Source organism: Bifidobacterium miconisargentati (assembly GCF_019331675.1).
Lineage (GTDB): Bacteria > Actinomycetota > Actinomycetes > Actinomycetales > Bifidobacteriaceae > Bifidobacterium > Bifidobacterium miconisargentati.
Genome location: NZ_JAHBBJ010000002.1, coordinates 115,343 through 230,685 on the forward strand (window position 1 = coordinate 115,343; position 115,343 = coordinate 230,685).

Genomic DNA, 115,343 nt, shown 5'->3' on the forward strand with positions numbered 1-115,343 from the left:
AATGTGTTCCTGTCCTCCACGGACAATCGCACGATCATCCTGCAGGTGTTCAACTCCATGAGCCAGTTCACCACCAACTGGCCGGCGTTCATGGCCATCACGGTGATCGCGCTGGTTCCGGTGTTCGTTTTCTTCATCTTCTGCCAGAAGTGGATTGTGTCCGGCCTGGTGGCTGGATCGGTGAAGGGGTGATTCGGGGAGTCGGGATTGGTCTTTGCGGTTTTCCGGAACCATCCCGCGCATGATCGGTTCCATTTCAGAGCAGTGCCTTTCCGGTGTGCACCGTCCGGCAGTGTCGACGGTGCTACCGGAAAGGCGGCTTTGCGTTCAAGGAGATGAAGCTATGCCGCGGCAATCACTCATCATCAGCGGAGTCCCGTGGTTCGATGATCGCGGCCGGACGGTCAACGCGCATGGCGGATGCATCATCGAGGAAAACGGCCTGTACTACTTTTTCGGCGAATACAAGACCGACGAGGAGAACCGGTTCGCCGGCTTCTCCTGCTATTCGTCGCCGGATCTGGTGCACTGGATGTTCCGGCGAATCGTGATGCCGCAGCAGAAGGACGGTCTGATGGGCCCGGGGCGCATCGGCGAGCGGGTCAAAGTCATGCGTTGCCCCGCGACCGGTCGGTACGTGATGTATATGCACGCCGACGATTTGGAATACTGCGATCCGCACATCTGCTACGCGGTTTGCGACGCGATCGACGGCGACTACGAATTCCGCGGCCCGCTGACCTTCCACGGCGAGCCGATTCGTCGCTGGGATCTGGGCGTCTTCCAGGACAATGATGGCACCGGCTACCTGCTGGTCCATGAAGGTGACATTTATCGCCTGGCCGATGATTATCTGTCCGTTGTCGAACAAGTGGGGGAAGGCATTGCGCTTGGTGGCGAGGCGCCGGCCGTCGCCAAACTCGGCGGACGGTACTGGATGCTGTTCTCCAACAAGACCTCATGGGATTGCAACGACAACTACTGCCTGTCCGCGCCCTCGATGCGCGGCCCGTGGACCTATCAGGGCCTGTTCGCGCCGGAAGGCACGATGACCTGCAATTCGCAGACGCTGTACGTGCTGCCGGTGCACACCGAGCATGGCGAGATCGCGATGTACATGGGCGACCGCTGGTCGTTCCCGCATCAGGCCTCCGCCGCCACCTATGTCTGGCAGCGGTTGTCCGTGAACCATGGGCGGCTGCGGTTGGCGGGCTACCGGCCGGCATGGTCGCCGGCCTCGGGCGAGGCGGAGCCGTTCGAAGGGCGACGCATCAAAGTCGGTTTCTGCTCGGACAAGGACGGCGAATCGGTCTCCGTTCCATTCCATGGCTCGCGGGTGGCGTTGACCGGACGGGCTGACCCGTGGGGGTCGTACGCGAGGGTCGGTATTCGCAGAGCCGGGGCGGACGGGGAATCCGTGATGGCGGCGGACCCCATTTTCGTGAGCTGGTACGCCAAATCGCCGGATTGCGGCTACCGGTACGTCTCGCCGGAACTGCCCGAGGATGATTACGTGCTTACCGTCACAGTCACCGGCGAAGTGCCGCAATGGACCGACAAGTCGGGGCAGAGATTCGGTTCGGTGGGTTCCGCGGTGGATGTGGACGAAGCCATCGTCGCGTAAGGGATGATGCCGCATGATCTGACGGCGAACGGCGTCACGGCGCGGTTATGGACATTCTGCGCAGAGGCCCGTCAAAGTCTTGAAAAGTGTCGGGAAACATGCTTCCCGTGAGCGAAATCACCCTGCGGGGCGTCATGTTGGGCAGGTGGTCGGACTATTCTTAGGGCGAGAAGTAGCCGGGCGAAGCCGTCCGCAGGGTGCCTGCCAGCCGTCCGAAACGGTTCGGGATGCCTTGCGGTGCCGTGAGAAAGGCGATTATCCCGGAGGCCGAAGCTAACGAGGAATACATGGTTGACACCGCATCGAACGTGACCACGGACGCCGCCAGCACCGCGAACGCGCGCGTGAACGCCACGCCGAACACGAACACGAGCGCGACCACGGCGGCCGTATCGGGCAACGCCAAGCCCCTGCGCGTGGGACTCGACATCGGCTCCACCACCGTCAAGGCCGTGGTGCTGGACCAGTCCGACTCCCTGAGCAGCACCCTCTTCTCCGATTACCGCCGTCACCATGCCAACGTTCGCGCTACCGTGGCCGGCCTGCTCGTCGACATCCACAAGCAGCTCGAGGAACTCGGTCGCGGCGACGAACCGATTCGTCTCGCCATCACCGGTTCCGGCGGCCTGGCCCTCGCGGACAACATGCATGTGCCGTTCATCCAGGAGGTCATCGCCGAAACCGAGGCCATCGACAAGGAATACCCGGCCGCGGACGTCATCATCGAGCTCGGCGGCGAGGACGCCAAGATCACGTATCTGAAGCCCACGCCCGAACAGCGCATGAACGGTTCGTGCGCGGGCGGCACCGGCGCGTTCATCGACCAGATGGCCACGCTGCTGGACACGGATGCGGCCGGCCTCAACGAGATGGCCAAGAGCTACGAAAACCTGTACCCGATCGCCTCCCGTTGCGGCGTGTTCGCCAAGACCGATCTGCAGCCGCTCATCAACGACGGCGCCGCCAAGCCGGATCTCGCCGCATCCATCTTCACCGCAGTGGCCACGCAGACCATCGCCGGCCTGGCCTCCGGCCGCCCGATCCACGGCACCGTGATCTTCCTCGGCGGCCCGCTGTTCTTCATGTCCGAACTGCGCGCCGCCTTCCAGCGTGCGCTCGAAGGCAAGGTGGACGAGTTCATCGTGCCCACCAACGCCCACCTGTACGTGGCGTACGGTGCCGCGCTCCAGGCGGACATCGACTCGGACGATGAGGGCCACCACTTCGAGGCCCGCACCTGCGCCGACATTCTGCACACGTTGGAGGAGCTGAAGAACCTGCCCTCCAACACGCCCACCATGCCTCCGCTGTTCCCCACCGAGGCGGACCGCGAGGCGTTCAACAAGCGCCACCACCGCGAGCACATCCACATCGGTACGCTCGAAGGCGCGCACGGCCCCCACTTCCTGGGCATCGACGCCGGCTCGACCACCATCAAGGCCACGCTCGTCAACGACGACCGCGAGATCGTCTGGTCCTCCTACGCCAACAACGAGGGCAGCCCGCTGACCGCGGCCATCAACATTGTCAAGAAGATCCAGTCCGAACTGCCGTCAGGCGCGTGGATCGCACGCTCCTGCGCCACCGGCTACGGCGAGGGACTCATCACCACCGGCCTGCATCTGGATGAGGGCGTTGTCGAGACCATGGCCCACTACCGCGGCGCCGAAATGGTCAGTCCCGGCGTCACCGCCGTCATCGACATCGGCGGCCAGGACATGAAGTACCTGGCCATCACGGACGGCGTCATCGACTCCATCGCCGTCAACGAGGCCTGCTCGTCCGGCTGTGGCTCGTTCCTGCAGACCTTCGCCATGTCCATGGGCCTGACGATCCAGGAGTTCACGCAGAAGGCGCTCGCCTCCACGCATCCGGTGGACCTGGGCTCGCGTTGCACCGTGTTCATGAACTCGTCCGTCAAGCAGGCCCAGAAGGAAGGCGCCTCCATCGAGGACATCGCCGCCGGCCTGTGCTATTCCGTGGTGCGCAACGCCCTGTACAAGGTCATCAAGCTGCGCGATTCCGGCGAACTCGGCGACACCGTGGTGGTCCAGGGCGGTACGTTCCTCAACGACGCCGTGCTGCGCGCCTTCGAGCTGCTCACCGACCGCAAGGTGACCCGTCCGAACATCGCCGGCCTCATGGGCGCGTTCGGTGCGGCACTGACCGCACGCATGCACTACCAGGACGAGGCCGACCATCTGGACGTGGCCGTCAAGGCCGATGGGTCCGAGGAGACGGCCGATTCGGCTGCGGCCCCGGCTGTGGCCGAATCGGGACAGTCCGATGCCGCCGCTCCTGCCGATGCCGCCGCGTCCGGCGACGCTGCCAAGGCCCCGGCCGACGGCTTCAAGAAGACCGCCGCCGAGCCCGAAACGCATACCGTCGTCATCGACGGCGTAACCCACACCGCCAGCTCCATCCTGACCGGCGAGGCGCTCGACAACATGTCCATGACCACCGAGCGCGACGTGTGCAAGCTGTGTCAGAACCACTGCAAGCTCACCATCACCACGTTCTCCGACGGCTCGCGCTTCGTGACCGGCAACCGCTGCGAGCGCGGCGGCGACGCCAAGAAGAAGCGTTCCGACCGTCCGAACCTGTACGACTACAAGTACAAGCGTTGCTTCGCCTACCGCCGTCTGACGGACAAGAAGGCCACCCGCGGCGAGATCGGCATCCCGCGCGCGCTCAACATGTACGAGAACTACCCGTTCTGGTTCACGCTGCTGACTTCGCTTGGCTTCAAGGTGATGATCTCCGGCCGTAGCTCCCACGAGCTGTTCGAGACCGGCATCGAATCCATCGCCTCCGAGAACATCTGCTACCCGGCCAAGCTGGTGCACGGCCATATCAAGTGGCTGCTCAACAAGGGCATCAAGACCATCTTCTACCCGTGCGTCTCGTACGAGGACAACCTGGTGCCCAACACCGACAACCACTACAACTGCCCGGTCGTGGCCAACTACCCGCTCGTGGTCGGCGCGAACATGCCCGAACTGCGCGAGGACGGCGTGCGCTACATGCACCCCTACTTCAACCTCGCCAACCACGACCTCATGGTGGACCGCATCGTCGAGGAGTTCGCCTGGGCCAACGTGACCCGCGAAGAGGCCGAGACCGCCGTCAAGGCCGCCTATGCCGAGGACAAGGTCTTCAAGCACGACGTGCAGCAGGAGGGCCTGGCTGCGCTCGCCTATATGAAGGAGCACGGCTGCCGCGGCATCGTGCTCGCCGGCCGCCCCTACCACATCGACCCCGAAATCAACCACGGCATCCCCGAGACCATCTGCTCGCTCGGCATGGTGGTGCTTTCCGAGGACTCCATCTGCGAACTGCAGCCGGGGGAGAAGCTCAACCTCACCGAATTCCTCGCCGAAGGCGAGCAGAGCCCGCGCGCCAAGAACGCCGCCGGATTCCGCCACGTGGGCGACCGTACCGTGACCAGGATGCCGCTGCGCGTGACCAACCAGTGGGCCTACCACTCCCGCCTGTACGCCGCCGCGCACTTCGTGGCCTCCTATCCTGGGCTTGAACTCGTGCAGCTCAACTCGTTCGGCTGCGGCCTCGACGCCATCACCACCGACCAGGTGGCCGAGATCCTCGCGGACAAGGCGGACGTATACACGTTGCTCAAGATCGACGAGGTCTCGAACCTCGGCGCCGCCAAGATCCGTCTGCGCTCGCTCAAGGCCGCAGTCGAGGAGCGCGAGGCCAACAAGGCCCGCGAGGCCGCTGCTGCCGGCCAGGTGGTTGCGGCCGGGGATACCGCCGCAGCCGATGACGAGGCTACCGCCGAGGCTCGTAAGGCCCGTGAAGCCGCGCAGGCCAAGGCCGAAGCCGATTTGGCCGCCGCCAAGGCCGCGCTCGCCGAGGCACAGGCCGCCGTGGAGGCCGCCGAAGCCAAGGTCAAGGCCGAACAGTCGGCCGATGAACAGCCCGCAGGCCCCAAGCCGATGGGCTTCCGCAAGACCGGCACCAAGGCGCCGACCCCCGGCCGCCAGGTGCTGCTCGACACCACGATGGCCGCCAATCCGAAGCTCACCAAGGCCATGCGCGAAGCCTCCAAGAAGGCCGCCCAGCGGGACATCCAGGCCGCCGCGAACACCCGGAACGCCGGGAACGTGCTCGCCGGCTCGAACGGCACCATCGACCAGTCGTCCGCCAAGGCCTCCGGCAAGAAGCAGTCCGCGCACAACAACGCCACGATGAGCCGCTATGCCCACCGCGAGAAGTTCGTCAAGAACATGAAGAAGGACTACACGATCGTGGCCCCGCAGATGAGCCCGATCCACCTGTCCCTCGTGGAGGCGGTGATTCGTTCCGGTGGCTACAAGTTCGACGTGCTCAAGCACGCCAGCCGTGGCGACGTGGAGACCGGCCTCAAGTACGTGAACAACGACGCCTGCTATCCGGCCATCATGGTCATCGGACAGCTCATCGACGCGATTCTGGAAGGCAAGTACGATCCGGATCACGTGGCCCTGGCCATCACCCAGACCGGCGGCATGTGCCGTGCGACCAACTACTTCGGTCTCATCCGCAAGGCCCTGATCGACGCCGGCTACCCGCAGATCCCGGTCATCGCCATCTCCACGCAGGGCCTGGAGGACAATCCGGGCTTCAAGGCCACCGTGCCCATGCTGCACCGTGCCGTCAAGGCGCTGATCCTGGGCGACCTGCTCATGAAGTGCCTCTACCGCGTACGCCCCTACGAAGTGGAGAAGGGCTCGGCCAACCACCTGTATGAGCAGTGGGACACCATCGTGCGCGAAACCATCGAGCACCACGGCTATTCCAAGACCGCGGCCAAGACCCCGTGGCTCAGGAAGGGCTGGCTGCCGTACGATACGCTCGCCAAGGAGATCGTGAAGTCCTTCGACGCGCTGCCTCTGAAGGACATCCCGCGCAAGGTGCGTGTCGGCGTGGTGGGCGAGATCCTCGTCAAGTACCAGCCGGACGCGAACAACCATGTGGTCGACGTCATCGAATCGCAGGATTGCGAGGCTGTGGTGCCCGGCATCATGGAGTTCATGACCACCCGTCCGTACATCACGGATTGGAACGAGCACAACCTCGGCATGGGCGGCAACCAGACGCTCTACGCGCTCATGCGCTGGGGTCTCGACCGGTACAACGCGCCCATCAAGGCCGCCATCGCCACCGCCCACGGCAAGTTCAAGCAGGACGACCCGATGCCGGAACTGGTCAAGAAGGCCGCCGAAGTCACGTCCATCGGCGTGCAGGCCGGCGAGGGCTGGCTGCTGACGGCCGAGATCCTGGAGCTCATCGAACAGGGTTGCCCGAATGTGATCTGCGCGCAGCCGTTCGCCTGTCTGCCCAACCATGTGACCGGCCGCGGCATGTTCGGCAAGATTCGTCGTCTGCACCCGGAGGCCAACATCGTCTCCATCGATTACGATCCGGGCGCCTCCGAAGCGAACCAGCTCAACCGCATCAAGCTCATGATCGCGGCGGCGAAGAAGGCGCACAACGCCAAGTTCGCCGAGGCCGGCGAGCCGCAGGGCTCCACCTCCGCCGACTAGGGCATAGCGTTGCCATTCACACGGTGTGGTCATCCCCACACCGTGTGAATGTTTGCGCACCGTGTGGTGTAAAGGATGTTTGGAATAAAGCCGTTTTGGCGGAATGAAGCCATTCCGGGAAACCACACGGTGGAAGACTGACCACACGGTGGGATGGCTCGAGGCCGTATGCCCGCTATCGGTTTTTCGTATAGCCGATTGGCGGGCGTTCGGGCGCGGCAATGCCCCGGCTCGCATACCATACCGATTATGGTTACTCCGAGAATTAGTTATGCCCATTTGCTGGCCAAGCCGAATCCGAAGCACGTCGAGAGCCTGCTGAAGTTCTTCGAGAACGGTCGCGCGCAGCGTGGCACCGGCGGCTTCGGCGTGGAGATCGAGCACCTGCCCGTGCACAACGGCAGCGACACGGCCGTCAGCTACTACGAGCCCAACGGCATCGAGACGCTGCTCAAGCGCCTGGCCCCCTACTATGACCCGGAGAAGGAATACTGGGAGAACGGCCATCTGGTGGGTCTCGCGCGCCCCGGCGTGTCCGTCTCGCTGGAGCCGGGCGGTCAGGTGGAGACCTCGATCGGCGTGCTCAGGAAGCCCAGCGACCTCATCACGCTGTATTCCAAGTTCCGTCGCGAGGCCGACCCGATCCTGGAGGAGCTCGGCTTCCGCTTCGTCAACTACGGCTATCAGCCCAAGTCCAGCTTCGCCGACGTGCCGGTGAACCCCAAGGACCGCTACGATGCGATGACCGATTACCTCGGTCGCGTGGGCCAGTTCGGCCCGTGCATGATGCGCTGCTCCGCGTCCACCCAGGTCAGCATCGACTTCGTGGATGAACGCGACGCCATCGAGAAGATGCGTCTGGGCACCGTGATCGGCCCGATTCTGGCGTACTACTTCCGCAACACCCCGTACTTCGAGGGCCAGCCGAACCCGTACCCGCTGCTGCGCCAGCGCATGTGGGACTTCCTCGACTTCCAGCGCACCAATGTGCTGCCCGGCCTGTTCGACCCGCGCTACGGCTGGGAGGACTACGCCATCGACGTGCTCTCCACGCCGCTCATGTTCGCTGACCTGACCCACACGCCCGAAGCGGTGGCTTCCGGCGCCTCGCCGAAGGAGCTGCACCGCCCCGCCTTCCGCGAGAACGCGGGCGAGGTGTACCCGGACCGCGAGCTCAACCCGTACGAGATCAACCACATCATCTCCACGCACTTCAACGACGTGCGCCTCAAGAACTTCATCGAGCTGCGCCACTGGGATTCGCTGCCCATCGAGCGCGCGGAACGTCTGACGGAGATCGTCTCCTCGCTGTTCTACATCCCCGAGAACCGCGACCGTCTGGAAAGCTACTTCGAAGGCATCACCGAGTCCGAGGTGTACGAGGCCAAGGCCAACCTGCAGGCCCACGGCCGTGAAGCCACCCCGTACGGTCAGCCACTCGACTTCTGGAAGGAATTCCTGGGCCTCGAGGGTCTGCTCGCGGACATCCCCGGCGACCCGAACCACCCGGACGTGTTCCAGGAGTAGTTTTGACGGCTTGAGCCTCTGCGCGCCGGCGACTTCGGCGCAGCGGAATTGTGGTCTGAGGGGAATCGCGTCCCGTAGACGTTGCACGTGCGGGACGATGCGGCGGAATCAGCTGATTCCGGCCATCATCCCGCACTACTGTGGGACCAGAGCGGCGTCAATTGATTGACTTGGGGATTGTCCCGCATGGTCTGTCGTGAAAAACCTTGGAATCAAGCCGTTTCGCATAATCCGCAACATTGCGGAGCAATTAAGGGTGCGGGATGACGCGCGATTTACGGGGAAAACCGTGCATCGTCCCGCACCCTTATGCGTGAACGGTCGTCCGAAACCCATGCGAAGCCGTCGGAAACGCGCCGTCAATCGGATTGCAGCGTCTGGCTCAATGAGGGGGAATACTCGCTGAAGACGTGCTTGCCGTGTTCGAGTGCCTGCCGGATCACCGTGGCATGGGCCGCCGGTGGGGTGAGGTTCGCCACCATATCGACGGTGGGGTCTTCAAACACCTGTTCCACGGACAGGGCCCTGATGCCGTATCGTTCGGCCTGTGCGCGTGATTTGGGTTCGTCGAGGTCGGTGCAGGCGATGGCGGTGATGCCCTTGAACCTGGAAGTCAGATTGGTCAGGTAGGCATCGGATATCGCGCCGCCCCCGATGATCGCTGCACGTATGGGGTGATTTCCATCATTGGCTCCTTTGGATGAGGGACAAGTGCGATACGGTGTGTTGGGTGGCAACATGAAGCTACTGTGCATGATGTTGTTGCGAACAAATATATCTAAAACTATTAGATTGCAAAAACGGCTGTTTTTCGGTGTTTTCTACTTATTGATAATGTAAAACGCATGTATTGGCTAACGGCTGATAGATATAAACCGGTGGTTAATGCGCATGGCTAGCGCCCGACTACGCCCGCATCGCAGCGGTGGCGGGTGTAACGCACCCGAATCGAACCTTCGGCGGTGTGGCTGCCCCAGATCTCGCAGACCGTGGCGTGGGGCCATTCGGTCGGATCGTTGCGGGCCACCATCGCCAGCGCCTCGTCGAAACAGGCCGACAGTGATTCCCGTTCGATGACCCGGCCTTCCGCGGGGCCGCCGGTCGGGTGGAATACGGTCAGCGACGGGTCGAAGCTGAAATCCGTGGTATCGGTGGCGTCGGCAGTTCCGGTGACGGGTGCATCGGGTGTGTCGGGGGAGCGGCCGTCGGTGGAACGGCTGGTATCGCTCGCCTCGAACTGCTGATAGGCGTAGGCCTTGCCTTCGCGGCAATCGACGATGATGCCGCGGCGAAGCAGTCGTGGCAAACCGGCCTCGCGTACGGCGGCGCGCAGCGCGGTCATCGCCCGCAGGTACGGCTTCAGCATGAACGGGCCTCCGTAATATGGCCACGGCTTGCCCACCATCCATGTGGGCGGCAGATCGGAGCACACCACGCCATCCTCGGGAGTGCGGGCCTTGCGCGTCACCTCGCCCAGATAATCATCGAGACTCGTCTCCAACGTGCGCAGACGGGCGGCCTCGCGGGCCACGCGGTCGCGGCCGGTCTCCATCAACGCCCGCCAATCAAGCGAACCATCCGGGCCTCGGAATGATTCCAACGATTGCAACGGCACGCCAGCGTCCAGACACAGACGAATCACGTCCATCTCCAGCATCTGGTCGGGGGAGTAATAGCGATATCCGGTGCGCGGGTCGGTTTCGAACGGCGTGAGAATGCCGTGCGCATCGTAGTAGCGCAGCGCCTTGGCGCTTGTGCCGTCCAGTTTGGCCACTTCTCCGATGGTCAGTAGTTCGTCGTCATCGCGCATTGATGACACTCCTTCGTCCATCGTTTCGGCGGTCGGCAATCCGTCGCGCTGATTTGACCTTACCCTCGGGGCAAAGTCTAGCATCGCAGCTGTCGAGCCCGAGACGGGCGAGATGGGACAAGTGAACAACGGCACGCATGGGCGCGCGCCGGACCAAGAAAACAGGAGGTTCGTCATGGTTGACGGGCACAAGGACAACGGTTGGCTGGGCCTGACCGGCGACGTATGCGTGGTCACCGGCGCGGTGGGCGGCATGGGCACCGCCATCGCCGCGGAACTGGCCCACGCCGGAGCCAGGCTCGCGCTGGTGGACATCAGCGAGGAACACACCGCGGCATACGCGGCGCAGCTGGCCGCCGAATACGGCGTCGAGGCACGCGGCTACGGCTGCGACGTCTCGGATGCGGACGACGTGGAGATCGTCAAGAACAGGATCGTCGCCGACTTCGGCACGGTGGACGTGCTCGTCAACACGGTCGGCATCCTGCGCTTCGCCCCGCTGGAGGACCTGCCGCTGTTCGACTGGAAGGACGTCATCAACGTGAACCTGACCGGCGCGTTCATCCTCTCCCAAGCATTCGGCAAGGTGATGCTGGAACACCGGGCCGGCCGCATCGTACACATCTCCACCGTGGCCTCCCACTCGCCCGAGACCTTCTCCGGCGCCTACTCGTGCGCCAAGGCCGGACTCGGCATGCTCTCCAAGATGATCGCCGCCGAATGGGGACCGTTCGGCATCCGCTCCAACTGCGTGTGCCCGTGCTTCGTGAAGACCCCGATGAGCGCCTCCTTCTACGCCGATCCGAAGGTGACCGAGGAACGCGAACGACTCATCGCCTCCCGCCGCATCGGCGAGGTGCAGGACATCGCCAATGCCGTGGCCTTCCTGGCCTCCAAGCGATCCGACTTCGTCAACGGCGACGAGGTGAGCGTGGACGGCGGCTTCCATCTCATGATGGGCGACCTCACGCCCAAGCCGGGCGGCCGCCGCCAGTTCGCCCTTAATTCACTCAAACAGCGCGGCCTGCTGCCGGAAGGCGGACCGGAAATCAATCCGGCCGCCGAGCCGGAGACCAATGCGGAAGGAGCCCAGGCATGAGCGCCAAGCACGAACCGAACCGTTACGGCGTCCTCTCCGCCGCATTCGTGGTCATGTTCTTCGTGGCCTCGATCGCCCTGTTCAGCGTGTTCCTCAACCCGCTGTCCGAACAGCATGGCTGGACCCCGGCCGAAGTGAGCCTGTCCTACTCCATCTTCCAGACCGTCATGGCCGTCACCGGCATCTTCTCCGGCCGCATCTCTGACAAGTTCGGCCCGCGCACGGTGATGCTCGTGGGCGGCTTCGTGTTCGGTCTGGGCTGGTTCCTGACCGGCATGGCGGACAGCCTGCCCATGCTGTACATCTGCCACGGCCTCATCGCCGCCGTGGGCAACGGCCTGGTCTACAACCCGGCCCTCACCACCGCGCAGCGCTGGTTCCCGGACATCCGCGGCAAGGCGAGCGGCATCTTGCTGGCCGCCGCCGCGATCGGCCCGGCCACGCTCGCGCCCGTGGCCAACGCCTTGTCCAGCGCTTTCGGTGTGTCCAATGCGCTGCGGATCCTCGGCGTGACCTTCTGGGTGACGATCACGCTTGGCTCGCTGTTCGTGCAGCCCGCGCCCGCCGACTACCGTCCGAAGGGCTGGAACCCGCCCGTTGCCGACAAGCCCGCCGCCGCGACGGCGTCCGCTGCGTCCGTTGCCTCCGATGACGACGGCAGCTTCGACTTCAAGGCCATGCTCGCCTCCCCGCGCTTCTACGTGCTGCTCGCCGTGTACGCGATGGCCGCGTCCTCCGGCACGATGCTCGTGGGCGCCGTCTCCTCCATCTCCCAGGAGCACGTGGGTGCGGTGGGCACCATGACCGCCGCCGCATTCGGTGCGATGGCCGTGTCCATCTCCACCATCTCCAACTTCCTGGGCCGACTGACCTTCGGCGCGCTCTACGACAAATTCGGCGCGTTCAAGTGCCTGTCCATCATGCTGGTAGTCACGGCGCTGGCCATGGTGGCCATGTCCTTCGCGTACAACGCGGCGTTCTTCGTGGCGTGCGTGATCGTGCTCGGATTCGCGTTCGGCGCCCTGCTGGTCATCTACCCGCCGCTGACCGGCGAGACCTTCGGCACCAAGCACCTCGGCGTCAACTACGGCATCATGTTCCTCGGCTACGCGCTGGGCGCATGGATCGGCCCGAGGCTCGCCACCGGCCTGCATTCCGAGGTCTATGGCTATCGCATGGCCTTCTACGCGGCCGCCGGCATCACGCTGCTGGGACTGGTGATCGTGCTGCTGCTCGCCGCCCGCGTCAGGAAGGCCGGCACGATGATGCCGCCGCGCAAGTAAATCCGTGCCCTACCCCTATCTCGGCTCCCCTTGTCAGGGGAGCTGTCACCGAAGGTGACTGAGGGGTAGTTACGGAGTCGGATTAAGACGAATCGATACAAACAGGCAAAGAAGGAACACATCATGACCGAACAACTTCGACTGGCCGTCATCGGCGCCGGCGCCATGGGCCGCGACCACATCCGCTACATTCAGGACGATCCGGACGCCCGGCTCGTGGCCATCGCCGACCCCGTGCCCGACACCGAACAGGTGGCCAAGAACGCCGGTGTGCCCTGGTTCGCCGACTATAAGGAGATGCTGGACTGCACCGCGCTCGACGGCGTGGTTATCGCCTCGCCGAACCATCTGCACGTGCCGATGGCCCGCGAAACCGTGGCCCGCGGCATCCCCACTCTGGTGGAGAAGCCCATCAGTGACGACCTCGACGACGCGCGCGCCTTCGCCGCTGAAGCCCGTGCCTCCGGCGTGCCGGTGCTCGTGGGCCAGCACCGCCGTCACAACCCCAAGGTGCGCCGCGCCAAGGAGATCATCGAATCCGGGGCGCTGGGCCGCATCGTCACCGTGGCCGTGCTGTACAACCTGTACAAGCCGGACACCTACTACGACATCCCGTGGCGCAGGCAGAAGGGTGCCGGCCCGATCCTTGTGAACATGGTGCATGACGTGGATCTCATGCGCTACCTCATCGGTGAGCCGGTGGAGATCCAGGGCATGAGCGCCAACGCCGCGCGCGGCTTCGAAGTGGAGGATTCCGCCGTGGCCACCGTGCGTTTCGAGAACGGCACGCTCGGCACCATCACCCTGTCCGATTCGGCGGCCAGCCCGTGGAACTGGGAGTCCACCGCGCGCGAGAACCCGTTCTTCGCGCCGTACGACACGGACGCCTACTACATCATGGGCACCAAGGCTTCGCTGTCGCTGCCGCGACTGCACCTGTTCTCGCACGCGGGCGGCGTGAGCGACTGGACCAAACCGTTCACCTGCGAGGTGCAGGGCGTGCGTGAGGGGCTGCCGCATCGCTTGCAGCTCAGGCACTTCGAGCGTGTGATCCGCGGCGAGGAGGCCCCGCTGGTCACCCCGGAGGACGCCATCAAGACGCTTGAGGTGCTGAACGCTGTCAAGCGCGCGGCGGATGGCGGCGAGCTCGTGCGGTTGTAAACGCCGCGGTCGCCGCGATCGTTCGCGTTAAATAAGGCCTGCTTCTCCTTATATTCAGGGAGAAGCAGGCCTTATTTATTGCCGTTGATGCAGTATATCGAATGGTTATTCGATATACTGTCCTTATGACAACGACGACAAAGACCAAGCGCGTGCGCAAGAGCCCAGAGGAACGTCGCGCCGAAATCGCGCAGGCGGCGGTTCGCCTGGTGGGGGAGAAGGGCTACTACGGCACGTCGCTCAAGGACGTGGCGGATGCGGTGGGCATGAGCCAGCCGGGCCTGCTGCATTACATCGGCAACAAGGAAGGCCTGTTGTCGATGCTCATCACCGACAACTACGACGTCTACGGCACCCCGGACGACTTCATGGCCTCGGGCCTGCCCGGCAGCGACCCCGACCGACTGCTGTTCCCCGCCTACCTGCGCTACCTGGTGCGCTACAACGCGCAGCGCCGCGAGCTGGTGCGGCTGTACATGAGCCTCGAGGCCGAGGCGTTCAGCCCCGAACACCCGCTCTACGACTACTTCGAGAACCGCCCGGCCGCGGTATGGGACCATTACTGCCGCTATTCCTGGGTGATTCCGCCGGAGATGGGTTCGTGGGAGGAGTCGATGGGGCCCGTGGTGCGCATGTGCATCGAGGCGATGGACGGCGCGCAGCTGCGCTGGATGCGCCAGCCTCCGGTGGATCTGTATGACGAATGGCTGGCGTTCGAGCGGGTCATCTTCCCCGCGCCGCTGTGGGACAACTACCGCTGACGCCGTCAATGATCGCCGGTGGTGCGATGGCGGGGTGCCGGTGGCGCGATGGTGTTGGCGTGCGGCGTCGGTATTGGATGCGATTCGACAACCACTTGCAGAATTGTTGATAGTTACCAACCTTCCCGCGTGTCGCGATAACAGCAAAAGCGTTGGAAAATCAACATTTTCCGTTATCTAATAGGCACTCAGTAATGATTTGACAAACCTGCGGCGACGGCGCTATTCTTCTAGGTATCTAACAGGTGTTAGATACCTGTCAAAGCAGACAAGAAAGAATGAGAAACACGAGGTCAAGGATGAGTGCTTCAACCGCAATCCCCGCAGACGAGCGTCTGGCGGCCTTCAATGCGAACATCGCCGCGGCGGACAAGGATCCGTCGCTGTCTCCCGAAACCGGCAAGACCATGGACAAGGTCACCCTGTTCCGCTTCGGCGCGGGCTTCCTGGTCTTCGGCCTGCTGTGGATGAGCGGTCTGGCCATCGTCTCCGCCGTGCTGCTCACCAAGCACCTGCAGTCCATCTTCGGACCGGACGTCGAGGGCCTGACCGGTGCGATCAACGCCTGCACTGCCGTGGCCTCCCTGGTCTCCAACCTGTTGTTCGGCACCCTGTCCGACCGCTCCCGCTCCAAGTGGGGCCGCCGCACCCCGTTCATCGTGCTCGGCGCCATCCTCGGCGGCGTGACCCTGTTCCTCACCGGCATGGTCACCAACGCCGTGGCCATCACCATCATCTACTGCCTGTGCATGTTCGGCCTGAACGCCATGATCGCCCCGCTGGTGGCCATGATCTCCGACCGCATCCCGATGAACGTGCGCGGCACCATGTCCGCCTTCTTCGGCGCCGGCCAGACCTGTGGCGCCCCGATCGGTACCCTCATCGGCTCCGCCTTCATCCTCAACCCGTTCCCCGGCTTCATCCTGGCCGGCGTGCTCATGTTCCTCGGCGGCATTGTGGCCGTGATCATCGTGCCGAAGGAGTCCTCCGCCGACTTCCTGCCCAAGGACGAGGGCAAGGCCACCGACGTGCTCAAGAGCTTCATCCCGCCGAAGTTCTCCACCGCCCACGACTTCTACAAGGCCTTCGCCGGCCGTCTGTGCATGCTGCTGAGCTACCAGATGATCACCGTCTACCAGCTGCTCATCTTCCAGAAGTACATCGGCCTGGACGACACCGCTGCCGGCGCCGCCATGGCCACCATGTCCGTCATCACCATGGTCGTCTCCCTCGGCGGCTCCGTGGTCGCCGGCCCGATCTCCGACCTCATCGGCCGCCGCAAGATCCCGGTCGTCGCAGCCTCCGTGCTGTTCGCCATCGGCATGGCCATGCCGTGGATCATGCCGACCACCCTGGGCATGTTCCTGTACGCCGGCATCGCCGGCCTCGGCTACGGCGTCTACTCCTCCGTGGACCAGGCCCTGAACGTGGACGTGCTGCCCAACAAGGAGGAGGCCGGCAAGGACCTCGGCGTCCTGAACCTCGCCACCACCCTCGGCCAGATGCTCGGCCCGGTGCTCATGTCCGTGATCACCATGACCCTCGGCTACGCCGCCGCCTTCCCGATCTCCATCGTGTTCGCGCTGCTCGGCTGCGTGTTCATCATGATGATCAAGGGCGTCAAGTAAGCCTCCGCGCGATAATCGCGAAACCCCACGGCCGCGGCCGGTCCCCTCGAATCACCCCGGTGGACCGGCCGTTGCCGTATCCGGAATCAATCGCCTCATCAATCGACCGATCGAACCAATACGAAACACGACGACACAGGGGAGTGACCTGACCATGAGCAAGCACAGCGTGGACCGCATCCTGTTCGGTGCAGCCTACTACGACGAATACATGCCCGCTGGCGAGGACCGTATCGAAACCGACATGAAGATGATGGACGCGGCCGGCATCAACGTGATCCGCATCGCCGAATCGACCTGGAGCACCTGCGAGCCGCAGCCGGGCGTGTTCGACTTCAGCCACGTGGACCGCGCGCTGGACGCCGCGCAGCGCCACAACATCAACGTCATCGTGGGCACGCCCACCTACGCGGTGCCCGCCTGGCTCGTGCGCATGCACCCGGACGTGCTCGCCGTAACGCCGAACGGCCCCGGCAAGTACGGCCCGCGCCAGATCATGGACATCGTCAACCCCGCCTACCGCTACTACGGCGAGCGCGTGATCCGTGAGCTCATCAAGCACGTGGCGAACCACCCGGCCGTCATCGGCTACCAGGTGGACAACGAAACCAAGTACTACGATTCCGTGAGCCCGGACATGCAGGCGCTGTTCGTCAAGTACCTGCGCGGCAAGTTCAACGACGATCTCGACCAGCTCAACGCCCACTTCGGCCTCGACTACTGGTCCAACCGCGTGGACGCCTGGGAGGACTTCCCGGACGTGACCAACACCATCAACCAGTCGCTGCGCGGCGAATTCGACCGCTTCCGCCGCGCCCAGGTGGCCGAATTCCTCGCCTGGCAGGCGGACATCGTGCGCGAGTACGCCCGAGACGACCAGTTCGTCACCCAGAACTTCGACTTCGAATGGCGCGGCTACTCCTACGGCGTGCAGCCAGCCGTCGACCACTTCAAGGCCTCGGCCGCCGTGGACATCACCGGCGTGGACATCTACCACCCCACCGAGGACGAGCTGACCGGCACCGAGATCGCGTTCGGCGGCGACATGACCCGCTCCACCAAGAACGGCGCCAACTACCTGGTGCTCGAAACCGAGGCACAGGGACAGCACGGTTGGGTGCCGTTCCCCGGCCAGCTGCGCCTGCAGGCCTACTCGCACCTGGCCTCCGGCGCGGACATGGTGGAGTACTGGCACTGGCACTCCATCCACAACTCCTTCGAAACCTACTGGAAGGGCCTGCTCTCCCACGACATGGAATCGAACCCCACCTACGAGGAAGCCGGCGTGTTCGGCCGCGAGGTGGCCGACCCGGCCGTGGGCGAGCGCCTGATCCACCTGAAGAAGAGCAACAAGGTGGCCATCATGGTCTCCAACGAGGCCCTGTCCGCGCTCGAATGGTTCCGCGTGGAGACCGGCTTCCCGGACGGTACGGGCGTCAACTACAACGACATCGTGCGCCGCGTGTACGACGCGCTCTTCCGGCTCAACGTGGAATGCGACTTCCTGCCCGTGGACGCGCCCACCGAGCGCCTCGCCCAGTACGCCATGATCGTCACCCCGGCGCTCTACTGCACGCCGGAGGAGACCATCGCACGCCTGCGCGGCTTCGTGGCCGGCGGCGGACATCTGGTCTCCACGATGCGCTCGTTCGTCACGGACGACGAGGTGACCGTCTGGCACGACCGCGCGCCGCACGGACTCACGGACGTGTTCGGCCTGACCTACAACCAGTTCACCCGTCCGAAGGGCCGCGTGCCGGTGGTCTTCGCGGATGACGCCGCGCTCGCCGGCACGCCCGAGGCTTCGGCCGAGGCGCTCATCGAGCTGCTCAAGACGGATGCGGAGGCCGGCACCGAAGTGCTCGCCCGCTACGGCCATTACGCCTGGGAATCCTACGCGGCCGTGACCCGCCACGGATTCGGCAAGGGCAGCGCCGAATGGATCGGCACCCTGCTCGACGCCGACATCATGAAGGCCGTGATGCGCGAGGCCGTGGCCCACGCCGGCATCGAACCGGCCGGATTGGCGCTCGCGGGCAAGCTCGTGGTGCGTCAGGGCGTGAACCAGTCCGGCGAGACCGTGACCTACCTGCTCAACTACTCGGCCGATGCGGTCTCGTTCGCCAGCCCCGTGGCCGGTTCCGTGGTCGTGGCCCCGCAGGTCGTGGGCGCCGACGGCCTGATCGACGAGGCCGCGTCCGCATCGCTCGCCGTACGCCCCGGCATGCCGGTCGCCGTCGGCGACGAGCTGACGATTCCGCGCTGGAACCTCGCCGTCATCGCCGGCTGAGCGTTTCGCTCCGCTGCGATATCCGTGTGACAAAGGAGGTATCTATCGAAAGGTAGATACCTCCTTTATTTATTGGTTACACAAACAAGACACGCCGGTAAAACATAATGATTACTTTGCGTTATCATTTATCTAGCAGCTGTTAGATAAAGAAGTCAACTGACAGCGAAGAAGCATAACTCAATGAAGAGCCGCGCACCCCGCCCGCGGGATCGCGCAACCATCACCGAAAGAAAGGAAATCCATCATGACCACATGGATCGCCACCACCCCGGACGCCAAGCTCGTGGACCGTTCGGCCGAAGTCGCCGCCACCGGTGCCACCTCGGCCCCGGACCTGGCCCTCGACGGCAACGAATACCAGGCCCTGCGCGGCTTCGGCGGCTGCTTCAACGAGCTTGGCTGGCTGCCGCTGCAGACCGTGACCGAAGCCGAACGCGACCAGATCATCAAGGAGCTGTTCGACCCCGAGGAGATGAACTTCACGTTCAACCGCGCCCCCGTGGCCGCCAACGACTTCGCCGACCACTGGTACAGCTACGACGAGATCGAGGGCGACTACGACATGGAGCACTTCTCCGTCGAACGCGACGAGGAGACCCTGATCCCGTACATCCACCGCGCCCAGGAATGGCAGCCGGACATGCGCCTGTTCTCCAGCCCGTGGTCCCCGCCGACTTGGATGAAGCGCCCGAAGGCGTACAATTACGGCCGTCTCATCCAGACCCCCGAGAACCTCAAGGCCTACGCCAAGTACCTGGTCAAGTACGTTCAGGCCTACGCCGAGCACGGCATCACCGTGAACCAGCTGCACGTGCAGAACGAGGTGTTCGCCGATCAGAAGTTCCCGAGCGCCCTGTGGGACGCCGAGGCCCTGAAGGTCTTCATCCGTGACTACCTGGGTCCCGCCTTCGACGAGGCCGGCCTCGACACCGACATCTGGCTGGGCACCCTGAACGGTCCGGAGGACATGAAGTGGACCGGCGGTGGCTACGGCATGGCCCTCAACAACTACAACCGCTTCGTGGACAACATCCTCTTCGACGACGGCGCCCGCCACTACATCAAGGGCATCGCCTACCAGTGGGCCGGCCAGAACTGCATCGCCCGCACCCACGAGTCGTGGCCCGAGATCGAGCTCATCCAGTCCGAATCCGAGTGCGGCGACGGCCAGAACACCTGGGAGTACGCGGAGTACGTGTTCCACCTCATCAACCACTACTTCCGCAACGGCGCCACCGCCTACACCTACTGGAACATGATCCTGGACGACCAGGATTCCACCTGGGGCTGGTGGCAGAACTCCCTGTTCACCATCACCGCCGACACGCACGAGGTGCGCCGCAACCCCGAGTACTACGTGATGCGCCACTTCTCCAAGTACGTGCGTCCGGGCGCGGTGCTGCTCGGCACCACCGGCCACTTCAACTCCATGGCCATCGCCTTCCGCAACCCGGACGGCACCATCGTGGTCGTGGCCCAGAACGCCCTCGAAACCGAGCGTCCGTTCGAGTTCGCCGACCCGTCCGACGCCTCCCGTGGCCTCAGGGTCACGCTCGCCCCGCGCTCCTTCAACACCTTCGTGCTCGACTGAGCAATCCTGTGATCGATTGACGCCGATTGGGTGACCGGCATCGACTGATTGCGTTGTGATCGGCTTCCCTCCCATCCTCGGGAGGGGAGCCGTTTGCGTTGGAATCCCTTTATGCCGTGGAGCAGAGGAGGTCGCTGGCTTGATGGAGGCGAGGGATGCTCTGCCCGGTGAGTTGGGCGGTCGCTGATGATATCGTTGTCATGAACAGCAGGCAGCACCCACGCAAAGGAGCACGGCATGACCTTCCCGAAACTGAAGACCAACCCCGGCATGAACCCGGAGTCGGTGATCCAGGGCGACCGCTGGCGCATCGGCATCCTCACCGAATCGCTCATCCGCCTCGAATGGCAGGAAAGCGGCGTGTTCGAGGACCATGCCACGCAGATGGTCGTGGACCGCGACTTCGCCGGCGACACCCCGCACTTCACCCAAACCGTCCGTGACGGCCTGCTCGTCGTGGACACCCCGGCCCTGCGCCTGACCTACGACATGCAGCCCTTCAGCAAGGAAGGCCTGAGCATCGTGGTCAAGGGCGTGTCCAACTCCCAGATGAACACCTGGCATTACGGCGACGTGCAGCGCGGCAATCTCAGGGGCACCGCCCGCACGCTGGACGAGGTGAACGGCGAGACCGAGCTGGGTCTCGGCGTGATCTCCCACGACGGCTGGGCCGTCATCGACGACTCCGCCTCGAACGTCATCGTGGACGGCGCGGAGGCCGCCGAGGTCAGGGGCGAGGCCAACCCGTTCAGCACCTGGGTCGTCCCGCGTGACAACGATGGCACGGATCTCTACTTCTTCGGCTACGGCCACCGCTTCATCGAGGCCGTGCAGGACTTCTACCGCCTCACCGGCCCGACCCCGCTGCTGCCGCGCTTCGCCCTGGGCAACTGGTGGAGCCGCTACCACCGCTACACCGAAGACGAATACCTGAAGCTCGTGGACCGCTTCGAACAGGAGGGCCTGCCGTTCACCACCGCCGTCATCGACATGGACTGGCACCTCGTGGACGACGTGGACCCCAAATACGGCTCCGGCTGGACCGGATACACGTGGAACCACAGCTTCTTCCCTGACCCCAAACGCTTCCAGCGCACCCTGCACGAGCACGGCCTCAACACCACGCTCAACGTCCATCCGCGCGACGGCATCCGCGCCTTCGAGGACGGCTACGATGTGGTGGCCGAGGCCATGGGCATCGACCCGAAGAGCGGCGAACCGGTGGAATTCGACCTGACCAGCCCTCGTTTCATGGACGCCTACTTCAAGCTCCACCACAACCTCGAGGCCATGGGCACCGACTTCTGGTGGCTCGACTGGCAGCAAGGCGGCGTGACCCGGCAGAAGGGCCTCGACCCGCTGTGGATGCTCAACCACATGCACTACCTCGACTCCGGCCGCGAGGGTCGCTGGCCGCTCACCTTCTCCCGCTACGCCGGCCCTGGCTCGCACCGCTACCCGGTCGGCTTCTCCGGGGACACGGTGGTCACGTGGGAATCGCTGAAATTCCAGCCCTACTTCACCTCCACCGCCTCGAACATCGGCTACGGCTGGTGGAGTCATGACATCGGCGGCCACATGTTCGGCTACCGTGACGAGGAGCTGGAGGCCCGTTGGTACCAGCTCGGCACGTTCAGCCCCATCAATCGTCTGCATTCCACCGATTCGCCGTTCAATGGCAAGGAACCGTGGAACTTCCACGCCGAGACGCGCGCCGCCATGGACAAGGCCCTGCGCCTGCGCCACATGCTTCTGCCGTACTTGTATGCCATGAACTGGCGCGCCGCCACCGAAGGCCGGCCGCTGGTCGAGCCGATGTACTGGCAGTCGCCGGAAAACGCGAACGCCTACGGTGTGGAGCAGGAGTTCCGCTTCGGCACCGAACTCGTCGTGGCCCCGATCGTGACCCCCGCCGACCGCGACGTGCAGATGGCCAAGGCTGACGTCTGGCTGCCGCAGGGCACCTGGTTCGACTTCTTCGCCGGCCGTCGCTACGAATCCCGCCCGGCCGCGGGCCGCAAGTTCGAGGTGTGGCGCGGGCTCGACGGCATGCCCGTGTTCGCCAAGGCCGGCGGCATCGTGCCGCTGCAGGCGCTGGACGGGCTCAACGGCCGCGAGAATTCCGTGGACAACCCCGCACACCTCAACGTGCTCGTCTTCCCTGGCGCCTCCGGCATGTTCGCATTGAAGGAGGACGACGGCACCAACCAAGCCCGTCCGGACGAATCGGTCCTGGCCGTCACAGCCATGAACCTCACGTGGGGCGGGGGAGCGGCCGGCGAAGGCGAGCCCGGCGAATCCCGCTTCGTCATCGCGCCCGTGTCCGGCAACCGTACGGCCGTGCCCGAGCGTCGCACTTGGAACGTCACCTTCCGTGGTGTGGCCCAGACCGGACCGACCGTTACGGTGTCCGGCGAGCCGGTCGAGGCACAGGTCTCGTACGATGCGGACACGCTGAGCCTCACGGTGACGGTGTCCGACGTGCCGGTCACCGCGGAACTCGTGATCGCAGCGAACCTTGTCATCGCCGACGATCCGGCCGTCGAGGACGCCTTCCGAGTGCTGTACGACGCGCAGATCGACTACCTCACCAAGGAGAGGGCCTACGGTCTCATCCGCGAGAGCGGTGCCGGGGCATTGGGTGCGCTGCATACGTTGGAAAGCGCCGCCAGCGACCACCCGCGCCACGACTTCGACGACTCGCACATGCCGTCCGCGGTGATCCAGGCCGTGACCGAACCGTTGCTGCGCACGGTGTGAGGTCCGTTCCCGCCCCTTCCCTCGGGAGGGGGCGGGATACACTGGGCAGCTATGTCCACACGATCCACGCAACAGCCGACGTCCAAGCGCATCCGCAAATCCCCCGAGGAGCGCAAACGCGAGATCCTCGACGCGGCGGTGCGTCTCATCTCCGAGCGGGGATACAACGGCATCTCCGTGCAGGACGTGGCAGATGCGGTGGGCGTCACCAAGCAGGGCGTGCTGCGGTACATCGGTAGCAAGGACAACCTGCTCGCCATGGTGTATCTCGAAAACTACAACGCCACCGGCAACGTGGAGGACTTCCGGGCCTCGGGCGAACCGGGCTCCGAGGAAGGCAACCTGCGTCTTCCCGCCTACCTGCGGTTCCTGGTACGGCACAACTCCCGCCGCCGCATGCTGGTGCAGCTCTTCTCCATCCTGCAGGTCGAGTCGTTCAACCCCGATCATCCGCTGCACGACGAGTTCGCCACCCGACAGGAATCGGTCTGGCGGTACTACTCCGGCTTCGACTGGCGCATCCCGGCCACGTTCGATTCGTTCGACGACGTCCGGCCCACCGTGCGCAAGGCCCTGGAGATCATGGACGGCGTGCAGCTGCGATGGCTGCGCGAGCCCGCCATCGATCTGAACGAGGAATGGGCTGAGCTGGAGCCGATGATCTTCCCCTCGCCCCTGTGGGACGGGTGCCGCTGATCCGATAACACGCGCCATGTGTTGTGCGGGCGTTGCGTCCGCATGGCGTGTCCATCAGTGCGGTCGTGTTAAACTACCAATCGGTAGTTAAAGAACATGTTGTTCGATTTCATCGAAGAAAGCGAAAGCACAATGGCCGATACTGCAGCAACCCTGCCCTACAAGAACCCCGACCTGCCCGCCTCCGAGCGCATCGCCGACCTGCTCTCCCGCATGACCCTCGAGGAGAAGGTCGGCCAGATGATGCAGCTGGACGCCCGCAGCGGCGACCTTGACGACCTCATCGTCAACAAGCACGTCGGCTCCATCCTGCACACCAGCCCGGAGGACCTGCCCCGCGCCGTCAAGACCGTCAACGAGAAGACCCGCCTCGGCATCCCGCTGGTCATCGGCGACGACTGCATCCACGGCTACTCCTTCTGGCCCGGCGCCACGATTTTCCCCTCCCAGCTCGGCATGGCGCTGAGCTGGGACCCGGCCGCGGTCGAGGCCGCCGGCCGCGCCACCGCCGAGGAGGTCTCCTGCACCGGCGTGCACTGGACCTTCTCCCCGGTGCTGTGCATCGCCCGCGACACCCGCTGGGGCCGCGTGGACGAGACCTTCGGCGAGGATCCGACGCTGATCGGCGAGCTCGCCTCCGCCATGGTCAAGGGCTACCAAGGCGGTGCCAAGGCCGGCGAGGAACTGCCGAAGAACGCCATCCTGGCCTGCGCCAAGCACTTCGCCGGCTACTCCGAGACCCAGGGCGGCCGCGACGCCTCCGAGGCCGACCTGTCCCACCGCAAGCTCGAATCCTGGTTCCTGCCGCCGTTCGAGCGCGTGGCCAAGGAAGGCTGCGGCACGTTCATGCTCGGCTACGAATCCATCGACGGTGTGCCGGTCACCTTCAACAAGTGGCTCCTGACCGACAAGCTGCGCGGTGCCTGGAAGTACCAGGGCACCCTCATCACCGACTGGGACAACGTGGGTCGTTCCGTGTGGGAGCAGAAGGTCAAGCCCGACTACGTGCACGCCGCCGCTGACGCCGTCAAGGCCGGCAACGACCTGGTCATGACCACCCCGCAGTTCTATGAGGGCGCCATCGAGGCCGTGAAGACCGGTCTGCTGGACGAGTCCCTGATCGACGAGGCCGTCGCCCGCATCCTGGCCCTGAAGTTCCGTCTCGGCCTGTTCGAGGACCCGCGTCTGCCGGACGCCGAGCGCATCAAGACCGTCATCGGCTCCGCCGAGCACCAGCAGGTCAACCTGGAGCTCGCCCGCGAGGCCGTGGCCCTGCTGCGCAACGACGGCAACCTGCCGTTCGCCGCCGGCTCCGCCAAGCGCATCGCCGTGGTCGGCCCGCTCGCCGACGACGCCCAGAACCAGCTCGGCGACTGGACCGGCAACTCCGGCCAGGTCTCCTGGATGCCGGACGGCCAGCCGCGTGAGATGATCACCACCGTACTCGACGGCATCCGCGAGCTCGCCGGCGAAGGCACCGAAGTCGTGTACTCCCGCGGTGCGAACGTCGTGGATCTCGTGACCGATCCGGCCGGCGAGTTCTACCCGGACGGCCAGCCCCGCCCGAAGATCGGCATCTCTGCCGCCGTGGATCAGGCCATGCTCGACGAGGCCGTGTCCAACGCACGTCAGTCCGACCTGATCGTGGCCGTGGTGGGCGATACCGTCCAGCTCACCGGCGAGACCTGCTCCACCGCCACCCTCGAACTGCTCGGCGGCCAGAATGCGCTGCTCGACGCGCTCGCCGCCGTCTCCCGCGAGACCGGCAAGCCGCTGGTCACCGTGCTCGTGAGCTCCAAGCCGCAGATCCTGCCCGCCTCCATCGTGGGCGAGGCCGGCGTATTTGCCAAGCGTGTGAGCGACCCGGCCACCGGCACCGGCTCCATCCTGTGGGCCGCGAACCCCGGTATGAAGGGCGGCCAGGCCATCGCCGAGGTCATCTTCGGCCTGACCAACCCGTCCGGCCGTCTGCCCGTGACCTTCCCGCGCCATGCGGGTCAGCTGCCGGTCTACTACAACCAGGTGCGCGGCCAGCACGGCGACCGTTACGCCGACCTCACGCAGGATCCGGCGTTCGCGTTCGGCGAGGGCCTGAGTTACACCACGTTCGAGTACGGCGAGCCCGTCGTCACCGGTGGCGCTTCGAATGCGGACGGCACCTTCGCCGAGGACGACACCGTGCATGCCTCCATCACCCTGACCAACACGGGCGACCGCGCCGGCGTCGAGGTCGTGCAGGCCTACATCGGCGACATCGTGACCTCCTACAGCTGGACCGACCGCGAACTCAAGGCCTTCCAGCGCGTGGCCCTGGAGCCCGGCGAGACCAAGACGGTCGAATTCGAGATCCCGGTGGCCGACTGCACCATCGTGGATCCGGACGCCAACCGCATCGTCGAGCCCGGCGAATTCGAGCTGCTCATCGGCCACTCCTCGCGCCGCGAGGAACTTAAGCGCACCACGTTCACCGTGGCGTGATGTGCTGATTGGCTGATGGCTCGGGCTCATTGATGCATGAGTGGGGTTGGAAGGGCAGGTAATGCCTTTCCAACCCCCATTTGCTTGTTGGCTGGCGGGGCAGACCTAGCGGTTTGTTCCTGTTTTGCTTCGCTGAGTGGGTTGTAGGCGGGGCATCTCGGGTATGTATGGTCCTGAAAACGCCGCTGAGTGATGTCAGTGGGGCAGCTCAGGTAGTTTGTGCCTGTTTTGCCTCGCCGAGTGGGGCGTAAGCGGTGCAATTCGGTTAGTTGTTGCCTGCGTGGCCCTTTTGATGATGCATCGACATGCTGCATGGCCGATATGTGATATGTGTTGTCTGGTATGCCGAGACGATCTAAACGGAGATGCAATGGAGCAATATGACCTGGCTGAAATCAAATTGAACGGCACCTCGGACGGCAATCCGTATGTGGATGTCGATGTGCACGCCACTTTTACGCACGCCGGCACCGGGCATACCGTCGAGGTCGGCGGCTTCTATCGCGGCAAAGGCCGCTATAGCGTGCGCTTCATGCCGGAATCGGCCGGCGAATGGACGTACGTGACAGCCAGCAACGATCCCGCGCTCGATGGGATTGCCGGCACGTTCGTCGCGGAACAGCCATCGCCGGACAACCATGGGCCCGTGCGACTTGCCATCGACGTGCTGGACGGCGAGGCCGCGGCGGCGTACGGCACCGAGCTGCCGTATCGCTTCTGCTATGCGGACGGCATCCCGTACCGGCCGTATGGCACCACCTGCTATGCGTGGATCAACCAGAGCCCGGACGTGCAGGAACGGACGTTGACAACGCTCGCACAGGCGCCGTTCAACAAAATCCGCATGTGCGTGTTCCCCAAGTTTTACGACTTCAACACCGCCGACCCAGCCATGTTCGCCTACGAAGGTTCGATGGCCGGCGGATTCGACCACACGCGCTTCAACGAACCGTTCTTCGTCAACCTCGACCGCCGCATCGCACAGCTCGCCGAACTCGGCGTCGAAGCGGACATCATCCTGCTGCATCCGTACGACAAGCCCGAATGGGGCTTCTCCCGCATGTCCAAGGCCGACGACGAGCGTTACCTTGCCTACATGGCCCGCCGCTACGGCGCATACCGCAACGTGTGGTGGTCGCTGGCCAACGAATACGACCTCATGCCGTGGAAGAGCCGCGGTGATTGGCGTGACTACGCGCACGTAATCATGGCCAACGATGCGTTCGGTCATCTGCGTTCGGTACACAACTGCGTCACCCTGTACGACTGGGGCGAGGATTGGGTCACGCACTGCTCGTACCAGCGCGTGGACGTGACCCGCACCACTGAGCCGATCGCCGAATACCGCAAACGCTATGGCAAACCGGTCATCTGCGACGAGCCCGGTTACGAAGGCAACATCTACTGGGGTTGGGGCAACCTGCCCGGCACCGAACTCATGCGCCGGTTCTGGGAAGGCGCGATGCGCGGCGGCTATGTGACCCACGGCGAGACGTACATCGACCGCGGCCCGCAGATCTGGTGGGCGCACGGCGGCGAACTGCATGGTGAGGCACCGGAACGCATCGCGTTCATGCGGTCGGTGTTCGCCGAGGCTCCGCTCGATGCCGCGCCGCTGGATGAGACGCTGTCGCCGGATGCCGTGTGGCCGCTGGCGGTTGCGGCTGCGGCTGACAATGTTGGCGGCACGGGTGAGTCCGCCGGTGCCGCGGGATTTGTCGAAGACGACGCGGCTGCCGATGCTTCGGAATTCGTCGAAAACACTGCGGCTGCTGAGGTTGCCGGGGTGGTTGAGTCTGCTGAGACTGCTGAATCTGTTGAGATCGCTGAGACCGCAGGGGCCGCCAACCTCGATGCGCCCACTCCCATAACCCCGGCGCAGGAAAAGGCCATGCAGTACTGGGACGTGCCCGTGCTGCGTTCCGGTCTCGACTGGCAGCTCGTGTACTTCGGCTGGTACCGGCCCGCCTGGCGTGATTTCCCGCTGCCGGACGGCCGCCGGTACCTGGTCGACGTGATCGACACTTGGAATATGACCATCGAGACGCTGCCCGGCACTCACGAATGCACCGTGCGCGTGCCCCTCGGCCGCCAATGGCTGGCCGTCCGCATCCGTCGTGCGGGATGATTATGCGGCAAATGTTCTGGAACACCAAGCACAGGTAAAGGAAACGAACATCATGATCAGTCAGGAAGCGCGCGACCTGTTCACCGCGAATGTGGCGGCCATGACCGCCGGGGATGCGCCGCATCTGGCGGCCCAAGTGCTGCCGGAAGGTGTGGAGCGCCGCAAGGATATCGCCTATGTGGATGATGGCAGCGAAGCCCATCTGCTGGACGTGTATGCGCCGGCGGATGCCGAGACCGGTGCCAAACTGCCGGTGATCGTGGACTTCCATGGCGGTGGCCTGTACTACGGCAACAAGGAGAACAACGAGTGCCGTGACATGCTGCTCGCCAAGCAGGGATTTGCCGTGGTCAACGCCAACTATTCGCTGGTGCCCTCGGTGAGTTTCCCCGCACAGCTTCGGGACGCGATGGCCGTGCTCGATTGGATCCGCGACCATGGCGCCGAATACGGTCTCGACACCGAGCGCGTGTGCGTGACCGGCGATTCCGCAGGCGGTGCGCTGGCCCTCTACCTCACGGCCGCCAATGGTTCTCCGCAACTGGCGGGTGCTCTGGGGCTCAAGCCCTCCGGCATCGACGTGAAGGCCCTCGTGGTGACCTCCGGTATGTTCCGTCTGTCCGGCGGGGTGCACGCCACCGCGCTGAGCTACTACATGGAAGGCTATCTGCAGACGCCGGCCGACCGCATCAAGATCACGCCGTACCTCGATCTCGACAAGCTCATCGTGGACGGTGCCGTGCCGCCGATTTACATGATCACCAGTGTGGAGGATTTCATCGCGGACAACACATACGAGCTGGCCCGCATCCTGCATGCCCGTCACAAGGATCACGCCATGAGCGTATGGCCCAAGGGCACCGAGCGCGCGCTGGGCCATGTATTCAACATCGTGCAGGCCGGCGATCCCGAAGCCGCCGAAGCGCATCAGGTGATCCGCAACATCGCCGACTACTGCAAGCACTACATCTGAATCTGACGGAGACGCCGGAATCTGGAGGATTCCACCGAACCGATTGCTCGGTACTCATTGAGCGGGGTTGGAAGGCTGCTTACTGGCCGTCCAACCCCGCTCAATGATTTCCAGCGGAGAGGTTTGGTCGGTTGCTGCCTGTTGAGCCCCGTTACATGGTCGTAAGGAAGGGCAGCTTGGTGGGCTGATATCGGTTTTGCCTCGTTGGGTGGTCGTAAGCGGGGCAATGGGGTTGGTTGCTGCCTGTTCCGCCGCGTTGAATGATTGTAGAAGAGGCAATTCGGTGAGCTGCTCCCGGTTTTGCCTCGCTGAGATGATTCCATCGGGGTAAAACCGGTAGTTCATGCCTGAACGATTCCGCTGGAACAGGATTGAAACGGACGGACGAGATGGAATGGATTCCTTTCGTCCGAGGGCAGCGCCGCCTCGTTGCCAGAGGATCGCTTGTACGTTGGCTCTGTTCAGCCAAAGTTGACATAACGCTATTGGGACTCCGCGGCGGGCTCTGCCGTCAGCTTCTCGGACAGGGGGAAATCAAGAGTCCGACGAGTTTGACCAAACAAGACCGGGCACGTACGGTCCCTTGCCAACGTCTTGCCGTTCGCGGCTTGCCTTACCGGTATCCATCCCACATCGGCAACGGCATGAGCACATCCTCGCAATCGGCCCACATGGCCGCAAGGTCCTGACCGGGCGTGCGCAGCCAACGCAGCTGCAAGCCGTCCATCATCGAGAAGCCGGCCTGCAGCACATGTTCCACACTCACGCCGTCCGGCACGCACCAGTTGATGTTCATGGCGTTGGACACGGCCTGTCGCTCGCGTTCGACGAAATAATCATGTGCGGGGTGCTCGGGATCCAGTGCCTCGGCGCTGAGGGTGGAGAACATGTGCACCAGTGCGGGCCGCTTGGCGTTCACCGCCACGATGCGCCGCCACATATCCGCGATGAGCGGGCGTCGTTCGGTCACCATGGCGGCCATGATATCCAGCGTCTCACGGTCGTACACCTCGCCCAGCACCAAGCTGAGCAGCCCCTCCTTGCTGCCGACGTAATGCAGCACGCCGGCCTTGGTGAGGCCCACTTCGGTGGCGATACGCTGCAGCGAGGTGCCGTAGTAGCCGAGTCTGCCGAACGATTCGACGGTGGCCTCGATGATGGCATTACGGCGGTCGTCCGTCTGCGTGGTGGGGGAGGATGCGGTATCGCTCATACGGGCCTCTTCTCTGCTTTCCGTCTCTGAGAGCGTGGCGGTCAAATACGTCGTGCGATGCGCGTGGTTGCGCCGAGCCGCTCTCCATTGGTGTGTCGGCTCTTGCCGAAGACAAGAATACCCGTAACCTTACGGTCGGTTAGTAGTGATTTCAAATGATTTCGGCGTGTTGTGTCATCGATTTTGATAATCTACCTACCAACCGGTCGGTCGAGAGATAATCGACTGAAGGGATTCGCAGACGAATCCCGGGCGGCATGCGGCCAGACTGCCGCCGCAACCGCGCGAGATCTACACGCAATCGCACGACTCAAGGAAAGAGGCACACATGAGCGAGCACACCTACCCCTCCGTCAAGGACCTGACCCTCGAAGAGAAGGCCTCCCTCACCTCCGGCGGCGACGCCTGGCACCTGCAGGGCGTCGAGTCCAAGGGCATCCCCGGCTACATGATCACCGACGGCCCCCACGGCCTGAGGAAGTCCCTGGCCGCCAGCACCGGTGAAACCGATCTGGACGCCTCTGTGCCCGCCACCTGCTTCCCGCCCGCGGCCGGCCTGTCCAGCTCGTGGAACCCGGAGCTCATCCACAAGGTCGGCGAGGCCATGGGCGAGGAGTGCATCCAGGAGAAGGTCGCCGTCATCCTCGGCCCCGGCGTCAACATCAAGCGCAACCCGCTCGGCGGCCGTTGCTTCGAGTACTGGAGCGAGGATCCGTACCTGGCCGGCCATGAGGCCGTCGGCATCGTCGCGGGCGTGCAGTCCAAGGGCGTGGGCACCTCGCTGAAGCATTTCGCCGCCAACAACCAGGAGACCGACCGTCTGCGCGTGGACGCCCGCATCTCCCAGCGCGCTCTGCGCGAGATCTATCTGCCGGCCTTCGAGCACATCGTCAAGACCGCCCAGCCGTGGACCATCATGTGCTCCTACAACCGCATCAACGGCGTCCACTCCGCCCAGAACCACTGGCTGCTCACCGACGTGCTGCGCGGCGAATGGGGCTTCGAGGGCATCGTCATGTCCGACTGGGGTGCCGATCACGACCGCGTGGCCTCCCTCAACGCCGGCCTCAACCTGGAGATGCCGCCGAGCTTCACGGACGATCAGATCGTCTACGCTGCCCGCGACGGCCGCATCGACCCCGCCCAGCTCGACCGTATGGCCCAGGGCATGATCGACCTGACGAACAAGGCCCGTGCCGCCATGAGCATCGACGGCTACCGCTTCGACGTGGACGGGCATGACGAGGTCGCCCACCAGGCCGCCGTCGAATCGATGGTGCTGCTCAAGAACGAGGACGCGATCCTGCCGCTCGACCCGAACGGCGGCAAGAAGATCGCCGTCATCGGCGAATTCGCCCGCACCCCGCGCTACCAGGGCGGCGGCTCCTCGCATATCACCCCCACCAAGATGACCTCGTTCCTCGACACGCTCGCCGAACGCGGCATCAAGGCCGACTTTGCCCCCGGCTTCACGCTCGACCTCGAGCCGGCCGACCCGGCGCTGGAGTCCGAAGCCGTGAAGGCCGCCGAGGCCGCTGATGTGGCGCTCGTGTTCCTGGGTCTGCCCGAGGCCGCCGAATCCGAGGGCTTCGACCGCGAGACCCTCGACATGCCGGCCAAGCAGATCGACCTGCTGCGCCGCATCGCTGCCGTCAGCGAAAACGTGGCTGTGGTGCTGTCCAACGGTTCGGTCGTCTCCGTGGCTCCGTGGGCCGACTCCGCCAAGGGCATCCTGGAATCGTGGCTGCTCGGCCAGGCCGGCGGCCCCGCGCTCGCCGACGTGATCTTCGGCGAGATCAGCCCCTCCGGCAAGCTCGCCCAGTCCATTCCGCTGGACATCAATGACGACCCGAGCATGCTCAACTGGCCCGGCGAGGAAGGCCATGTGGACTACGGCGAAGGCGTGTTCGTCGGCTACCGCTACTACGACACCTACGGCAAGGCCGTCGACTACCCGTTCGGCTACGGCCTGAGCTACGCGACCTTCGAGATCTCCGATGTGACCGCGGCCAAGACCGGCGCCAACACCGCGTCCGTGACCGCCACCGTGACCAACATGTCCGACGTGGCCGCCGCCGAAACCGTGCAGGTGTACGTGGCGCCGGGCAAGGCCGACGTGGCCCGTCCGTCCCATGAGCTCAAGGGCTTTGAGAAGGTGTTCCTCAAGGCCGGCGAGTCCAAGACCGTGACCATCGACCTCGACGAGCGCGCCTTCGCCTACTGGTCCGAGAAGTTCAACGACTGGCACGTGGAGGCCGGCGAATACGGCATCGAGGTCGGCACGTCGAGCCGCGACATCGCCGCGACCGCTACGGTGGAGCTCGACGGTGACGGCAAGTCCCTGCCGCTCGACGAGTGGTCCACCTACGGCGAGTGGGAGTCCGACCCGGTCGGCGGCAAGGTCGTCGCGGCCGTCAACGCCGCCGCCGGCACCAACGGCCTGCCCGTGCTGCCGGACAACGCCATGATGCGCATGTTCCTCCAGTCCATGCCCATCAACTCGCTGCCGACCCTGCTCGGCGAGGCCGGCAAGACCCTCACCTCCTACCTGCTCGACGAATACGCCAAGCTGACGAAGTAGGGTGTCGGCCGCGTAATCGGCACATGACATGTAAATTCGGCTCCCCTCCCCGAGGGGAGCTGTCGGCGGAAGCCGACTGAGAGGGCAACCAAGCGGGATACCCGTGGCGCTCCCTTCAGTCTCGCGGTGCTCGACAGCTCTCCTCTCTGAGGGGAGCCGAAGTCGTGTTCGCGGTATCGCTATCCGCTGGACCACCCGCGACACGCCGATTGTTGTATCTGCAACTGTTGTATGCGGCACCCATTATCATTTTTCGTTGCATATACAACAGTTGCAGGTGCGACGTATATGTCAAAACAGTCGGGCAATCGAATGGGGGAGCGATATGGATCATCATGCCCTCAGCGTCGAAATGCGCTCACTGAGCAAGGCCGTGGATCGGTATCTGGGCGAAAGCATGCCGGAGTCGGCCCGTATGGCCACCGGTGGCAACGCCCATATCATCATCTTCCTGGCGCGCAACCGTGACCGCGATGTCTACCAGCACACCATCGAGCAGAAGTTCTGCATCACACGTTCCACCGCGTCGCGCGTATTGACGCTTATGGAGAAAAAGGGGCTGATCGTGCGTGAGCCGGTCGCCCATGATGCCAGGCTCAAGCGCATCGTGCTCACCGACAAGGCGGACGCCATCGTGGCCGATCTCAAGGCGAACGGCGAACGTGTCGAAAAGATGCTGCTCAAGGGACTCACCGCCGAGGAGCAGGCGGCCATGCGTGATTACGTCAGACGCATGCGGGCGAACATCGACGCCGCACAACGGGAATACGAACAAGACATGAAGGAGGAGAGCAAATGAGCGATAAGACCGACAGCGTCGGCGAGAACAACATCGTCGCCACCGAAACGGCGATCGAACAGTCGCGCAAGGCCGCCGGACCGGACCGGCCGAAGCACGTCATCCGCACGCTGGGCAAGTCCATGCGCGAGTACACCAAGGAAAGCTGGCTGGCCCCGCTGTTCGTGACCATCGAAAGCATCCTGGAAATCGTGATCCCCACGGTCATGGCCGCGCTCATCGACCAGGGCATCACCGACGGCAGCATGCCGGCCATCGTCAAGTTCGGCCTGATCCTGCTGGCCTGTTCGCTGATTTCGCTGGCCTGCGGCTTCCTGGCCGGAAAGTTCGCCGCCATCGCTGCCGCCGGCTTCGCGAAGAACCTGCGTCACGACCAGTTCGAGAAGGTGCAGGGTTTCAGCTTCACCAACATCGACCGCTTCTCCACCGGCTCGATCATCACGCGACTGACCACCGACGTGACCAACCTGCAGAACGCCTACGCCATGATGATCCGCATGGGCGTGCGCGCCCCGATCATGGTCGTGGTGGCCTGGATCTTCTCCTTCCGCATCAGCCCGTCCATCTCGATGGTGTTCCTGGCCTGCATCCCGATTCTGGGTCTGGGCCTGTGCGGCCTGGCGGTGCTGGTGCACCCGGTGTTCGAGCGCGTGTTCCACACGTACGACGCGCTCAACAACGTGGTGGACGAGAACCTGCAGGGCATCCGCGTGGTGAAGTCCTACAACCGCGAATCCTTCGAGATCTCCAAGTTCGACCGCATCTCCAAGCGCATCTTCAAGGACTTCACGCTCGCCGAACGCATCATGAGCTTCAATAGCCCGATCATGATGTTCTGCATCTACGGCTCCATGATCCTCATCTCCTGGATGGGCGCCCAGCAGATCGTCGCCTCCGGCAACAACGCCGCGATGGGCCTGACCACCGGCGACCTGACCGCACTGGTCACCTACGCCATGCAGATCCTCATGTCCATGATGATGCTCTCGATGATCTTCGTCATGTTCATCATCTCCCAGGCTTCCGCCGAGCGAATCTGCCAGGTGCTGCAGGAGCAGAGCACCGTGACGGACCCGGCCAACCCGGTCGACTACGTGGCGGACGGCTCCATCGAATTCGACCACGTCACCTTCCGCTACTCGGACAACTCCGAGAAGCCGGTGCTTGACGACATCGACCTCAAGATCGCCTCCGGCATGACCGTGGGCATCGTGGGCGGCACCGGTTCCGCCAAGTCCTCGCTGGTCCAGCTGGTCCCGCGCCTGTACGACGTCTCCGCCGGAACGCTCAAGGTCGGCGGCCGCGACGTGCGCGACTACGATTTGGAGGTCCTGCGCGACCAGGTGGCCATGGTGCTCCAGAAGAACGTGCTGTTCTCCGGCACCATCGCCGAGAACCTGCGCTGGGGCAACCCGGAGGCCACGGACGAGGAGATCCGCCACGCCTGCCAGCTCGCGCAGGCCGACGGCTTCATCCAGGAGTTCCCGGACAAGTACGACACGTACATCGAACAGGGCGGCACCAACGTCTCCGGCGGCCAGCGCCAGCGCCTGTGCATCGCCCGCGCGCTGCTCAAGAAGCCGAAGATCCTGATCCTGGACGACTCCACCTCCGCCGTGGACACCAAGACCGACCAGCTGATCCGCGCCGCGTTCCACCACGAGATCCCGGACACCACCAAGATCATCATCGCCCAGCGCGTGGCCTCGGTACAGGAATCGGACATGATCCTCGTGATGGACGAGGGCCGCATCATGGCCCGCGGCACGCATGAGGAGCTGCTCGCCACCTGCGACGAATACCGGTCCATCTACGAATCCCAGACCAAGAACACCGCCGCCGGCCAGGCCGAGCTCGAACAGGCCGCGGCACGCGAGGCCGCAGCCGTGCGCGGCGCCGAACAGGAAGGAGAGGCACGATGAGCGAGAAGCAGAACTTCAAGGACCGCAAGCCCGCCATGGGCAAGCCGGCTCCCGGCACCACCAAGCGCATCTTCGGCTACATCCTGCAATACAAGTGGCGCGTGACCGCCATCGTGGTCTGCATCCTCGTGGGCGCCGCCGCGCAGGCCGGCTCCGCGCTGTTCCTCCAGTCCCTCATCGACACGTACATCCTGCCGATGGTGGGTGCCAAGAACCCCGACTGGGGCCCGCTGCTGCGTGCGATCACGCTCATGGGATGCCTGTACCTGGCCGGCATCGTGGCGAGCTGGCTGTGGCAGTGGCTCATCGTCACCGTCGAGCAGGGCACGCTCAAGAAGATCCGCGACGACATGTTCGCCCACCAGCAGCACCTGCCGATCCGCTACTTCGACACCAACGAGCACGGCGACATCATGAGCCGCTACACCAACGACACCGATACGCTGCGCCAGGCCATCAGCCAGTCGTTCCCGCAGATGTTCGCCTCGCTGATCTCCGCGATCGCGGCCGTCATCTCCATGCTGTGGCTCTCCGTGCCGATCACCGTGTTCGTGCTGCTGTTCACCGTGCTGCTGTTCTTCATCGTGCGCAAGGTGGTCTCCCGTGCGGGTCGCTACTTCGTCAAGCAGCAGCAGTGGCTGGGTGACGTGAACGCCTTCGTGGAGGAGTCCGTGAACGGCCAGAAGGTCATCAAGGTCTTCAACCACGAGGACGCCACGCAGGACACCTTCGATAAGAAGAACCAGGAGCTGTTCGAGGCCTCCGCTGAAGCGAACACCTGGGGCAACGTCACCATGCCGATCGTGGGCAACATGGGCTACATGCTCTACATCCTGCTCGCCATCGTGGGCGGTGCCATGGCGCTCGCCGGCGTGGGCAACTTCGGCCTGTCCGGCTTCGGCTCGCTCACCCTCGGCACGCTGATCTCGCTGCTGACCCTCTCCCGTTCGTTCATTAACCCGCTCGGCCAGGTCTCCATGCAGCTCAACATGGTGATGATGGCGCTCGCCGGCGCCTCCCGCATCTTCGCGCTGATGGACGAGCCCGTGGAACAGGACGGCGGCACCGTGACGCTGGTGAATGTCGAGCTCGGCGAGGACGGCCATACCATGACCGAAGTGGACCACGAGACCGGCCACTGGGCATGGAAGCGCGAAGCCGGCGACGACGGCACCCGTTCCCTCAAGGCCGCCGAAAAGCTGCGCGGCTCCGCCCGCGAGGTGGCCATCAAGGCCAAGGAGCAGGCGATCACCTCGCCGGACGGCCGGTACACGCTGCTCAGGGGCGACGTGCGTTTCACCAACGTGACCTTCGGTTACAACCCGGACAAGCCGGTCCTGCACGACATCACCTGGTTCGCCAAGCCCGGCCAGAAGGTGGCGCTGGTCGGCGCGACCGGTGCCGGCAAGACCACGGTGACCAACCTCATCAACCGCTTCTACGACATCCAGGAAGGCCAGATCCTCTACGACGGCATCTCCGTGGCCGGCATCAGGAAGCCTGATCTGCGCCGCTCGCTGGGCATCGTGCTGCAGGACGTGAACCTGTTCACCGGCACCGTGATGGACAACATCCGCTACGGCCGCCTGAACGCCACGGACGAGGAGTGCATCGAGGCCGCCAAGCTGGTGAACGCGGACAGCTTCATCCGCATGCTGTCCAACGGCTACCAGACTGTGCTCGAGGGAGACGGCTCCGGCCTGTCCCAGGGCCAGCGCCAGCTCATCTCGATCGCCCGTGCCGCCGTGGCCGACCCGCCCGCGTTGATTCTCGACGAGGCCACGTCCTCCATCGACACCCGTACCGAGGAAGTGGTGCAGGCCGGCATGGACGCGCTGATGAAGGGCCGCACGGTCTTCGTGATCGCCCACCGCCTGTCCACCGTACGCAATTCCGATGTGATCATGGTCCTCGACCACGGCAACATCATCGAGCGCGGCTCCCACGACGAGCTCATCGCCCAGAAGGGCGAGTACTACCAGCTCTACACCGGCGCGGTGGAACTGGAGTAGCAGCGGTTCGGACGCCGTTTTCCGGCTCCCCTCCCTGAGGGGAGCTGTCAGCGAAGCTGACTGAGGGGAGCTGTGGCGAAACCTATGTATTTGCACATACAAAACGGGTTCCAACGATTCATTTCCGTTGGAACCCGTTTTGTGTTGCGTTTTATCCTCGCGCCGCTACTTCTCCGCCACGATGGCGACGTAGCCGCCCTTGGTGTAGCCCTCGGAGGGCTCCTCGACGCCGCGGTTGGTGTACACCGGGTTGGCCACGAGCGTCTGAGCGTACTGCAGGTTCTTCAGGCCGAGCTGGTCGGTCAGGATGCCGATCTTCTCCTCGGTGGTGTGCCAGTACGCGGACTTCGCGAGCTCGATGGGGTAGGGGAGCTCGGGCATCGTGCCTTCGAGCTCGTGGCTGGAATAGCCGTCCTGCACGGAGGCGAGCAGGTACATGAGACCGTAGGCGCTCTCCTTCGGCACGTCGATGAGAACGAGCTTGCCGCCGCTCTTCAGCGCGTCAAGGCAGTTGCGATACGCGACGGTCAGGTCGGGGATATAGCTGGAGCTGCCGTTGAAGTAGATCACGTCGTACGTGTCCGCGGGCAGATCGGCGGTTTCGGCGGTGCCGATCTGCACTTCCATGCCGCGCTTGCGGGCGATGGCGGCCATGTCCTCGGACGGTTCCACGCCCTCGGTGACGGTCAGACCGTACTCGTCCTTCAGCGCCTTCTCGAACAGACCGCTGCCGCAGCCGACGGACAGAATCCTGGCATCGGCGCCGTCTCCGGCGACACCGGCCAGGTCAAGGGAGAGCTTGAGCAGCTTGAGCTCGCTGAGGAACACGTTCTCGTTGGCGATGAACCAGCTGTCGTAGTCCGCTGCGTATCCGTCGAATTTGGCCTTGGTCATGGCGATTCCTTTACTCCGTGCGCTTCATGAGCGCGTCATGAAACACTTCGTGGGCTGTGCCGCGCGCATTCGTCGTGCGCGGCACAGCTCGTTATCGTTATTGCGGCCAGAGCATCGAAGGCGCCGGATCACCGCTTCGTAACCTTGGACCTTCGCGGAACAACACGTTGCTTCCCTACGCGAGCATTGCCTCACAGGTTCAAAGGGTCCCAAACGGTCTCAGCGAAATCGCTCCCCTAGCCACATCCCAGTCTAGCCATGCCGGGCGCGATTGGGAAGGTTCCGGCTCCGGCCCCGAGTGTCGCAGGGCCGTCACCGCCACCTCGGAGATGCCACCCCGGAGCTGCCATCAGGGAACACCCTTACGGGGTGCGCCGCCTGAACGTCCGCACTAGACTTGCTGGAAAACGTGCGAGAAGGAAACATCGCCGCGACCCATCCGCGGTCCATTCCGCGGCATGATTCATGTGGCATGATTCCGCCGATCGCACCGACCGTCCGCCAACGGCGACGAACGAGAGAGAAGAAGGTGCGTGTGCCCCGACCCATCATCGAAGTGAGAAACCTGCGCAAGGAGTACCCCGTCGAGGACGAGACGGTGGTGGCGCTCGACCGCGTGAACCTCGCCATACCCCAGGGCCAGATCTGCTGCATCTTCGGCGAATCCGGCTCCGGCAAATCCACCCTGCTCAACCAGCTCGCCGGCATGGAGAAGCCCACGCGCGGCGGCGTGCACATCGGGGGAGTGCCGGTCAGCAAGCTCAGCGAACGCGAACTCGCCGCCTTCCGACAGAAGCATCTCGGATTCGTGTTCCAGTCGTACAACCTCCTGCCGAACCTCACGGCCGTGGAGAACGTGGCCATGCCGCTCATGTTCCGCGGCGTGCCCAAGGACCAGCGCGAGCGCGCGGCCCGTGGCGTCCTGAAGCGCGTGGGGCTCGGCCATCGTCTCGGCCACTATCCCCGGCAGATGTCCGGCGGCCAGCAGCAGCGCGTCGGCATCGCACGCGCGTTCGTGACCAAGCCGGAGGTGGTGTTCGCCGACGAGCCCACCGGCAACCTCGACTCCAAAACCAAGGCCGAGGTCATGGACATGATCTGCGCGTTCGCCCGTGACTTCAACCAGACCATCGTGCTGGTCACGCATGATCCGCAGATGGCCTCCTACGCCGACCGCATCGTCACGCTGCTCGACGGCAAGATCGTCGACGACCGGCTCAACCAGCCCGCATCATCCGCACAACCCATCATTCCGTCCACCCCAGCAGTTCAAGGAGCTGACCGATGAAGCACATCACCAACCGCACCCTCGCCGTCATCGTGGCGCTGTTCGCCACACTCGCACTGGCGCTCACCGTCATCTCCCTGCCGCACCCCGCCTACGCCGTGGACGAGGGCGGCGACTCCTCCCAGGGCGCGGACACCGCCCCCGTGGCCGGCCCGGTGCCGAACATCATCGTCACCAACTTCACGTACGGCGGCGAATCCGTGCCAGCCGGCTCCGATTTCAACCTGGACTTCACCTTCCAGAACATGGGACAGGTGGCCGTCTCGAACATGGTGATCACCGTGGACGGCGGTGAAAGCTTCGCCATCGCGGGCGGCACGAACACGTTCTACGTGGACTCGCTGTGGGCTGGATACGCCATGACCCAATCCGTGCCCATGCAGGCTCTGGCCTCCGCCAAGTCCGGCGCGCAACCCGTCACCGTGAGTTTCAAATACGAGTACGTGGACGCTGGCTCGCGCTCCTCGAACCAGTCCGACATCAAGATCTCCGTGCCCATCAGCCAGCCCGACCGCTTCGAGATCAACGACCCGGTGCTGCCGGACCAGGCCTTCGCCGGCGAGGAGACCACGCTCACCATGGAGTACGTGAACAAGGGCAAGGGCGACATCTCGAACGTCGAGGCCACCATGGAGGGCGAGGGCTTCGACGCCACCATGAAGACCCAGTACGTGGGCAACGTGGCTTCCGGCGCCACCGGTTCCATCGGCTACGCCTTCACGCCGCAGGCCTCCGGCGAACTGGACGCCAAGCTCAAGATCACCTACGAGGATTCGGACGGCCAGACCAAGACCAAGGAGTTCCCGGTCAAGCTCACCGTCAGCGATCCGATGCCCGTGGCCGCCGGCGGTGCGGTCGATCCGGACATGAGCGTGGACACCAACCAAGGCGTGCCGTGGTGGGCGTGGGTCGTGGCCGTGGTGGTCGTGGCCGGCGTGATCGTGCTGATTGTGGTGATCGTGCGCCGCAAGCGCAGGAAGAAGGCCAAGGACGACATCGATGAGGAATGGGACGACTGGGCCGGTTCCGGCGACGGTGATTCCACTGGCGGAGCCCGTCAGGTCAAGTCCGATGGCGACGGGGCCGTCAATGGTGCTGGTGCGTCCGGCATCGGTGCGTTTGGTGCGGGGACAGGCACGTCCGGCACCGGTGACACCGCCGCCACCCAGGTCATCGCTCCCGCCGTATCCCCCGCAAGCTCCGCCAGCGACGCCGACGCCGCGAACGGTACCGCCCAGGCCAAGCCGGGCAAGTCCCGCTTCCCCGGCCCGTTCCACAAGGCCTGACGAAAGGCCCTGCCATGCGATTCGGCGATATTCTGCGACTATGCCGCCAGAACCTCTGGCGGCGCAAATCCCGCACCATCCTGACCGTGCTCGGCGTGATCGTGGGCTGCTGCTCCATCGTGCTCATGGTTTCCCTGGCCCAGGGAATCAACGAGCGCAACGAGCAGACGCTCAAGCAGATGGGCGACCTGTCCATCGTGACCGTGTACATGAACGGCGGCGGCACGGTGAACACCGGCTCGGGCACCGAAACCATCAAACTGGACGACAAGGCGATCGAGTCCTTCCGCCAGATCGAAGGCGTCTCCGGCGTGACCCCGATGATGAACTTCCCGTACAACGCCACGCTCAAGGCCGGTGCCGGCGGCAGGTACGTCGCCGACTACGTGCAGATCATGGGCATCGACATGGACCAGTTCGAGCGTATGGGCTACAAGCTCAAGGACGGTGCCATGCCCTCCAAGGATGGGCAGGTGCTGATCGGCGAATGGACCGCCTACGACTTCATGGACATGCTCAAAGGCGGCGACATGCGCTACGCCAATCGCGGCGACGGCGGCTATTCCTGCACCTACAACGAGGCCACCGGCGAATGCGAGGAGCCCGAGGACCAGGAGCCGTTCTTCGACCCGATGAAGACGCAGATCACGCTCGTGACCGGCGCCGATTACCAGGGCGACCCGTCCACCATGCAGATGTACGGCAACATGGGCGGCACCGGCACGCAATCCGAGACGGTGAGCCTCGACCTGAACGTCTCCGGCATCGTCAAGGCGGATGGCAACAAGGGGTACGCCACCTCCAGCGGACTGGTCATGAGCGTCGACGATCTCAAGGCGCTGATCGCCAAGGTGAACCCGTCGGCCGCCAAGCAGGGCACCACCTACGATCAGGTGCTGGTCAAGGCCGCCGATCTGACCTCCGTGCCCGAAGTGGAGTCGCAGCTCAAATCCATGGGCTACGAGACCTACTCCTACGAGGACATGCGCAAGTCCATGGAGGAGCAGACCCGCAGCATCCAGATCATCCTGGGCGGCATCGGCGCGGTGTCCCTGCTGGTGGCGGCCATCGGCATCGCCAACACGATGGTCATGTCCGTGACCGAACGCACGCGCGAGATCGGCATCATGAAGGCGCTCGGCTGCTATGTGCGCGACATCCGCGTGATGTTCCTGACGGAGGCCGGCGCGATCGGCTTCTTCGGCGGGCTCATCGGCTGCGTGCTGAGCGGGCTGATATCGCTGGGCATCAACCTGATAGGCATGACGTACTTCGCGTCGATGTACGGCGTCAGCACAGGCGACGCCGAATCGCTCTCGTTCGGGGAACGATTCTGGCAGGCGCTGGTCGGCGGCGAGGATGTGACGCGCTTCTCGGTGATCCCCTGGTGGCTGTTCCTCTTCGCCATCCTGTTCTCCACGCTGATCGGCCTGCTCTTCGGCTTCGGCCCCGCCAACAAGGCCGTGAAGATCCCCGCCCTGGACGCCATCAAGAACAGCGAGTGACGGCGCTGATGATGGCTGGTACGGTCAGACCGTAGCGTTCGTTGAGCTCGGCCAGTGGGATGCGGTCGGTGAACTCCTTGGCGGCGCCGACGTTCAGCACGTGCGGGTTGCGTCCGGTGTGCTCGGCATGACCGGTGCCGTCGCCGCCTGCGATGCAGTGATTTGCGTAATACGCGGTCACCTTCTCGCCCCAGCCGCCTTCCAGCTGGCCGTCCTCCAATGTGACGACGAGCTCGTGGCGCTCGCGCAACGACTCCAGTGTGGCGGTGTCCAGCGTGCTGCACTGTCTCGGGTCGATGACCGTCGCATCGATATTGTGATGCTCGGCCAATTCGACGGCCGTGCGCTCGGCCAGCGGGTACGTGTTGCCCAATCCGATCAGCGCCACGCGGGCCCCCGCATGCGTGATGCGCCACGACAGCATATCCGTATCCAAACGGCCTTCGGCAGCCCCGCATACGTTGGCAGCGCCGCGCCCGCCAGTCAACGGCAGCAACGAGGCATCGCGCTCCGCCGCCAGAATCGGCTCGCCCGGCACGCGGATCACCACCGGGCCGTCCGGCGCGCCCGCGGCCCCGGCCGGCATCGTGGCCCACGCAAGTCCGGCCAGGAAATCGGCCTGCGAGGTCGGCGTCAGCATCGTCACGCCGGGGATGTTGGCGAACATCGCCACGTCGTACGCGCCGGAATGGGTGTTGTCCGAACCGGACAGGCCGCCCAGGAAATCCAGCACGGTCACGCGCGAGCGGTTCAGGCTCATCTCCTGGAAGAACTGGTCGTAGGCGCGCTGGAAGAATGAGGCCGTGGTGGCCACCACGGGCGTGCCGCCGGCCCGAGCGATGCCCGCCGCGAACGTCACCGCGTGCGATTCGGTGATGCCCGTATCCACGTAATGCGCGCCCGCGCGTTCACGGAACTCATGGGTGATGCCGTTTGAGCCCGGTGTGGCGGGGGAGATGACCACCAGTCCCGGCTCGGTGACGAAACGCGGCTCGAGCGCGGCCATCGCCAGCTTGCCATAATGCTTGCGCGGGTCGTCCGGGCGTCCGAGCGAGGAATCCGGGTTCTGCCAATGCGAAGCTTCGCACTGGCCCTCGTGCGGCTCGTGGTCGGACAGGTTGCAATGGTCCGAATGCCACGGTTCGGCGTGCGCGATGTTATCGGTGGGTTTGACGCCGGTGTCGCTTCCGGGGTTTACGGCTCTGGCGCTTTCGCCCGCGGCGTCACGGGCGGCGTTCTCGGCAGTCACCGTCGTATCGGCGGACGGTTCGCCCGCATATCCTGCACCCTTCAACGTATGGATATGCACCACCACCGGGTGATCGGTGTCCTTCACCTCGTCGAACGCGGCGATGAGCGCATCCACGTCGTTGCCGTGCTCCACATACCGGTAGTCGAACCCGAACGCCTCGAACAGGTTCGGCTGGGCCGTGCCGCCAGAGGCACGCAGGCGGGCGAGCGGACCGTACATGCCGCCGAAATCGCCGGCGATGGACATCTCGTTGTCATTGACGATGACGATGATGTTGCCGCCCTGCTCCGCCGCGTTGTTCAGCCCCTCGAACGCCACGCCGGAACTCAGCGAACCGTCGCCGATGATGGCGATCACATTGCCGATGCCGCTGTCCGGGCCCTCCATGTCGCGGGTTTTCGCCAGTCCGCACGCCAGCGAGATGGACGTGCCGGTGTGACCGAGCACGAACTGGTCATGCTCGCTTTCGTCCGGGTTCGTGAAACCGGTCACCTCACCGAAACGACCGGCGTCCAGATATGCGGCGGCACGGCCGGTGAGCATCTTGTGCACGTAGCTTTGATGGGAGACGTCGAACACGATGCGGTCGCGCGGCGAATCGAACACCCTGTGCAGGGCCACCGTGGCCTCCACCATGCCCAGATTGGAGCCGATATGGCCGCCATGGCGATGACCGTAATCCAGCAGCGTGCGGCGGATCTCGCGGCACAGTTCATGCAGCTGGTCGCGGGACAGGGCCTTGACATCGGCTGGGTTGGTGATGCTCCGGAGCAGGGGAGCGGAATCGTCGTGCTGTGTGTTCACCGTGCCATCACCCATATCGTTCATCCCTGCGAATCCCCTTCCAATACCGGTAACCTCAAAGGTCTTCTTATACCAAGATTGACCTGAGTCGTACGGGACTACCCCTCAGTCGGCTGAGCCGACAGCTCCCCTGCCAAGGGGAGCCAAGAAAAAGAGGCATGTCATCCTATTTCGAAGCCTTATCCAAATGAGCCATGCTACCGTCCGATGACGGACCCGCGGCGATCTGCACGGCAATGCGTCCAACATCTCCGTAAATCATGTGCGGCACCCTGTTTTCCGGGCCTCGGTGTGGGAGAATGATGGCGGTATTTGCCGTAGCACACCAGCAAAGGAGCTCGCCATGAAGGCCGTATACGCATCCACCGTCAACCCAGCCGAACCGCTTACAGCACTGGAGGTGGGGGAGCGGCCGGAACCGCAGCCCCGTCCATACTGGTCCACCGTCTCGGTCAAGGCCGCGACCGTGAACCATCATGACCTCTGGTCGCTGCAGGGCGTGGGCCTCGCCGCCGAGCAGACGCCGATGATCCTCGGCACCGACGCCGCCGGCATCCTGGACGAGGACATCCCCGGCAAGCACGGCCTCAAGGCCGGCAGCGAAGTGGTGCTGTACACCTTCGTCGGCACGGACGGCGCGGGCGTGGCCCCCGGCGAACGCCGCACGATCCTTTCGGAGAAGTATCCCGGCACGCTGGCCGAGAAGACCGCCGTGCCCTCCGCCAACGTGTTCGCCAAGCCCGCGAACCTCACCATGGCGGAGGCCGCCGCGCTCGGCACCAGCTGGCTGACCGCCTATTCCATGCTGTTCAACGCGGCGAACGTCAAGCCAGGGGACACCGTGCTCATCCAGGGCGCCGGCGGCGGCGTATCCACCGCAGCCATCCAGTTGGCCCACGCGGCCGGCCTTGAGGTGTTCGTCACCTCGCGCAGCGAGGCCAAGCGGGCCAAGGCGCTGGAACTTGGTGCGGACGCCGCTTTCGAGGCCGGCGCACGATTGCCGCGCAAGGTGGATGCGGTCATCGAATCCGTGGGCTCCGCCACATGGAGCCATTCGGTCAAATCCGTGCGTCCCGGCGGCACCATCGCCATCTGCGGTGCCACCACCGGCGACCAGCCCGGTGCCGAACTGACGCGCATCTTCTTCCAGGACATCCGCGTGCAGGGCAACACGATGGGTTCGCGCGAGGACTTCGCCCGCCTGCTGCGGCTCGTGGAGCATGCCGACCTCCATCCCGCCATCGATTCGGTATACACGGGCCTTGACGCCGCGCCCGAAGCCTTCGCCAGGATGGTCGGCGGCGACATGTTCGGCAAGATCGTGCTGGAGGTCTGACCCTGCAGGCGAATCGGCACAGGGGAGTACAGTGAAATCATCATTCTCAATAACTAGGGAGTAAATGATAATGGCAAATGAATCCAAGCCCGAAGTCGCGGTGGTCATGGGATCCTCCAGCGACTGGGAGACCATGAAGCGCGCCTGCGACATCCTCGACCAGTTCGGCGTCGCCTACCACAAGCAGGTCATCTCCGCGCACCGCACCCCGGAACTCATGGCCGACTTCGCGCACAACGCCCGCAAGAACGGTCTCAAGGTCATCATCGCCGGTGCCGGCGGCGCCGCCCACCTGCCCGGCATGATCGCCGCCCAGACCACGCTACCCGTGATCGGTGTGCCGGTGCGCTCGCATGCCCTGTCCGGCTGGGATTCGCTGCTGTCCATCGTGCAGATGCCCGGCGGCATCCCCGTGGCCACCACGGCCGTGGGCAACTCCGGTGCCACCAACGCCGGCCTGCTCGCCGTGCAGATGCTCTCCGCATTCGACGAGTCCCTGGCCCAAAAGCTCGAGGACTACCGCAACTCCCTGAAGGAAAAGGTGGCTGAATCCAATGCCCAGCTTGTCTGAGGAAACCCACGGCGCCGTCTCCATGCTGCAGCCGGGTGCCACGATCGGCATCATCGGCGGCGGTCAGCTCGGCCGCATGATGGCCCTGTCCGCCAAGTACATGGGCTTCCGCATCGGCGTGCTCGACCCGACCCCGGACTGCCCCACCGCGCAGGTGGCCGACTTCCAGGTGGTGGGCGAGTACGACGACAAGACCGCCATCCATGATCTGGCCGAGAAGTCCGACGTGCTCACCTACGAATTCGAGAACGTGGACGCCGAATCCATCGACGAGGTGCGTCATCTTGTGGCCGCCCCGCAGGGCACCGACCTGTTGCGCGTGACCCAGGACCGCATCAACGAGAAGACCTTCATCAACCAGCACGGCATCGAAACCGCTCCCTGGCGCGAGGTCAACGACTTCGACGAGCTCGAGGCCGCCATCGACGAGCTGCATTACCCGTGCGTGCTCAAGACCCGTTCCGGCGGCTACGACGGCCACGGCCAGCATGTGCTGAAGAACGATTCCGATCTGGAGAAGATCCGCGCCCGCGGCGACCGCGGCGGCGGCTTCCCGCCCTCGATCCTCGAAGGCTTCGTGGACTTCGCGTTCGAGGCGTCCATCCTGGTCTCCGGCAACGGCAAGGACTACGTGACCTTCCCGATCGTGCGTAACGACCATCGCAACAACATCCTGCACATGACCATCGCCCCGGCCGAAGTGAGCCCGGCGATCGCCAATACCGCGCACGAGATGGCGCTGGCGCTGGCCAAGGGCTTCGAACTGGCCGGCACGCTCGCCATCGAGCTGTTCGTGACCAAGGACGGCCGTGTCATCGTCAACGAGCTCGCCCCGCGTCCGCACAACTCCGGCCACTACACCATCGAGGCGTGCTCCATCGACCAGTTCGACGCGCACATCCGCGGCATCGCCGGCTGGCCGCTCATCCAGCCGAAGCTCCTGAGCCCGGCCGTGATGGTCAACGTGCTCGGCCAGCATGTGTCTCCCACGCGCGCGCAGATCGCCGAACACCCGGAATGGAACGTGCACGATTACGGCAAGGCCCAGGTGCGCCACAACCGCAAGATGGGCCATATCACCGTGCTCACGGACGACACCGCCCGCACGGTGGCTGAGCTTGAGGCGACCGGCTGCTGGGATGATCTGAAGCCCTACGCCCGCCCGTTCGTGCAGCCGTCCGAGCCCGCCGTGCCGTCCGCTCAGGAGGCGTAAGCGCCGGCATGGCTGAACATATCGAACGTCAGACCAAGCAGAAAGACGCCATCCATGCGGCGCTCGCGGACTGCGACGAGTTCATCTCCGCGCAGGACCTGCACCGCCGCATGCAGGACGAGGGCTCCAAAATCGGCCTGGCCACCGTCTACCGTCAGCTGAACGCGCTGGCGGACGCCGGTGCCGCCGACACTATCCGTCTGGACGGCCAGCAGCTGTTCCGCCTGTGCGGGGACGACGGCCACCATCATCACCTGGTGTGCCGCAACTGCGGCAAGACCGTGGAGATCGATCCGCCGAGCGAAACCTGGCTGCGCAAGGTGGCCGAGGGACACGGCTTCACCGTGGAATCCCACACGCTGGAGGTGTTCGGCTTATGCGCCGACTGCCGCAAGGCCGAGGAGGATGGCAAAGCCGAGCCAGACGCACGTTGAGTCGACGATTCTTCTGCCCATATGCGAAAGGCGGTGGATGCCTGCTTTAACAGCAGACACCCACCGCCTTCGTTATGTGCCAAAGCTGGCGTCATTCTTTGGCTTCCCTCTCCGAGGGGAGCTGTCGAACGGTGAGACTGAGGGGAGTTGCGGTGATATCCATGTGCTCCCTTCAGTCGGCTTCGCCGCCAGCTCCCCTCAGAGAGGGGAGCCCCACAAAACAGACTCACTCCGCGGCGATGGCGGCCTTGAGCTCGTCCACCTTGTCGGTGCGCTCCCACGGGAACTCGACGTCCGTGCGGCCGAAGTGGCCGTATGCGGCGGTCTTCAGGTAGATCGGGCGCTTCAGGTCGAGTTCGTCGATGATGGCGGCCGGGCGCAGGTCGAACACCTTGCGCACCGCGGCGGCGATCTGGCCGCGCGTCACGCCGTCACGTTCGGTGCCGAAGGTCTCCACGTTGATGGACACCGGGTCGGCCACGCCGATGGCGTACGCCACCTGTACCTCGGCCTTGTGCGCCAGGCCGGCGGCCACGATGTTCTTGGCCACCCAGCGCGTGGCGTATGCGGCGGAACGATCCACCTTGCTCGGATCCTTGCCGGAGAACGCGCCGCCGCCGTGATGGGCGGCGCCGCCGTAGGTGTCCACGATGATCTTGCGGCCGGTCAGGCCCGCGTCGGCGGCCGGGCCGCCCAGCACGAACGAGCCGGTCGGGTTCACCAGCTGGCGATAGCCCTCGTACGGCACCTTGTCGCCCAGCACATCCTTGAGCACCGGGTCGATGACGTGCTCCTTGAGCTGGGCCTCAAGCCACTCGTGCGTGGCCTCGGGGTCATGCTGGGTGGAGATGAGCACCGTGTCGAGGCGCACGGGGCGGTCATTGTCGTCGTATTCGATGGTCACCTGGGTCTTGCCGTCCGGACGCAGATGCGGCACCTCGCCGGACTTGCGCACTTCGGTCAGACGGAAGGCGAGACGATGCGCCAGATAGATCGGCAGCGGCATGAGCACGGGGGTTTCATCGGTGGCGTAGCCGAACATCACGCCCTGATCGCCGGCGCCCTGCGCCTCGTAACGCTGTTCGCGGCTGGCGGCGGACTCCTCGGCGGCGTTGAGGCGGCTCACGCCCTGATTGATTTCGGCGCTCTGGCCGGTGATGGCCACGATCACACCGCAGGAATCGGCGTCCAGGCCGACTTCGGAGGAGGTGTAGCCGATGTTGTGCAGGGTCTCGCGGACCTTGGCCTGCACGTCGCAGTACCCCTTGGACGTGACTTCGCCGAAGACCAGGAACACGCCCGTGGCGGCGGAGGTCTCCACGGCGACATGGCTCGTGGGATCCTGCGCCAGCAGGTCGTCGAGAATGGCATCGGAGATTTGATCGCAGACCTTGTCAGGATGGCCTTCGGTAACGGATTCGGCGGAAATAAGCCGCTTTTCTTCGGTCATATCATCCCTTTCCCCAGGACTTATCGCCCCGCGCCGGACGCGAGGCACAATGATACGTTCGTTGTTGATGTTGAATTATCGGCGGACGGTGCGCATCTGATACATGCCGGATGCATATTGCCCGTCGTGGCGAAGCGGGCATGCAAAAGGGCTCGTGCCAACCAGCGCGGTGGCACGAGCCCTAGCGTGTTTGCTTCTGATGACGAGTTATAGCCGTTATCGGCCAAGGTGGCAAGTGTGTCGCCCAAATTCACCGTTCCGGTGAAAACCCTGCCTCCGGTCCGCAGTCCCGACTATCAGAGCCTCAGACGTGACGGACGAGGTCAGTTGCCCTCGTTGGTGTCGTCCTCGCCCAGGGTCTCCTCAAGCAGACCCTCGTCGATCTCACGGAAGGCGATGGACAGCGGCTTCTCGTTGTTCTGGTATTCCACCAGCGGGCCGACGTTCTGCAGCAGGCCCTCGTTGAGCTGGGTGAAGTAGGAGTTGATCTGACGGGCGCGCTTGGCCGCGAAGATGGCCAGCGCGTACTTGGAATCGGCGTGCTGCATGAGGTCGTCGATCGGCGGGTTCGCAAGACCGGTGGGGTGCGGGTCGGTGCCAAAAGCCATGATGCTTATCTCCAGACTTGGAAAAATCTATCTCAAACGAAGCCAGTGTAGCCGTTCGGGCAGACTTCCCCGGAATATCGTCCTTTTTACGTACGTTACGGCTTTTCCAGGTGTTTTCCCGTACCCCGGAAAAGTTACGTTTTTGAAAATTCCATTATGTGAGTCTTGACAAAACCCGTGTCCCGCGTAAGGGCTTGAATGGAGTCATGACTGAAATGCGATCTGCAAAACTCATGTCCGGCCGCGTCTTCGCAGGCGCGCGCGCCCTGTACCGTGCCGCTGGCGTCAGCGGTGACGACATGGGCAAGAAGCCCATCATCGCCATCGCCAACTCCTTCGACGAGTTCCTCCCCGGCCACGTCCACCTGAACAAGGTGGGCCGCATCGTCTCCGAGGCCATCAAGGAAGCGGGCGGCATCCCGCGCGAGTTCAACACGATGGCCGTGGACGACGGCATCGCCATGGGCCACACCGGCATGCTCTACTCCCTGCCTTCCCGCGATATCATCGCCGATACCGTGGAATACCAGTGCAACGCGCACTGCGCCGACGCCCTGATCTGCATCCCGAACTGCGACAAGGTGGTTCCGGGCATGCTCATGGCCGCCCTCCGCCTCAACATCCCGACCGTGTTCGTCTCCGGCGGTCCGATGGAAGCCGGCACCACCGTGCTGGCCGACGGCACCGTCAAGAAGAACACCGACCTCATCTCCGTGATGTACGCCTCCGCCGACGACAACGTCTCCGAGGAGGATCTGCTCAACTACGAGAAGACCGTGTGCCCCACCTGCGGTTCCTGCGCCGGCATGTTCACCGCCAACTCGATGAACTGCCTGACCGAGGCCATCGGCCTGGCCCTGCCGGGCAACGGCACCATCCTGGCCTCCCACTCCTACCGCAAGGACCTGTTCAAGCGCGCCGCGCAGCAGGTGGTCAAGATCGCCAACCAGTACTACCGCGATGACGACGATTCCGTGCTGCCGCGCTCCATCGCCACCAAGGAAGCCTTCGAGAATGCCATGACCATGGACGTGGCCATGGGCGGTTCCACCAACACCGTGCTGCACATCCTGGCCATGGCCCAGTCCGCCGACGTGGACTTCACCCTGGACGACATCGAGCGCATCTCCCACACCGTGCCCTGCATCTGCAAGGCCTCGCCGTCCGGCAAGTGGGAGATCTCCGACGTGCATCGCGCCGGTGGCATCACCGGCATCCTCGGCGAGCTCGACCGTGCCGGCAAGCTGCACCGCAACGTGCACTCCATCGATTACCCGACGCTTGAGGACAAGCTCAACGACTGGGACATCATGCGCCCCACCTGCACCGAGGAAGCCAAGCAGATGTACAAGGCCGCACCGGGCCACATCATCTCCCCGGAGCCGTGGACACACACCACGCTGTTCGACACGCTCGACACCGACCGCGTCAACGGCGCCATCCATGACATCGACCACCCGGAGATCCACGAGGGCGGCCTCGCCGTACTGCGCGGCAACCTGGCCCCCGACGGCTGCGTGGTCAAGACCGCCGGCGTGCCGCAGGAGATCTGGAAGTTCCGTGGCCCGGCCCTGGTGGTCGAGTCCCAGGAAGAGGCCATCAAGGTCATCCTGGACGATACGCTCAAGCCCGGCATGGCCCTGGTGATCCGTTACGAGGGCCCGAAGGGCGGCCCGGGCATGCAGGAGATGCTGTACCCGACCTCCTTCGTCAAGGGCAAGGGTATCGGCAAGCAGGTGGCCATGCTCACCGACGGCCGCTACTCCGGCGGTTCCTCCGGTCTGGCCATCGGCCACATCGCGCCTGAGGCCGCCAACAAGGGCCCGATCGCGCTCATCAAGAACGGCGACATCATCAACATCGATATCGAGAACCGTTCGGTGAACGTCGAGCTGACCGACGAGCAGCTGGCCGAGCGCCGCGCCGAGCTCGAGGCCGGTGACGGCTACGTGGCTCACCGCGACCGCAAGGTGTCCCAGGCCCTCAAGGCCTACGCCGCCTTCGCCCGCTCCGCCGACAAGGGCGCCACGCGAGATCCCGAGCTTATTAATAAGCTCTCCGGCCTCGCCTGATAGACATTTGGTGATATGAAAGAAGTCCTCCACGGAATACCGTGGAGGACTTCTTTCATATCACTGGCTCCTTCTCTGAGAGGAGCCGTCAACGAAGTTGACTGAGGGAAGTGCTGCGAGTGGGGTAAGGGATTCTCTCAGTCCCCTACGGTGACAACTTCCCTCAGGAAGGAAGCCAAAATGCTTGGCTTCAGCGCACGTAGGCGTCGGCCGCAAGCCGTGCGCCGCGGGTCCAATCGGCGGCACGCATGGCTTTCTTGCCTTGCGCCTTGACTTGGGTAAGCTCCAGTGCGCCGGTGCCGGTGCCGACCCAGACGTTCTTCTTGCCAGCCTTGATTTCACCGGGTTGCAAGTCGGTGGGAGTGTTCGGATGGGTGACATCAGCCGGCTGTGCGGCGAGCACGTGCAGTGTGATGGGCTTGGCCGACTTATCGGCATCTGCCTCGGAAGACACCGTTGCGTTGGCTTCATCTGTGTTATCCGTGTTCGATGGCAGGCCCTCGGCATACAGTTCGGTCCACGCGCCGGGATGCGGGGTGCAGGCGCGAATCTGACGGTCGATGGCCTCGGCCGAATTCGTCCAATCGATGCGCGCATCCTCAACGGTGATCTTGTGCGCGTATTCCAGACCTTCTTCCGGCTGCGGCGTAAACGTTGCGGTGCCCTCGCCCACGGAGGCCAGTGCATCCACATACATGGGAGCGCCTTCCTCGGCCAAACGGTCGAGCAGTTCGCCGGAAGTCTCGCGGCCGGTGAGTTCCACCGTCATCGAGGCCACGATCGGGCCGTCATCCAGACCTTCGCCCACCTTGAACACATCAGCGCCGGTGGTGGCGTCTCCTGCCCAGATGGCACGTTGCGCGGGAGCCGCGCCACGCCACTTCGGCAGGTTGGAGAAGTGCAGGTTGTACCAGCCCATCGGCACCGCATCAAGCACGTTCTTCGGCAGGATATTGCCATAGGCGATGACCGCGGCGATATCCGCGTTGAGGTCGTCCAGTGCCTCAAGGAACTCGGGGGAGCGGGGCTTCGAGTCGATGACCGGCAGCCCGAGCTCCGTCGCCGCGGCCTTGACCGGGCTCGGCATGAGCCTGCGTCCGCGGCCCGTGGGCGCGTCCGGCCGCGTGATCACACCGACCACCTCGAAACGAGGGTCTGCGGCGAAGGCCTTGAGCGAAGGCACGGCCACATCGGGCGTGCCGGCGAACACCAGTCTGAGCATGAATCTCCTTGAAACGTTGATGGATGGAAATGATGGTCGGCGTGCTACTGCACGTCCGGGATGTCGACGCCGTTGGCGATGAGCAGCTGACGCAGCTTGACCGGATCCTGGAACCGCACACCGCGGATGCCGGCGGAATTCGAGCCCACGATGTTCATGGCCTTGTCGTCGATGAACAGCGCGCCCTCGGCCTTGATGCCGAACTGCTTGAGCGCCGCCTCGTAGATGTCCTTGTGCGGCTTGCGTAGGTGCACGAAACCGGAGACCAGCTTGCCGTCCAGCAGCTGGAGGATGTCGCACTGCTCTTCGGCCACGTGGAACACGTCGGCCTCCCAGTTGCTCAGGCCCCACACGCCGATGCCCGCGGTCTTGAGATCGTTGACCAGCACACGCGCACCCGGCACGATGCCGGTCAGGGAATCGCGGAAGTTATCCATGTAGTAGCGCAGGATGTCCGCCCATTTGTCGCCGGTGCGCTCGCGCATGACAGCGATGGCCTCATCCGTGGGCATGCCGCCGTCCATCAGATCGTTGACATCATAGAAACCGGAGATGTCGTTGTCCAGGAACTCATCGATGGTCTTCTGGCTGTAGCGGGGGATGAGCGCGGCGGCCGGATCCCAGTAGATGAGCACATTGCCGAAATCGAAGATCACATCGGTGATCGGCTTGCCGGCGTTCGCGGCGGCCTCGCCGTCCGAGACCAGCACGTCGTATTCCATATCCGGTTCTCCGGGCCAACCCTTCATCGCGTCCTCCTTAATATGTTGACGTCCGTTTCCATGGTTCCATGCCTAGGCGACGATGGACCGCCACTCAGATGAGATCCTTGGGATCGATGCGGAACCGTAGTTCCCCCGGTTCCCGGGCCGCCACATGCCGGGCGACCTCGCGATGCAGCCGTGCGGCCAGTTCGGCGCGCTCGCCCTGCGGCACGCGCACCACGGCCTTGACCCGGTCCGCCGTGGCCTCCAGCTCCCGGGCGTCCACGGTATCCGGCTGGGCGATGGGCACCGGTCCCAGCATGCCGGGCATCCCGCCGCACACCGCCCAATCTCCGGACAGTGCGCCGATGCGTTGCATCAGCGTCATCACCGCATCCCGACGCCCCCATACGCATGCCGCGGCCACAGCCGGAGGCATGCCGGTCTCGACTCGCTCCTCCATGTCCTTGGCCGCCAGAATCCGCGAATCCCATACCATCAACGACTGGGCGATCGCCGGATCGGTCTCGCCGAGAATCAACGCCTGACCGCCGCGAGAACGCGGCGCGCACAACGACACCGCCCGCATCCACGCGGTCAGCGTATCCAACCGGGCATCCACCCCCAGCGCATACAGGCTGGTCCAGGCATCCAGAACCGCCACCGCACGGTATTCATGCCCTGCCGCACCCTGCTCGGCACTGATGGGTCGCACCCTCGGCTCGAATCCGGGCGTCGCGATGACGATCATCGGCTGGCAGGCCACGTCCCGCACCAATCCCTGCGTCTTGCTGGACAGCACCACCGGCACTCCACGGAACAGCCCGGCCAGTTCCGCGGCGGTGCCTGCCGCGCCCACACGCACCACGCGCATACGTTCATGCCCGCAGCCGGGGCATGCCCAGTTGATGGCCGCAGCCCCGCACCAACGGCATCGCGGCGTGGCATCCCGCCGGTCGGCCGGCAGCTGCAACGGTCCCATGCATTTGGCGCAACGGGCCTGACGATGGCATTTGGCGCAGCTTAACGTCTCACTGATACCGTCCTGGGGAATGGACAGCAGTACGGGTCCGCTTTCCAACGCCTTGCTCAGCACACGCACCGCGGTGTGCGGCACACGGGCGCCGATGCTGGGGTCCGCCAACCTCGCCAGCTCGTCACGGTTGAGCCACCGCACCCACGGCGTGGCATCCTTCAACGGCGAGCCCAACGGATGGATGGCTGTGGAGAAACCGCTCACCGGCGTCTCCACCGTGTCCGGTCCCGCATTCTCCCACTGGCTTTGCGGGGTGCGTGCATTGGCCATGGCCACGAACACGCCTCGATGCGCCTTGGCGCGCAGACGCATCACGCCGCGAGCCTGCGGGTAGGGCATCATGCCGTCCATGTTCTGATAGGCGGCGTCCTCCAGAATGGCGAACAACGCCGGTCCCTCCACTGGCGCATACATGACCGCACGGGTGCCAACCACCACCTTCACCTGCCCCAGAGCGACGGCGAGATACGTGCGATACCGGTCGGCGGCGGGCATGGTCTCCGCGTTGAGCACGGCCACGTCCCCGGTCCAACCGCCCGAGGGAGAGGGGGCGAACGGCGTGAGTCCGTAATTGCGCAAAGCGGGGAGGAGATCCTCAACCTCGCGCATGGTGGGCAATTCCACCACCGCGCATTTGCCGGAGGTCAGGGCCGTGGACACTATCCAGGCCATGTCCCTCTGCCATTCCTGTGCGCCCGGCAGAAGATCGAAGACGAAGGATTGGAAACGGTTGCCGGTGAGACCATCCTGCAGCACGTTGGCATCCGCGTAATTGGCACTGATGCGCTTGTACCCCTGTGCGGCACCATCGGACACACTCGTGGCAAGGGGCCCGGAGCCACCGCCCACCGGGCGTCGGAACGATGCCGCGAGTCGCTGCTCGGCCTCCACCTTGGCCACGCGCGGCGGCACCGCGAACCGCAGAATATTGGCCCGCGTACCGCCGTACGCCTGGGCTATGAGACCAATGTCCTCTCGCATCGAGGCGGGCACCAGCACATCCGGGCTCAACACCCGTTCGATGTATCTGATGGAGGAACGCGGCGTTTCGCTGGAATCCGTGCGTGCCCAGATCACGCCGCTGACCCGCTGGCCGCCGAAACGAACCCGCACCAATACGCCGGGTTGGGCGGCCTCGCTGTCCTTTTCGTCGATGAAATAGTCGAAGGTCTGCCCCAGATGCAGGGCCTGCACGTCCAACACCACCTGGGCGATGGGATTATGCTCGGCCGGGTGGTGTTCCGCGGGCGCGCGCTTACGACGCTTGCGTGGGGCAAGCCCCGCAAGCGTCAGCTGTTCCGCGTCCTCGAAAGTCATGGCACCACTATAAGTGGGGATATTGAAGACGGTAAAATTTTACCGAAGAAGAGGTTGCGAGGCGTGATGAAGCGTCTCGCAACCTGCGGGCCCACCTATCGCAGGAAATCAAGCACGCGGGTGAGATCGCGCTCGTTGATGGCATCGTCCGCGGCCAGCTGGGTCTTGGGCTTGGCGCAGAACGCCAGACCCAGACCGGCGGCCTGAATCATCGGGATGTCGTTCGCGCCGTCGCCCACGGCCACGGTCTGGCTCATCGGGATGCCCAGACGCTTCGCCCATGCCTCCAGCGCATGCAGCTTCACGGTCTTGCACACGATCTCGCCGAGCACCTTGCCGGTGAGCTTGCCGTCCGCCGTCTCCAGGCGATTGGCGATCCAGTAGTCGATGTTGCCCTCGACGGCCAAACGATCCACCACCTCATGGAATCCGCCGGAGACCACGCCCACCTTCCAGCCATGGGCGTGCAGCGTGTCGATGAGCTCCAACGCGCCATTGGTGAAGTGCAGCTTGTCATGCACGGTGTCGAACACGGAGACCGGCAACCCCTCAAGCAGGGCCACGCGGGCGCGCAGCGCATCGCAGAACTCCAGTTCGCCGCGCATCGCGCGTTCGGTCACTGCGGCGATCTCCTCGCCGCAGCCGGCCGCCTCGCCCAGCTCGTCGATGACCTCCTCGTCGATGAGTGTGGAATCCACGTCCATGACCAGCAGGCCAGGCTCGGACAGCGTGGGAACCGGCGGCAAAGATTCGCCGTCCAGGCCGTCCCCGTTCAACCCTGCGGCGGACTTGTCAACAAAATGCACATCTTCTTGCGTCATGCTTCCGATTCTCGAAAAACCTTGGGACAATGCCCCCTATGAGTTTTTCCCCGGCACTGACCACGACATTGACCGACGCCTTCGCCACCAATATCGCCGCCCTCGCCGCGGACCCCACACCCGTATGCACCGCCACGGAACCCGGCCTGATCGGCACGATCACCGTCTGGCTCGTCAGTCTCATGGAAACCATCGGCGGCATCGGCGTGGCCCTGGCCATCGCCCTCGAATCCGTGTTCCCGCCCATTCCCTCGGAAGTGATTCTGCCGCTCGCCGGCTTCACCGCGGCCCGCGGCACGCTGAGCCTGCCTGGCGCGATCGTCTGGGCCACCATCGGCTCGCTGCTCGGCGCATGGGTGCTCTACGGCATCTCCCGATGGGTGGGCCTGCATCGCATCAACCGCGCCGCGGACAGGATTCCGGGCGTCAGCCGCAAGGATGTCGGCAAAGCCAACGACTGGTTCACCAGGTACGGCACCTGGTCCGTGCTCATCGGGCGCGTGATCCCCGTGGTCCGTTCGCTCATCTCGATCCCGGCCGGCTTCAACCGCATGAATTTCCTGCAATTCACTGGCTGGACCCTGCTCGGCTCGGCCGTATGGAACACCATCCTGGTCTCCGCCGGCTACCTGCTCGGCGACCAGTGGTGCTCCATCCAAGGCGTGCTCGGCGTGTTCGAGGACGTGGTCATCGCCGCCGTGGTTCTGGTCATCGTGTGGTTCGTGGTGCGCAAAGTGCGTACGCTGATGCGTAAGTAGGAAATCCGCCCGCGGAGCCGGCCGGAGACCGGAAGACCGATCGGAACCGGTTCGCCCGGGCCGGAAAGCCAAGAAGGAACACATGACCGCAACCGAAGATCTCGCCGAACTCAACGACCGGCTCATGGCCAAGAACCATGCGCTCGCCGAGGCGCTCACCCGTGCCAGCAAGGAGCTCACCAAAGCCAAGTCGCAGCTCGCCCAACTGGCCCAGCCGCCGCTCACCTTCGCCACCATGGTCAGGGTGGACTCCACCCATACGGACGAAGACGGCATCCAGCACGCCTCGGCCGAGGTCATCTCCGGCAGCCGACGCATGGTGGTGCCCGTGGCCGCGAACGTGAACGCCGCGCGACTGACCACCGGCGCTACTGTGATGCTCAACGAGAAGCTTGTGCTGGTCGAACAGCGCGACGCGGACACCGTGGGCCAGGTCCGCACCGTCCGCCAGACGCTCGATGACGGTCGTCTCATCATCGCCGACGCCTCCGGCAATCCCGTACTCGTCCGCCGCGCCACCGCGCTTGCACGCCGGAACGTCAACCAAGGCGACCGGGTGATCGTGGATCCGTCCGTGAGGATGGCCATCGAACTACTGCCGGCCGAAGGCGACCGCGATCTGGTGCTCGAGGAGACCCCCGACGTCACCTTCCGCGACATCGGCGGTCTGGACGAGGAGATCGGCCGCATCCGGGACGCCGTGCAGCTGCCGTTCCAGCATCGCGCGCTGTTCGAACGCTACGATCTGAAGCCACCGAAGGGCGTGCTGCTGTATGGCCCGCCCGGCAACGGCAAGACGATGATCGCCAAGGCTGTGGCGAACGCCCTGTGCGAAGGCGGGTACGACGCGGACGGCGACGGAGTGATCAGCGATGCCGAACGCTCGGTCAAGGGCGTGTTCCTGTCCGTCAAGGGACCGGAACTGCTCAACAAATACGTGGGCGAATCCGAACGGCTCATCCGCCTCATCTTCCAGCGCGCCCGCGAACGCGCCGCCGAAGGCAAGCCGGTGGTGGTGTTCATCGACGAGATGGACTCGCTGCTCAGGACCCGCGGCTCCGGCGTCTCCTCGGACGTGGAGACCACCATCGTGCCGCAGTTCCTCTCCGAACTGGACGGCGTGGAATCACTGGACAACGTGATGGTGATCGGCGCCTCCAATCGCGTGGACATGATCGATCCCGCGGTGCTGCGTCCGGGCCGCCTCGACGTGAAGATCCGCGTGGGCCGGCCCAAGCGTGCGCAGGCCGTGGCCATCGTGAACCACTACCTCACCGACGACCTTCCACTGGAGGACGGCGTGGACGCGCGCGCCCTGTCCGAAGTGCTCGTGGGAGACATCTACGAGGCGTCCGAACGACGCCACCTGTGCGACGTGCAGAACGAGGCCGGCCAATGGTCCGCCCTGTATCTGAAGGACGTGGTCTCAGGCGCCATGCTCAAGAACGTGGTGGACCGCGCCAAGACCCGCGCCGTCAAGCAGTCCATCGAATCCGGGGAGGCCGTGGCCATCACCGTGCCGCTGCTTGCCGCCGCGGTGGAGGACGAATACCGCGAAACCAGCGATTCGATGGTGGATGTGGATCCGGCGCAGTGGGCGCTTATCAACGGCATGGACCCGATCCGCCGCATTCGTGCCAAGCAGCAGTGAATACGTAAGCATATGCGCAGGCAATACGTAAGCTAAAGGAGCATGTGAATGACCGTCAGACGAGTGATGGGCACCGAAACCGAATACGCGGTCTCGCTCAAGGGGGCCGGCCGGTACAATCCGGTCCAGTTGTCCTTCGATGTGGTGGGTGCGGCCGCCGGAGCGGACAGCAAATCCATCCGCTGGGACTACCGTCAGGAGGATCCGGTCAACGACGCGCGCGGCACCCGCCTCGAACGCGCCGCCGCCCGCCCGGACATGCTCACCGACGCCCCGCAGCTCAACATCACCAACGTGATCGCCCCCAACGGCGGCCGTGTCTACGTGGACCACGCCCACCCCGAGTACTCCGCGCCGGAGACGCTCGACCCGTTCGAGGCCGTGGCCTACGACCATGCCGGCGATCTCATCATGCAGGCCGCCGCCGAACGCGCCGCCGCACAGACCGGCACGCCCATCGTGCTCCACCGCAACAACGTGGACGGCAAAGGCTCCTGCTGGGGCACGCACGAGAACTACATGATGGACCGCGCGGTGCCATTCAACCTGGTCATCCGCCTGATGACACTGCACTTCGTGACCCGCCAGATCTACGCCGGCTCAGGCCGCGTGGGACTTGGCGAGACCAGCGAGATTCCGGGCTTCCAATTGAGCCAGCGTGCCGACTACATCCACGCCAAAGTGGGACTGCAGACCACCTTCGAACGGCCGATCATCAACACCCGAGACGAATCCCACGCCACGGACGACCGACGTCGCCTGCACGTGATCGTGGGCGACGCCAACCGTATGGACGTGCCGCAGGTCTTGAAGCTTGGCACCACCAGCATGCTGCTGTGGCTCCTCGAACACGCGGGGGAGGCCGGATTCGACCTGAACGGCTTCCTGGACGGGCTCGAACTGGCCGACCCGGTCGAGGCCATGCACGCCGTCTCCCATGACCTGGGCCTCAACGCATCCCTGCCGCTGGCCTCGGGGGGTCAGACCACGGCCTGGCTCATCCAGCTCAAACTGCGGCAGGCCGTCTACCAGGTGGCCGCGCTCGTGAACGGCACGGACACCACCGGAGAGCCGGCCTGGCCGGACAAGCCCACCACCTCCGTGATGGCGATGTGGGAGCAGGCGCTCGCCGACGTGGCCGCCATCCGCCACGCCTCCGACGACGAACGCCTGGCCATGACCGGCGAGGCCAGCCGCGTGGAATGGCTGCTGAAATGGCAGTTGCTGGAAAAGCTGCGCCGCAAGATCGGCGCATCCGGCTGGTCGGACCCGCGACTGCAGGTCATCGACCTCAAATGGGCCGCGCTCGACCCCAGGGACAGCGTCTTCACCAAGCTTGCACCCCGCACCGAACGGGTCAACACGGCGGCCGACGTGGCGCACGCCGCGGCCGAACCGCCTGAGAACACCCGCGCGTGGCTGCGGGCCATGCTCGTACGCCGCTTCGGCCCGGAAGTGGCCGCCGTCAGCTGGTCCAGGCTCACCGCCCGCGACCCCGAAACCATGAACGCCGGTGATTCCGCGGAATTCTACGGCAACGCCGGTCATATGGCGACCCCCGACCATCAACTGTTCTCGCTGGACATCTCCGACCCGCTCGCCTTCGACAAGGCACGCTGCGCGGAGCCGTTGGACGCCGCCGAACACGCCATCGACCTGCTCAGGACGTTGGCGCACGGCAACCGATAAAGATACACTGGGAGATTATGGAAGAAACACGCGAAGAGACTCCACAGCATCTGCGAAGCCTGGCGCTCAAAGTCGCCGGCCTGCTCGAGGAAGCCGGCCACCACGCCCTGCAGGCCCAGCTCAATCCGCGCAGCATCGCGCGTCCGAGCGACGCCGAACTCGCGGACTCCCGCACCAAGCTTGAGGTCGACGGCAAGATCCTGCGATTCATGAGTACCCGTCTGGCGGACATCGCCCACTTCGACGGCTTCTGGACCACCCGTCCCTCCGTCAGCCGTCCCGGCCAGCGCTACTGGTACATCGGCAAGATCGACGGCGTGATCAACTATCTGCGTCGCATGAGCGAATGGACGCTGACCGCAGCGCTGTTCGAATTCGACGAGAACAACGAGCCCAAGCCCATCCTCGGCGTGGTTCACGCTCCAGCACTGGGCCTGACCTATCTGGCGGCCAAGGGCGCCGGCGCCGTGCGCATCCACAAGACCGCGGTGGGCGAGAAGCGAGACAAGGTCGTGCCGTCGATGACCTCCTCGCTGGACGGTTCCGTGCTGAGTTACGGCATGTCCTTCATCCCCGAGGAATCCCGCCGTGCGCTGGAAGTGGCCTCCTCGCTGGCGGGCCAGCCGGCCGACATCAAGCGCGTGGGCCCGGCTTCGCTCGATCTGTGCAAGGTGGCGGACGGCACGTACGACGCCTATTTCGAGCCGATGCTGCATGTGTGGGACATCCCCGCCATCGCCGCCGGCACCGTGGTGGTCTGGGAGGCCCAGGGCACGCTCAGCCGCTGGGATGGCGACCGCATCCACTGGCGTCATGACAACGACGTGGTGGCCACCAACGGTCTCATCGGCCGCGAACTCAAGCAGTACCTGCAGTAGAACGGACGCAATCGGCTCCTGACGATGTTCGGTCGTCCCTCATTGCGGACGAACCGTCGGCCACGGGCTGACCGAGGGAAGTCTTCGGGGCCGATTGATTCTAATTTGCAGGAGTCGTTTATACAAAAGAAGGCACGCATGCCACAGCAATTCGAACAGCCGCAATCCCAGTCACAGGAAACCCACGAGGACGAAGCCCTCGCCCAGTCCGCAACCCAGGCAGCGGACCAGTCGCAGGACCAGTCCGACGTGCTGGACAGCATCCTCGACGACATCGAATCCACGTTGGAGACCAACGCCGAGGAGTACGTCAACAGCTTCGTGCAAAAAGGCGGCGAGTGATGCCCCAACTGCGTGACAGCGGCACCCGAGCCCTCCACGCCACAGAACCCGTGCCATCCGCCGAGATGGACGGGTTCTGCCGTATTTTCGGCGTGGAAACCGAATACGGCGTGGCCGTGACCGGGGCCGAGAAACCCGTGGACGCCGGACAGGTGGCCATGACCATGTTCCAGCCCATCGTCTCCCGCTCCCGGTCCACCAACACGTACCTGACCAACGGCTCCCGTCTCTATCTCGACGTCGGCTCTCATCCCGAATACGCCACCGCCGAGGCCCGTGACCCGCGCGAGGCGTTGGCGCAGGACCTCGCCGGCGAGCAGGTGATGCGCGGGCTCGCCTTGAAGGCCCAGACCAAACTGCGCGAATCGTACGGCGCACACGCCACCATCCACGTGTTCAAGAACAACGTGGACTCGGCCGGCCATGCCTTCGGCTGCCATGAGAACTATCTGGTGCGCCGCTTCGTGCCTTTGGAGGCCGTGGAACATCAGCTGCTGCCGTTCCTCATCACCCGTCAGCTGTACACGGGCGCGGGCCGTATGACCCCGGACGGCTTCCAGATCACCCAGCGCGCCGACTTCCTGGACGAGGCCGTCTCCTCCGCCACCACGCGCTCGCGGCCCATGGTCAACACGCGCGACGAACCGCACGCCGACCCTGATTCGTTCCGCCGCCTGCATGTGATCATCGGCGACTCCAACCGTTCGCAATGGTCCACGTGGATGAAGCTTGCCGTGACGCATCTCGTGCTGTGCGTCATCGAGGAGGCGTTCCGCCGTGGCGAGCCGTCCGGATTCGAGGATTGGGCGTTCGTCGACCCGGCCGCCGCGAATCGTGCGGTGAGTCGTTTCCTGGATGCGCCGGACGCCGTGCTGCCGCTCGCTTCGGGCGAGTCGGTAAGCGCGCTTGCGTTGCAGCGCCGGTATTTCCGCGCCGTCGAGTCGTTCGTGGCGGATCATCGCGAGGCGATGGACGCCGCGTTCGCCGCCGGTGTGCCGGCGACCGGTCTTTCGGAGAAAACCGTCGAGACTACCGGTGAGGGGCTGTCCGGCATGACAGCAGGTGCCGGTTTGGCTTCCGACTATTCCGCTGGTTCGTTGACAACGGTAATCCTAGGGGAGTGGGACCGTGCGCTCCGTGCGCTGGAACAGGGCGATTATGACGCGCTCGCCGATCGCGTGGACTGGGCCGCCAAGCGCCGGGTCTTCGAAGCGTTGCGCCGCCGCCGTCCGGAAGTGACCTTCGCCCAACTGGAGCAGCTGGAACTCGACTACCACGACATCGCCAACGGACGCCTGTACGGCTCGTTGACCGCGCGCTCGCAGATGCGACGGCTACTGACCGCCGACGAGACCGAACGCGCGATCCACGAGGCACCGCAGGACACCCGTGCCGCCCTGCGCGGACGCTTCGTGGAAGCGGCCCTCGCCTCCGGCGCCCAGTTCTCCGCCGACTGGACCCACCTGACCGTGACCGCCCCCGAACGCCGCGAAGCCGTCCTCCTCGACCCGTTCGAAGCCGCCCCCACCCCGGAATTCAGCCAACTCATGGAGTCCCTCGGGCGCTGAAACTCTCGGTCGCGATCTCCCGCCGCCACCGTCCGCCGTGCATTACAGTGGTACGGTACGTGATCGGTCGGCGGCAAAGGAGGCGCGGCATATGATTCGTGTGGCGATCGTGGAGGACGAACCTGCCTATGCGCAGACCCTGCGCGAGTATCTGGAGCAGTACTCCGAAGAGATTCACGAACGGTTCGACGTCACGGTCTTCCCAGACGGCGAAGACATCGTGGAGAACTACCGCGCTGAATGGGACATCATTCTGATGGACATCGAAATGGCGTCCATGGACGGCATGACCGCCGCCGAGCGCATCCGCGAGGTGGACGGCCAGGTGGTCATCATCTTCATCACCAACATGGCCCAATACGCCATCCAGGGCTACCGCGTGGACGCACTGGACTACGTGCTGAAACCCATCTCCTACTTCGCGTTCACGCAACGGCTCGGCCGTGCCATCTCCCGCATGCAGACCCGATCACGCGCCGAGGAGAGGTATCTGGTCATCGCTTCCAAAACCAGCACCGTGCGCGTGCCCATCTCCCGAATACTGTGGATCGAAAGCAGCGGTCACCGATTGGCCTACCATACGGCGGACGGCGTATTCGAATCCACTGCGTCCTCGATGAAGGAAGTCGAGGATAAGCTCGCCGATGAATCGTTCTTCCGCTGTAACAAGGGCATTCTCGTCAATCTTGCGCACGTGCGCGGCGTGGAGGAAGGCAGTGCCGTGATCGGCGGCGGCACACGCATCCCCGTCAGCCGGGCCAAACAGCGCGACCTGCTCACCGCGCTCACCGCCTACCTCGGGAACGTGATCAAATGATGGGTACAGGAGTCGCAGCATGGGGTGGTGCGCTCGCCGACATGATTGGTTTGTTCGGGGTGCATGGCTTATCCGGGCCGTCCGGCCTACTCGATGCGTTCGGCTGGCTCGTCCGGTTCACCGGGGTTGATGCCGGGGCCACCGCCATAAACCTTGCATCGACCGATGCCGCGAACGCCGTGGGCACGGTGCCGGACATCCCCAAAGTGCATACGGCGCTCGCCGAATGGCTGGCCTGCGTGACGCTGATCGCACTAGTGGTGCGCAGGCCTCCCCGCGCCCGGGAAATTGGCGTTCTGGCCGGCTCGTTGGCGGCGCTCGTGGTGGTGCAGATCGGCATCGGCGTAGTGCCGGTGGCATTGTGGCTGCCCGGCATGGCCGTGGCGTTGGCCATCATGTTCGTCACGATCCGCCTCTGCTGCGATTGCTCGACGGCCACATGCCTGTATTGGCTGATGCGTGCGTTCGTCATCGCCGAATTCGCCGCCTCGCTCGAATGGCAGTTGTATTACTATCTGTCGGGCCGGTACGGCTGGCCCATGCACGTGCCGTGGCTCGATGGCCTGTATCTCATCGTCGTCTATGGAGCGGTATTCGCCGTGGTGGCGTTGCTTGAACGTGGGCAGAACGCCGAAGCGCTGGACGTGGGCGGGCGGGACCTTATGGTGACCGCCATCATTGCCATCACCACGTTCACGCTGAGCAATCTGAGCTATGTATCCACCGCCACGCCGTTCACCAGCACCATCGGCACCGAGGTGTTCAATATCCGCACGTTGGTGGGGCTCGGAGGCGTGGCCTTCCTCTATGCCTTCCATATTCAGCTGTGCGAGAACCAGGCCCGGCGCGAGCTTGACTCGATGCGCACCGTATTGCAGATGCAGTACGCGCAATACCAGCAGTCGAAGGAAAGCATCGCCGTCATCAATCACAAGTACCACGACCTGAAGCATCAGATCACCGTGCTGCGGAGCGAGTCCGACCCCGGCAAACGCGAGGAGTATCTGGACGATATCGAACATGGTATCAAGGAGTACGAGGCGCGTTTCAAAACCGGCAATGCGGTGCTGGATACGATGCTGACCGGCAAGGGACTGGTCTGCGCGCGCGATGGCATCGAACTGACGTGCGTGGCGGACGGTTCGCTGCTGAACCGGATCAGCGAGATGGACATCTGCACGATATTCGGCAACGCGCTTGACAACGCCATCGAATACGAGCGTCGGATCGCGGACGCCTCGCATCGGCTGATTCATGTATCGGTCTCGGATGCGAACGGGTTCACGCTGATTCGCGTGGAGAACTATCTGCAATCCGGCGATGCGGCCGGCAACGCGATTGCCGGGACGGGTGACGGTTCGGCCACCGGTTTGGATGGGGATCTACCCGTCACCACCAAGGCGGACAAGCGATTCCATGGATTCGGGCTCAAAAGCATCCGTCACACGGCCATCAAGTACGGCGGTACCCTGACCATCGCCAAACGTGACGGCTGGTTCGATCTGACCGTCCTCATTCCCCGGTAGATGCTGAGCCTTCTCACTTGAGTGAGGCTGTCACGAAGCCGACTGAGGGGAGCCGCGCCGCACGCGAGTTTATGCAATAAATCGACCGTTCATGCAATTGCCCTTTCCCGAACCGGCCTTTCCCTGATGATGGAACCATCAGGATTCATTGCGGAATCCTCTGAATCGCCAGACTCGAAAGGGAGCTCATCGTGGAACGCCAGGCCTTCAACCCGTATCTTCCGGCAGGGGAGTACATCCCCGATGCCGAACCGTACGTGTTCGGCGACCGCGTGTACATCTACGGCTCGCACGATCGATTTGGCGCCCCGATGTTCTGCGTCAACGACTACGTCTGCTGGTCCGCGCCGGTGAACGACCTGTCCGACTGGCGCTGTGAAGGCGTGATCTACCGCAAGAACCAGGATCCGAAGAATCGTCTCGGCCTGCGACTTCTGTTCGCCCCGGACGTGGCGATCGGCCCGGACGGCCGCTACTACCTCTACTACGCCTTCGATTTCATGGGGCTCATGGGCGTGGCCGTGGCCGATTCGCCGGCCGGCCCGTACGAGTTCCACGGCCACGTGCACTACGCGGACGGTACGGTTTGGGGACGCCGCAAGGGTGATTCCTTCCCGTTCGATCCGGGCGTGCTTGTGGACGATGACAATCGCGTCTACCTGTACTCCGGCTTCTACACGCCTGTGCCCGCCATCGCCACCGGCTTTCGTTCGCTGGGCTTCGACGGGGGTTACGTGCTCGAACTGGAGCCTGACATGGTGACCATCCGCACGCCCGAAAAATTGCTGTTCCCCAAGTCCGGCCCCGGCTCGTTCGTTGGCCACGAATTCTTCGAGGCCTCCTCGATGCGCAAGTGGAACGGCAAGTACTACTTCGTCTACTCCTCCCGGCTCAACCACGAGCTGTGCTACGCCGTTTCCGATTCGCCGACCAGCGGCTTCCGCTACGGCGGCACGCTCGTGAGCATCGGCGACGTGGGCCTTCCTGGACATGCTGACGAAACCCATGCGACGAACTACACCGGCAACACGCATGGTGGCATGCTGCGTATCGGCGACGATTTCTACACGTTCTACCATCGCCAGACCAACCGCAGCTCCTACGCGCGCCAGGCCTGCGCGGAACGACTCGATGCCATGTTCGACGAAGCGAGCGGCGAATGGCGCTTCGCCCAGGCCGAAGTCACCAGTTGCGGCCTGAACGGCGGACCGCTGCGGGGACAAGGCAGGTACGAGGCGCGCATCGCCTGCAACCTGTGGAGCAAGGACGGCGCTGGCCGGTACGATGGTCCGAATCCCGCCAAACGACTGGCTGCGCATCCCTACTTCACTCAGGACGAACGTGACGCCAAAGCCGAAGTTGGCCCGATCGAGGCGCACCAGTACGTCGCCAACATGCGCGACGGCGCGGTGGCCGGCTTCAAGTACTTCGACTTCGATGATTCCCGTCCGATGGCCGGCATCGCCGCAACCGTCCGCGCGCATCGCGGCAGGGGAAGGGCTACAGGGGCATTCGTGATTTCCGTGGATTCGGCCGGCTCGTCGGTCGTCGCCACGGTGCCGATCACCGTCAGCGCGACCGACGGCTGGCAGACGTTCCGGGTGGAGCCGTCGCGCCTTCCCGCCGGAATCAACGCGCACTCCTGCCCGCTCTACTTCCGGTACGCCGGCTCCGGATCCATCGATTTCCTGAACTTCGAACTCATGACCAGGTAAAGGAGGTGAACAATGACAACACTCAACGAAGACGTGCAGCGTACGGCGGTCCCGGACCGCGGTCCGATCGCCGCCATCCGGCGCGGTTGGGCGCGCTTCGACGCCAAGCACCATGGCATCGCCGAATTCATCATGTTCTTCATCGTGTGCAATGCGGTCACGGTACTGCAACTGGTGCTGATGCCGGTGTTCAAATGGCTGTTCGGCCTGACCCCGCTGGTCGCCACGAACTTCCAGGTACTGCCGGTCGGCCATAACTTCGACGGTAGCGCGTACTACGTGTTCGACTACGCGGCCGGAGCCATCGGCACAACCGATCCGGCCGGCGTCGCGGGCGGTGGCGGACTGGCCTACTTCCTGGCCGTGGAGCTGACGATGGCCATCGCGCAGGTGATCAACTTCATCACCCAGCGCAAGGTGACGTTCAAATCCACCGGCAGCGTATGGAAGGCCGCGGCCTGGTACGTGCTCGCCTATGTGATCATCACCATCGGTGCAGCCGCGTTGCAGGGTCTGTACAAGGCCCCGCTTTACGGCTGGTGCATCGACGTGATGGGTGCCGGCGCCGGAGCCACCGCAGCCGATCTCATCACCATGATCATCAACTGCACGCTCTCGTTCTGGGTCTTCTACCCGATCATGAAGCTGATTTTCAAGCAGAAGTAACTCGAGCTCTATTACTGCTCGGCAACACTGTATTTCATACAAGTAAAGGAGATATGCAATGAAGCAGAAGAAACTCAGAATGCGCGGAGGCATATTCCGTGCCATCGTTATCCCGATTATGGCGGTGTTTGTGATTTTTGCGGTCGTACTGACCGTTGTCACCAACTATTTCACTCCGTCACTGGATGCGTTCCTTGGTAAGGGGGCGAAAGCGTATTCCAATCCCAACGGAACTTCGGGGTGGGATGCTTCTTATTACGATTTTGATGCTTCTAATTCCGAAGAAGCGTTGAAGAATAGTGCAGTAATTGCTGAACGGATTGCCGACGAAGGTGAGGTGTTGCTGAAAAACGATGGCACATTGCCGCTTAAATCAACCACAGCAATTACGCCTATGGGTTATCGGTATCTCAATCCGGTGATGAGCGGTTCTGGATCAGGCAGTACCAATACTTCTTCCAATTATGTTTACGATGCGGAAAAAGGCATCACGGAAGCCTTCGATAACGTGAACACCGAATTTGTGAACGCAATGAAAAAGGCTGCCACCATCGAGGTTGCACCGAAGTCATCCAGTGGTGAAGGCGGGGCGACGGCCTTTCTCGGTAGTGGTCTGAACATTACCGAATACGATGTTGCTGATTTGAAATCGGTAGCATCAACCTGCAAGGATACGGTCGGCATTGTATTTATCGGACGTGTTTCTGGCGAGGGCGGTGATTTATATTCGTTGGAATATGAGGATGGAACCCCGCATGAACTTGCGCTGACGCAAGCCGAACGTAACATGATTGACTATGCGAAGACAAACTGCAAACACGTGGTCGTCGTACTGAACTCGACGAACACCATGCAGATTCCTGAATTGCAGGATGATAATCAGATTAACGCGATTCTGCAGATTGCCACTCCTGGTGCTCTCGGTTTCAAATCGCTCGGCAGAATCCTTAATGGTGAGGTTAACCCGTCAGGGCGTACAGTTGATACGTTTGTCTCTGATTTGACCACGAGCCCTACATATGCCAATTTCGATAATGGCACTGGCATGTCAGATTATGAAAACACCAGCTATACCAGAAATATTTGGCTGGCTCAGTATCTTGGTGGTGCAGAATTTAAAGCACCTTTCCGTGAGTACGAAGAAGGTGTATACATGGGATATCGCTGGTATGAAACCGCTTCTGAAGTGGGATATTTCACATCCTCGAACCTACCGGCGGGAGAAGCCGACCCCTACTATAACCGGGATAATGGCGTTGTATATCCGTTCGGCTATGGTTTGTCATACACCACTTTCAAACAGGAAATCGCCAATTACGATGATTCCAATGATAGAATTACAGTTGATGTCTCGGTGACGAATACCGGTGATGTGGCCGGTAAGGAAGTCGTACAGGTATATTATAGGGCTCCTTATACGCAATTTGATATCGACAATTCCATTGAAAAGCCGACGGCTAACCTTATCGCATTTAGCAAGACTAGGGAACTGCAGCCTGGTGCGTCTGAAACCGTCACCCTAATCTTTAACAAAGAGGACATGGCGTCTTACTGCTATACGCATACCAATGGCAATAACACCACTGGTTCCTATGTGTTAGAGAAAGGTGACTACGCCATTACTCTGCGCGCCGACAGTCATGATGTCATCGATGAGCGTACAACCAATGTCGCCAAAACGATCTGGTACAACGGTGAGGATGGCAGTGTTCGCGAATCTGAGAAGATTGCGCAGTCGCAACTCAATGATGATGGCACGACAACTGGTATGCCGGCTAAGGCCGAGGAGAATCCCGATGCAACATATGTTGCCGCATCGAATCAGTTCGATCATGCCAATCAGTACATGACTGATAGCTCAATCGGTCACGACGTAACCATCCTTACTCGTGCTGATTGGAACCATACGCAGCCTTCCGCGCCAACCGACGAAACGCGGCAAGCCAGTGACACCGTCAAGAAATGGCTGGATTACGGATATGCCACTAGCGAGAAGTACGGCAACGGTGAATGGGACGAAGCCAGTGATTCGACCATCGGTAATGGCAAAAGCAGCAAAATCTACGTCGCTGAGAAGGATGCTCCTGCATCCGGCAAAGACAATGGCTTGACCATGTCAAATATGCGCGGATTGAGCTATTACGACAAGCGGTGGGACAACCTCCTTGACCAGATTGACTATAACGATGATCAGATTAATTATGCGTTGTTCGCCAATGGTTACGCTTCTGGCGGACTTGACTCTGTCGGCAAGCCTGCCACTTCTGAGCATGACGGTCCGCAGGGTCTTGCTCTGAACGATAGCTCCGGTAACAGCTGGGTTGATGCTTGCTCGTTCCCCTCGGCGACGACTATGGCGCAGACGTTCAATGTCGAGCTCGCGTATGCAATGGGTGCCGCGGTTGGTGAAGAAAATTACTTCGTTGACGGTGGCGGCTGGTATGCGCCGGCGGTAAACATGCATTGGTCCGCCTTCTCGGGGCGCAACTACGAATACTATTCCGAGGATCCATTAGTTTCCGGTAAGATGGCCGCGCAGGTTATTTCCGGTGCTGGTGACAAGGGCACGTATTGCGCACTCAAGCATTTCGCGATGATTGAGCAAGAAGAGTGGCGCTCTTGGATTCCATCTGCATGGGCTACTGAACAAACTGTGCGCGAGATTTACTTGAAGCCGTTTGAAATCGCAGTCAAGGAAGCGAAGAAAACCATCAAGTATATTTCTGATGACAAGGGCACCGTATCCACGAAGACTATGCGGGCTGCTGATTGTATGATGACCAGCGGCTGGTCGGGCATCGGTGGCTTGTGGACTGCGTATGACTACAACCTGATGACGAATGTGCTGCGCAACGAATGGGGCTTCCAAGGATTTGTAATCACCGACTATGATCAAGGCAACGGTCCAAACGACAATGTTGCAGTGAACCGCATGGTGCGTGCCGGCGTCGATCAGCATATGATTGACAAGACACTGAGTCCGGGCAAATACACGTCAACCGACACCGCTACGGGCAAAGCCGCGCTTCGTCGTGCAGTGAAAAATACGTTATACACTATGGCTAACTCCGCGCAAACCAATAATCTCGTTCCCGGCGGAAAGATGTATTACCGAACTTCACCGTGGCGTCTCGGAGTATATGCCGTGGATGTGATTATTACAATCGGCGTGGCGGTAGGAATCATTATGACTCTGCGTCGAGCCAAAGACGAGAAGATTCATCCTGAAAACTATAAGAGCAAAAGAAACGGAAAGTGAGGCTAATCCACTAATAGAACAAATTGTCTTTTCCCAACAAGAAGAATAGGTTGACGGCCGATATGCTTCTGCCTTTGACTGGGTAGATAATCTGCCTGATATTCCATCATCTTCTTCCTCTTCCTCCGGTTGTGGCCGGGATGGGCGTCTCCTCCGAACACCCATCCCGGCCACAACCGTTCGCGCTATGTACTCGTGATGGACGAGTAATCACCAATCCAACCAGCTTGCAGCATCGTCGTAGGTCATGGTGATGCGTTTGCGGTAGTCCTCGATGAACTGTTGCGCCCCAATCAGCGCAATGGTGTCGTGATTGGATTGAACCGAGGATTCGAATGCGTCGGGGAGCCGTCGCACCAAGGTTGCGAATCGGCGGATGATTTGGTCCCCGTCCATATCCATTCGGTCGGCGAAGCGTTCCAAATGCTTGCGTCTGAGCTGCAGCAGGTTTCGCCGGCCTCCGATGTTCATCGCCAGTGTCACGCTGGCGGCAAGCCTGCCATGTCCGAGATAGGGGAATATGGAAGCAAGGTCGTAGAGTGGCGCAAGCCGTACGGATTCCCCATCGAGCAGCAGCGAGTAGTTTTTCGCATGGCTGTCCGTGGCCCCGAGCATATAACTTATCAGGATTCCATCAATGAAAGCTCTGATATTGCTTTCTGCCTGACCGGGCAGTCCATGTGTGCGAAGCATTGCCGCGTACGCTTCCGAAGTGGGTCCATTATGCTCCTCGTATTTCAACGAGGCCGGAAGCCCGAGTGCTTGGGTGAAGTCTTCCTGATGCAGCGCCTGTACCTGTCCGTCATCGGCGATTCGGCGATCGTACCGCTCGCTGATGATGGCGGGTACGCCGTCGAACAATCGGAATTCGGTATTGGCTACATGCAGTCCCAAGGCCGCGGCGATACGCATGGTGAGGTGCTCGTCAAAGGCCTGCAGGGGGAGTGTGGTGATGCCGGGCTTGATGATGTGCGTGGTGCGGGCGATGCCATTCGTGACGTACCAAGAACCATGGTGCAGTCTGAGAGCGATTTTGCCTTGCTGCCCGGCAACGGACCAGTGTTCCGTTGCCGTAGCCGGTTGCAGGCCGGTGGGTGCGGCGGTCCGAAGGCGGGTGGCGATTTCAGTGTCGCTCATCAGGGGCACCATTCATATGGGTCGGTGGGGTGAGGCGTTTTGCGCACATCCAGCGACAAACCCAGTGCGGAAAGCATGCTGAGAATAGTGGCGAAGCCTGGATTGGGCACTCTGCCATGCTCGAATTCGATAAGCCAACGCCGGGATACGCCAAGCTTTTCGGCCATTTCGGTCTGGCTGATGCCTTGCCGCTGTCGTTCGTCCTTGAGCAATTGCGCGTAGCCACCGCTAGTCATCACCAACATGTGAAAAATATATCACATGCCGTGTGTGGTGCGCAATATATTGCGCTTCTGATGTGATGTGCAGAATATTGCACTACCGCTTCGGCAGCAGCACCTGCAGCGAGAAGATGCCGGCGTCGTCACTTACGCTCAGGGTGCCTCCGTATTGCTCGGCGGTGTGCAGCATGCTCTTCATGCCGAACCCATGTCGTGCCTTGTCCCGCTGGGTGGTGACCGGCAGCCCGGCCCGGAACCGCAGTCGGCCCTGATGGTAGTTCTGCACCTGAATCATCACCAGATCGCCCTGCCCGCGGATGATGACGTTGATGACGCGCTTGGCGGGATCCTTGAGCTCGCTCACCGCGCGAATCGCGTTGTCCATCGCATTGCCGAACAGCGCGTAGATGTCCTCCATGCGCATGAAATCCAGTGCCGTGCCGTCCGCCATGCAGGTGAGCTGGATACCGTGCGACTGGCAGAACAGCCCCTTTTCCATGAGCACGATGTCCAGCGCGCGGTTGCCCGTCTTGACCGCCGTGTCGTAGATCATGATGGCCTGCTCGGCCTCGTTGAAGTACTCGTCGCGTTCCGGACTCTCCCGCATCTCACGCAACGCCCGGATCTGATGCTTCAGATCGTGGCATTTGCGATTGATGATGTCGATGGTCTCCTGCGTGAGCCGGTACTGCTTCTCCTGCTGCATCAACGTGTACTTGACGCCGTCCAGCTCCTCCTGCAACCGCATCTTGGCGTGGCCGTTGAGCTGCGCCCACATGATGTAGTAGCAGCACAACGCATCGCTGATGTGGTAAATGACGTCGCGCATGGTGCTGACGTCGTGTTCGAGGATGCTCAGGACCCAGATGAACAACAAAATGCAGGCCATGGGGAACAGATCGTTGCGTGAGATACGGTAACGTCCATTGCTGGGCAGCTTGCGTGCGAACATGACATAGAACGCGGCGTATACAGAGGCATAGATCAGAGTGGTGATGATACCGTCAAGGGGCGCGCTGTCCAATGAACCAGCGAGCATGTGGTACACCATGTAGCATTCATATGCTGCGTGCTGCATGGCATTGGCGCAAATGGTGCAATAGATTGCTTCTGCCAATGAGCCTTCCATACACAGCATCACCATTGGTACGCAAACCACACCGAACGCGGCCCAGTACAGCACCTCCCATACCGTGCCGGATGGGATGGCCACCACACTGCCGAACACGTAGGCCAGTACAATAAGCGCCAACGTGCATCCAGCAAGCCGCCACACAAAGCAGGGCCGCTTGCGCACATTCACCATGAAGATGCCGCAGGCTGCAACAAGCTGCACGATATAGGAAATACGGTCCCACAACGCGAAGATCATGCGCGCACACCTCCCATGTAATCCGCCAGCGCTTCCAGGAACGCCTTCTTCTTCGGACGGCTCATCTTGAGCCAGTCGCCGGCCACACGCACCTCGTCGCCGCTGACTGAAGACACCTGCTCCATGTTGACCAGATAGCAGTTGTTGCAGCGCGCGAACGGCAGCCCTTCCAGCTTTTCCTCCCACTCACGCATGGAGCCTCGCTGACGGAGCAACCCCTGCGCCGTATGGAAGAACAGGTAATGCCCGCGCACCTCCACATAATGCAGTTCGTCCGACTTGACGGACATGAAACCGTCCGCCGTGGGAAACACCAGATTGCGTGTACGTCTGTTGCCGATCAACGTCAGGACGGAGCGCATCTTCATGGACAGCGAATAGTAGTTGACCGGCTTCAGGATGAAGTCCAGCGCCCGCACTTCGTACCCGCGGATCGCCATCTGCGCCATGTTCGTCACGAACACCAGCGGCACGTCGGAGTCCAGCTCGCGCAGCCGATGGGCAGCGGATACGCCATCCTGCTCGGGCATGTCGATATCCATGCAGATCAGGTCATAGGAATAGTCATAGTCGGCAAGAAAGGCGGTCGGCGAATCGAACGCGATCGGTTCTATCGGTACGCCGAGTTCGCCGGACAGCCTGCGGAACGCATCGCTCAGCGTCTCCCGCTCGCGTTCCTCATCATCGATTATCGCGACTTTGGTCATGGACGTTTCCCGTTCTCCCTTACGTAGCTTCGATTATAGAAAACGCCTGTGCGATTCGGGCCGACCGCATGCGCAGGTTATGACCGCAGCGACGACAGGTTACGCCAACGTCCGGTTGTCGCCGGTGCCGCTCCGGCATTATGAACCATGACATTGATGTTGCAAACGACCGCCCCGCACTGCAGGCGAGACGGGACAACAGGATCATGAAGGACAAAGGAGCCATGATGAAGGGACAGTCGAGACTGCTGTGGCGCGGCCTCACGTCGGTGGCGGCAACGTTGCTGGTGTTCGGCGTGTGCGGTACCCAAACGGCGTTGACCTACACCGGAACCATCAATTCCGCACTCGGCACTTCCACCACGAAGATCGTCAATAACGGCGACGCCGGTGATACTGACTATTACAAGAGCTCGTACGGTGACCTTAACGCTGAGAATCTGCAGAAGCTCATCGCCGACACCTATGACGAGGCGGTGCAGGAGCAGGAGGAAGGCTCGGTGCTGCTGCGCAACGAGAATAACGCTTTGCCGATGAAGGCTGGCAGCGTGACCCTCTTCGGGCATGCCGTGGTTCAGCCGGTCTACGATCCGGGCGGCGCCAACAGCACGGCCGCGGAACATGAAGAATACACCATCGATCTCAAGGAAGCACTGGAAACCGCTGGATTCAAGGTCAACGACACGTTGTATCAGGCGTATAAGAAGAGCAAGACCACGCGCGTGGCCAGCAACAATCTGCAGGTTGCGGGTGGCCCGACTTCGACCGGAGAACCGAGTGACCCGCCCGAACTAGGTGAAGAACCTTCGTCCTTCTACACCAACGATCTCCAGTCCAGTTGGCAGAACGATTACAACGATGCCGCCATTGTGATGCTTGCCCGTGAAGGTGGCGAGGACACCGAGATGATGATGGAGGATCCGGAAGGCATCAGCTCCCTGAGCCTGCACCAGGACGAAAAGGACCTACTGCAGATGATCAAGGATTCCGGCAAGTTCTCCAAGATCATCGTACTGCTCAACAGCGCCTATCCGATGGAAGTCGAATGGTTGGATGACTACGATGTGGACGCCTGTTTGTGGATCGGCAACCCGGGCCAGCGAGGCTTCGAAGGCGTTACCAATCTGCTGACCGGCAAGGCCAATCCGTCCGGTCGCCTGACGGATACCTACGCCGTGAGCTCCATGTCTTCTCCGGCGGCTCATGTCTCTAGCCAGAACACCGTGCACTGGGCCAACAACGATGAAGTCACCTCCCAAGTGAGTGACAAGGCTATCAACGTGCAGAACGTGGTGGTGCAGTCCGAGAGCATCTACGTGGGTTACAAGTACTATGAGACCCGCTACGAGGACACGATCATTGACCCGTCCTCCGGAGCCTCCAGTGGAGTCGGCGCCACCAATGACGCCTCCTCCTGGAAGTACGAGAACGAGGTGAGCTACCCGTTCGGCTACGGCCTGAGCTACACCACGTTCGATCAGGAGCTCACCGGCGTGACCTATGACGAGGACAAGGACCTGTTCACCGCCGAGGTCAAGGTGACCAACACCGGTGACGTGGCCGGCCAGTCCGTGGTCGAGCTGTACGCGCAGACCCCGTACGGCGACTACGAGCGCAAGAACCTGGTGGAGAAGTCCGCCATCCAGCTCGCCGGCCAGGGCAAGACCAAGGAGCTCGCTCCGGGTGCGTCCGAAACCGTCAAGATCACGGTGGACCGTTACCTCCTCGCCAGCTATGACTACACCAAGGCTAGGGGCTACATCCTCTCCGCCGGCGACTACTACTTCGCCATCGGCGACAACGCCCACGACGCGCTCAACAATGTGCTCGCCGCCAAGGGTGCCACCGGCATGACCGACATCGACGGCAATGCCGTGGATGGCGACGCCGCCAAGACCTATCACTGGTCCTACGACAAGATCGACACGGACACCTACAAGTACTCCGATACCGGCGAGGAGGTCACCAACCAGTTCGAGGACGCCGACGCCAACTACTGGCAGAAGGACGCGGTTACCTACCTGACCCGCTCCGACTGGAAGGGCACGTTCCCCACCGAACCGGTCCAGATGACCGCCACCGACGAGATGATCGAACTGCTCAAGGGCGACCTATACAAGAAGGCCGATGATGCCAAGTCCGTCAGCGACTACACGCAGGGAGCCGACAACGGCCTGACCTTCGTGATGATGAAGGATGTGGACTACAACGATGATGACACCTGGAACAAGTACCTTGACCAGATGACCGTCGAAGAGATGACCAGCCAGCTGTCCGACATGTTCGGTACCCCCGAAGTCGCCTCCGTGGGGCGTCCCGCCTATACCTCCGGCGATGGTACCGCTTCTATCGGTGATAACACCTACGCCAAGGAATACGGTGACACCCGCAATGTAACGCTGTATCCCTCCACCGGCGTGGAAGCCGCCACCTGGAGCTATGAACGCATGCAGCGGCGTGGCGAACTGCAGGCCGAAGAAGCCATGTACTGCAACATGCCCCTGTTCTGGGGAGGCGGTGGCAACCTGCATCGCACCCCGTTCGGCGGCCGTAACGGCGAATACTGGTCCGAGGACAGCATCATCACCTATCTTGACAATCTCGTTGAGCTGAGCGTCATTCAGGACAAGGGCATCGCCGTAGGTGTCAAGCATGTGACCGGCAACGATCAGGAGCTTTACCGTGAAGGTCTGAACCTGTTCTTCAACGAGCAGGCATTCCGCGAAGGATCGCTTAAGGCCGAGGAAGGCATTCTCTCCAGCGGGAAGAGCACGGCCCTGATGCAGGCGTTCAACCGCATCGGTCTCGTATTCTCGTCCTCCAGCAAGGCGCTGGTCACCCAGGTCATCCGTAATGAATGGGGCTTCAAGGGCATGGAGGAGACCGACGGCATCGCCGGTGGCGAGTATAAGTCGCACTTTACTTCCTCGCTGTCCGCTGGAACCACCACCTACTGCATCGACCCGGAGGGCACCGCGAAGGCTGCGATTCTCCAGTGGATTGAGAACGAAGATGACGGCGATATGCTCGGATATCTGCGCAGCGCGGTGAAGAACTTCCACTACACGCTCAGCCATACGATTCTCGTCAACGGTCTGAGCACCAACTCCACGGTGGTCAAGATCACCCCGTGGTGGCAGTACGCCCTCTACGGCATCGATGGTGTGTTCGGTCTACTCACTGCAGGAGCTGCGGTGATGCTTGTCCTGAGCTCTCGCCACAGCCGTAAGGATGCTACGGTAACCGTCCAGACCACGTCAGGAAAGTAAGTGACATCATGACCAAGAACAATGCGCTCTCAGGTATCTTCTCCAACCGGACGATCGGGTTCTACATCGGTCTGGCCGGTGGTGTGGCCGCCATCGCTTCGCTGATCATCTACGCCATGTACGGCAAGGCTTCCGGAGACGGCGTGAGCCCGTGGATCATCGTGCCGCTGCTGCTTGTGGTGGCGGCCGAGGTGGCTACCCTGTTCGTGGACAACGACTGGGTCGCCGCCCTTGCCCCCGCCGTATGCATGCTGGCCCTGTGCCGGTTCCTGATGGACACCGTCTACACGTTTGTCGGTTATTTCTTCGGTCTGGCCATGTTCGGTGACGTGAGCATGATGCCGTGGATTATTAAGGTCTGCGTGCTCATCGCCATCACCCTGCTTGCGCTGATCGTCTCCGCCTTCATGCGCAAGCGCAAGGCCTGACCGGCTGCAAAGCCATCCCGCATCTGCTTTCCTTGACCTGCTTCGCGACCGCTCCCCTTAGAGGAGAAGAGCCTGTCTCACATTTTGGCTCCCCTCTTTGAGGGGAGCTGGCCGCGAAGCGGACTGAGGGGAGCGCTGCCAATCCGAGCTCAAGCCCTCTAACTCATATTCACCCCAAAGAAACGAAAGCCCCCATGCACGCCATCGAATTCAACCGCGACTGGTCCTACCGCCACCTGAACGCCTCGGACGAAGCGTTCACCCCGGTGACGCTCCCGCATGACGCGATGCTCAGCGAACCACGCACCCCGCTCGCCGCCAGCGGCCTCAACTCCGGATGGTTCGAAGGCCGCGACTACGAGTACGTGCGCCAGTTCATCCCTGGTCCTGAACTCGCCGGCCAGACGATGATCCTCGAATTCGAGGGCGTGTACCACAACGCCGAGGTCTGGATCAACGGCGAAAAGGCCATGTTCCGCCCCTACGGATACACGAACTTCACCGTGGACGTGACCGACCGGCTCGTCATCGGCCGGGAGAACGAGATCCGGGTCATCGCGCGCAACGCCGACCAGCCCAACTCTCGCTGGTACTCCGGCGCCGGCATCTACCGCCCGGTCACGCTATGGACCGCACCACACAGCCATATCGCCCTCGACGGCGTGTCCGTGCGTACCGCATCCATCGGCTCGCCGGACGGCACCAAGCCCGCGCAAGTCGAATTCACCGTCGAGACCACCGCCCCCGGCGCGGTTTCCATTGCCGTCGACGGGCTCCCGCCAACGACCTCCACCAGTGAAGGCAAGGCCGTCGTCACCCTCGAGATTCCCAACGCTCGCCTGTGGTCGCCGGACGAGCCGAACCTGTACACCGCTCACATCACCTACGCCTCCGCCGCCGACCCGGCTGTCACCGACGAAACGGACGTCACCTTCGGCATCCGCGAACTCGCCTGGGGTTCCGACGGCTTCACCATCAACGGCAAGCGAGTCATTCTCCAGGGCGCCTGCATCCACCACGACAACGGCGTGCTCGGCGCCTGCGCCTATGCGGACGCCGAGGAGCGCAAGATCGCCCTGATGAAAGCCAACGGCTACAACGCCATCCGCTCCGCCCACAACCCCTGCTCCAAGGCCCTGCTCGACGCGGCCGACCGGCTCGGCGTGCTCGTCATGGACGAATACATCGACCACTGGTACATCCACAAAACCCAGCACGACTACGTGGACTACTTCGACCAATGGTGGAAGGCCGACCTGACGGACATGGTTCTCAAGGACCGCAACCATCCGAGCGTCGTCCTGTACTCCACCGGCAACGAGGTGGGGGAGACCGCCCAGAAACGCGGCATCGCGCTCGCCGGCGAGATGACTGAGTTCCTGCATGAGCTCGACCCGACCCGACCGGTGACCTGCGGCATCAACATCTTCTTCAACTTCCTCACGTCCATCGGCGTGGGCCAGTACTCGGACAAGAAGGCCGCCAAGGAGGCCGCGGCCGCCGAAAAACGCCGTGCCGCCGGCGAATTGGAGGACAAGCACAAGGCCGTGGGCAGCGAGTTCTTCAATCGTCTGGCCGGCCTGCTCGGCGCCGGGTTCATGAAGACCATGGCCACCATGCCCATGTGCGACTGGGCCACGCGCGACGCCTTCGCCCGGATGGACATCGCCGGCTACAACTACGGCATCAAGCGCTACGCTCATGACCTTAAGAAGTATCCGGACCGTCTCATCCTCGGCTCGGAGACCTTCTGCAACGACGCCTACAAATTCCGCGAATTCGCCAAGGACAATCCCCGGCTCATCGGCGACTTCGTCTGGGCCGGTATGGACTACCTTGGCGAAACCGGTATCGGGGCTTGGGAATACGAGGATTACGCAAGCCTCAACATCGAATACGGCTGGCTCACCTCCGGATCCGGCCGTCTCGATCTGACCGGCAAGCCGCTCGGCGAGGCGCTGTACACGCGCGTGGCGCTGGAAGCGGAGCCCGGCCCGTACATCGCCGTCAATCCGGTCAACCACACCGACCACAAGCATTCGCCCAGCGCATGGAAGATGACCGGCGCCCGTGACTCGTGGAGCTGGAACGGCTGTGACGGCGCCAAGGCCAACGTCGAGGTGTACGCTCGCGCCGCATCGGTGGCGTTGCTCATCAACGGCAGGGAAGTCGGTCGCAAGGAACTCAGGAACGATTGCCTCGCGCGATTCACTGTCACCTGGCAGCCGGGCGTCATCGAAGCGGTCTCCTACGATGCCAGCGGCCGTGAAATCGGCCGCAGGTCGCTCACCAGCGCCTCAGAACGCACCGAGCTGGTCGCCGAGGTCGAATGGGCCGGTGCCGCTGGCCATGCCGATGGCGATCGCGCTGATTTGTCCGCCGTCAACAAGCCGGTGACGGTCGCACCGGGCCGTCTCGCCTTCGTGCGCGTACGGTATGCGGACGAACACGGCATCACCAAACCCCTCGAACGCGGCACATTGCGTGCATCCGTCACCGATGGTGCCCTGCTCGGCTTCGGCTGTGCGGCACCCTGCAACAAGGGCAGTTTCGTGACCGGCGAAACCGGCACGTACTACGGCGAAGCGCTCGCCGTAGTGCAGGCCCCCGAAACCGCGGTATCCGGCGACGCCGTCACCCTGACCGTCACCGACGGCGCCCGCACCGCCACCCTCACCATCCCCGTCGCTTAATGCGCACGGTGAATCCTTCGTCGCCGTGCGTTGCTCCCCTCAGTCACCTGCGGTGACAGCTCCCCTCAGAGAGGGGAGCCGGATTCGTGCGTTCATGGCTCCCCTCTCTGAGGGGAGCTGTCGAACGAAGCGAGACTGAGGGGAGCTCATCGCGTCCCACTCCAACAGTTAAGGAATCCAGCCATGTCCCAGACCGAAACCGCAACGCAACCGCAATCCACAAGCCCGCTTGCCGCATGGTGGCAGCGCTTTTCTGCCAAGCACAAACTCGTCGCGCAGTTCGTGATGTTCTACGCATTCTCATTGTTCGTGACCGTGCTGCAATACGCCATGCTCACCTTCCTGCCCGGCCTGTTCTACCGGTTCACCGACTGGTGCGATATCCCCGCGCAGCTCATCCATCTCTCGCTCGGCCCGGTGGACACATACGTGTTCGACTATCCGGTCACCGGCGACGCCACCGGCGGCATGGGTTACTTCGCCGCGTTCGCCATCACCCTGTTCGTGGCGCAGTGCGTGAACTTCCCGATGCAGCGCAACATAACGTTCAAGTCACACGGCAACGTGTGGTTCCAGATCGCCTGGTACGTGGTGGCGTTCGTTCTCATCACTATCGTGTGCAGCTTCCTGATGGGCCTGTACGTGCCGCTGCTCAAGGGCCTGGTGCCGCCGGCCGTGTACAACATCCTCATCACCGTGGTCAACGGCGGCGTGCAGATGGTCATCTACTTCCCGATCTACAAGATCATCTTCCCCGAAGGCAAGTAGGTCAGTATCCGCTGTTGTGGAACTACTTCCCAGTCGCATGGCGCGACGGTTTCCCTGACCGGGAAAGTCGGGGAGAGCACATATACAAAAGGACCCCAACCGTCATGGTCGGGGTCCTTTTCGTCTCGTTACTGCTCGCTATGAGCGAAGGGTCACTCGGTGACGGCCTTCTTCAGCAGGGAGCCGGCGGAGATGCGCACGCCGTAGGAAGCCGGGATGTTGATGGTCTCGCCGGTGCGCGGGTTGCGGCCGGTGCGAGCGGCGCGCTTGACGCGCTCAGCGGAGAAGAGACCAGTGAGCTTCAGGCCCTCGCCGGACTTCAGAGCCTCGACGAACACGTCCTGGAAGGCGTTAACGGCAGCCTCGGCCTGGGCCTTGGTCAGGTTGGACTTCTGGGCGATCTTCGAGACGAGATCAGACTTGTTGTATGCCATAAAGCATCCTTCTTGGGTCAGGGGACAAGCACTGCCGCTTGTCCGCGTTCATCACATGATGATAGCGCATGCACCTGCCTAAACCCGCATTTTATAAGGCTTTTCACATCTTTTTTCCGTGAAATCGGCCCGAAATGAGCACGATTCGACCGGTAAACGGAAGATGAACCACGGTACGGCCCGATGCGAGGCTCGGTGAGGTGGGGATTTGTTGACGATTTGCCGGTTTTTGGCACAAAATCAAGGGTTTCGCCATCGTAATGGAACGTCATGCTGGGCCGTCGCACCAGGATGCGGCGCCGACAGTCGCGTCTTCCGCCGCCACCCCTGCCAATCACACCAGATTGCGCTGGTCCAGCCACTTCATGGCGGCCGCGCCCAGCGGCACCCTGAGCCAGTAGAACACCACGCGATGCAGCAGCGTGGCGGACAGCGCCACGCCCTGTGGCACGCCCACCGCCACGAACGCGAAGGTCAGCGCGGCCTCCACGCCGCCCAGGCCACCCGGCGTGGGCACCGCGGAACCAAGGGCATAGGCCAGCATGAACACGAAGGTGGTCTCGATGGGGTTCGAGGAATAGCCGAAGGCCTGCAACGCCGCCCAGAACGCCAGACCGGTGGTCACGTTCTGGAACAGCGCACCCAGGCAGCTCACCGTGAGCTCGCGCGGTTGCGAGAGCACGTCCAGCAGCTGGTTGATGTAGGTCTTGGCCAACGGCATCAGACGCCCGGTCACCCAATGGCGTAGCGGCGGGATCATCATCGCCACGCTCACCACGGCCACCACCGCGCCCAGCACGATGACGAGCGTGTTCGTCGGAATCGCGCCGGTGAACATGTTGCGGCCGGTGAACAGGCCGATGAGCACCAGAATCGCGAAGTACACGGCGTAGTAGACCACGAGCGCGGCGCTCATGATGGCGCTGGCCTGGGTGTTGCGATAGCCGGACTTGCGTAGGAACTGCAGGTTCACGAAGGAGGGGCCCACGCCCGCCGGCATGGACACCGTGGCGAAGCCGCCGGCCACCTGGCTCATGAACACGCCCGTATTGTTCCGTCGGTCCGCATCCATCAGCGCGCCCAGCGAAATCGAGGAGCCGATCCAGCCGCACACGCCGAAGGCCATCACCACCAGCGCCATCACCGGGTTGGCGTTGGTGATCGCGGCGATGATCTCCTCGGGCTTGAGCTGGGTGAAGACCACCACCACGGCCACGATGACCAGCAGCATGGTGATCATCGAACGCCAGGAGAAGCGTGCCAGTGTCACCGGTTCGGCCTGTTCGGCCACCTCCTCGTCCATCAGCGCGTTGATGCCGCCACGCAGCGAGGCCAGGAGCTGCTTGTCCCAGGTGTCCAATGCGCGGGTGGGGGAGGGGATGGCCACCTTCTGGATGAACGGGGCCAAAGTCACCAGCACCGTGTCCCCCCATGCCTCGCGGGCGGCGGCGATCGCGTCGTCCACGCCGATGAGCGCCGCGAACAGCACCAGCAGCTGCACCTTGTCAAGCGCGAGGTTGGCCGGCGCGGAGGCGTTGTCGCCGTTGAGCCAGCCGGCGATCACCGCCGTGCCGTCGTCCAGTCGGGCCAGCGTGTCCGGGGTGATGCGCCGATGCGTGTATCCGCGGCGGTTCGCCACCGAAAGATAGCGCATGTACGCCACCGCGTCCGCCTTGGTGAGGGTGCGCAGGTTGGCCGGCAGTTCGATGGTGTGCGCGTCCAGTACCAGGATGGCCGACTCGTCCGTATCGGCGATGCCGTAGGGGGCGGGGGCCGGCAGCTTGATGTTGTGCAGGCCCAGCAGCATGGCGAGATGATGCTGCACGGCCTCGCGCACGGACCGGTCGCGCCTGATGGACACGCTGGTGAATCGTGCCCAGTCCCATAGCTGCTTGAGGTATCCGGCCGTATGGGTCTGCGCGTCGATCACCGAAACGATGAAGCGACGTCCGTTCGTGGTCTCCAAATCGTAGATGCGCGAGCCTTCGGCCAGATCATCGTCCAAGGTGGCGGCCAGCGAGCCGTGGCCGGCCAGCGCGGGCTCCTGATGGCGGATGAGCGAGGCCGTGTCCAGTCCGATGCCCTTGAGCGCTGTCACCAGATCGGCACCCCACACGCCGGTGTTCTGCGTGCCCATGAGGAAACGGATGAGCATGCCCACCGTGCGTCCCGCCGCCAGTGATATGAGCATGCCGGTGACCGAATGCCAGGAGAGCATCACCATCACCGCCGCCGTGATATAGAGGATGTTCCAACTCCACTTCACACTGGAACGGATGCGGCGCGGCCCGGCCACGGTCAGGAAGGCGGCCATGCCGGCGTAGATGTCCGGCAACAGGCCGGAACCGAACGTGGTGGTGGCGGAGATCAGCGCCACGGGCAGGGTGCGGTCGTTGAGGCCGCTGATGAGCAGGGAAATGCCCCAGACCGTGCCGTATCCGGCGAACATGGTCAGCGCGGAGACCGCCGCCTCCAGCCAGGCGCGCGTAAGCAGCAACTGGCCCAAGACCATCACCACGATCACGATGGTGGACAGCTGGGTGAGCACGGTGGAGGGGATATCGGCCAGCCAGTTGATGGCGCGGGCAGCGGTATGCGCGTCCGACTCCATGCCACGGGTCATGCCGCCCAGATATACGGCGAACACCATGACCACCGCAGCCATGAGCAGGGAGAGCCCGGCGCGCGTCAGATCGGCGAAATCGCGCGTGCGGCGCGGCGCCACATCCTCGATGACGGGACCGGCGGGAGTGCCGTCCTCTTCGCCCTGCTTGGAGTCCTGTTGCCGGCCCCGCGTTGGGTCCTGCGGTTTGTCCTGCCCGTCCTGCTGGTTCTGTGTCTGTTCGTTCACTTGGGACTGCTGATCACTGGCCATGGGTTGCTGTCGCACCTGCCTTGCACTGGATGAAATTCGTGAACTGGATGGTCGGGAGCCGGATCGGCCGGAGAGGACGGCCCGGAAAAGACGAAAGGCGCGAGCCCCGCGGGAATCACCGCACGGACTCGCGCCTGAAGGCTACGCTATCGTCAGCGGTCGAAGGCGACGAGCTTCGAGGCCACGCCGGTGTACGTGGCCGGGGTCAGGGCCTTGAGACGAGCCGCGGTCTCCGGATCGAAGGACTGCTGGTCGATGAACGCCTCGACCTGCTCCTTGTTGATCTCGTGACCGCGCATGAGCTCCTTGACCTTCTCATACGGCTTGTCCATGCCCGGCAGGCCGCGCAGCTCGCAGGCGCGCATGGCGGTCTGGATGGGCTCGCCGAGCACCTCCCAGTTCTCGTCCAGCTCGCGGGAGATCACATGGTCGTTCGGGTGGATGGACTTCAGGCCGCCCATCAGGTTGTACAGGGCCAGCTGGGAGTAGCCGAGCGCGGAGCCGATGTTGCGCTGGGTGGTCGAATCGGTCAGATCGCGCTGCCAACGGGACTCCACCAGCGTGGCGGACAGGGTGTCCAGCAGCGAGCAGGAGAGCTCGAAGTTCGCCTCGGCGTTCTCGAAGCGGATCGGGTTGACCTTGTGCGGCATGGTGGAGGAGCCGGTGGCGCCCTTGACCGGCACCTGGGCGAACACGCCGCGGGAGATGTACATCCACACGTCCACGCACAGGTTGTGCATGATGCGGTTGGCGTGGGAGACGGTCGAGTACAGCTCGGCCTGCCAGTCGTGGGATTCGATCTGCGTGGTCAGCGGGTTCCAGGTCAGGCCCATGCGGTTGGTGACGAACTCGCGGGAGACGGCGATCCAGTCGACGTCCGGGCAGGCGGCCAGGTGGGCGCCGAACGTGCCGGTCGCGCCGTTGATCTTGCCCAGGTACTCCTGGTTCTCGATGTGCTTGAGCTGACGGTTCAGACGGTAGACGTAGACGGCGAGCTCCTTGCCGAGCGTGGTCGGCGTGGCCGGCTGGCCGTGGGTCAGGGAGAGCAGTGCCTTGTCCTTGTACTCCTCGGCCTTGTCAGCGAGGTGGTCGATGATCTCCTTGAACGCCGGGGTCCAGACGTTCTCCATGGCGTTCTTCACGCAACGGGCGATGGAGAGGTTGTTGATGTCCTCGGAGGTGCAGGCAAAGTGCACCAGGGTCTTCAGGGCGTCGTTGATGTTCGTGAGCTCGGCCGGGGCCTTGTCGATCTGGTCGTCGATGTAGTACTCCACGGCCTTCACGTCATGGTGGGTCACGGCCTCATGCGCGGCGTGCGCGGCGATGCCTTCGGCGCCGAAATCCTCGGGGATGGCACGCAGGAAGGCCTTCTCCTCCTCGGTGAACGGCTTGACGCCATCCACGACGGGCTGGTTGCCGTTGCCCTCGAAGCCGTTGGCCAGGAGGATCATCCACTCGACTTCGACGCGCATGCGCTCGCGGTTCAGGGCGGGCTCGCTCAGGTATTCCACGAGCGGGGCGGTAGCGTTGTGGTAGCGTCCGTCAAGCGGGGTCAGTGCGATTGCGGGGGAAATATCGGTAAGCTTCATAATCTCCTAGGGTACTTCCAGCCGTGAACCGGTGGTGTCGCGCCGTCAAACGCCAAGAACCGGTGGTTGTACGCTTAGGGGACTATGAGCAATGCGCGAATACTGGTGATCGAGGACGACGCGGACATCAACGAGGTGGTCTGCACGCGGCTGATGCAGGCCGGATTCTCCTGTACGCCCGCATATTCCGGTTCGGAAGCGCGGCTGCTGCTGGATCGCGGGGTCGATTCCGCGGGTATGTGGAGCAACATAGCAGACGGAAAGATGACTGTGACTGACGCGCGGGCGGTTGATTCCGCGGATGCGCGGGGCAGTGTGGTCGGCAACGAATGGTGCGCATACGATTGCATCGTCACCGATCTCATGTTGCCCGGTCTCAGCGGGGAGCAACTGGTCGCCGAGCTGCGCGAATGCGGTGCCGGCGTGCCGATCATCGTGATCTCCGCGCGGGACACCGTGGCCGATCGCGTGACGCTCCTGAAGCTCGGCGCCGACGACTACCTGGTCAAGCCGTTCGACTTGGACGAACTGGTGGTTCGCGTCCAGGCCCAGTTGCGTGGCCGCGGCTACGGGCATGGATATGATCGCGGCGGCATGGCGCAATCCGATGCCGGTACTCCTCGGCCCCTTCTGACGAGGGGGCTGTCGACGCAGCCGACTGGGGGAGAGACCAATTCCGCAACCGCGAATGCCGTTCGCACGTCGCTCCTCTCCGCCGGCCGATGGACCCTCGACCCGGCCGCCCACGTATTCGCCGTCGATGGCGAACCGGTGCCCCTCACCAACACCGAATTCAGCATCATCGAACTGCTCATGGCCCATCCCAACACGGTCTTCACCAAACAGCAGGTATACGAGCTGTGCTGGAACGAGCCGTATATGGTGGACGACAACACCGTCACCGCGCATGTGAGCAAGATCCGCGCCAAACTGAAGCCCTCCGGCACCGAAACCTACATCAAAACCGTCTGGGGCCTCGGTTTCAAGCTCGACGTGTAAGCAGGACGGCGCACGATACATGCAAAACCTCATTATGTTCGCGTAATCAGCGGGTAGGCGCAAACATAGTGAGGGTTTATGCGGTCTAATCCTCACTATGTTCGCGTGCGGTTCGTCATCGCGCAAACATAGTGAGGATTCCCTGGGCCGCTGCCCGATGCGCCGCCGGCCGTCACACTTTCGCAAGCTTTTCGTAAGACCTGCGCGAGCACCGCGCGAGCGTTGCGCAAGAACCATTCCGTACGGTAGGTCCCATCAACGCACGATGACAGTGAAAGGAGTGCACGATGGATGCGATTCGCATACGTTCGCTTGCCAAACGATATGCCGGCAAACGCGCGGTCGACGGATTCGACATGATCGTGCCGCAGGGGGCGATCTACGGATTCGTCGGCAAGAACGGCGCCGGCAAGTCGACCGTCATGAAAATGATTGCAGGACTCGCGACGCCCAGCGGCGGCGAGATCACGCTGTTCGGCAACGCGGCCAACCTGACAACCGGCCGGTCCGGCGGCGTGCAGCGCGTCGGTGCGCTTATCGAAAACCCCGGACTGCTGCCACACATGAACGCCTTCGACACAATGATGGCCCAGGCGCTCGCCCTCGGTGTGGCCGACCCGAAACCCGTCTGCCATGCGCTGCTTGATCAGGTAGGTCTCGGAGGCGCCGGTCGCAAGAAGACCAGGGGATTCTCGCTTGGCATGAAACAAAGGCTCGGACTGGCGCTCGCCCTGATCGGTGGGCCGGATCTCCTGCTGCTCGACGAACCGCTCAACGGACTCGACCCGGAGGGTGCGCGGGCCATGCGCAACTATCTGGTGCAGCTCAACCAGCAGCGCGGCATCACCATCGTCGTCAGCTCGCATGTCCTCGACCAGCTGGAACGCATGTGCACCCATTACGGCGTCATCGCGAGCGGCCACATGGTACGCGAGATGACCGCCGAACAGGTACAGGCCGAATGCGGCGACAGCCTCACCGTGCGCACCGCCAACACCGCGGCCGCGCTCGCCATCCTTGAGGACCGTCTGCCCGTGAACCCCGCCAACCCGGTACGTTTCGCCGCCGAGCCCGACGGTTCGATCACCATCTTCGGTGGATTCGACGCTGCCGAGGTCTCCCGCATCCTGCACGAGACGAACCAGACGGTTCTTGAACTATCCACGAAATCGCACGACATGGAGGACTATTTCGTCACCCTCATGGAAGACGCCCGTACGGAAGGGAGCCGATGATGTTCAACCTGCTACGATCCGACCTATATCGACTGATTCACGGACGCAAATTCTGGGTCGTCACCGTGCTATCCATCCTGCTGACTGCCGGTCTGCTCACCGCGATGATGCTCATCGACACCGCCACCGGTGCCGCGCAGACTGATGCGGATGGCATTTCGGTCACGGCCAATGCCGCCGCCGGATTGGCGACAACCGCCCGCATGATGGACTCGCATACCGCGATGCTATCCAGCTCGGGACTGGGAGGCAGCTCGATGTTGTCCATGTTCATCGCCGTACTTGCCGTGCTCGTTGTCATGGACGATTGGGACGCCGGCTTCGTCAAGAACCTGATTGCGGGACGGCACGACCGGACTGCCTATGATGCCAGCCGACTGCTGCTGTCGTTCCTGCTGACTGTCTGGAACACGGTTGCGGCCATCGTCTCACTGGAACTGACATGTTTTGCGCTTGGCATCCGGTACCGTCATGCGGAAAGCGTCGGGGCCTATCTGGGATTCTGCGGACTGAAGGTACTGGGAACGGCCACGTTCGTGCTGATTGTCGTCGCCGTGACGATGATCTCCCGCAGCAAGGCGTTCGGCGTCGCCGCGGCGGTGCTCGTCGGCGCGGGCATCATGGGCTCGCTGACGAACATCGTCCTGTCGGCGATTGCCGTGCACATGCCGTGGGCGACGCAGCTGGCGCAATGGCTGCCTTCGAACAACGCGAAGCTGTACACCGACAGCGCCGGCCTGTTCGTTACGTCGTCCGGCGGCGCATCGCTTGGCATGCCGGTCTGGGCGCACGTGCTGATCTGCTTCGCCGGCTGGATCATCCTGTCCGTTGGCGCGGCCCTGCTTGTCAACCGCCGTCGTGACGTGTGCTGAGAATCGTTGACATGTGGATTGCTGGAGTGCTGGCCGGGCTGATTGCGGGAATCGTGATTGGCTCGGCTGTGTATGGGCGCGAGATGCGGCGGATGGCGCGGTTCCTGTGTGAACGGCCGGCGGAAAGCAACGCCCGGTTGGGCGTGGAGCTGCCTGACGCCGCAAGCCGTGAACTGGCACGGGCGATCAATAGCCAGCTGGATGCGATTCAAACCGAACGCATCGCCGCATTGACCAAGGTCCAGGAGTTCCAGCGGGACCTGTCGTCACTGGCACACGACGTACGCACGCCGTTGATGGGCGCGCAAGGCCATATCCAATTGGCGTTGCTTGAGCCCGATGCGCCATATGACTCGGTCTCGCCGGACTCCGGTGGAGAAGACGCAACGGGAACTGCCGAAACCACCATGCCGGATTCCGGTGCAGTCGGTAGGGAACGACATCTGAGAGTGGCCTTGCAACGGTTGGACGACATGCGTGGCCTGCTTGACCAGCTGTTTGCCTATGCCCGCGCCAATGACCCCGACCAGACGCTTGATATCGAGCCGATCATGATTCAGCCGTTGATCGCCGAAGTGCTTGTGGGCCATTACCCCGAATTCGAGGAACGCGGCTGGGAGCCTTCGCTCGACTTCGACAACAATCGGTTCATGTTGGAAGCTGACCGCACCGCGCTGCGTCGCATCATCGACAACCTCATCACCAATGCGCTGCGTCACGGCACCGGCGCGCCGGCCATCACACAGCGCGACGATGCGATCACGTTCTCCAATCCCATCGCCGCGCAAGCCGCCACCGACATCGATCCCGACAAACTCTTCGACCGCTTCTATCAGGCGGATGATGCTCGTGGCAAGCGCGGTTCTGGCTTGGGACTTGCGGTGGCGCAATCCCTGGCGTACGCCATGCATCTTCGTCTATCCGCCGCAGTGGAGACGGAGGAGCACAATGGCGCGGACGCTCGTCTGTCCATCACCATCGCGCCTGAGCCGAGATCCGATTCACGTATTGAGTAATTGATGGGCGCGCTGGCGGGAGACACCGAGGACATCGCCGATCTGCTGCAGGGCCAGGCCCATGCCATGCAGCTCCTGCGCGGCGGTGCGGGTCTCACGCGCGGCCTTGGCTCGGCAATCGGCTTCCTGTTCACGCAGTTGCCGGGCCTTATCAAGGTGCCGCTGAACGGAATCGGGAATTTGGGTCTTGACGGCGATGCCGAAGTCGGAGCCTTGCGTCATCAGTGTGATGAGGTCGCGCGCCATGCCTTCGATCTCCCCGGTGGTACGCGCCTGTGTGAATCCCACGCCCGGTACCTCGAGAACCCAGTATTTTTCCCCAGGCCGAACAATAACGTCGTACGTCTTCACCGGTACCAGTCCTTTCCCAATTTGATTGCGGCCTCGTCGCAAATAATCTTCGCGAGGGTATCGTCGATTTCGTTGTGCCGTGGAATAGGAATCATCAGATCTTCCAGTTGGAATATTTCATGATTCCCGCCTTGTCGAACGCGAGAGAACCGTAATCCTCGTTGTTTCGCAGCTTGCCGCAGCAATTTGATGAGTGTTCTTCTTGATGTCATTATAGTTTCTAGTTCTTTCTTGACAACTTCGTCAAGAGTGGTATTGACATTAATCTTCGAATTTCAGGATGATCTTGTTGTCCTTGGTGGGTTCGGTACCGGATTCCAGTGAGATGGTGGGCTCCAGAGGCTCATTGGACATGCGGCCTTCGAAGTAGCGGGTGTCCTTGAGTTCGCCCTTGATGACGTTCTGGAAATGGGCTTCGTGCCGCTGCACCGCCGGATTGCCCTGGTTCAGCGAGTCCTGATAGGCCGCCTGATGGTATTGCAGCCAGTGGCTGATCTCTTTGCCTGAGGTGGCGCCTCCCGCCACCGGCGTCGCGTCATACGGAGTGACGCCGGTGATAGGTGTGGATCCGGGATTGCAGGAGCCATCGGGGTTGATGACGCTTTCGGTACCCTGCGGGGCTTGGCTGACGGAACCGCTGATGGTCAGCCAATTGGGGGTGGCCGGATTGGAGGCCCCGTCCAGCGCGGCCACCAGTTCATCTTCGATTTCCACGCTGGTGACCCATGTGCCCTCCGGTACGGGATGATTGGCGATCGGAGAACCCGCGGTCACAATGTGCTTGACATTGAACTCGTCCTGCCAATCCGAGGCGATTGAGGCGGCCACGATACCGCCTTGCGAATGCCCCACAATCGCCACTTCGTCGTCCTCGCCGATGCCGGCCTGCCGCATCGCCTCGATGACCAATCTGACGCTATCGGCCTGCCTGCGCTGTTCGGGATCCGCGCTCATGAGCTCAGCGTTCTGCTCCCAATCGAATGGGGAATCGGCTTGTCCGTCGGTCCCGGGAACCGTAACAAGCCAGGCTGATTCGCCGTCCTCCTTCTCATAGCGCTGGATGGCGATGGTGGCATATCCCAGTCCACTCTTCAGATCGACCTTTCCGAGCCGTTCGTTGGCCAGCCGGTACAGACCATCAAACGCGCCGGTCACCGTCTGGCTTGACCTGACCACATCCGCTTCGGTCGTGACTTCGCGGACATTGAGATAATTGCCTTGGGCCGCGTTCTTCAGTGGAGCGCTGAGCAGGGAGAGAATGCCTGCACCTTGGTTGACCTCATCGGTGGCAGATAATCCCGTAAGAGGCGAGAGTTTGCTGAGTATAGCGCCGGTGCCGCTCATATACCCCTCCTGGAACGGTGACGTGGCGGTAGACATCCACGAGGGATTCAGTTTGCCTTCCTTGACCAAACCGAATAGGAGACCTCCCAGAGCCAAAGATCCCATTCCCATCGTCATTCCCAGCCAGTTGGCCGTGGTGCCGAACTGTACCGCCTCGTTGAACAACCGCTTCACCGAGAGTTCGGTTTCCGAATACACACCCAGCACCTTCAGCAGCAATTGGGAGGTGCGGGCGAGATCGTCACTGATCTGCCGGCATGTGTCCGCGTGGTTCTGGCAGCGCACTTTCAACACGGTGTAAGGCAACATGGAGGAGTTATGCGTGGTGCATGCCGATATGAAGGCATGCCGGTTGTCCAATTGTTCCCTTGTAGCGTTCCAGACGGTGGCGAGTTTCTCGAATTCGCCGGCCACCTCATCCAAGGCCTTGGCCACCGCCGTGTATTCCTCGCGGGTCGCGGTTGAATAGCCTTTGCCGCCGTACACCTTGGATTCGACCTGCCAGTAGTATTCGTTATCGTTGCCCATCATGCCTCCATCGCCAGTCGCTGGGTGGTTTCCATATCGTCGGTCAGCATCTTGATGGCGTATGCGGTGCGGTCCAAGGTGGAACGGAACCATTCGGCGGCATTGCCGGTCCATTCGATATCTTTGGAGCGGGTGATGGCCGTCGCCGCATTGTCATTGGATGCGACGGTGACCGCACGTTGTTTGGCAATGAGATCTTGGTCGGTCTGCATGAGAACGAGGCACCGGCAGGAGGAAAACGCCGGTGAGGCGGTGCTGCCATCCAAAGCAGGAAGTGGCTGATTCCCGACGAAGATGGGCTGGCTATTGAGGAAAGGATTATCGTAGCTGTTCATGCCTTCCAGCTAAACGGAAGACGCGCGAGACTGTCCAGCCGAACCGGGGCATGTGGTTCCAGCTTGCCGTTTTCTGGGAAAGTTATGCACAAATACTGTGGACGGAAGAGAAGAACGGCGGCAGACGCAACGTAGCGGTGCCGGTGTCAGTTATGGGGAAACACCGGCACCGCCACGATCCGACCATCACTAGGAACGTCACCACAACGTCACCACGGCTTGGTGGCGCCCGTGCCCTTGTTCTGGGTCTTCTGCTCCGTCTTGTTCGTGGTGGTGGAGTCGCCGTCGGCCGACTGCTGATTCGCCTTCATCAGCTCTTCGACCTTCTTGCGCTGCTCCTCGGTCAACGAACCCTGCTTCTTGGCGTTGGAGGACGACGAGGAATTCTGATTCGAGGATTGGTTCTGCGCGCTGGTTCCGCCCTGCTGCTCCTGCATGCGCTCCAGCGTGATCTTGGTCAGCTCGGCGGAGATGGATGCATTGGTATCGATGGCGTTCCGGATCTCCGGCAACAGCACCGCGCTCATGCGGCCCGCCTCCGCGAACTGCGCGTCGGTCTGTTGCTGCTGGGCATGCAGCGTATCCGCATCCGTCTTTTCGTCCTGTGCTGCCTTGATATTGGCGGTCAGTGAGGCGGTCGCCTGATTGAACCGGTTGGCGGCCACCAGGTTCACGCCGGCCAATCCCGCCGCCACGAGCAACGCCACGGCGACTACGGCCAACACGATGCGTACGGCCAGCGGTCCGCGCGCCGACCGCGCCGGCCGTACCGAAGAACGCGCCGAAGCCGTTTCGGCATTCCTGCTCATAGCAGCCTCCTTGAAGTCACAATCCAGGCACCGAGCTCCCACGCCAACAGCAGGACCAACACGATGGCCAGAGGCCAGACCACAGGCGTGGTGCGCGTACGCTCCTTGACCGTGGACGTGACCCTCCACTGGTCGGAGACCTTGCTTGAGACCGCATCCGCCAGCGTCTGCGCCTCGCCGAGCTTCACATACGTGCCGCTGATCTCGTCGGCGATGTCCTTCAGATTCTTCTCGTCCATCTTCGAGATGCCGGGCTCGCCGGTATCCGGGTCGAGGATCCACTGGTCGGCCGTATCGGAGCCAGCGGCCGAGCCGCCGGTACTCACGCCGTCTGCAATGGCCGGAATCCTGCCGCCCTCGGTCGAGCCCACGCCCACGGTGAACCCGTCGTCAAGATAACGTCTCAGCGAGGAGAACGTGCGGCGGGTCTTGTCCGAGGTCTGTTCGCCGTCGCTGATGAGGTACAGCACGATCGCATCATCCGGATGGGCCTCGCGAATCGACTTGGCGGTGATCAGCAGCTGGTCGATCGGTGCGTCCAGACTGGAACCGGCGGAAACGGACGTGGATTCCAGCGTCAGCGTATCCGCCCAATTGTCGATGGCGGGCGCGTCCGGCGTCAGCGGCACATCCAGCGTGCCCGAAGCGCCGAAGCGAATGGCCGCGAAACTGGCGTCCGGGTAGGCGTCGGTCACGTCATGCACGGCCTTGCGGGCCGCGTCGATACGGCTGATGGCCTCACCGGATCCGTAACGGGCGTCGGTCACGGCCATCGAACCGGTCACGTCCACGGCCAGGATCACGTCGGTGGCGTTGATGGCGCGGGATGTGGTCGGTGCTACCACGCTGGGCGTCAGCACCATCACGGCGGCCACGAGCATCATCAGGGTGCGGCGGATGCAGGCCGCAACGGTCTCGTCGCTCGCACCGGCCTTGCGCCTGCGGGCGAACTGCACGATTTCCGCCACGGCGAGGACCGTCAGCAGACCCGCCAGCAATCCGCCGGCCACCCAGCCTAGGGTGGGGGAGAAGGTGAATCCGTTCATCGGCGCAACCTCCAGACGCATGCGATCCAGACCGCCATCACCAGTGCGAGCGCGAGCATCCACAGACCAGGCGCGTCCACCATCGAAGCCTTCGCCTGGTTCTCGCTGGCCGTATCCCGGCGCGATTCGATGTCCCGCACCAGTTCGTTCACGCTCCTGCCGTTCGACTGGGTCAGGAAGACGCCACCGTGCGATTCAATGGCCGACCTCATGTCCGTGGTGGTCTGGTCGTTCTCACTGGACTTCGGACCGGAATACAGGCCGTCCACGGTGATGGAGGCCTGTCGGGTCAGATCCAGTGCCTCGGTGAGCGAATAGGTGGGCTTGCCGGAGACCACGTTGTCCGTGGCCAGCACGATCGAAGCCGCACGTCTGCGCTCGGCGGTGGCGTTGGAGGACTCGCCATATGCGAAACCGGGCAGCATGGCGGCGCAGGACACCACGCCGTCGCCGATCAGCGAAGTGGCGTCCTTGCGGTTCTGCGTGCCGTCCAGCCAGTCGGCGATCTTCTGATAATCGGAATCGGACATCTTGTCGATGTCGTCCTGCGATTCCACACCTCGCAGGGCCTTGCTGGCCGCGGCGAGCTGCTTGGAGACCAGGTCGTAGTCGTCGGTCAGAGGGAAGACCGTGCGCGAGGTGGAGTTGAAGATGCTTAGACCGATGCGTTCGCCCTGGAAGTGCCCCACCAGCTCACGGTACGTATCGATGACCTCGCGATCGTAGGGGAGTGTGGAACCGGACACGTCCAGGCACAGCACGATGTCGCGGCTGGAGGCGCGCTCCGCGCCCGCATCCACCTGACTGGGGCGCGCGACCAGCGCCACGGCCAACAACAGCGCCACGGCAAGCAGCGCGGCGGCGAGACGGCCGAGCGCACGCCACTGGCGGAACAGCCGCGAGGCATGCTCGGTATTGAGATCGTCGTCCAAGGAGAACACGGCCTCGTCCGACTGCGGACGGCGCGAGAACACCACGATGAGCGTCACCAGCGCGGCCGCTACCAGTACGGCGGCCAGCGCGGCCCAAGGCCAATGCCAGGTGAGGGTCATGAACGCCACCTTTCCACCAGATTGGACACCCATTCGGCCGCTTCCCTGACGCTTGCCTCACGCGCGGCCCGGTTGCGCGAGGCATCGGCGAATTCGGGCGGATATAGCGCGCTGATGGTCTGGCGCAGCGAATCCAGGCCCTGGCGATTCGCCGGGGTGCGGTTGAGACGGGTCAGATCGGTCAATGTGCTGGTCGAGAGTTCCCGGCCCGAAGCGGCCCCCGCGAACTCTCGCGCGATCTGCGCCAACTCGGCGAAGGCATCCTCGCGGCTCAAGGCTCCGGACTCGTTGCGGGCCACCACATCGGCGATACGGTCACGCCACACGGTCTTGGCGCCGGCACCGCTATGGGCGCCGCGCTGTATGTTCTCCTTGCGGGGCCTCCTGGACGGGCGGGACAGCAACACCGCGGCGATCACCAGCGCCACGGCCACGGCGAGGCAGGCCACGATCACCACGGCCAGCGGCCCGGTCAGCTGCAACGCGCCCACCGGCTTCAGATCGCCGGGGTCGACGGCCAATACGACGGCCAACGATTCCATCGTCATCGCGCAACCCCCAGCATCGACGTCACGTCAGGGGATGCGCCCAGCTGGTTGCGCGTGGTCCGCGCCAGCGACGCCGAAACCAGATGCACGAACCGGTCGAACATGGACTCGCTCGAACCGGCGCGAATCATGTGCGAACCTGTGCGTCCCAACTCCTGCTCCAACGCGGCCGCCATATACCCGCGATGCGTGTCCACTTCGGCGGCGGCCTTGGCGGAACGCAGGAACGCCGGCACACGGCGGCTCGTCACGCCATCCGTGGGGGAGGGGTGTCCGGCACGGAGCGGGCGGAACGGATTGAGCGTGGCCACATCGATGAGCACCACCGGATGCGTGCGGGCGATGCGGCGGAACTCCGGGATGTGCCGTTCGGCCAGGGCATGCTCGTCCGTGGCCAGCACGATGAGCGCGTCGCGGTCCTTGATACGGCGGGCGTACGCCAACAGCGCATCGATATTGCGCTGATGCTCCCACGTACGGTCCAGCGCCTTGTCCAGCGTGCGCTCGAACTGCGCGAACCCGCCATTGAACGGGATGCGCGTGATGCTCGACGAATCGCCGAACACCAGCGAGATGTCGTCGGCACGGCGCAGCGAAAGCGCGGCGAACATGCGCAACGCATTGGCCGCCACCTCCCAGGCACGTTCACCCGAATCGCACATGCCGCCCATCTCGCGGCCCACATCCATGAGCAGCCACACCTTGGACGTGGCCAGACGCTCACGCTGGACCACCATCGGACGGCCCTGCCTGGCGCTGGACTTCCAGTCGATCAGACGTGACTCGTCACCCGGTTCGTAGGCGCGCACGTCCATCACATCGCCGGCACCGCCACGACGACCGGACGCATGCTCGCCCTCCAGCACGCCCAGCGCCTTGCGCACCGTGGGCAGGCTCAGCTGGGTGCCCAGGGCTTCGATCTTCTTGCGGACGGAAACGGAAGTCACGTCAGCACTCATGCTTTGACTCACGGAACGGGAACGGTCTCGACGATCTTGTCCACGATCTGGTCGCTGACCACGCCGTCCGCCAGCGCCTCGAACGTGAGCACGATGCGGTGGCGCAGCACCTCGTGGGCGAAGGCCTTGATATCCTCAGGCACCACGTAGTCGCGGCCGGACAGGAGGGCGTTCGCCTGTCCGATGCGCGTCAGGGCGATGGTGGCGCGGGGCGAGGCGCCCAGGCGGACCAGCGAGGACAGCCCCTTGATGGGGCGGGAACCGGCGCCACGGGAGGTGGCGGCGATATCCACCGCGTACCGCATGATCGCGTCGGACACATGCACGCGGCGTGCGGCGCGGCGCAGGAAGTCCACGTCCGTCACGGAGATGCGTTCGCCGGTGATGGTGTCCGGGCCGATCATATCGGAGCCGCGGCGGGTGAGCATGGCGAGCATGCGCGTCTCCTCGTCCGCGGAGGGGTAGGTCATGATGGCCTTCATCATGAAGCGGTCCATCTGGGCTTCGGGCAGGTTGAACGTGCCCTCCTCCTCGATGGGGTTCTCGGTGGCGATCACCATGAACGGCTTGGGCAGCTGAATGCGCTGGCCGCCGATCGTGGTGGCACCCTCGGCCATGGCCTCCAGCATGGCCGACTGGGTCTTGGCGTTGGAACGGTTGATCTCGTCCAGCAGCACGAAATTGGCGTGGATCGGGCCGATCTGCGTGGTGAACTTCTGCGAGGCGAAGTCGAACACCTGTGTGCCGGTCAGGTCCGAAGGCATGAGGTCCGGGGTGCACTGGACACGCTTGAACGAGCCGGACACGCAGGTGGCCAGCGTCTGTGCGGCCGTGGTCTTGGCCAGGCCTGGCACCGATTCGATGAGGATGTGGCCGCCGGCCACCAGGGTCACGATAAGCGACTCACGCAGATTGTCCTGTCCCACCAGCGTCTGCGCGAAACGCGCGCGGATGCTGTCCGCCAGCGCACGTGCGCGCTTGGTGTCGTCGGCGCTCAGCGCCGGGGTCTGGATCATGGGCTGGCCGGCCGGCGGCATGGCGGGCCGGGGCAGCGGTTGTGGGGGCATGTTCGGTTGCGTGGGGAACAGAGTCATGCCCACCACTGTAACGACTCACGCTGACGGCGGTCGTGAAACTTCACCGGAATCAAGCCGAAGGAAGAGTCCAATCCACAGGTTCCGCACCCATGTTGATGAGGGCTTGGTTGGCGCGGGAGAAGGGCCTGGAACCGAAGAAGCCACGGGAGGCCGACAGCGGACTCGGATGCGGGGACTTGATGATGAACGCATTGGTGAGCAACGGTTCGAGGCTCTGTGCATTACGCCCCCAGAGAATCGCCACCAGCGGCTTCGGCTTGCCGTCGTCATCCGTGCGGGCGTTGAGCGCACGGATCGCGGCCTCGGTGACTTCCTCCCAGCCCTTGCCCTGATGCGAGTTCGGACGGCCGACTCCCACGGTCAGGCACCTGTTGAGCAGCATGACCCCGCGCTCGGTCCACGGTGTCAGATCGCCGTTGGAGGGCATCGGCACGCCCAGGTCGTCCACCAGCTCCTTATAGATATTGATCAGGCTCTTCGGCAGCGGGCGCACGTCCGGCGCCACGCAGAAGCTCAGACCCACCGGGTGTCCCGGCGTGGGATAGGGATCCTGACCCACGATGAGCACCTTGATGGAATCGAAGGGGATCGTGAAGGCGCGCAGGATATTGTGGCTCGCCGGCAGCCAGGGGCGTCCGGCGGCGTTTTCGGCCCTGAGAAAATCGCCCATGCGGTGAACGGTGGGCTCCACATCCGCCAGAGCCTCGGCCCAGCCGGGCTCGACCAGATCTCGTAAAGGTTTAACCATGGCTCACCACTGTAGCCAAAGGCGGCAGCTTTGCGGCCCGGCGTGGCACGATAATGCGATTTGACGCTTGCCGGGTTAGACTCATGGGTAGTTTTTCATACAGGAAGGGCGGCCATGGCACGCGACAAGATGACCTATGACTCTTACGAACGGGATATCTTCGACAATCCGCCGAAGGGGCCGGTGGGCGTCCACCGTGGCTCCCGCCCGCTGATGGCACGTCTTGCGCCGTTCCTCGTCGTGATGCTGATCGCCGCACTCGCCGGCGTGGGCGCGTGGCTGTTCGTGTCCGGCGAATACAAGGTGATTCTGGGCCAGTCCACCTCCCAAAGCGAGACGGCGAGCAATGCCGATAGCGCCGATAATAAGGACTCCTCGAATACGTCCACGAACGATTCCGGCGATTCCGCCAAGAAGGACACGTCCTCCTCGGACGCCAAGGACTCATCTTCCGACTCCACGCAGTCGGACTCCACCAATTCCACGGACGGCACCGACCAGAACGCCCAGCAGTCCGAGCAGACCTCCACGGTGAACAAGGCCACCCAGGTGCTCGTGGTCAACGCCACAGGCATCCAGGGCTACGCCGGCCAGCGGTCCGACGTGCTGCAGACCTCCGGATACACGAGCGTGACGGCGGCCAACCCCGACGGGACGCTCACCATGCCCACCTACACCGTGGTGTGGTATCAGAACGAGACCGACAAGGCCACCGCCGAGGACGTGGCGAACACGCTCGGCATCGCCACCGTGGAGCAGGCGCAGGGTCTTGCCGTGCCGATCACCGTGGTTTTGCTCAACTAGCGTAAATCCAAGCAAAACCTAGGAAAACAGCCCCGACCGGGTGTGAACGTTCTCATGTTTTTGGACGTTTTCGTATTGAATTGGTTGGGAATGTTCCCTCTTCACTGTACAATCGTGCTCTAGTCGCGAGGTAGGGGGAGCGCGATGCGGTTCTTTCTACGTTCCCTATAGGTATGTGTCGCGACGCCTATAAAGGGAACAAAGGAAAGATCAGATATGGCACAAGGTACCGTGAAGTTCTTCCTTGCCAAGAAAGGGTTCGGGTTCATCCAGCCGGACGGCGGCGGCGAGGACGTTTTCGTGCATTACGCGGAGATCAAGGACGACGGCAGCACCAATAAGTTCAAGATGCTGTACGAGGGCGATCGCGTGGAGTACACGCCTGTCCCGTCCGGTAAGGGCACGCAGGCGAAGGACGTGGTGAAGCTGTCCTCCGGTGAGGACCGCGCCTGATACCCGGCGCATGCAAGGATGCGCACACAGAGCCTCGACCGCACAGGCGGCCGGGGCTTTTCTGTATTTTCATGCCGAGAGCACAATCGCCGGGGCCGATGTTGGCACTCGGCACCCGTGAGTGCTAATGTCTGGGTTAGCACTCGGAGGTCGAGAGTGATAACCGGCAGCTGACGGCCGGGGGTCGGTGCTCGGCATCCACGAGTGGACACTGTAAGTACGCAGCCATTTGGAGGAACGCACAACCATGGCAAAGATCATTGCTTATGATGAGGAAGCCCGTCAGGGTATGCTGGAGGGCCTCGACAAGCTCGCCAACACCGTCAAGGTCACCCTGGGCCCGAAGGGCCGCAACGTGGTGCTGGACAAGACCTACGGCGCCCCGACCATCACCAACGATGGTGTGTCCATCGCCAAGGAAATCGATCTTGAGGATCCGTACGAGCGTATCGGCGCCGAGCTGGTCAAGGAAGTCGCCAAGAAGACCGACGACGTCGCCGGCGATGGCACCACCACCGCAACCGTGCTGGCCCAGTCCCTGGTTCACGAGGGCCTGAAGAACGTGGTCGCCGGTTCCAACCCGATCGCCCTGCGTCGCGGCATCGAGAAGGCCACCGAGGTCATCGTCAAGGAGCTCGTCGCCGCCGCCAAGGACGTCGAGACCAAGGACCAGATCGCCGCCACCGCCACCATCTCCGCCGCTGACCCCGAGGTCGGCGAGAAGATCGCCGAGGCCCTGGACAAGGTCGGCCAGGATGGCGTCGTGACCGTCGAGGACAACAACCGCTTCGGCCTGGACCTCGACTTCACCGAGGGCATGCGCTTCGACAAGGGCTACATCGCCCCGTACTTCGTGACCAACGCCGACGACCAGACCGCCGTGCTGGAGGATCCGTACATCCTGCTGACTTCCGGCAAGGTCTCCTCCCAGCAGGACATCGTCCACGTGGCCGAGCTGGTCATGAAGACCGGCAAGCCGCTGCTGATCATCGCCGAGGACGTTGACGGCGAGGCTCTGCCGACCCTGATCCTGAACAACATCCGTGGCACTTTCAAGTCCTGCGCCGTCAAGGCCCCGGGCTTCGGCGACCGTCGCAAGGCCATGCTGCAGGATATGGCCATCCTGACCGGCGCTCAGGTCGTCTCCGACGAGCTGGGCCTCAAGCTCGACTCCATCGACGTTGACGTGCTCGGCCACGCCAAGAAGGTCATCGTCTCCAAGGACGAGACCACCATCGTCCAGGGCGCCGGCTCCAAGGAGGACATCGACGCTCGCGTGGCCCAGATCCGCGCCGAGATCGAGAACACCGACTCCGACTACGATCGCGAGAAGCTGCAGGAGCGCCTGGCCAAGCTGGCCGGTGGCGTGGCCGTCATCAAGGTCGGCGCCGCCACCGAGGTCGAGGCCAAGGAGCGCAAGCACCGCATCGAAGACGCCGTGCGTAACGCCAAGGCCGCCATCGAGGAAGGCCTGCTGCCCGGTGGTGGCGTGGCCCTCGTTCAGGCTGCTGCCAAGGCCGAGAAGGATGAGGCCGTCACCTCCCTGACCGGCGAAGAGGCCACCGGTGCCGCCATTGTGTTCCGCGCCATCGAGGCCCCGATCAAGCAGATCGCCGAGAACGCCGGTGTCTCCGGTGACGTGGTGATCAACAAGGTTCGTTCCCTGCCGGACGGCGAGGGCTTCAACGCCGCCACCGACACCTACGAGGACCTGCTGGCCGCCGGTGTGACCGACCCGGTCAAGGTGACCCGTTCCGCCCTGCAGAACGCCGCCTCCATCGCCGGCCTGTTCCTGACCACCGAAGCTGTGGTGGCCAACAAGCCGGAGCCGAAGGCCGCCGCCCCGGCCGCCGGTGCCGACATGGGCTACTGATCCGCTAGGGATTAGTCGTTCCGATTAGCTGAAGAAAAGGGACTTCCTTCGGGAAGCCCCTTTTCTGTGTTTTCCCCGGATTCCTTCGCCGGACGAGGCTGTGCCCATCCACGAGACTCCCCTCAGTCGTCTTCGATGACAGCTCCCCTCAGAGGGGCGGCAAGGACAGGGGTTATGAGGCGAAGAGTCGCGAGGCCTGGGATTCGGCGTCAGCGTAGACGGTGGAGGCCTGGGTCAGCGAACGCTGGATGGACTCAAGCGAGGCCTCCATCTGCTGCTGGGCCGAACGCCATTGTGCGGCGACCGAGGTGAACTGGGTCGCCGCCGAACCACGCCACGCCTCCTGCAGACTGTTGAGATTGGTGTACATGCCGGCCACGGCCTGCCGGATCTGGGCGACCGAATTGGCCACGGCTGCCGAGGACGATTGGATCCGTTCCGAATCCACTTGATATTGGGGCATGATGCGCTCCTTTCGCGGCATTGGTGAATCATGGTCGATGACGACCGACAATGCCAGTACCGGCCGCTATGGTGGAGCCTATGGCACAAACGAATTGGGCAGAAGGAAAAACGGCCACTGTGGTTCCATCTTCGGAACAGGTGGCGCATATCGCCGGCAGGAAGTCCCGAATGTGGCTTGTCTGCTGCGTTTTCATGGTTGTCGCGGCATTACTGGGTTCCATGTGGATAAGCGGATTCGCCTATGGGGACAACTCGGACGGCACCACCGGCAGCGGCGATTCCTCGAGCTCTGACAGCGGCGTGACCATCACCGAGAACATCACGGACACCGAGAACCTGCTTGGCTCGCACGTCTCCGAGGTCTCCGATGCCATCGCCAACACCGAAAAGGAAGCCGATGTCCACGTGCACCTGCTCTATCTGTCCACCTTCAACAGCAAACTCACGCCGCAGAAGTGGGCCAAGAACGTGTTGGAATCCATGGACCCGAAGCCCAACACCGTGCTGCTGGCCGTGGCCTCGAACGACGGCAACCTGGTGGTGGCCGTCTCGTCGAACTCGGACGAATGGCTCAAGGACCAGGACACCGTGGACAAGCTCTCCGAAGCCGCCCAGCAGCCGCTGATGAAAAGCACGCCCGACTGGTCCGGCGCCGCCACAGCCATGATGGATCAGATCGTCAAATCACAGAAGACCTCCACCTCATCGTCCTCGGTGAAGATCGGCATCATCGTGATGGCCGCCGTGCTTGTGGTGCTCATCATCGTGGTGGTGCTGATGGTGGTGATCCGCGTGCGATCCGGCAACAAGAAGCCGCGTCGCGCCAGCGCCCAGCCGCTGAGCTGGCAGGAGAAGAAGGCCCGGAGAAAAGCCAGGAAGGAACTCCAAGGCGACATTCAGGAAACGCCCAGACGAACGCGACACTCTAGAAAGCATGAGTAAGCCTATTGAAGCATCGATCGTAGTTGTAGATGACGAGCCGTCCATCCGCGAACTGCTCGTCGCATCCCTTCATTTCGCCGGATTCGAGGTGAACACCGCCGCATCCGGTTCCGAAGCCATCGAAGTCATCGAGAAGGTGCAGCCGGACCTCATCGTCCTGGATGTCATGCTCCCTGACATCGATGGCTTTACTGTGACCCGCCGCATCCGCCAGGAGGGCATCGATGCGCCCGTGCTGTTCCTGACCGCGCGCGACGATACGCAGGACAAGATCATGGGCCTGACCGTGGGCGGCGACGATTACGTGACCAAGCCGTTCAGCCTGGAGGAAGTGGTGGCCCGCATCCGCGCCATCCTGCGCCGCACCCGCGAACAGGTGGAGGACGACCCGATCATTCGCGTGGCCGATCTGGAGATCAACGAGGATTCCCATGACGTGACCCGCGCGGGCCAGCCCATCGACCTGAGCCCCACCGAATACAAGCTCCTGCGCTACCTGATGGACAACGAGGGCCGTGTGCTTTCCAAGGCCCAGATCCTCGATCACGTCTGGCAGTACGACTGGGGCGGGGACGCCGCCATCGTCGAATCGTACATCTCCTACCTGCGCAAGAAGGTGGATGGCGTGACCTACACCGATGAGAATGGCGAGACCCGCAAGGTCACCCCGCTCATCGAGACCAAGCGTGGCATCGGATACATGATCCGCGAACCCAAGAACTGACCGCTACATCTTCGATATCATGAGTTTTCCCCGCATCCCATCCGGCCCCGCCGCGCCCATGCCCGCGCCCCCGGCGGCGGCCGGCCCCACCATGACCCCGGCGGCCGCGCGACTCAAGGAACAGCACGAACGCAAGAAGAACCTGTTCCTGCGCCATCTCGACCGCGTCTCCCTGAGCAGCAAACTGGTGGTGTGCACCATCGCCGTGCTGCTCATCGGCGTGACGGTGATCTCCTTCTCCATCCGCACGCTGGTGGGCAACTACATGCTGGAGAAAATCGACAAGCAGCTCAACCAGCAACGCGAACTGGTGTTCAACAACGTCGATCTGTTGTCCAAGAACGACTCAAGCGGCATCAACTCATACTTCCTGCAGATCCAGTACACGGACGGCACCACGGACGACAACGGCGACCCGCTGACGGTGACGCCGTTGCTGCCGCAGCTGCAGAGCGGCATCGTATCCATGCCGGTGCTGCCCACCAACGGCGACACCACCGGCATCAAACTCGGCCAGATCTTCACCGCACCGGCCGTGGCCAGGCAGGTCAAGGAGGTGCAGAGCGAAAGCAGCCAATCCACCTCGCCGGACAACTCCAACAATTCCGGTAATTCCGGTAATTCGGGTAATTCCAACGATTCCAATGGTTCCAGCGGGTCCAGTGGCTCGGGCGGATCCACGGATGGCCAGAATGGCTCGGACACGCAGAACGGTGGCGGCACGGGCGGCTCGGACAGCGCTTCGGGCAACGGGCAGACGGAATCATCGGGCGGCACCATCAAGATTCTCGGCAACCCCTCCGGCAATGTGAGCCATTCGGTTCTCGCTGCGGCCAACTCGCCGTGGCGCATCCTGCCGCTACAGTTCACCGGTCCGGACGGCAAGGGCGGTGAAAAGGTGCGTGGTGTGGTGTACATCGGTCTGTCGCTTTCGGACCAGATCGACATCATGAGCACGCTGACCCGTTATTGCATCGTCGTCGGCATCGCCGTGCTGCTGCTGGGCGGATCACTGTCCACGCTCATCATCCAGCACACGCTCACCCCATTGAAGCGCATGGAGAAGGCCGCCGCCAAGATCGCGGCCGGCGACCTGAGCCAGCGCATCCCCTCCGCACCCGAGAACACCGAGGTGGGTTCCCTGGCGGCGTCCCTCAACACCATGCTGACCCGAATAGAATCGAGCTTCCATGAACAGGAGGAGACGACCAACAAGATGAAGCGGTTCGTCTCCGACGCAAGCCATGAGCTGCGCACGCCGCTCGCCGCCATCCACGGCTATGCGGAGCTGTACAAGATGCAGCGCGACATGCCCGGTGCGCTGGAACGTGCGGACGAATCCATCGAACACATCGAGAAGTCCAGCCAGCGCATGACCGTGCTGGTGGAAGACCTGCTTTCGCTGGCCCGACTGGACGAAGGCCGCGGCATCGACGTGACGGGCACGGTGCGCCTCTCCTCGCTGGTGACCGACGCCGTGGACGACCTGCATGCGCTGGATCCCGAACGCGCCATCACCCGCCAGATCATCACGCTGGAGCCCGCACGCGACCTCAACCATCCCGCCACGCTCCATGTGGAGGAAGGCGACTGGCAGGACGTGACGCTGCCCGGCGACGCCTCGCGCCTGCGCCAGGTGGTGACGAACATCGTGGGCAATATCCACCGCTATACGCCCGTCGACTCCTCGGCGGAGGCCGCGCTCGGCGTGATGCCCGCCGCCATCGACCCGAAGCAGCTTGCCAGGATGCCCGCTACGGACGCTTCGTTGCGCCGGTTCATCGACGCCGCCGAAGTGGGGTCCTCGATGCAGACCGGTTACAAATACGCGGTGCTGCGATTCATCGACCACGGTCCCGGCGTGCCGGACGCATCCCGTTCGCAGATCTTCGAACGCTTCTACACGGCCGACCCCTCCCGCGCCCGCGAAAAAGGCGGCACCGGTCTTGGCATGGCCATCGCGCAGTCCGTGGTCAAGGCGCATCACGGTTTCATCTGCGCTACGGCCACCGACGGGGGAGGCCTGACGCTGACCGTGGTGCTGCCCATCGAACCGATGGCCCCGGCGGTCGCGGCCCAGCCGACTACGGCGGGGATGCCCGGCGGCAAGACGAAGGACGGCAAGTCCAGCAAGGGCGCGAAGAACGCCAAGGGCAAGCAGAAGTCATCGTGGTTCTCCGGCGAGGGCCGGTCCCAGACCGTCCAGCAGCCGGCGCAACCTGTGCAGGCGGCTGCTCAGGCCACTCAAGCTGCTCAGCCTGCGCAGCTTGCCGCCCAATCGACTCAGACGGTACAGTCCGGGCAGGTCGCGCAGGCGAACGCTGCGAACCAGGTGACGAATCCGAATCAGTCGGGCCAATCGGGCCGGGGCGGACGGTGAGCTTGACGGGTGACGGGCCTTCCGACTCAGCCCAAAGCATGAGGTCAAGCCCTGTGCGGTAAACTGGTACTTTGGTTTACTACTGATCTCAAGGATTAAGGAAGGTTTGCAATGCCCACCGGTCGAGTTCGTTGGTTTGACGCAGCCAAGGGATATGGCTTCATCACCAGTGAGGAAGGCAAGGACGTGTTCCTGCCGGCTCAGGCCCTGCCCGCAGGCGTGACCACGCTGCGCAAGGGTGCCAAGGTGGAGTATTCCGTGGTGGACGGTCGCCGCGGCCCGCAGGCCATGGGCGTGCGCACCATCGCCTCCGCCCCGAGCCTGGTCAAGGCCACCCGCCCGAAGGCGGACGACATGGCCGCCATCTGCGAGGATCTCATCAAGATGCTTGACACGGCCGGCAACACGCTGCGCCGCCATCGTTACCCCTCCGCAGCCGAAAGCAAGAAGCTGGCCACCCTGCTGCGCGCCGTGGCGGACCAGTTCGACGTACAGGACTGAAGATTTGTCTATGACTGATAACACCGAAACCGCAGCTGCGCCCGATCCGCGCGCCATCGCGCAGGCCGTGCTGCTCGAAGTGGCCGACGAGCCCGAGCAGGTGGGGAACTTCGTCGAGGCGATCGAACTCGAGGACCACGTCACCGACTTCCGCTTCCAGGCCGCCGTGCGCGGATACGAAGGCTGGCAGTGGTCGGTGACGCTGTTCCATGACATCGAGCTGGATTCCTGGACCGTCAACGAATCCTCGCTGGTGCCTACGGACAGCGCGCTGATGCCGCCTAAGTGGGTGCCGTGGAAGGATCGTCTGGAACCCACCGATCTTTCCCCCACCGACTCCATCGGCACCGATCCGGACGATGAGCGCATCGAGCCCGGCGAAGTGGAGGAGTCCTCGTTGGAGGACGTGAACGACGCCGTCCAGACCTTTCGGCTCACCCGACGCCATGTGCTGAGCCCGCTGGGCCGCGCGCAGGCCGCCAAGCGCTGGTATGAGGGCCCGCGCGGTCCCAAGGCGCTGAGCACCAAGACCGCCGAGGGCAACCTGTGCTCCACCTGTGGTTTCTTCGTGCCGCTGACCGGCGAGTTAGACCGCATGTTCGGCGTGTGCGCCAACAAGTGGAGCCCGGATGACGGCCGCGTGGTCTCGTTGGACCACGGTTGCGGCGAGCACTCCGAGATCGAGCCTCCGGAGCCGAGCCATCTGTGGGTGCAGTCCAAGCCGGCCTTCGATGACATGCATGTGGATGTGATCGCCTCCGTGAGCCGCAAACGCGGCAAGTCCGCCGATGAGAGCGAGGAATCCGAAGACGAGGAATCCACCGAGGATATGCTTTCCGGCGTGGTGGCGGATGCTGTGGCTGCTAACGCCGCGGGCGAGGATATCGCCGTCGCCGATGAGGATATGGACGACGCCGACGTTCCGGTGATTGCCGGGGACGATGACGACGATGCCGATTCGGATGAGGCGACCGAAGAGGACATCCTGCGCAACACCGAGCCCGACGATGGCGACGATCTGGACGATGAGTCGGATGAGGACGCCGATGGCATGATCGCCGTGGACGACGACGTGGCGCCGGGACTGGAGGCTGTGGTCGACCTCATCGAACAGCTGCGTCAGGCCAAGGCCGAGCGCGCTGATGCCGATGATGACGCGGATGACTCGGATGATGATGAGTCCGGCGAGTCCGAGGCTGAATCCGAGAAGGCCGAGCCGGAGGATTCCGAGGAGACGGAATCGACTGAGGACGAAGATCCGGAAGCCGAGGGCCTTGACGTCTCGGACACTGGGGAAGAGACCGGAGCCGGGGAGTCCGAGGACGATTCCGATGAACCGGATGTGACTGATGTGGCCGAGGAATCGACCGAGGACACCGTTGACGGCGGTGCCGACAATTCCGAAGACACGGAACAAGAGACGGCCGAGGAGCCGCTGGCCGGTCCGGAGGATGCGGACGACTCCGAAGCTGAGGATCAGGATGATGAACCGGTTGCGGATGAGGAACCCGAGTCGGATGTGACCGAGGAGCCGGTCGAGGATGCGGCGGGTGACGTGGCTGCAGAATCCGCAGAATCCGATGACGCGGAGGTTACTCCGGAACCGCAGGATGCGGACGCCGAACCGGGTACCGGGGATGAGCCTGCGACTGCGGCATCGGAAGACGAAGCCGAATAGATAAAGGCGGAATTGGCTCCCCTCTCTGAGGGGAGCCATCGAATGAAGTGAGACTGAGGGGAGTTACGGGCTGGTGCCTGGCGCTCCCCTCAGTCGGCTTTGCCGACAGCTCCCCTCGGAGAGGGGAGCCAATAATGTATTACTGCTATTTATCTGCCACTACGCCTAGTGCACCACGGTGACGGTGCATTCGGCGAAGTTGACGATCTGGCGGGAGACCGAGCCCAGGAAGTGGGCGTCGATGCCGGACAGACCGCGCGAGCCGACGATGAGGTGGCTGGCGTACCGGGAGGCCGCGATGAGTCCCTTGGATGCGGGGATATGGAAGGCGTTGGCCGTCACCGTGACATCGTCGGGCACCGTGACCTTCGCCATCAGCTCGGCCAGCATCTCCTCGGCCCTGCGCTGGCCCACATCCACCGGGGCCACGGCGTTCTCATAGCCGGGCACCGCGCCCAGATCCTTAAGTTGCCAGCAGAACAGCACGTTGAGCTGCCTGTCATGAAGCTGAGCCTCGCGCAAGGCGAAATCGAACGCACGGCGCGACGCCTCGGACCCATCCACGCCGACCACCACGGGTCGGCCGGATTCCTCCACAGGCGAGCCGGACTGCACGTAATGCACCTGCTTGGTACCCGGCGTCAGGGCATTGGCGATCGCGTCGGTCACGGACTCATCCTCGCTGCCGGCCATGCGCACCACGGTGACCGGCACCTCGGCCTCCTCCGCCAGCGAAGCGGACAGCGACCCCAGGAACCAACGCGCCACACGGCCCAGCGAACGACGACCCACCACGATCTGCTGCGCGTCGTGACCGATCTGCAGCAGCGCGGCAGTGCCGGACGCCTTCACGGACGTGAGCTTCAGCTTGGCGGGATCGAAATCGATGCCCTGCGCCGCGTGATCCACCCAGTCGCGCAGTTCGTTGGCGATCTCACGGCGGACCTTGGCCCACGCCTCGTCGCTGTCCGGCTCGGCGCCCATGTCCCACGAATGCGTCCAGCCGAACACGGCATTGACGCTCTGCCCGGTCATCGACGCCTCCTCCAGTGCCCACTTCAGCGCCGCGAAGGACTCATCCGAACCATCCACACCGACCACGATGTCGGCCTCGGTGTTCAATTCAGTCATCACAACCTCCTTTGGCATCAGTTTGGATGATGAATCATTACGTCCCAGCATATCGTTTTCTTTCCCGCTTACGGCGCAATTCATGGAATCAGGCGAATAAACGTCACCGTGAATCGGTAGAGTAAAACGGAATGTCAATTGAGGAAGGACAAGCATGTTCGAACGGTTTACCGACCGTGCACGGCGCGTGATCGTGTTGGCGCAGGAAGAGGCAAGATCCCTGCAGCACAACTACATCGGCACCGAACACCTGCTGCTCGGCCTGATCCGCGAGGGTGAGGGCGTGGCCGCGAAGGCGCTCGCCTCGAAGGGCGTGACGCTGGATGCCACCCGCAAGCAGGTCGAGGAAATGATCGGCAAGGGCAACGCGGCTCCGAACGGGCACATCCCCTTTACTCCGCACGCCAAGCAGGTGCTGGAGTTCTCGCTGCGTGAAGCGTTGCAGCTCGGCCATAGCTACATCGGCACCGAGCACATCCTGCTGGGCCTGATTCGCGAGGGTGAGGGCGTGGGCACCCAGGTGCTCATCAAGATGGACGTCGATCTGGGCGAGCTGCGCAGCGCCACCATCGATATGATCCGCGGCAATTCCGGTACTGGTTCCGCCGACGGCAAGGGAGACCTGGCCAATGCCGGCGGCGTGGCGGACAAGCAGAACAAGTCCGGTTCCGCCATCCTCGACCAGTTCGGCCGCAACCTCACGCAGGAGGCCGCCGAAGGCAAGCTCGACCCGGTCATCGGCCGTACCAACGAGATCGAGCGCGTGATGGTCGTGCTCTCCCGCCGCACCAAGAACAACCCGGTGCTGATCGGCGAACCCGGCGTGGGCAAGACCGCAGTGGTGGAGGGCCTGGCCCAGAAGATCAACGCCGGCGACGTGCCGGAAACCCTGAAGGGCAAGCAGGTCTACTCGCTCGACCTCGGCTCCATGGTGGCTGGTTCGCGTTACCGTGGCGACTTCGAGGAGCGCCTGAAGAAGGTCCTCAAGGAGATCAAGACCCGCGGCGACATCGTGCTGTTCATCGACGAGATCCACACCATCGTGGGCGCCGGCTCGGCCGACGGCGCGCTGGGCGCCTCCGATATGTTGAAGCCGATGCTGGCCCGCGGCGAGCTTCAGACCATCGGTGCCACCACCACGGACGAGTACCGCAAGTACATCGAGAAGGACGCGGCCCTCGAACGCCGCTTCCAGCCGATTCAGGTGCACGAGCCGACCATCGCCGAGACCATCGAGATCCTGAAGGGTCTGCGTTCCCGTTACGAGAACCACCACCACGTGACCATCACGGACGGCGCCCTGCAGTCCGCCGCCGAGCTGTCGGCGCGTTACATCCAGGACCGGCACCTGCCGGACAAGGCCATCGACCTGATCGACGAGGCCGGCGCGCGCCTGCGCATCAAGCGTCTGACCGCCCCGCCCGAGCTCAAGGAGCTGGACGAGAAGATCGCCAAGGTGGCCGCCGACAAGGACGAGGCCATCAAGGCACAGGACTTCGAGAAGGCCGCCACCCTGCGCGACAGCCAGGAGAAGCTGGAGGCCGACCGCAAGGCCAAGGAAAGCTCCTGGCGCGAGGGCGAATCCGATGTCAAGATGGTCGTGGACGAGGACGTGATCGCCGAGGTGATCAGCTCCACCACCGGCATCCCGGTGTTCAAGCTCACCCAGGCCGAATCCAAGAAGCTGCTCAACATGGAGGCCGAGCTGCACAAGCGCATCATCGGCCAGGACGAGGCGGTCTCCGCCCTGTCCCGCTCCATCCGCCGTACGCGCGTGGGCCTCAAGGATCCGAAGCGTCCCGCAGGTTCGTTCATCTTCGCCGGCCCCACCGGCGTGGGCAAGACCGAGCTGGCCAAGACGCTCGCCGAATTCCTGTTCGACGACGAGGACGCGCTCATCCGCGTGGATATGTCCGAGTTCTCCGAGAAGTACGCCGCTTCGCGTCTGTTCGGTGCGCCCCCGGGATACGTGGGCTACGAGGAGGGCGGCGAGCTCACCGAGAAGGTGCGTCGCAAGCCGTTCTCCGTGGTGCTGTTCGACGAGATTGAGAAGGCCCACCCGGACATCTTCAACACGTTGCTGCAGGTGCTGGATGACGGCCACCTGACTGATGGCCAGGGCCGTAAGGTGGACTTCAAGAACACCATCATCATCCTGACCACCAACCTGGGTACGCGCGACATCGCGAAGATGGCGAACACCGGCTTCAACCTCGGTTCCAACACCGAGTCGAGCTACCAGCGCATGAAGGAGCAGGTGAGCGCCGAACTCAAGCAGCAGTTCCGCCCTGAGTTCCTGAACCGTCTGGACGACATCATCGTCTTCAAGCAGCTTACCGAGCCGCAGGTGCGCCAGATCGTGGATCTGGACGTCAAGCAGCTCAACGACCGCCTGTTCGACCGTCACATGTCGCTCGAACTCACCGACGCCGCCAAGGACCTGCTCGCGCAGAAGGGCTTCGACCCTCTGCTCGGCGCCCGTCCGCTGCGCCGCGTGATCCAGCGCGACATCGAGGACGCCATCTCCGAGAAGATCCTGATGGGCGACCTCGCCGACGGCCAGCGCGTGGTGGTGGACGCCGAGGGCGAAGGCATCCTGGGCGAGTTCACCTTCAAGGGCGAGACGTTCGAGGACGCCAAGCCCACTGACGGTGCCGATGCTGATGGTACTGACGCTGGTGAAGGTGGAAAGCCCGAGCTAGTTGACGCCTCGGCCGCTGGCGACTCCGGTGCGGCTGATACCGGCGCAGCCGGCGAGCAGTCGGCCGAGTAAGGTCCGCTGACAGTCGATATAACGAGAGGGCTTCGATTCCGTGTGGAATCGAAGCCCTCTTTGTTGTGTTTCGGCTCCCTTCCTGAGCGGAGCCATCACGCCATAGAGCGACTGAGGAAAGTCATGTCCGGTATCAGCCTGATGCTCCCCTCAGTCAGCTTCGCTGACAGCTCCCCTCAGCGAGGGGAGCCAAAGGAATCGATCAGCCGGAGAAGTCCACCTCACCGAGTTTTTCGATGAGCTTCATGTTCTCCGAGTAATCGACCGGGCAGGCGATGATGTCGATGCCTGAGCCCGAGCGCAACGCGGAACGCAGGGTGGGGTAGAGCTGGTCGGCGAACTCGATGAGATGGCCCTTGGCGCCGAAGCTCATGCCGAGCTCCACCACGTCCGGGTTGTTGAAGTCCACGTACTCGTGGCTGCCGTCGTGCAGGTCCATCTTCCACTTGATCAGGCCGTACGCCTCATCCACCCACACCAGAATCACCATACGGGCGCCCACGCGCACGGCGGTCTCGATCTCCTGCACGTTCATCATGAACGAACCGTCGCCCATGACCGCGAGCACCGGGCGACCCGGGTTCTCCAACGAGGCAGCCACCGCACCCGGCAGCGTCCAG

Annotated in this window: 86 protein-coding genes, 2 pseudogenes and 1 riboswitch (2 of these 89 running past the window's edge); of the genes and pseudogenes, 57 read left to right on the top strand and 31 right to left on the bottom strand. The window is 63.3% G+C overall.

Features of this window, described 5'->3' with window-relative positions; all coding sequences use genetic code 11:
• The 4 genes from KIH81_RS01735 to KIH81_RS01750 all read left to right on the top strand — a co-directional run.
• A protein-coding gene (locus KIH81_RS01735; RefSeq protein ID WP_214303796.1) for a carbohydrate ABC transporter permease crosses the window boundary here: on the top strand, nt 1–192 show its end. The gene continues 651 nt to the left of window position 1, outside the view; only the last 192 of its 843 coding nucleotides appear in the window; the start codon falls outside the window, past its left edge; it ends in the stop codon at nt 190–192.
• A gap of 151 nt (nt 193–343) precedes the next feature.
• Nucleotides 344–1,624: a glycoside hydrolase family protein gene (locus KIH81_RS01740; RefSeq protein WP_214303797.1), complete on the top strand. Its 1,281-nt coding sequence runs from the start codon at nt 344–346 to the stop codon at nt 1,622–1,624.
• 287 nt (nt 1,625–1,911) lie between these two features.
• Nucleotides 1,912–7,170, top strand: coding sequence for an acyl-CoA dehydratase activase-related protein (locus KIH81_RS01745; RefSeq protein WP_236029119.1), 5,259 nt, complete (start codon nt 1,912–1,914; stop codon nt 7,168–7,170).
• A gap of 249 nt (nt 7,171–7,419) precedes the next feature.
• Nucleotides 7,420–8,697 (top strand): glutamate-cysteine ligase family protein, encoded by a 1,278-nt coding sequence (locus KIH81_RS01750; RefSeq protein ID WP_109056557.1) that lies wholly within the window; start codon nt 7,420–7,422, stop codon nt 8,695–8,697.
• A 359-nt stretch (nt 8,698–9,056) separates the two neighbouring features.
• Here KIH81_RS01750 and KIH81_RS01755 read toward each other — a convergent pair whose 3' ends face one another.
• Nucleotides 9,057–9,452: a Gfo/Idh/MocA family protein gene (locus KIH81_RS01755; RefSeq protein ID WP_214303798.1), complete on the bottom strand. Its 396-nt coding sequence runs from the start codon at nt 9,450–9,452 to the stop codon at nt 9,057–9,059.
• Nucleotides 9,453–9,592: 140 nt separating this feature from the next.
• Nucleotides 9,593–10,507, bottom strand: a complete 915-nt coding sequence (locus tag KIH81_RS01760) for a MerR family transcriptional regulator (protein ID WP_214303799.1) — start codon at nt 10,505–10,507, stop codon at nt 9,593–9,595.
• Between the two features lie 175 nt (nt 10,508–10,682).
• Between KIH81_RS01760 and KIH81_RS01765 the strand changes: the two genes are divergently transcribed.
• From KIH81_RS01765 to KIH81_RS01820, 12 genes are all read left to right on the top strand, one after another.
• Nucleotides 10,683–11,606, top strand: coding sequence for an SDR family NAD(P)-dependent oxidoreductase (locus tag KIH81_RS01765; protein WP_214303800.1), 924 nt, complete (start codon nt 10,683–10,685; stop codon nt 11,604–11,606).
• A complete protein-coding gene (locus KIH81_RS01770; protein ID WP_214303801.1) occupies nt 11,603–12,889 on the top strand; it encodes an L-lactate MFS transporter in 1,287 nt (428 codons plus the stop codon). The genes KIH81_RS01765 and KIH81_RS01770 overlap by 4 nt, the downstream gene beginning before the upstream one ends.
• Before the next feature lie 123 nt (nt 12,890–13,012).
• On the top strand, nt 13,013–14,050 hold the full coding sequence (locus tag KIH81_RS01775; RefSeq protein WP_214303802.1) for a Gfo/Idh/MocA family protein: 1,038 nt from the start codon (nt 13,013–13,015) through the stop codon (nt 14,048–14,050).
• A gap of 125 nt (nt 14,051–14,175) precedes the next feature.
• Entirely contained in the window at nt 14,176–14,811 is a 636-nt protein-coding gene (locus KIH81_RS01780) for a TetR/AcrR family transcriptional regulator (protein WP_236029120.1), read from the top strand.
• A 299-nt stretch (nt 14,812–15,110) separates the two neighbouring features.
• Nucleotides 15,111–16,439 (top strand): MFS transporter, encoded by a 1,329-nt coding sequence (locus tag KIH81_RS01785; protein ID WP_214303804.1) that lies wholly within the window; start codon nt 15,111–15,113, stop codon nt 16,437–16,439.
• A gap of 154 nt (nt 16,440–16,593) precedes the next feature.
• Nucleotides 16,594–18,729, top strand: coding sequence for a beta-galactosidase (locus KIH81_RS01790; protein ID WP_214303805.1), 2,136 nt, complete (start codon nt 16,594–16,596; stop codon nt 18,727–18,729).
• A gap of 247 nt (nt 18,730–18,976) precedes the next feature.
• Nucleotides 18,977–20,323 (top strand): glycoside hydrolase family 30 protein, encoded by a 1,347-nt coding sequence (locus KIH81_RS01795; RefSeq protein ID WP_214303806.1) that lies wholly within the window; start codon nt 18,977–18,979, stop codon nt 20,321–20,323.
• A gap of 237 nt (nt 20,324–20,560) precedes the next feature.
• A complete protein-coding gene (locus tag KIH81_RS01800) occupies nt 20,561–23,083 on the top strand; it encodes a glycoside hydrolase family 31 protein (protein ID WP_236029121.1) in 2,523 nt (840 codons plus the stop codon).
• A gap of 51 nt (nt 23,084–23,134) precedes the next feature.
• Complete coding sequence (locus tag KIH81_RS01805) at nt 23,135–23,779, top strand: TetR/AcrR family transcriptional regulator (protein WP_214303807.1); 645 nt, start codon at nt 23,135–23,137, stop codon at nt 23,777–23,779.
• Between the two features lie 132 nt (nt 23,780–23,911).
• Nucleotides 23,912–26,257 (top strand): glycoside hydrolase family 3 N-terminal domain-containing protein, encoded by a 2,346-nt coding sequence (locus tag KIH81_RS01810; protein WP_236029123.1) that lies wholly within the window; start codon nt 23,912–23,914, stop codon nt 26,255–26,257.
• A 370-nt stretch (nt 26,258–26,627) separates the two neighbouring features.
• Nucleotides 26,628–28,385, top strand: coding sequence for a DUF5605 domain-containing protein (locus KIH81_RS01815; protein ID WP_236029129.1), 1,758 nt, complete (start codon nt 26,628–26,630; stop codon nt 28,383–28,385).
• A gap of 52 nt (nt 28,386–28,437) precedes the next feature.
• On the top strand, nt 28,438–29,358 hold the full coding sequence (locus KIH81_RS01820) for an alpha/beta hydrolase (RefSeq protein ID WP_214303809.1): 921 nt from the start codon (nt 28,438–28,440) through the stop codon (nt 29,356–29,358).
• Nucleotides 29,359–29,971: 613 nt separating this feature from the next.
• On the opposite strand, the gene KIH81_RS01825 is transcribed toward KIH81_RS01820, so the two are convergent.
• Complete coding sequence (locus KIH81_RS01825) at nt 29,972–30,571, bottom strand: TetR/AcrR family transcriptional regulator (protein ID WP_214303810.1); 600 nt, start codon at nt 30,569–30,571, stop codon at nt 29,972–29,974.
• A gap of 328 nt (nt 30,572–30,899) precedes the next feature.
• Between KIH81_RS01825 and KIH81_RS01830 the strand changes: the two genes are divergently transcribed.
• The 4 genes from KIH81_RS01830 to KIH81_RS01845 all read left to right on the top strand — a co-directional run bounded on the left by KIH81_RS01830 (nt 30,900) and on the right by KIH81_RS01845 (nt 37,885).
• Nucleotides 30,900–33,152 carry an exo-alpha-(1->6)-L-arabinopyranosidase gene (locus tag KIH81_RS01830; RefSeq protein WP_214303811.1) on the top strand — a complete coding sequence of 751 codons (2,253 nt, stop codon included), beginning with the start codon at nt 30,900–30,902 and terminating at the stop codon, nt 33,150–33,152.
• 325 nt (nt 33,153–33,477) lie between these two features.
• Entirely contained in the window at nt 33,478–33,951 is a 474-nt protein-coding gene (locus KIH81_RS01835) for a MarR family winged helix-turn-helix transcriptional regulator (RefSeq protein ID WP_109056580.1), read from the top strand.
• Complete coding sequence (locus KIH81_RS01840) at nt 33,948–35,873, top strand: ABC transporter ATP-binding protein (protein WP_214303812.1); 1,926 nt, start codon at nt 33,948–33,950, stop codon at nt 35,871–35,873. Before KIH81_RS01835 ends, KIH81_RS01840 begins: the two co-directional genes overlap by 4 nt.
• On the top strand, nt 35,870–37,885 hold the full coding sequence (locus KIH81_RS01845; protein ID WP_214303813.1) for an ABC transporter ATP-binding protein: 2,016 nt from the start codon (nt 35,870–35,872) through the stop codon (nt 37,883–37,885). The genes KIH81_RS01840 and KIH81_RS01845 overlap by 4 nt, the downstream gene beginning before the upstream one ends.
• Nucleotides 37,886–38,050: 165 nt before the next feature.
• On the opposite strand, the gene KIH81_RS01850 is transcribed toward KIH81_RS01845, so the two are convergent.
• Entirely contained in the window at nt 38,051–38,779 is a 729-nt protein-coding gene (locus KIH81_RS01850) for a class I SAM-dependent methyltransferase (protein ID WP_214303814.1), read from the bottom strand.
• 535 nt (nt 38,780–39,314) lie between these two features.
• Here KIH81_RS01850 and KIH81_RS01855 point away from each other — a divergent pair.
• The 3 genes from KIH81_RS01855 to KIH81_RS01865 are packed head-to-tail and all read left to right on the top strand — an operon-like array spanning nt 39,315 to nt 42,858.
• Nucleotides 39,315–40,067 (top strand): ABC transporter ATP-binding protein, encoded by a 753-nt coding sequence (locus tag KIH81_RS01855; RefSeq protein ID WP_214303815.1) that lies wholly within the window; start codon nt 39,315–39,317, stop codon nt 40,065–40,067.
• Nucleotides 40,064–41,353 (top strand): COG1361 S-layer family protein, encoded by a 1,290-nt coding sequence (locus tag KIH81_RS01860; RefSeq protein ID WP_236029131.1) that lies wholly within the window; start codon nt 40,064–40,066, stop codon nt 41,351–41,353. The genes KIH81_RS01855 and KIH81_RS01860 overlap by 4 nt, the downstream gene beginning before the upstream one ends.
• Before the next feature lie 14 nt (nt 41,354–41,367).
• The gene (locus KIH81_RS01865) at nt 41,368–42,858 is read left to right on the top strand and encodes an ABC transporter permease (protein WP_214303816.1); all 1,491 of its coding nucleotides are present in this window, start codon (nt 41,368–41,370) and stop codon (nt 42,856–42,858) included.
• Here the strand turns inward: KIH81_RS01865 and KIH81_RS01870 are convergent.
• Nucleotides 42,842–44,938, bottom strand: coding sequence for a 1-deoxy-D-xylulose-5-phosphate synthase (locus tag KIH81_RS01870; RefSeq protein ID WP_214303817.1), 2,097 nt, complete (start codon nt 44,936–44,938; stop codon nt 42,842–42,844). The genes KIH81_RS01865 and KIH81_RS01870 overlap by 17 nt on opposite strands.
• 319 nt (nt 44,939–45,257) lie before the next feature.
• Here KIH81_RS01870 and KIH81_RS01875 point away from each other — a divergent pair, with 319 nt between their 5' ends.
• The 4 genes from KIH81_RS01875 to KIH81_RS01890 all read left to right on the top strand — a co-directional run bounded on the left by KIH81_RS01875 (nt 45,258) and on the right by KIH81_RS01890 (nt 48,468).
• Nucleotides 45,258–46,250: a zinc-binding dehydrogenase gene (locus KIH81_RS01875; RefSeq protein WP_214303818.1), complete on the top strand. Its 993-nt coding sequence runs from the start codon at nt 45,258–45,260 to the stop codon at nt 46,248–46,250.
• Nucleotides 46,251–46,320: 70 nt separating this feature from the next.
• Nucleotides 46,321–46,821 (top strand): 5-(carboxyamino)imidazole ribonucleotide mutase, encoded by a 501-nt coding sequence (gene purE / locus KIH81_RS01880; protein WP_214303819.1) that lies wholly within the window; start codon nt 46,321–46,323, stop codon nt 46,819–46,821.
• Entirely contained in the window at nt 46,805–48,034 is a 1,230-nt protein-coding gene (gene purK, locus KIH81_RS01885) for a 5-(carboxyamino)imidazole ribonucleotide synthase (protein ID WP_214303820.1), read from the top strand. Before purE ends, purK begins: the two co-directional genes overlap by 17 nt.
• 8 nt (nt 48,035–48,042) lie before the next feature.
• The gene (locus tag KIH81_RS01890; RefSeq protein WP_214303821.1) at nt 48,043–48,468 is read left to right on the top strand and encodes a Fur family transcriptional regulator; all 426 of its coding nucleotides are present in this window, start codon (nt 48,043–48,045) and stop codon (nt 48,466–48,468) included.
• Nucleotides 48,469–48,694: 226 nt separating this feature from the next.
• Here KIH81_RS01890 and metK read toward each other — a convergent pair whose 3' ends face one another.
• A complete protein-coding gene (gene metK / locus KIH81_RS01895) occupies nt 48,695–49,918 on the bottom strand; it encodes a methionine adenosyltransferase (RefSeq protein WP_214303822.1) in 1,224 nt (407 codons plus the stop codon).
• Nucleotides 49,914–49,975, bottom strand: a riboswitch (SAM riboswitch). Its footprint overlaps the gene before it by 5 nt.
• Nucleotides 49,976–50,241: 266 nt before the next feature.
• On the bottom strand, nt 50,242–50,526 hold the full coding sequence (gene rpoZ / locus KIH81_RS01900) for a DNA-directed RNA polymerase subunit omega (RefSeq protein ID WP_094667091.1): 285 nt from the start codon (nt 50,524–50,526) through the stop codon (nt 50,242–50,244).
• A gap of 206 nt (nt 50,527–50,732) precedes the next feature.
• Here rpoZ and ilvD point away from each other — a divergent pair, with 206 nt between their 5' ends.
• Nucleotides 50,733–52,598, top strand: coding sequence for a dihydroxy-acid dehydratase (gene ilvD / locus KIH81_RS01905; RefSeq protein WP_214303823.1), 1,866 nt, complete (start codon nt 50,733–50,735; stop codon nt 52,596–52,598).
• A gap of 190 nt (nt 52,599–52,788) precedes the next feature.
• Here the strand turns inward: ilvD and fmt are convergent, their stop codons facing one another.
• From fmt to serB, 4 genes are all read right to left on the bottom strand, one after another.
• Nucleotides 52,789–53,820: a methionyl-tRNA formyltransferase gene (gene fmt, locus KIH81_RS01910; RefSeq protein WP_214303824.1), complete on the bottom strand. Its 1,032-nt coding sequence runs from the start codon at nt 53,818–53,820 to the stop codon at nt 52,789–52,791.
• Between the two features lie 44 nt (nt 53,821–53,864).
• A complete protein-coding gene (locus tag KIH81_RS01915; RefSeq protein ID WP_214303825.1) occupies nt 53,865–54,569 on the bottom strand; it encodes an HAD family hydrolase in 705 nt (234 codons plus the stop codon).
• A gap of 67 nt (nt 54,570–54,636) precedes the next feature.
• A complete protein-coding gene (locus KIH81_RS01920) occupies nt 54,637–56,877 on the bottom strand; it encodes a primosomal protein N' (protein WP_214303826.1) in 2,241 nt (746 codons plus the stop codon).
• Nucleotides 56,878–56,972: 95 nt separating this feature from the next.
• Nucleotides 56,973–57,698, bottom strand: coding sequence for a phosphoserine phosphatase SerB (gene serB / locus KIH81_RS01925; protein ID WP_214303827.1), 726 nt, complete (start codon nt 57,696–57,698; stop codon nt 56,973–56,975).
• A gap of 38 nt (nt 57,699–57,736) precedes the next feature.
• Here serB and KIH81_RS01930 point away from each other — a divergent pair, with 38 nt between their 5' ends.
• The 11 genes from KIH81_RS01930 to KIH81_RS01980 all read left to right on the top strand — a co-directional run bounded on the left by KIH81_RS01930 (nt 57,737) and on the right by KIH81_RS01980 (nt 72,567).
• On the top strand, nt 57,737–58,456 hold the full coding sequence (locus KIH81_RS01930; protein ID WP_217624834.1) for a DedA family protein: 720 nt from the start codon (nt 57,737–57,739) through the stop codon (nt 58,454–58,456).
• An 82-nt stretch (nt 58,457–58,538) separates the two neighbouring features.
• Entirely contained in the window at nt 58,539–60,107 is a 1,569-nt protein-coding gene (gene arc, locus KIH81_RS01935) for a proteasome ATPase (protein WP_214303828.1), read from the top strand.
• 48 nt (nt 60,108–60,155) lie between these two features.
• A complete protein-coding gene (gene dop / locus KIH81_RS01940) occupies nt 60,156–61,796 on the top strand; it encodes a depupylase/deamidase Dop (RefSeq protein ID WP_214303829.1) in 1,641 nt (546 codons plus the stop codon).
• Nucleotides 61,797–61,813: 17 nt separating this feature from the next.
• Nucleotides 61,814–62,674, top strand: coding sequence for an inositol monophosphatase family protein (locus KIH81_RS01945; RefSeq protein ID WP_214303830.1), 861 nt, complete (start codon nt 61,814–61,816; stop codon nt 62,672–62,674).
• A 138-nt stretch (nt 62,675–62,812) separates the two neighbouring features.
• Nucleotides 62,813–63,016 carry a ubiquitin-like protein Pup gene (locus KIH81_RS01950; RefSeq protein ID WP_214303831.1) on the top strand — a complete coding sequence of 68 codons (204 nt, stop codon included), beginning with the start codon at nt 62,813–62,815 and terminating at the stop codon, nt 63,014–63,016.
• Nucleotides 63,016–64,584, top strand: a complete 1,569-nt coding sequence (locus KIH81_RS01955) for a proteasome accessory factor PafA2 family protein (RefSeq protein ID WP_214303832.1) — start codon at nt 63,016–63,018, stop codon at nt 64,582–64,584. The genes KIH81_RS01950 and KIH81_RS01955 overlap by 1 nt, the downstream gene beginning before the upstream one ends.
• 91 nt (nt 64,585–64,675) lie before the next feature.
• Complete coding sequence (locus KIH81_RS01960) at nt 64,676–65,401, top strand: LytR/AlgR family response regulator transcription factor (protein ID WP_214303833.1); 726 nt, start codon at nt 64,676–64,678, stop codon at nt 65,399–65,401.
• Nucleotides 65,398–66,927, top strand: coding sequence for an ATP-binding protein (locus KIH81_RS01965; RefSeq protein WP_236029134.1), 1,530 nt, complete (start codon nt 65,398–65,400; stop codon nt 66,925–66,927). Before KIH81_RS01960 ends, KIH81_RS01965 begins: the two co-directional genes overlap by 4 nt.
• 191 nt (nt 66,928–67,118) lie before the next feature.
• Nucleotides 67,119–68,642: a family 43 glycosylhydrolase gene (locus tag KIH81_RS01970; protein ID WP_338024719.1), complete on the top strand. Its 1,524-nt coding sequence runs from the start codon at nt 67,119–67,121 to the stop codon at nt 68,640–68,642.
• A gap of 12 nt (nt 68,643–68,654) precedes the next feature.
• On the top strand, nt 68,655–69,308 hold the full coding sequence (locus KIH81_RS01975; RefSeq protein ID WP_236029136.1) for a hypothetical protein: 654 nt from the start codon (nt 68,655–68,657) through the stop codon (nt 69,306–69,308).
• Nucleotides 69,309–69,366: 58 nt separating this feature from the next.
• Nucleotides 69,367–72,567 (top strand): beta-glucosidase, encoded by a 3,201-nt coding sequence (locus KIH81_RS01980; RefSeq protein ID WP_214303834.1) that lies wholly within the window; start codon nt 69,367–69,369, stop codon nt 72,565–72,567.
• Nucleotides 72,568–72,777: 210 nt separating this feature from the next.
• Here the strand turns inward: KIH81_RS01980 and KIH81_RS01985 are convergent, their stop codons facing one another.
• Both KIH81_RS01985 and KIH81_RS01990 read right to left on the bottom strand, forming a co-directional pair.
• The gene (locus tag KIH81_RS01985) at nt 72,778–73,704 is read right to left on the bottom strand and encodes a HipA domain-containing protein (RefSeq protein WP_236029138.1); all 927 of its coding nucleotides are present in this window, start codon (nt 73,702–73,704) and stop codon (nt 72,778–72,780) included.
• Entirely contained in the window at nt 73,704–73,871 is a 168-nt protein-coding gene (locus KIH81_RS01990) for a helix-turn-helix domain-containing protein (RefSeq protein ID WP_236029173.1), read from the bottom strand. The genes KIH81_RS01985 and KIH81_RS01990 overlap by 1 nt, the downstream gene beginning before the upstream one ends.
• Between KIH81_RS01990 and KIH81_RS11985 the strand changes: the two genes are divergently transcribed.
• Complete coding sequence (locus KIH81_RS11985) at nt 73,821–74,006, top strand: hypothetical protein (protein ID WP_236029187.1); 186 nt, start codon at nt 73,821–73,823, stop codon at nt 74,004–74,006. The genes KIH81_RS01990 and KIH81_RS11985 overlap by 51 nt on opposite strands.
• A gap of 16 nt (nt 74,007–74,022) precedes the next feature.
• On the opposite strand, the gene KIH81_RS01995 is transcribed toward KIH81_RS11985, so the two are convergent.
• Both KIH81_RS01995 and KIH81_RS02000 read right to left on the bottom strand, forming a co-directional pair.
• A complete protein-coding gene (locus KIH81_RS01995; RefSeq protein WP_214303837.1) occupies nt 74,023–75,297 on the bottom strand; it encodes an ATP-binding protein in 1,275 nt (424 codons plus the stop codon).
• Nucleotides 75,294–76,004, bottom strand: coding sequence for a LytR/AlgR family response regulator transcription factor (locus KIH81_RS02000; RefSeq protein ID WP_214303838.1), 711 nt, complete (start codon nt 76,002–76,004; stop codon nt 75,294–75,296). Before KIH81_RS02000 ends, KIH81_RS01995 begins: the two co-directional genes overlap by 4 nt.
• A gap of 224 nt (nt 76,005–76,228) precedes the next feature.
• Here KIH81_RS02000 and KIH81_RS02005 point away from each other — a divergent pair, with 224 nt between their 5' ends.
• From KIH81_RS02005 to KIH81_RS02020, 4 genes are all read left to right on the top strand, one after another.
• On the top strand, nt 76,229–79,273 hold the full coding sequence (locus KIH81_RS02005; RefSeq protein ID WP_236029149.1) for a beta-glucosidase: 3,045 nt from the start codon (nt 76,229–76,231) through the stop codon (nt 79,271–79,273).
• 8 nt (nt 79,274–79,281) lie between these two features.
• Entirely contained in the window at nt 79,282–79,701 is a 420-nt protein-coding gene (locus tag KIH81_RS02010) for a hypothetical protein (RefSeq protein WP_217624835.1), read from the top strand.
• 194 nt (nt 79,702–79,895) lie between these two features.
• Nucleotides 79,896–82,394, top strand: a complete 2,499-nt coding sequence (locus tag KIH81_RS02015) for a glycoside hydrolase family 2 TIM barrel-domain containing protein (RefSeq protein WP_214303840.1) — start codon at nt 79,896–79,898, stop codon at nt 82,392–82,394.
• Nucleotides 82,395–82,577: 183 nt separating this feature from the next.
• Nucleotides 82,578–83,162: a hypothetical protein gene (locus tag KIH81_RS02020; protein ID WP_214303841.1), complete on the top strand. Its 585-nt coding sequence runs from the start codon at nt 82,578–82,580 to the stop codon at nt 83,160–83,162.
• Nucleotides 83,163–83,314: 152 nt separating this feature from the next.
• Here KIH81_RS02020 and KIH81_RS02025 read toward each other — a convergent pair whose 3' ends face one another.
• From KIH81_RS02025 to purB, 3 genes are all read right to left on the bottom strand, one after another.
• A complete protein-coding gene (locus KIH81_RS02025) occupies nt 83,315–83,596 on the bottom strand; it encodes an HU family DNA-binding protein (protein WP_094667237.1) in 282 nt (93 codons plus the stop codon).
• A 334-nt stretch (nt 83,597–83,930) separates the two neighbouring features.
• Nucleotides 83,931–86,330 carry a lysylphosphatidylglycerol synthase transmembrane domain-containing protein gene (locus KIH81_RS02030; RefSeq protein ID WP_338024727.1) on the bottom strand — a complete coding sequence of 800 codons (2,400 nt, stop codon included), beginning with the start codon at nt 86,328–86,330 and terminating at the stop codon, nt 83,931–83,933.
• A 293-nt stretch (nt 86,331–86,623) separates the two neighbouring features.
• A complete protein-coding gene (gene purB, locus KIH81_RS02035) occupies nt 86,624–88,060 on the bottom strand; it encodes an adenylosuccinate lyase (RefSeq protein ID WP_214303843.1) in 1,437 nt (478 codons plus the stop codon).
• Between the two features lie 84 nt (nt 88,061–88,144).
• Between purB and KIH81_RS02040 the strand changes: the two genes are divergently transcribed.
• From KIH81_RS02040 to KIH81_RS02055, 4 genes are all read left to right on the top strand, one after another.
• The gene (locus KIH81_RS02040) at nt 88,145–89,059 is read left to right on the top strand and encodes a response regulator transcription factor (RefSeq protein WP_214303844.1); all 915 of its coding nucleotides are present in this window, start codon (nt 88,145–88,147) and stop codon (nt 89,057–89,059) included.
• 287 nt (nt 89,060–89,346) lie between these two features.
• Complete coding sequence (locus KIH81_RS02045) at nt 89,347–90,294, top strand: ATP-binding cassette domain-containing protein (protein ID WP_214303845.1); 948 nt, start codon at nt 89,347–89,349, stop codon at nt 90,292–90,294.
• Nucleotides 90,291–91,166 (top strand): ABC-2 transporter permease, encoded by an 876-nt coding sequence (locus tag KIH81_RS02050; RefSeq protein WP_214303846.1) that lies wholly within the window; start codon nt 90,291–90,293, stop codon nt 91,164–91,166. The genes KIH81_RS02045 and KIH81_RS02050 overlap by 4 nt, the downstream gene beginning before the upstream one ends.
• A gap of 11 nt (nt 91,167–91,177) precedes the next feature.
• Nucleotides 91,178–92,182, top strand: a complete 1,005-nt coding sequence (locus KIH81_RS02055) for a sensor histidine kinase (protein ID WP_214303847.1) — start codon at nt 91,178–91,180, stop codon at nt 92,180–92,182.
• Here the strand turns inward: KIH81_RS02055 and KIH81_RS02060 are convergent.
• The 10 genes from KIH81_RS02060 to KIH81_RS02105 all read right to left on the bottom strand — a co-directional run bounded on the left by KIH81_RS02060 (nt 92,168) and on the right by KIH81_RS02105 (nt 100,999).
• A complete protein-coding gene (locus KIH81_RS02060) occupies nt 92,168–92,470 on the bottom strand; it encodes a hypothetical protein (protein ID WP_338024720.1) in 303 nt (100 codons plus the stop codon). The genes KIH81_RS02055 and KIH81_RS02060 overlap by 15 nt on opposite strands.
• Nucleotides 92,471–92,794: 324 nt before the next feature.
• The gene (locus tag KIH81_RS02065; protein ID WP_420829115.1) at nt 92,795–94,405 is read right to left on the bottom strand and encodes a PGAP1-like alpha/beta domain-containing protein; all 1,611 of its coding nucleotides are present in this window, start codon (nt 94,403–94,405) and stop codon (nt 92,795–92,797) included.
• Nucleotides 94,405–94,740: a hypothetical protein gene (locus tag KIH81_RS02070; protein ID WP_214303850.1), complete on the bottom strand. Its 336-nt coding sequence runs from the start codon at nt 94,738–94,740 to the stop codon at nt 94,405–94,407. The genes KIH81_RS02065 and KIH81_RS02070 overlap by 1 nt, the downstream gene beginning before the upstream one ends.
• A gap of 209 nt (nt 94,741–94,949) precedes the next feature.
• Nucleotides 94,950–95,549, bottom strand: a complete 600-nt coding sequence (locus KIH81_RS02075; protein WP_219054848.1) for a DUF6466 family protein — start codon at nt 95,547–95,549, stop codon at nt 94,950–94,952.
• Entirely contained in the window at nt 95,546–96,595 is a 1,050-nt protein-coding gene (locus KIH81_RS02080; RefSeq protein WP_214303851.1) for a vWA domain-containing protein, read from the bottom strand. The genes KIH81_RS02075 and KIH81_RS02080 overlap by 4 nt, the downstream gene beginning before the upstream one ends.
• Nucleotides 96,592–97,647 (bottom strand): vWA domain-containing protein, encoded by a 1,056-nt coding sequence (locus KIH81_RS02085; RefSeq protein ID WP_214303852.1) that lies wholly within the window; start codon nt 97,645–97,647, stop codon nt 96,592–96,594. Before KIH81_RS02085 ends, KIH81_RS02080 begins: the two co-directional genes overlap by 4 nt.
• The gene (locus KIH81_RS02090; RefSeq protein ID WP_420829112.1) at nt 97,644–98,195 is read right to left on the bottom strand and encodes a hypothetical protein; all 552 of its coding nucleotides are present in this window, start codon (nt 98,193–98,195) and stop codon (nt 97,644–97,646) included. The genes KIH81_RS02085 and KIH81_RS02090 overlap by 4 nt, the downstream gene beginning before the upstream one ends.
• Nucleotides 98,192–99,142, bottom strand: coding sequence for a DUF58 domain-containing protein (locus tag KIH81_RS02095; RefSeq protein ID WP_214303853.1), 951 nt, complete (start codon nt 99,140–99,142; stop codon nt 98,192–98,194). Before KIH81_RS02095 ends, KIH81_RS02090 begins: the two co-directional genes overlap by 4 nt.
• A gap of 20 nt (nt 99,143–99,162) precedes the next feature.
• Nucleotides 99,163–100,248, bottom strand: coding sequence for an AAA family ATPase (locus KIH81_RS02100; protein ID WP_214303854.1), 1,086 nt, complete (start codon nt 100,246–100,248; stop codon nt 99,163–99,165).
• A 52-nt stretch (nt 100,249–100,300) separates the two neighbouring features.
• Nucleotides 100,301–100,999 carry a uracil-DNA glycosylase gene (locus KIH81_RS02105; protein WP_214303855.1) on the bottom strand — a complete coding sequence of 233 codons (699 nt, stop codon included), beginning with the start codon at nt 100,997–100,999 and terminating at the stop codon, nt 100,301–100,303.
• Between the two features lie 114 nt (nt 101,000–101,113).
• Here KIH81_RS02105 and KIH81_RS02110 point away from each other — a divergent pair, with 114 nt between their 5' ends.
• From KIH81_RS02110 to groL, 3 genes are all read left to right on the top strand, one after another.
• Nucleotides 101,114–101,803 (top strand): LytR C-terminal domain-containing protein, encoded by a 690-nt coding sequence (locus KIH81_RS02110; protein ID WP_214303856.1) that lies wholly within the window; start codon nt 101,114–101,116, stop codon nt 101,801–101,803.
• 216 nt (nt 101,804–102,019) lie between these two features.
• On the top strand, nt 102,020–102,256 hold the full coding sequence (locus KIH81_RS02115; RefSeq protein WP_094667229.1) for a cold-shock protein: 237 nt from the start codon (nt 102,020–102,022) through the stop codon (nt 102,254–102,256).
• 247 nt (nt 102,257–102,503) lie between these two features.
• Nucleotides 102,504–104,129, top strand: coding sequence for a chaperonin GroEL (groL, locus tag KIH81_RS02120; RefSeq protein ID WP_214303857.1), 1,626 nt, complete (start codon nt 102,504–102,506; stop codon nt 104,127–104,129).
• A gap of 172 nt (nt 104,130–104,301) precedes the next feature.
• Here groL and KIH81_RS02125 read toward each other — a convergent pair whose 3' ends face one another.
• Nucleotides 104,302–104,592, bottom strand: a complete 291-nt coding sequence (locus KIH81_RS02125; protein ID WP_109056619.1) for a WXG100 family type VII secretion target — start codon at nt 104,590–104,592, stop codon at nt 104,302–104,304.
• Nucleotides 104,593–104,813: 221 nt separating this feature from the next.
• Here KIH81_RS02125 and KIH81_RS02130 point away from each other — a divergent pair, with 221 nt between their 5' ends.
• The 5 genes and pseudogenes from KIH81_RS02130 to KIH81_RS02150 form a co-directional block, all read left to right on the top strand.
• Nucleotides 104,814–105,536, top strand: coding sequence for a TPM domain-containing protein (locus KIH81_RS02130; RefSeq protein WP_214303909.1), 723 nt, complete (start codon nt 104,814–104,816; stop codon nt 105,534–105,536).
• Complete coding sequence (locus KIH81_RS02135; RefSeq protein WP_109056621.1) at nt 105,529–106,260, top strand: response regulator transcription factor; 732 nt, start codon at nt 105,529–105,531, stop codon at nt 106,258–106,260. Before KIH81_RS02130 ends, KIH81_RS02135 begins: the two co-directional genes overlap by 8 nt.
• A gap of 58 nt (nt 106,261–106,318) precedes the next feature.
• Nucleotides 106,319–108,475: pseudogene (locus tag KIH81_RS02140) on the top strand (sensor histidine kinase); the annotation flags it as partial.
• A 276-nt stretch (nt 108,476–108,751) separates the two neighbouring features.
• Nucleotides 108,752–109,141: a cold-shock protein gene (locus KIH81_RS02145; protein ID WP_109056622.1), complete on the top strand. Its 390-nt coding sequence runs from the start codon at nt 108,752–108,754 to the stop codon at nt 109,139–109,141.
• Nucleotides 109,142–109,151: 10 nt separating this feature from the next.
• Nucleotides 109,152–109,913, top strand: a pseudogene (locus KIH81_RS02150) (DUF3027 domain-containing protein); the annotation flags it as partial.
• Between the two features lie 1,071 nt (nt 109,914–110,984).
• Here the strand turns inward: KIH81_RS02150 and KIH81_RS02155 are convergent.
• Nucleotides 110,985–111,950 carry a universal stress protein gene (locus KIH81_RS02155; RefSeq protein ID WP_214303859.1) on the bottom strand — a complete coding sequence of 322 codons (966 nt, stop codon included), beginning with the start codon at nt 111,948–111,950 and terminating at the stop codon, nt 110,985–110,987.
• A 154-nt stretch (nt 111,951–112,104) separates the two neighbouring features.
• On the opposite strand from KIH81_RS02155, the gene KIH81_RS02160 reads away from it, so the two are divergent.
• Nucleotides 112,105–114,723, top strand: a complete 2,619-nt coding sequence (locus KIH81_RS02160; protein ID WP_236029151.1) for an ATP-dependent Clp protease ATP-binding subunit — start codon at nt 112,105–112,107, stop codon at nt 114,721–114,723.
• A gap of 202 nt (nt 114,724–114,925) precedes the next feature.
• On the opposite strand, the gene KIH81_RS02165 is transcribed toward KIH81_RS02160, so the two are convergent.
• On the bottom strand, nt 114,926–115,343 hold the final stretch of the coding sequence (locus KIH81_RS02165; RefSeq protein WP_214303860.1) for an acetolactate synthase large subunit. The gene runs 1,271 nt beyond the window's last position; 418 of the gene's 1,689 nt are visible here — the last part of the coding sequence; its start codon lies off the right edge, out of view; it ends in the stop codon at nt 114,926–114,928.

What these genes read in the sequence shown, in the direction of transcription:
- KIH81_RS01740 (WP_214303797.1), top strand. Translation starts at nt 344, where the DNA reads ATGCCGCGGCAATCACTCATCATCAGCGGAGTCCCGTGGTTCGATGAT.
- KIH81_RS01745 (WP_236029119.1), top strand. Translation starts at nt 1,912, where the DNA reads ATGGTTGACACCGCATCGAACGTGACCACGGACGCCGCCAGCACCGCG.
- KIH81_RS01750 (WP_109056557.1), top strand. Translation starts at nt 7,420, where the DNA reads ATGGTTACTCCGAGAATTAGTTATGCCCATTTGCTGGCCAAGCCGAAT.
- KIH81_RS01755 (WP_214303798.1), bottom strand. Translation starts at nt 9,452, where the DNA reads ATGCACAGTAGCTTCATGTTGCCACCCAACACACCGTATCGCACTTGT.
- KIH81_RS01760 (WP_214303799.1), bottom strand. Translation starts at nt 10,507, where the DNA reads ATGCGCGATGACGACGAACTACTGACCATCGGAGAAGTGGCCAAACTG.
- KIH81_RS01765 (WP_214303800.1), top strand. Translation starts at nt 10,683, where the DNA reads ATGGTTGACGGGCACAAGGACAACGGTTGGCTGGGCCTGACCGGCGAC.
- KIH81_RS01770 (WP_214303801.1), top strand. Translation starts at nt 11,603, where the DNA reads ATGAGCGCCAAGCACGAACCGAACCGTTACGGCGTCCTCTCCGCCGCA.
- KIH81_RS01775 (WP_214303802.1), top strand. Translation starts at nt 13,013, where the DNA reads ATGACCGAACAACTTCGACTGGCCGTCATCGGCGCCGGCGCCATGGGC.
- KIH81_RS01780 (WP_236029120.1), top strand. Translation starts at nt 14,176, where the DNA reads ATGACAACGACGACAAAGACCAAGCGCGTGCGCAAGAGCCCAGAGGAA.
- KIH81_RS01785 (WP_214303804.1), top strand. Translation starts at nt 15,111, where the DNA reads ATGAGTGCTTCAACCGCAATCCCCGCAGACGAGCGTCTGGCGGCCTTC.
- KIH81_RS01790 (WP_214303805.1), top strand. Translation starts at nt 16,594, where the DNA reads ATGAGCAAGCACAGCGTGGACCGCATCCTGTTCGGTGCAGCCTACTAC.
- KIH81_RS01795 (WP_214303806.1), top strand. Translation starts at nt 18,977, where the DNA reads ATGACCACATGGATCGCCACCACCCCGGACGCCAAGCTCGTGGACCGT.
- KIH81_RS01800 (WP_236029121.1), top strand. Translation starts at nt 20,561, where the DNA reads ATGACCTTCCCGAAACTGAAGACCAACCCCGGCATGAACCCGGAGTCG.
- KIH81_RS01805 (WP_214303807.1), top strand. Translation starts at nt 23,135, where the DNA reads ATGTCCACACGATCCACGCAACAGCCGACGTCCAAGCGCATCCGCAAA.
- KIH81_RS01810 (WP_236029123.1), top strand. Translation starts at nt 23,912, where the DNA reads ATGGCCGATACTGCAGCAACCCTGCCCTACAAGAACCCCGACCTGCCC.
- KIH81_RS01815 (WP_236029129.1), top strand. Translation starts at nt 26,628, where the DNA reads ATGGAGCAATATGACCTGGCTGAAATCAAATTGAACGGCACCTCGGAC.
- KIH81_RS01820 (WP_214303809.1), top strand. Translation starts at nt 28,438, where the DNA reads ATGATCAGTCAGGAAGCGCGCGACCTGTTCACCGCGAATGTGGCGGCC.
- KIH81_RS01825 (WP_214303810.1), bottom strand. Translation starts at nt 30,571, where the DNA reads ATGAGCGATACCGCATCCTCCCCCACCACGCAGACGGACGACCGCCGT.
- KIH81_RS01830 (WP_214303811.1), top strand. Translation starts at nt 30,900, where the DNA reads ATGAGCGAGCACACCTACCCCTCCGTCAAGGACCTGACCCTCGAAGAG.
- KIH81_RS01835 (WP_109056580.1), top strand. Translation starts at nt 33,478, where the DNA reads ATGGATCATCATGCCCTCAGCGTCGAAATGCGCTCACTGAGCAAGGCC.
- KIH81_RS01840 (WP_214303812.1), top strand. Translation starts at nt 33,948, where the DNA reads ATGAGCGATAAGACCGACAGCGTCGGCGAGAACAACATCGTCGCCACC.
- KIH81_RS01845 (WP_214303813.1), top strand. Translation starts at nt 35,870, where the DNA reads ATGAGCGAGAAGCAGAACTTCAAGGACCGCAAGCCCGCCATGGGCAAG.
- KIH81_RS01850 (WP_214303814.1), bottom strand. Translation starts at nt 38,779, where the DNA reads ATGACCAAGGCCAAATTCGACGGATACGCAGCGGACTACGACAGCTGG.
- KIH81_RS01860 (WP_236029131.1), top strand. Translation starts at nt 40,064, where the DNA reads ATGAAGCACATCACCAACCGCACCCTCGCCGTCATCGTGGCGCTGTTC.
- KIH81_RS01865 (WP_214303816.1), top strand. Translation starts at nt 41,368, where the DNA reads ATGCGATTCGGCGATATTCTGCGACTATGCCGCCAGAACCTCTGGCGG.
- KIH81_RS01870 (WP_214303817.1), bottom strand. Translation starts at nt 44,938, where the DNA reads ATGAACGATATGGGTGATGGCACGGTGAACACACAGCACGACGATTCC.
- KIH81_RS01875 (WP_214303818.1), top strand. Translation starts at nt 45,258, where the DNA reads ATGAAGGCCGTATACGCATCCACCGTCAACCCAGCCGAACCGCTTACA.
- purE (WP_214303819.1), top strand. Translation starts at nt 46,321, where the DNA reads ATGGCAAATGAATCCAAGCCCGAAGTCGCGGTGGTCATGGGATCCTCC.
- purK (WP_214303820.1), top strand. Translation starts at nt 46,805, where the DNA reads ATGCCCAGCTTGTCTGAGGAAACCCACGGCGCCGTCTCCATGCTGCAG.
- KIH81_RS01890 (WP_214303821.1), top strand. Translation starts at nt 48,043, where the DNA reads ATGGCTGAACATATCGAACGTCAGACCAAGCAGAAAGACGCCATCCAT.
- metK (WP_214303822.1), bottom strand. Translation starts at nt 49,918, where the DNA reads ATGACCGAAGAAAAGCGGCTTATTTCCGCCGAATCCGTTACCGAAGGC.
- rpoZ (WP_094667091.1), bottom strand. Translation starts at nt 50,526, where the DNA reads ATGGCTTTTGGCACCGACCCGCACCCCACCGGTCTTGCGAACCCGCCG.
- ilvD (WP_214303823.1), top strand. Translation starts at nt 50,733, where the DNA reads ATGACTGAAATGCGATCTGCAAAACTCATGTCCGGCCGCGTCTTCGCA.
- fmt (WP_214303824.1), bottom strand. Translation starts at nt 53,820, where the DNA reads ATGCTCAGACTGGTGTTCGCCGGCACGCCCGATGTGGCCGTGCCTTCG.
- KIH81_RS01915 (WP_214303825.1), bottom strand. Translation starts at nt 54,569, where the DNA reads ATGAAGGGTTGGCCCGGAGAACCGGATATGGAATACGACGTGCTGGTC.
- KIH81_RS01920 (WP_214303826.1), bottom strand. Translation starts at nt 56,877, where the DNA reads ATGACTTTCGAGGACGCGGAACAGCTGACGCTTGCGGGGCTTGCCCCA.
- serB (WP_214303827.1), bottom strand. Translation starts at nt 57,698, where the DNA reads ATGACGCAAGAAGATGTGCATTTTGTTGACAAGTCCGCCGCAGGGTTG.
- KIH81_RS01930 (WP_217624834.1), top strand. Translation starts at nt 57,737, where the DNA reads ATGAGTTTTTCCCCGGCACTGACCACGACATTGACCGACGCCTTCGCC.
- arc (WP_214303828.1), top strand. Translation starts at nt 58,539, where the DNA reads ATGACCGCAACCGAAGATCTCGCCGAACTCAACGACCGGCTCATGGCC.
- dop (WP_214303829.1), top strand. Translation starts at nt 60,156, where the DNA reads ATGACCGTCAGACGAGTGATGGGCACCGAAACCGAATACGCGGTCTCG.
- KIH81_RS01945 (WP_214303830.1), top strand. Translation starts at nt 61,814, where the DNA reads ATGGAAGAAACACGCGAAGAGACTCCACAGCATCTGCGAAGCCTGGCG.
- KIH81_RS01950 (WP_214303831.1), top strand. Translation starts at nt 62,813, where the DNA reads ATGCCACAGCAATTCGAACAGCCGCAATCCCAGTCACAGGAAACCCAC.
- KIH81_RS01955 (WP_214303832.1), top strand. Translation starts at nt 63,016, where the DNA reads ATGCCCCAACTGCGTGACAGCGGCACCCGAGCCCTCCACGCCACAGAA.
- KIH81_RS01960 (WP_214303833.1), top strand. Translation starts at nt 64,676, where the DNA reads ATGATTCGTGTGGCGATCGTGGAGGACGAACCTGCCTATGCGCAGACC.
- KIH81_RS01965 (WP_236029134.1), top strand. Translation starts at nt 65,398, where the DNA reads ATGATGGGTACAGGAGTCGCAGCATGGGGTGGTGCGCTCGCCGACATG.
- KIH81_RS01975 (WP_236029136.1), top strand. Translation starts at nt 68,655, where the DNA reads ATGACAACACTCAACGAAGACGTGCAGCGTACGGCGGTCCCGGACCGC.
- KIH81_RS01980 (WP_214303834.1), top strand. Translation starts at nt 69,367, where the DNA reads ATGAAGCAGAAGAAACTCAGAATGCGCGGAGGCATATTCCGTGCCATC.
- KIH81_RS01985 (WP_236029138.1), bottom strand. Translation starts at nt 73,704, where the DNA reads ATGAGCGACACTGAAATCGCCACCCGCCTTCGGACCGCCGCACCCACC.
- KIH81_RS11985 (WP_236029187.1), top strand. Translation starts at nt 73,821, where the DNA reads ATGCTCGAATTCGATAAGCCAACGCCGGGATACGCCAAGCTTTTCGGC.
- KIH81_RS01990 (WP_236029173.1), bottom strand. Translation starts at nt 73,871, where the DNA reads ATGGCCGAAAAGCTTGGCGTATCCCGGCGTTGGCTTATCGAATTCGAG.
- KIH81_RS01995 (WP_214303837.1), bottom strand. Translation starts at nt 75,297, where the DNA reads ATGATCTTCGCGTTGTGGGACCGTATTTCCTATATCGTGCAGCTTGTT.
- KIH81_RS02000 (WP_214303838.1), bottom strand. Translation starts at nt 76,004, where the DNA reads ATGACCAAAGTCGCGATAATCGATGATGAGGAACGCGAGCGGGAGACG.
- KIH81_RS02005 (WP_236029149.1), top strand. Translation starts at nt 76,229, where the DNA reads ATGATGAAGGGACAGTCGAGACTGCTGTGGCGCGGCCTCACGTCGGTG.
- KIH81_RS02010 (WP_217624835.1), top strand. Translation starts at nt 79,282, where the DNA reads ATGACCAAGAACAATGCGCTCTCAGGTATCTTCTCCAACCGGACGATC.
- KIH81_RS02015 (WP_214303840.1), top strand. Translation starts at nt 79,896, where the DNA reads ATGCACGCCATCGAATTCAACCGCGACTGGTCCTACCGCCACCTGAAC.
- KIH81_RS02020 (WP_214303841.1), top strand. Translation starts at nt 82,578, where the DNA reads ATGTCCCAGACCGAAACCGCAACGCAACCGCAATCCACAAGCCCGCTT.
- KIH81_RS02025 (WP_094667237.1), bottom strand. Translation starts at nt 83,596, where the DNA reads ATGGCATACAACAAGTCTGATCTCGTCTCGAAGATCGCCCAGAAGTCC.
- purB (WP_214303843.1), bottom strand. Translation starts at nt 88,060, where the DNA reads ATGAAGCTTACCGATATTTCCCCCGCAATCGCACTGACCCCGCTTGAC.
- KIH81_RS02040 (WP_214303844.1), top strand. Translation starts at nt 88,145, where the DNA reads ATGAGCAATGCGCGAATACTGGTGATCGAGGACGACGCGGACATCAAC.
- KIH81_RS02045 (WP_214303845.1), top strand. Translation starts at nt 89,347, where the DNA reads ATGGATGCGATTCGCATACGTTCGCTTGCCAAACGATATGCCGGCAAA.
- KIH81_RS02050 (WP_214303846.1), top strand. Translation starts at nt 90,291, where the DNA reads ATGATGTTCAACCTGCTACGATCCGACCTATATCGACTGATTCACGGA.
- KIH81_RS02055 (WP_214303847.1), top strand. Translation starts at nt 91,178, where the DNA reads ATGTGGATTGCTGGAGTGCTGGCCGGGCTGATTGCGGGAATCGTGATT.
- KIH81_RS02065 (WP_420829115.1), bottom strand. Translation starts at nt 94,405, where the DNA reads ATGGGCAACGATAACGAATACTACTGGCAGGTCGAATCCAAGGTGTAC.
- KIH81_RS02070 (WP_214303850.1), bottom strand. Translation starts at nt 94,740, where the DNA reads ATGAACAGCTACGATAATCCTTTCCTCAATAGCCAGCCCATCTTCGTC.
- KIH81_RS02075 (WP_219054848.1), bottom strand. Translation starts at nt 95,549, where the DNA reads ATGAGCAGGAATGCCGAAACGGCTTCGGCGCGTTCTTCGGTACGGCCG.
- KIH81_RS02080 (WP_214303851.1), bottom strand. Translation starts at nt 96,595, where the DNA reads ATGAACGGATTCACCTTCTCCCCCACCCTAGGCTGGGTGGCCGGCGGA.
- KIH81_RS02085 (WP_214303852.1), bottom strand. Translation starts at nt 97,647, where the DNA reads ATGACCCTCACCTGGCATTGGCCTTGGGCCGCGCTGGCCGCCGTACTG.
- KIH81_RS02090 (WP_420829112.1), bottom strand. Translation starts at nt 98,195, where the DNA reads ATGACGATGGAATCGTTGGCCGTCGTATTGGCCGTCGACCCCGGCGAT.
- KIH81_RS02100 (WP_214303854.1), bottom strand. Translation starts at nt 100,248, where the DNA reads ATGACTCTGTTCCCCACGCAACCGAACATGCCCCCACAACCGCTGCCC.
- KIH81_RS02105 (WP_214303855.1), bottom strand. Translation starts at nt 100,999, where the DNA reads ATGGTTAAACCTTTACGAGATCTGGTCGAGCCCGGCTGGGCCGAGGCT.
- KIH81_RS02110 (WP_214303856.1), top strand. Translation starts at nt 101,114, where the DNA reads ATGGCACGCGACAAGATGACCTATGACTCTTACGAACGGGATATCTTC.
- KIH81_RS02115 (WP_094667229.1), top strand. Translation starts at nt 102,020, where the DNA reads ATGGCACAAGGTACCGTGAAGTTCTTCCTTGCCAAGAAAGGGTTCGGG.
- groL (WP_214303857.1), top strand. Translation starts at nt 102,504, where the DNA reads ATGGCAAAGATCATTGCTTATGATGAGGAAGCCCGTCAGGGTATGCTG.
- KIH81_RS02125 (WP_109056619.1), bottom strand. Translation starts at nt 104,592, where the DNA reads ATGCCCCAATATCAAGTGGATTCGGAACGGATCCAATCGTCCTCGGCA.
- KIH81_RS02130 (WP_214303909.1), top strand. Translation starts at nt 104,814, where the DNA reads ATGTGGATAAGCGGATTCGCCTATGGGGACAACTCGGACGGCACCACC.
- KIH81_RS02135 (WP_109056621.1), top strand. Translation starts at nt 105,529, where the DNA reads ATGAGTAAGCCTATTGAAGCATCGATCGTAGTTGTAGATGACGAGCCG.
- KIH81_RS02145 (WP_109056622.1), top strand. Translation starts at nt 108,752, where the DNA reads ATGCCCACCGGTCGAGTTCGTTGGTTTGACGCAGCCAAGGGATATGGC.
- KIH81_RS02155 (WP_214303859.1), bottom strand. Translation starts at nt 111,950, where the DNA reads ATGACTGAATTGAACACCGAGGCCGACATCGTGGTCGGTGTGGATGGT.
- KIH81_RS02160 (WP_236029151.1), top strand. Translation starts at nt 112,105, where the DNA reads ATGTTCGAACGGTTTACCGACCGTGCACGGCGCGTGATCGTGTTGGCG.